Source organism: Yersinia sp. 2553 StPb PI (assembly GCF_052217105.1).
Taxonomy (GTDB): Bacteria; Pseudomonadota; Gammaproteobacteria; order Enterobacterales; family Enterobacteriaceae; genus Yersinia; species Yersinia enterocolitica_E.
This window is the reverse complement of the sequence record NZ_JAZGPX010000002.1, coordinates 3,050,143-3,165,485: the sequence shown is the minus strand read 5'-3', so window position 1 is coordinate 3,165,485 and position 115,343 is coordinate 3,050,143. Positions and strand designations below refer to the sequence as shown.

The window sequence follows — 115,343 nt, the reverse complement described above, 5'->3', positions numbered from 1 at the left end:
CAGCTTTTGTGCCTGTTTTTCGGCAATTTCGGCGCGTGTTTCTGCATTTTTTGCCCGCTGTTCCGCTTGTTGTAATCGTTGCTCCAACGCATTGAGGCGGGCTTCAATATCCATGTTTGAGGAAGACGAGGGTGAGGCTGCAGAGGTGGTTGTCGCTGCACAAGAAAGGATAAGTCCTATTGATACAGCAAGATAGCTTGGTTTTATCATCATTTTATATCACTCGGTATGTGATTGATTGTATTTATGCTAAACAGCTAAACCGGTTTTTCATGGCTAACATAAGGGGGATCCTTTGGGATTAGCAAAACATTTTGCTAACCCGATTCAGCTATTGTGATCCAGACTGCAAAGTGCATGACTTTTTGAGACGAATAAGGCGATGAGCAGGAAGAGGGCGCGCGCGATAATGCATGTAGCAGGCGCTAACATGCTGGGTGTTTAGCAAAAAGAGTGACAGGTAGGAGGAGGGACGGATACCTGCCTGCCTGTCAAAGGCGACATCCTAAATGGTTTATGCGGAAGAGGATTTATGCAGTTAGTGGTCGGGTTGGAGAAAATGCCGCAACTGTTGAGCATTAGGTAACGCAGTCATTGCTCCTTTAGCGCTGGTGGCTAAAGCACCACAGGCTTGCGCCTGATCGATGGCGGCGGTGAGATCTGCACCTAAATGCCAATTTGGTAGCCGTGCCAATGCTGTCAGCAACCCAGCGACAAAGGCATCACCCGCGCCAGTCGTGTCTATTGGGGTGATTTTCCTACTCGGGTATTTTTGCAGACGATGGCGGTTATGCACCCAAACGCCATTGGCACCCAGTGTTACCAGTAGCAATTTGCAGCAATAGTCGGCCATCAACTGTTCCATTGCGCCAGCAATATCCTGATCTGGGCAGATAAAGTTCAGTTCTTCCAACGACAGTTTCACTACATCGGCCAATAACAGCGCCTGTTGCAGACAGGGGAGCAACGCTTGTGGTTCGCGCCAGATATCGGCACGGATATTGGGATCAAAGCTGACCCAACCACCGTCGGCTTTCATACGGCGCATCGCCTCAAAGGCGGCACTACGGCTCGGCTCTTGGCTTAAGGCAATAGAGCACAAATGCAGCCACTGATTGTTTTTAAATTCAGGTAAATCATCTGGTTGTAAGAATAGATCGGCACTCGGTGTCACCATAAATGTAAAAGTGCGTTCGCCATGCTCATCTAAATCCACCACAACTGTAGAGGTATGGTGCAGCGGATCCTGTGTCATCGCGTGGGTATCGACGTTTTCCTGTTGTAATATCTGCTGCATAAAACGACCAAAACTGTCTTGCCCAACCCGGCCAATAAAGGCACTTTTACCGCCCAATCGGGCGATGCCGACCGCCACATTGGCAGGTGCACCACCTGGACACTTAAGGTAATTATTTGAATTTTCAGGAACTAAATCAATTACAGCATCACCTAAAACCCAAATGGTATTTTCCATGATAAACCCCTGTTTTCTTCAATCCTATTTGCTGCTAAAAGTAGAAGAATCGGTTTAGCAAAGCAACAAAATAATCCGTTATAGTAAAAAACAGTGATAAGCTCCAGACCCTGATTCGCAATACTCTTCCTGCATGGTTTTTCTTTCTATAAATGATAATCATTATTGTACATGTATTGTGATATACGAATATGGGCCAGATTACCCTGAGACATTGAGCAACATTGCCTGGATGATGGATGGGTATTTGAACTGGGGGTAATAGCGCAATTTACAGTTTTAAACGCTAATTATGTTCAACTGTGCGGAAGGATGATTCGCTTAAATAGATGTTATCTGCCAGCAGATGAGCTAGTGATTTATTTTTTTTAGATGCAATGACAAGGTTTAATAACATAATGAAAGTGAAATATAATATCGCAGTATTAAACTCAACCATTATCGATGAAAATAATAATTGAGTTTGTACCGCGTCATTTAATCAAGGTGACGATTCAACGTTTGATAATTTCTCTCCGGCAAAGGCAACTTTATTCCGGCCATCTTTTTTGGCCCGGTAAAGTGCTTCATCCGCGGCTTTAAGCGAGGAGGCCAGATCATAGGCTTGCAGAGGAGAAATACCTGCGCTCAATGTCACGGTTGTAGAAACTTTATGGTTAAAAACATGTGGAATATCAAGTCCTAAAACCCGTTGGCGCACGCGCTCAGCAAGCTGGCTTGCATACTCTTCACTCACATGAGTCAGTAACACTAAAAACTCTTCGCCGCCGTAGCGCACCACGATATCCCGTGAACGAACAGCATCACGGATAGCCGCCGCAACACGTACCAGTGCTTGATCCCCCATCGTGTGACCATAGTTATCGTTATAAGCTTTAAAATGGTCGATATCGAGCAACAATACGTAATGATTGCCGGGAGACTGAGCCAGTAGTGTTTCAAGTTTATTCTCCAGACCCCGGCGATTATACAAACTGGTTAAGGGGTCTATCATGCTTAAATCACTGAATTTTTCCCTTTCATTATAAAGGCGTGCGACAAGTTTTCGGGTAAAGTCATCGCTACGACGTAGCATCAAATGATGTAAGGAGAAACCAATCAGTGGCAGCATGATGGTGAATACAATACGGAAAATATTTTGAAAATCGTCGAGTAAAATAACGGTTAATGCTGCTGGTGCACTGTGTAGACAAAAAGCAAGGAAATTATCAGACAGGGCTATGGTGCTGATAAAGAAAATCGTAAACAGGCTGAGTAGTAAGTAGTTATTTTCATTATTACCCAAATATTCGTATTTAAGAATGATTTGCCAGGCCCAAAGCACGCCCATGATTATTGAAAATAAATTCAGTTTATTGGCATAATTCTTCGAAATAAAAATCAGATAAGTTGCTGCGCTCAGGCTGATAACCGTGATCAGTACTATCGGTAATGTCACTGCTGGCGTTTCAGGTGACGGTAATATCATACTAAAAATAGAAGACGACGCATTAAGAAATAAAAAAAGCAGTAAAGAGAGCCGATGCTTACTTTTCAGAAGCTGATCGTAGGAATGGCTATTCATATTCAATTCACTCTGCATAATGTCGTGCTGTCAGTAGACAAATAAACAATATCCTCATGAAGCCCTATTATTTAGGCATCACGATAAATAGTTTTTCTTAGTAATTATTTTTGTTTGAAGCGTTTTAGTATCGTTTTAGGAATTTTCTTAACCAAAATTACCATTTTTGTTTCAGCCTGTCATCATGATGTTTCTTAACTTGATGTTGTCGCTGTCTGTCCGCTGCTAACAACTTCATAGTGCAGACTACGATAGAGTGATATATGATATTGGTTATCATTATCAATTGGGGCCGTTGTTATGATTACAGCCAGATTAGCCGCTTATCGCTGGTGTGGGATCAGTGGGTTATTGAGCCGTGGTATGTCTAGTGGTTGGGGAATATTGCTGCCTTTTGCTTTACTACCGGTTTTGGGATGGGCTGATATCACCGTCGGTCAGTTACGTATCCTGATTGTGCTCGCCATGCTAGCCACGGTTAGCATGTTGTATCACGCGCGGTTACGGCATTTCTTATTGCTGCCATCATGTCTGGCGCTGTTGGGTGGACTGATGGCGGTGTTAATGCACAGTGGGATGCATTGAACCCAATAGCATTGGCTGAATTTTCTGTATTACAGGTATTTACGTGTATTTTAGGAAGGGGTCTTGCCAGAAGAGAGGTATTACTGTGCTTTTGAAATCATTGTGGTGCGAAGGGAGGGACTTGAACCCTCACGTCCGTAAGAACACTAACACCTGAAGCTAGCGCGTCTACCAATTCCGCCACCATCGCCCAAATGATTTCTTACTGCTATATCCGTCATACTTCAAACTACATGTGCGTTGGCTGCCTTTGTTCACCCCAGTCACTTACTGGTGTAAGCTCTTGGGAGTTCACTCGTTTGCCGCCTTTCTGCAATTCGAATTATTTTGGGTATATCTTAAAAAAGTAAAGCTTAGGATTTATATCACCAGCTTGGTGCGAAGGGAGGGACTTGAACCCTCACGTCCGTAAGAACACTAACACCTGAAGCTAGCGCGTCTACCAATTCCGCCACCATCGCATGTGCTGTGCAATATAAATCTCCCCTCGTACTTGAAGCCACAGGCTATTAAACCTCAATCACTTACCGGAGTAAGCCTATCTGGGTTTGTTTGCTGCCTGCAATACCAATTACTTTGGGGATATACTACGAATCGCCAAGAAAAGTATGTTTGGTGCGAAGGGAGGGACTTGAACCCTCACGTCCGTAAGAACACTAACACCTGAAGCTAGCGCGTCTACCAATTCCGCCACCATCGCGTACCGGAACATCACTTTTATAAAGCAACTACGGAGGCGAATTCTAGAGATTTTCGCGTTCAGGTCAATACTTATTTCCCCTAAGCGGGACGTTTGCTGTAAAAAGCATCATATGTTGAGCAATTGATTTGATTACAGAAGTATTTTTAGTTTTTAACGCCCGCTTGGTTGTGTTGGTGATAACTGTGGATAATCGGAAAACAGTTCAATCAGCCAGTCAATCAGCACTCTTACTCTAGGGGCAAGAAAACGCCCCGCAGGGAACATAATAAACAGCGACATGGCCGGTGGTGGACAGTGGGGCAACACCTCAATCAGTTCGCCTTGGGTTAATTGGCTCTGAATACCTGGCGTGGGAGCTTGAATCAATCCTAGGCCTGCGACACCGGCTGCGATATAAGCATCGGCACCATTGACACTCAAGATACCAGGTAATGTGCGGCTTTCAACTTTCCCCTGATAAACAAATTCTAATGGGTAATCACGGCCATTCATCTGTGAGAAATACCCCACCGCTTGATGGCCGGCCAGGTCGTCGAGGGACTGTGGAACACCATATCTGGCGAGATAAGCTGGTGACGCACAGGTTATCTGTGGTTGCTGACCAATATTACGTGCTGCTAATTGTTCATCATGGGGCAGCCATGCACGCAAAACACAATCGACACCTTCACGCATCAGGTCAATGGTACTGTCATTCGCGCCGAGAATCAGCGTGATATGGGGATAACGCTGATAAAAGTCATTTAGTGCGGGGATAACCACATTGCGGGCTAGCGAATGTGGCATATCAATGCGTACTTTCCCTTCCGGTTGCAGCCGCTGATGGCTGAACAGCGAGTCAGCCTCTTCAAACGCCGACAGTAATTGCAAACAACGCTGGTAATACAGTGTGCCTTCCGCGGTGATATTCACTTGCCGGGTGGTGCGCACCAATAAACGCACGCCTAAGCGCTGCTCTAACCGTTTTAAGGTATGGCTGACCGTTGCACGGGGCAATTGTAGTTTCTCCGCCGCGCGACTGAAGCTACCTAATTCAACAATACGGACAAATATCCGCATAGCTTGTATTTGGTCCATGATTGCACTCGTCCATTGTTGGTGTTTTTTGAACAGTAATGAGCAATCTGCATTATTTATCTTTCCTCGCTAAACAACCACACTTTCTTCCGACATCATTAACGGGGAATATCACAATGCAACAACGTCAATTAGGTTCGAATGGCCCGCTAGTCTCAGCGCTGGGGCTTGGCTGCATGGGGATGAGTGACTTTTACTCCACCAATCAGGACGTGAATGAATCCATTGCGACGTTACATCGCGCGCTGGAGTTGGGGGTGACTTTACTCGATACCGCTGACATGTATGGCCCGTTTACCAATGAGGAGTTGGTTGGACGCGCCATTAAAGGCAAACGTGATCAGGTCTTTCTGGCCACTAAATTTGGTATTGTACGTGATCCGACTGACCCGACAGTGCGGGGCGTCAGTAGCCAGCCTGATTATATTCGTAAGTCTGTTGACGGTAGCCTGAAGCGGTTGGGTGTTGATGTTATTGACCTTTATTACCAGCATCGTGGCGACCCGAGTGTACCGGTTGAAGATGTGATTGGCACTCTGGCTGATTTGGTCACTGCCGGTAAAATACGTTATATCGGTTTGAGTGAAGTCTCAGCGGCAACATTAGAGAAGGCCCATCAGGTGCATCCAATTACCGCAGTACAGAGTGAATACTCACTTTGGACACGAGATGTGGAATCCTCTGTATTGGCGACCTGCGAACGGTTAGGTGTGGGTTTTGTGGCTTATAGCCCTCTGGGGCGCGGTTTTTTGACCGGAGCGTTACGCCGCCCGGAAGATCTGGCTGCTGATGATTTTCGCCGTCATAACCCGCGTTTTCAGGGGGATAATTTTGCCATGAATCTGGTATTAGCCGATGCGGTGGTGGAAATGGCGCGCGCGAAAGGGGTTAAACCCTCTCAACTGGCGCTGGCCTGGGTATTGGCGCAGGGGAAATATATTGTCCCAATCCCTGGGACCAAACGGCGTGCTTATCTGGAAGAGAATCTGGCGGCACTCGATCTGGCACTCAGCCCGCAAGAGCTGGCAGCACTGGATGCAGTATTCCCGTTCCATGCCGCAGCGGGTGAACGCTACGGCGCGGAAGGGATGGCCCATCTTAACGCCTAGTTTTAACGTTTTTTCTTGGAGTCTCGTGGCGCACGCCCGACAGTTGCCTGATACACCTTAAAACGGCCATTCTGGGCCAGCACTTCATGGCTGCCAAATGCCGCATCCAGCAGTGCAGGGTAAGGCAGGAAGGAGTTCGCCACTATCCGCAATTTACCACCGACATGCAGGTGAGCTGTTGCGCCGCGGATCAACAATTCCGCCGCAGTCAGGCTGGTTTGAATACCATCATGGAACGGTGGATTCGAAATAATCATCTCGAAGCGGCCTTTAATGTCGGAATAGACATTGCTGGCAATCACCTGCGCGTCGATGTTATTCACCGCTAATGTTGCTCGGCTGGCTTCAATAGCGGCCGCAGAGACATCACTCAGGGTCCATTTGATTTTAGGTGATTGCTGCGCCAATACAGAGGCCAGCACACCTGCACCACAGCCGACATCCAGCACATTTCCTTTAAATGGCTCACTGAACGTAGACAGTAACAGATGGCTGCCGGAGTCCAGCGAGTCACGGCTGAATACGCCAGGCAATGTTTTAACTGTCACATCGCCCACTTGGTAACTTTCCCACCAGGCATCGGCATCAAATTCCGGCTGTTTATCCAACCGGCCATGGTACAGACCGCAACGGCGGGCGCTGTCGATTTTAGTCAACTGCGCAAATTCAGATAACATTTCTTCTGCACTGCGCACGCCACTACGGTTCTCACCCACCACAAAAATATCGGTGCCGACAGGCAATAACGAAAGGAGATTAGCCAATTGGAACTGGGCTTCCTGTTTACTTTTCGGCCAGTAATAAACCAGCGTATCGCAGTTAGCCACTATGTCGGCAGTGGCCAAAAGACCGAATTGCACATTCTCTTCCAGCGTATTGCTCAGTAATTGCCAGTGGTGATATTGATTGGTATGAACCCGTACCCCGGCTGCATCAAACTGCGCTGGCAGCGCATCTTGTAAATCACCGGCAAACAACACATGGCGGGCTATAAATTCATCACTATGGCGCAGTATCACTTCACTGGCTGGGGTTAATGCTGACATCAGTCTTTGGCTCCTTAATAATATGATCGGGGATTATAGAGGTTTGTTGGCGCATGTTCGATGGGTTTGCTAGCATAGCGTCGAAATACGGGTCGCTCTGACAGGAAATGGCATGGCATCAAGACGAGACTTGCTGTTACAACAGCTAGGCATTACGCAGTGGACATTGCGCCGCCCGGCCGTCTTGCAGGGTGAAATCGCAGTTCGTTTACCCGAAGATACCCGACTGCTGATTGTGGCACACCTGCTTCCTGAATATGATGATCCCCTGTTGTGTGATGTGTTGCACAGCTTGGGTCTCACGCCGCGTCAGGCTTATGCACTGACGCCGGACAGGGTTGCAATGTTGCCGGAAGATACGCAGTGCAACAGTTGGCGATTGGGCATCAGTGAACCGCTTGCGGTCGCTGGCGCGCAGTTACACAGCCCGGCATTGGCCGGACTTTATCAAGACGCGAGCGCTAAGCGCGCACTTTGGCAGCAGATTTGTCACCATGAAGCAGATTTCTATCCTGACGCCAGCCGATCTGGCCACAGCGTACAAAATTGAGCAAGCCAGCCACGCTTTCCCGTGGACGGAAAAAACCCTGGTCAGTAACCAAGGGGAGCGCTATCTCAATTTTAAGTTGAGTGTCAGTCAACAAATGGTCGGTTTCGCCATTACCCAAATGGTGTTGGATGAAGCGACGCTGTTTAATATCGCCATCGATCCGCACTATCAGCGACAGGGGTATGGCCGTTTACTGCTTGAACATCTGATTGAGCAGTTGGCAACACGTGATATCGTCACTCTCTGGCTTGAGGTGCGGGCTTCAAACGCACGGGCTATCGCCCTCTATGAGAGCTTAGGCTTTAACGAGGTTTCTGTGCGGCGCAACTATTACCCAAGTGCCGATGGGCGTGAAGATGCCATTATGATGGCGCTGCCGATGGGATAGCCCCGTTTTGCCGATTGTCGGTCGTGAATAATGACTGTTTGTCTTGAATAACGACTGTTTGTCTTGAATAAATTGTCTATCTCGCATAAATCAGAGAAAATACCGCGCTATAGCCACTTATACCCGACGTGATAGGAGTTGCCGCTAAGCCTGCTGCAATTTCCAATAAGCAGGGTATAGCGCCACAATCAATGCCTCGCTTTGCCTGACCCGCATATCAATAGGATATGAGGCCCAGAGCAGGGCGGCTTAAAAGTAGAAATCTCAAATTATGTCTCCAAGTGAATACGCACTGGAAGTCGCGAAAAGACGTACTTTCGCGATCATTTCCCACCCCGATGCCGGTAAAACCACCATTACCGAAAAAGTGTTGTTGTTCGGACACGCAATTCAGACCGCCGGTACGGTAAAAGGCCGTGGCTCAAGCCATCATGCCAAATCAGACTGGATGGAAATGGAAAAGCAACGCGGGATCTCCATCACCACCTCGGTGATGCAATTTCCGTATGGCGGTTGTCTGGTTAACTTACTCGATACCCCGGGGCATGAAGACTTCTCCGAGGACACTTACCGTACTCTGACCGCCGTGGACTGCTGTCTGATGGTGATTGACGCGGCAAAAGGGGTTGAAGATCGAACCCGTAAGCTGATGGAAGTAACCCGTCTGCGTGATACACCAATCCTCACTTTTATGAACAAATTGGACCGCGATATTCGTGATCCGATGGAAGTGCTGGATGAAGTGGAACGTGAGCTGAAAATTGCTTGTTCACCAATCACCTGGCCGATTGGTTGCGGTAAGTTGTTTAAAGGGGTTTACCACCTTTATAAAGATGAAACGTATCTCTATCAGACGGGTAAAGGCCACACCATTCAGGAAGTGCGCATCGTCAAAGGGCTGAATAACCCAGACTTGGATGCAGCGGTAGGTGAGGACTTGGCTAAACAGTTCCGTCAGGAACTGGAGCTGGTACAGGGGGCTTCTCATGAATTCGAGCATGATGCTTTCTTGTCTGGTGACTTAACGCCGGTGTTCTTCGGTACCGCTTTGGGTAACTTCGGCGTCGATCATATGTTGGATGGCTTGGTTGAATGGGCTCCGGCCCCGATGCCACGTAAAACCGATACCCGTGAAGTGGTTGCTGCTGAACCCAAATTTACCGGTTTTGTTTTCAAAATTCAGGCAAATATGGATCCGAAACACCGTGACCGTGTTGCCTTTATGCGGGTGGTTTCTGGCCGTTTTGAGAAAGGGATGAAACTGCGTCAGGTGCGAACCAAGAAAGACGTAGTAATTTCAGACGCACTGACCTTTATGGCTGGTGACCGTTCTCATGTAGAAGAAGCTTTTGCTGGCGATATCATTGGCTTGCATAACCACGGTACCATTCAAATTGGCGATACCTTCACCCAGGGTGAAGATATGAAGTTCACCGGCATACCGAACTTTGCCCCTGAATTGTTCCGCCGCATTCGCCTGCGTGATCCATTGAAACAGAAGCAGTTGCTAAAAGGTCTGGTTCAGTTGTCAGAAGAGGGTGCGGTGCAAGTGTTCCGCCCGTTGACCAACAACGATTTGATTGTTGGCGCAGTCGGTGTTCTACAGTTTGAAGTGGTCTCTTCACGACTGAAAAGTGAATACAACGTGGAAGCGGTGTATGAATCAGTTAACGTCTCTACTGCCCGTTGGGTTGAATGTGATGACGTGAAGAAGTTCGAAGAGTTTAAACGTAAGAATGAGGTTAATCTGGCATTAGATGGTGGTGATAACTTGAGCTATATCGCCCCAACGATGGTAAATCTTAATATTACGCAAGAACGTTACCCGGAAGTGAATTTCCGTAAAACTCGCGAACATTAATCACCCGCCAAGCCGCACTCTATCGGGGTACAGGGTACCCCGATTCATTAATTGTCTTCACTATTTCCTCCTTAGGATAACTCCTACTTAATCATAAAAATCCGGCTTTAGGGCGATTCCGACTGTATTTATTCTGAGATGCTCTATCTTTATAGGTACACGCAGGATTGACGTGCATCAATTTTAGGTCAAATAACCTGTAGTAATCGTAAAGTATTCATCAACTGGTCACCTCTCTGGGTGGCGTAAAATCCGTAAGTTTGGGTGTTATAACAAGTTAAGTTTCATAACCCTTTACGGTTTATAACGACAAAGGAAGAAATCGATGACAAATACAAAATTTGCCCGTTCAATGATGGCTATTGTCTTAGGTACTGCACTTATGAGTGGTAGCGTGTTCGCTGAAGACACCATGCTCAATAAGACAAACAACGTAGTAGACAGCACCGGCGCGAAACTCGATAGCTCCATGAAGAAAGTCGATAACTACATGGGTGACAGCGCTGCAACAGCTAAAGTGAAAAGCGCTCTGTTGGAAGAGAAATCTCTTAAAAGCACTGATATCTCTGTTGAAACCAACCATGGTGTGGTCACTCTGACTGGTTTTGTGACTTCTCAGGCTGAAGCTGAAACTGCCGTTGAAATTGCCGGAAACGTTGAAGGCGTTAAATCTGTCAGCGATAAGCTGCATGTGAAAGACCAGAAATCACAATCAGTCAGTGAATATGCTGGCGATGCTGCAACAACCAGTTCAATCAAAGCCAAATTGCTGGCTGATGACATCGTACCCTCACGTAAAGTGAAAGTAGAAACCACCGAAGGTGTGGTGCAGTTATCAGGTAGTGTTGAGAATAAAGCTCAGTCCGAACGTGCTGAAAGTATTGCTAAAGCCGTTGATGGCGTGAAAAGCGTTAAAAATGATCTGAGCATCAAACCTTAATTATTATCGGCTGATGGGTATTTCGTGGGGAAATAAAATAACCCACGGGATACCCGTTAATAAGTTTGTCAGCCAAATAACTCATCCACAAATCCAAATAATACGACTTCTGTCAAATACGCTACTGTTAAAGAGTGATTTTTGAACGCGAGTTTACATACCCTAAATAATTCGAGTTGCAGGAAGGCGGCAAGCGAGTGAGTACCGATGAGCTTACTCAAGTAAGTGATTCGGGTGATTGAGTGCAGCTAACACTCCTGCGGCTTGAAGTATGACGGGTAGAAAGCCATTTTTTAAAACGGGAAGGAGAGGCTTATGTTTCGCTGGGGCATTATATTTTTGATTATTGCTTTAATCGCTGCGGCATTAGGTTTTGGTGGGCTAGCTGGTACGGCAGCCTGGGCCGCAAAAGTCGTCTTCGTAGTGGGTATTGTGCTATTCCTCATCAGTCTGTTTACAGGCCGTAAGCGCCTTTAGTCAGGCGAGAGGGTTACAGCAAAGGGTAAGACGGGGTATCCTCGGCACCTGTTGTAACGAATTAAGGATAGATGGTGGGATACAGAATACCTATCACGCTCGGTAATATTGAGCCACTCGCCTATAAACCATACCAACCCGGAAAAATGGCGTTGGTTTGTGAGGGAGGCGGGCAGCGGGGAATTTTTACAGCCGGTGTGCTGGATGAATTTCAACGCGCCCGCTTTAACCCTTTTGATCTGATGATTGGCACCTCTGCCGGTGCACAAAATCTATCTGCCTTTATCTGCGGTCAACCCGGTTACGCTCGCCGCGTCATAACCCGCTACACCACCACCGCTAATTTCTTTAACCCATTACGTTTTGTGCGTGGTGGCCACTTAATTGATCTCGACTGGTTGGTGGATATCACATCCCAGCAGTTGCCTCTGGCCATGGATCATGCTGAAGAGCATTTACGCAATGGCCGTGAATTCTTAATGTGTGCCTGCCGTAGTGATGATTTTGAACCCACCTATATTTCCCCCACTCGAGAAAGCTGGCTGCCGACCATTAAAGCGTCCAGTGCTATCCCTGGTTTATACCGTCAGGGGGTAGATTTGGGGGGGATCAGTTATCAGGATGGTGGCATCAGTGATGCCATCCCGGTGGAGGAAGCCTACCGCCGTGGCGCTGATACTATTGTGGTGATTCGGACTGTACCGTCGCAGGCCTATTACACGCCGCAATGGATGAAGCGGATGGAACATTGGCTGAGTGAAAGCAGTTTGCAACAACTGGTGCGGATTATGCAGCAACATGAGCAGAGCTATCACCGTATTCAGCAATTTATTGAAAAGCCGCCCGGTGACCTGCGTATTTTCGAAATTTTTCCGCCTAAGCCACTTGCCAGTAATGCACTGGGGAGCCGGGTCGCGGCACTAAATCGTGATTATCATTTAGGCCGCCGTTGTGGTCGCTATTTTTTGGCTACCGTCGGGCACTGGCTATTACCGCAAGATCAACGGGATCAGGCTGGAATCAATGGGGAGAAAACCTCGATTTCACTTTCACGTCGTATCATTCAGCCACAAGATATTAATCAACCAGATGATATGGCAGAGCTAATTGATACTGATGACTCTTCATTTGATATTACTCAAACGCCGGATATCATTACACCAGCGGATTCAGTGACCGCCACTCACTATGGCCTACCGGCTCAGATGAGTGTGAGTGACAATGGGTTGATTATTCCGACGAATACCAATAGAAAGCCCTTGCCAGTAGAGATAATTTTGCCTGCCAGTGTGGCAAAAAACAAAGGTGATACCGTCTAATGGTAGAAGTGAGTGAGCAGATAGTGAATCTTAGCGATAAAGCTTATTTTATCGATACCCACTGTCACTTTGATTTCCCTCCATTCAGTGGTGCTGAAGCGGCCAGTTTAGTCACTGCGGCTCAGGCGAATGTCAGGCAATTGATTGTTCCTGCGGTGGGTGCTGCTTATTTTCCCCGTATTTTAGCCTTGGCTGCGAACTATCCACCCCTTTTTGCCGCACTCGGCATGCATCCACTTTATATCGCTCAACATCAAGAGGCCGATTTGGCGACACTGGTATCCTATCTGGCGAACAAAACTCACAAGCTGGTGGCCGTGGGGGAAATTGGCCTGGATCTTTATATGGATGAGCCGCAGTTACCACGCCAGTTGGCGCTATTGCAGGCCCAACTTAAGCTGGCTAAACAGCATGATCTCCCCGTTATTCTGCATTCTCGCCGTTCCCATGACCAATTAGCCTCGGTGCTGCGTAAAACGGCGTTGCCGCGCACCGGTGTTGTACATGGTTTCGCCGGTAGCCTGGCGCAGGCGCAGGCATTTATTCGCTTGGGTTATTATATTGGTGTGGGTGGGACCATTACTTATGTGCGGGCACAGAAAACCCGGAGTGTCATGGCCGCATTGCCTCTTTCCGCATTACTGCTGGAAACCGACGCGCCAGATATGCCGTTAGCCGGTTTTCAGGGGCAGCCAAACCGGCCCGAGCGGGCTGCTGATGTGTTCAGCGTGTTGTGTCAGCTACGCTCTGAAGCGCCACAACAGATTGCCAGCCAGTTGTTAGCGAATAGTCAACGTTTGTTCCGATTACCGCCCGCCGATAGCTGCCCACTTTAAATCACCTCCGGGAATATACAAACCATACTAATAATTTGTGTGATCTCTTTATTTTCGCTTTTTAATGTGACCATCGTCACACTTACGTTGATTCGGTTGCTTTTAGTTGTGTTTATTTGTGACAGAGATTATTTGATAGCGCCTTCATGTCGGTATAATCCCCCGAAAATTATTTCAATTTAATTAATGATTTCACTATTAGGGATAGCGACATGCTAATGAGTCTGGTTGGAATGGCAGTACTGATATTAATAGCCGTACTTCTTTCAAGTAATTATAGGGCGATTAATATCCGCACTGTTGTTGGTGCATTTATTATCCAGATCGCTATTGGTGCGCTGGTATTATATGTGCCCATCGGGCGCCGCATTCTGGGCGGTATGTCAGAAGGAGTCGCTAACGTTATCGCCTACGGTAATGAGGGGATTTCATTTATTTTTGGCGGTTTGGTTTCTGACAAAATGTTTGAAGTTTTTGGTGGTGGCGGCTTTGTATTCGCCCTGCGAGTATTACCAGTAATTGTATTCTTCTCATCATTGATTGCCGTTCTGTATTACCTTGGCATCATGCAAATCGTTATTAAGGTATTGGGCGGCGGTTTACAAAAGTTGCTGGGCACTTCACGTACTGAATCCCTTTCCGCCACAGCTAATATCTTTGTTGGCCAAACTGAAGCGCCGTTAGTGGTGCGCCCTTATATTGCCACCATGACCCAATCTGAACTGTTTGCGGTAATGTGCGGCGGTTTAGCTTCCGTTGCCGGTTCAGTATTGGCCGGTTATGCGCAAATGGGGGTACCATTGGAATATCTGATTGCTGCTTCCTTTATGGCAGCGCCGGGTGGGTTACTGTTTGCTAAACTGATGGTGCCGGAAACTGAAAAAACGCACGATAACGTTGATGCTACAACCTTGATTGCTGAAGATGAACGACCGGCTAACGTTATTGATGCAGCGGCATCTGGCGCGGCTTCCGGCATGCAACTGGCATTGAATGTAGGGGCAATGCTGCTGGCCTTTATCGCCTTGATTGCTCTGCTCAATGGTATTCTGGGTGGGATTGGTGGCTGGTTTGATTATCCACAACTTTCGCTAGAGTTGATTCTGGGTTGGGTATTCTCGCCGATTGCTTACTTGATAGGCATCCCATGGAGTGAAGCGATGGTGGCTGGTTCATTTATCGGCCAGAAGATTATCGTTAACGAATTCGTAGCATTTATGAATTTCGGTCAGTATCTCCAGGCAGAAGAGTTAGTCAAAACCGCGGGTTTACAGGTTCTTTCCGAGCACACTAAGGCTATTGTTTCCTTCGCGCTGTGTGGTTTTGCCAACTTGTCATCTGTTGCCATCTTATTGGGTGGCTTGGGTAGCATGGCCCCAAACCGCCGTCACGATATCGCGCGTTTCGGCCTGAAAGCGGTAGCAGCAGGCACATTGTCGAATCTGATGAGTGCGACGATCGCCGGTTTCTTCCTGGCATTATAATTAGGCTAGCTTGACTTGCCATTTTGGGATTGGGCAGTGCTCGGGACCTGTCACCTACTTCGTGTACGCTCCAGTCCCTGCGCGCTGTCCGCACCCAAACTGTCTGCGCCGCTGACGCTTAATTTTTTATGGTTCAGGCCTACAATACTGCGTATTCCTGCCCATAGGCTATTCTTGAAGCGAGTGAGCGTATCGTGGTCAGAAAGCTATAAATTAGGTTATTTTGTGACTTTAATCACATATAATTCCGTCTCGTTACAAGTTACTATTGATTAGTGTGAAATTGAACACACCTAAGCTGCCGATAACGTGTTCAAATAGTGTTATTGGCTTTCGGAATGAAAGCCTAAAGTGTGTATGGAGTCTCATTGCATCAGTGATGTAAGCAATGACCAAGTAGTTAGTGCGGTGAGATGGATCTCAATTGCCACCCATAGGGGCTATCTTCAAGGAACCAAGTCCGCTCGCCAACGTATTGAGCTTAGAACCTTCTCATTAGGGCTATGTTATTTGCCTGACTGCAACAATTACGCCTACTGAGAGGGACTTTTAATCACCAAAGATGCCGGTACGGTCTCTTTGTCCGCTCATAAATAGATGCTCAGTTCTGGCAAGGTGCTGGGGCTGAAATAGTGTTGGAGAGTTTTATGACCGATTTAACCGCCTGCGCGAATCTTAACGATTATGCCAAACGCGCACTGAGTTTGATGGATTTAACTACCCTGAATGACGACGATACCGATGATAAGGTTATCGCGCTGTGTCATCAGGCAAAAAGCCCTGCCGGTAACACGGCGGCAATCTGTATTTATCCCCGCTTTATTCCTATTGCGCGTAAAACGTTGCGCGAGCAGGGTACCCCTGAAATCCGTATTGCGACAGTGACCAACTTCCCACATGGCAATGATGATATTGCTATTGCACTGGCCGAAACCCGTGCCGCCATTGCCTATGGTGCTGATGAAGTGGATGTGGTTTTCCCTTACCGCGCCTTAATGGCGGGTAATGATAAGGTCGGCTTCGAATTAGTAAAAGAGTGCAAAGAAGCCTGCGCTGCCGCGAATGTATTACTGAAAGTAATCATAGAGACCGGTGAGTTAAAGCAAGAGCACTTGATCCGTCAAGCCTCTGAAATTGCTATTAAAGCTGGCGCGGATTTCATCAAAACCTCCACCGGTAAAGTGCCGGTCAATGCCACATTGGAAAGTGCGGGTATTATGATGAGCACTATCCGTGATTTAGGTGTGGGTAAAACCGTCGGCTTTAAGCCAGCGGGCGGAGTACGTACTGCCGAAGATGCCGCGCAATTCCTGCAACTGGCCGATCAATTGATGGGTGAGGGTTGGGCCGACGCCCGCCACTTCCGCTTTGGCGCATCCAGTCTGTTAGCCAGCTTATTAACCACGCTGGGCCATCAGAGTGATAGCAAAAGTAGCGGTTACTAATCATTATCGCAATCATTGAGTTTAGCCGATGCGCTGCGGGCGACTAGCCTGCCGTGCGGCTTTTATCCTTATTTAGGTCAGGGGGATGCTGTGTTTCTGGCACAAGAAATTATCCGTAAAAAACGCGACGGTCAGCCACTGAGCGAAGAAGAGATTCGTTTCTTTATCAATGGGATCCGCGACAATGTGGTTTCCGAAGGGCAGATTGCTGCTTTGGCGATGACCATCTATTTCCATGACATGAGCATGCCGGAGCGCGTGGCACTTACTATGGCAATGCGTGATTCTGGCACGGTGCTCAACTGGCAGAGCCTTAATCTAAACGGCCCCATCGTGGATAAACACTCTACCGGTGGCGTGGGTGATGTGACATCACTGATGCTCGGCCCGATGGTCGCAGCCTGTGGTGGCTATGTGCCGATGATTTCTGGCCGTGGCTTGGGCCATACCGGCGGAACCTTGGACAAACTGGAAGCTATACCCGGTTTTGATATTTTCCCCGATGATAATGCGTTCCGTAAAATCATTCAGGACGTCGGTGTCGCCATCATTGGTCAAACCAGCTCATTAGCACCGGCAGATAAACGTTTCTACGCTACCCGTGATATCACCGCCACTGTAGATTCCATTCCACTGATTACCGCTTCTATTTTGGCGAAGAAACTGGCTGAGGGGCTGGATGCGTTGGTGATGGATGTGAAGGTGGGTTCTGGTGCTTTTATGCCGACATATCAACTATCTGCCGATTTAGCACAGGCCATTGTCAGTGTGGCTAACGGCGCGGGTTGTAAAACGACGGCACTATTGACTGATATGAATCAGGTGTTGGCTTCCAGCGCCGGTAATGCGGTTGAAGTGCGCGAAGCGGTGCGCTTCCTGACGGGTGAATATCGTAATCCACGCTTGTTAGAAGTGACGATGGCGCTGTGCGTTGAGATGCTGTTATCCGGTGGTTTGGCGCAAGATGATGCTGACGCCAGATCCAAGTTACAGGCGGTGCTGGATAACGGTAAAGCAGCAGAACTCTTTGGTCGCATGGTGGCGGCGCAAAAAGGCCCAAGTGATTTCGTTGAGCGTTATGACAGCTACCTACCGGTTGCCACGCTGAGCAAACCGGTCTTTGCTGAACGAGCCGGCATTGTTACCGCGATGGATACCCGTGCACTGGGTATGGCGGTGGTTTCCCTCGGCGGTGGTCGTCGGCGGGCAACTGATCCTATTGATTACAGTGTTGGTATCACTGAAATGGCACGTCTGGGGACTGGTGTTGATGGCCAGCAGCCATTAGCGGTGATTCATGCCAATAACGAAGACGACTGGCAGCAGGCAGCAGACGCACTACGTGCGGCGATCACCTTGGGTGACAAAGCGCCGGAAGAAACACCGGTTATCTATCGCCGTATTACTGAATAAACGCCATACTTTTGTTATTGACGCTATTTGCTTTCGACGGCAAATGTTAGCAAAAACAGATTAATTACATGGGGGAGCAAATGAACGTAGCTGCCCCAGAGCGTGAACCCACGCAGGAGAAAATAATGAAACGTACATTTATTATGGTATTGGACTCATTTGGTATTGGTGCCAGCGCCGATGCTAACAAATTTGGTGACCAAGGGGCCGATACACTGGGCCACATTGCTGAGGTCTGCGCCCGTGGTGAAGCTAACGTTGGTCGTAGTGGCCCATTGACGCTGCCAAACTTGAGTCGTTTAGGGTTGGGGAAAGCTGCCGAAGAGTCCACCGGTAAATTCCCAGTTGGGCTGGATAAGAATGCAGACATCATTGGTGCCTATGGTTATGCCAGTGAGTTATCCTCCGGTAAAGATACACCGTCAGGCCACTGGGAGATTGCGGGGGTGCCGGTGCTGTTTGACTGGGGTTACTTCAGTGATGTCGAAAACAGTTTCCCACAGGAACTGTTGGATAAACTGGTAAAACGGGCCAACCTGCCGGGTTATCTGGGTAACTGTCACTCAAGTGGGACCGTTATCCTTGACCAATTGGGTGAAGAGCATATGAAAACCGGCAAACCGATTTTCTATACCTCGGCGGACTCGGTGTTCCAGATTGCCTGCCACGAAGAAACTTTTGGCCTGGATCGCTTGTATGAGCTGTGTGAAATTGCCCGCGAAGAACTGACCGAAGGTGGCTACAATATTGGCCGTGTGATTGCGCGTCCGTTTATTGGTGACAAGCCGGGTAACTTCCAACGCACCGGTAACCGCCATGATCTGGCCGTTGAACCGCCAGCACCAACCATGTTGAAAAAACTGGTGGATGAGAAAGGGGGAGAAGTGGTTTCTATCGGTAAAATTGCCGATATCTATGCGCATGTGGGTATCACTCAGAAAGTGAAAGCCACCGGTCTGGATGCGCTATTTGATGCCACGATAGAAGAAATGAAGAAAGCCGGTGATAACACTATCGTGTTCACTAACTTTGTGGATTTTGACTCTTCTTACGGTCACCGTCGCGACGTTGCTGGTTATGCTGCTGCATTGGAACTGTTCGACCGCCGCCTGCCTGAGTTGATGGCGCTGGTAAAAGAGGATGACATCATGATCCTGACGGCTGACCACGGTTGTGACCCAACCTGGCCGGGCACTGACCATACCCGTGAGCACATTCCGGTCTTGGTTTACGGCCCGAAAGTCAAACCAGGATCGCTTGGGCATCGTGAGACCTTTGCTGATATTGGGCAGACGGTAGCGACATATTTCAATCTATCTCCAATGGATTACGGTAAGAATATGCTTTAAGTCATTCAGCTAAGCTGAGCGTGCCATTTTGAACCCGGGCAGTGCTCGCCCTCCTCACGTACTGCGTGTACGCTCCGGGGGCTGTGCGCTGACCGTGCCCAAACTGTCGGTGCTCATCTACGCTGGCGATGGCTGATTTTCTCTGAACTGTGCAAAGTAGTTCAAACTTAAAAACAGCTCAGTAATATAAATTTTAATTCTCTGATTTTTAAGGAAAGTGATTATGGCAACGCCACATATTAATGCTGAAATGGGTGATTTCGCTGACGTTGTATTAATGCCAGGGGATCCACTGCGTGCGAAATTTATCGCCGAAACCTTCCTGCAAGACGTGCGCGAAGTGAACAATGTGCGTGGCATGTTGGGCTTCACCGGTACTTATAAAGGCCGCAAAATCTCTGTAATGGGTCACGGTATGGGTATCCCGTCCTGCTCCATTTACGCCAAAGAACTGATCACTGATTTTGGCGTGAAAAAAATCATTCGTGTCGGTTCATGTGGTGCGGTTCGCGCCGATGTGAAACTGCGTGATGTGGTGATCGGCATGGGGGCTTGTACCGACTCCAAAGTAAACCGTATGCGCTTTAAAGATCACGACTATGCAGCGATTGCTGACTTTGAAATGACCCGCAATGCAGTGGATGCGGCAAAAGCGAAAGGTATCGACGTCCGTGTAGGTAACATCTTCTCTGCTGACCTGTTCTACACGCCAGACCCGCAAATGTTTGATGTGATGGAAAAATACGGCATTCTGGGCGTGGAAATGGAAGCGGCCGGTATCTACGGCGTTGCCGCGGAGTTCGGTGCTAAAGCCCTGACCATCTGTACTGTTTCTGACCATATCCGTACCGGTGAGCAAACCACCGCTGCGGAGCGCCAAAGTACTTTTAATGACATGATTGAAATTGCATTGGAATCGGTGTTGCTGGGCGATCAGAAGTAATCCCTTCTCTGCTTCCCTCTATTCAGCGGCAGCGATTTCTGCCGCTGAATCTATTCATAAAATCTGCCAGAAAAAATAGGTTTCTTTACACATCAGATAATTAGCGCTATAAATCTATTCATCATTCTATTCATGAATCTATTCACATGCTCTCTCTGGAAACGTTATTACGCCAAAACCCGGCGACGGCGAGTTATCTGGCGCAAGCTATGGCAATCAGTCAACCCACTGTTTCCCGGCAATTAAGCAGGTTAAAAGAGAGGGTGCTGAAAATAGGTAAAGGTAAAGCAACCCAATATGCCTTGCGGCGGTACATTGCTGGAGATAGTGCCCGACAGATGCAGGGAGAACTGCTTTCTCTCACCACGCTAATTGAGCGCATGGCATAATATCTATCCGCAGTATTATTTATCGCCCGTCTTTTTATCTGCATCTGCCTGACTGGCAGGTGTCTCAGGTGTTTCATCCTCATCTTCTTTGACCGGCGTATTGGCGGTGAGCAGATAAGGTGATTGCTGCCAACGGCTGCGGCGACCTTGCAGCAGAGTGCGAGCCAGAATGATCCCCACCGCCAGTGCGACGAGAATCATCAAGCGCAGCAAATTGGTGGTATTATCCACTTGCTTGGATTCCGTCGCCAGCACATGGGTGTCCAGCGTCATACGCAGAAAGCCGCTTGGCCCGCTTTTCCCGGGGATCAGCTCGACAATCTGGTGGTTGAAATAGCTGCCGGGGCGTTTACCATCCAAAGCCAGTCGATCACGTACTTTTACGTTCTCTCCAGCGCTGGCGACCAGCGTTCCGTCAATTTGATATACACTGGCATCCAATACGCGGCTTGATTGCGTCAGTTGCTGGAGAATTTCGTCAACTTTTTGGCTGTCGATATCATCATCCCCACTGTCCATGATGGGGGCGAGGCTGAAAGTGACTTGTTTTGCCAGTGTTTTCGCCAGCTCTTCAACTTGTTCCGAACGAGCGAGTTGATGACTGAGGCTGAAATAGGATGCACCTTGCATCAGCAAGACTAATAATGCCAAGCAAATCAGCACAATAGCCGTACGGTGCAGTCGGAATTTTAGTTTGGCCTTAGCCATGCAGGTTCCTTGCAAGAATCGGTGACTTTATACCCGTCATACTTCAAGCCGCATGTGCGTTGGCTACTCTCAATAACCCGAATCACTTACTGATGTAAGTTTATCGGGATTATTTCGTTTGCCGCCTTCCCGCAACTCGAATTATTTAGGGTATATGTTGCCAGAAGCAAGGGCGATAGGATAGCTTGATGCGTCCTTTTGTCTGGTCTTTACCCCGTTTTCTACAGGAGTCATTCATGTCTAATAGTCTGACCTATTGCGATCTCCCCGCGGAGATCTATCAATGGCCAGGTCTGCCACTTTCGCTCAGTGGTGATGAGGTCATGCCGCTGGATTATCGTGCCGGTCATACAGGTTGGCTACTGTACGGTAGAAAGCTGGATAAACAGCGTATTACGGGTTTTCAGGGCCAATTGGGTGCCGCCATGGTGATTGTCTCCGCCTGGTGTGTGGAGGATTATCAGGTCATCCGTTTGGCCGGCAGTTTAACCCCACGGATTAAAACGTTAGCGGATGAAAACGGTCTTGATGTCGCCCCTCTGGGAGCTATCCCGCATTTGCGTACCCCGGGCCTGCTGGTGATGGATATGGATTCAACTGCCATCCAAATCGAATGTATTGATGAGATTGCCAAACTCGCCGGTGTCGGCGAAGAAGTGGCTGCCGTCACCGAACGCGCCATGCAAGGTGAACTGGACTTCGCCGCCAGCCTGCGCCAGCGGGTTGCCACCCTGAAAGGGGCGGATGCCAATATCTTAAAACAGGTACGTGACCAACTGCCATTGATGCCGGGGCTGACCAGCCTGGTCCGTAAGCTTCAGGCATTAGATTGGCATGTGGCGATCGCCTCCGGTGGTTTTACTTATTACGCTGAATATCTGCGCGACAAACTGCGTCTGGTCGATGTGGCAGCCAATGAACTTGAAATCAAAGACGGCAAGCTGACCGGCAAAGTGTTAGGGCCGATTGTCGATGCACAATATAAAGCCGATACCCTGCTCAAGTTGGCGGAAAAACTCAATATCCCTATTGCTCAAACAGTGGCTATCGGCGATGGCGCCAATGACCTGAAAATGATGCAAGCCGCCGGTTTAGGGCTGGCTTTCCATGCAAAGCCGAAGGTGTATGCCAAAGCGAAAGTGGCGATCCGCCACGGTGATTTGCTGAGTGTTCTTTGCATTTTGACCGGCAGTCTGAAGCACGAAGAACGATGAAATAGGCTATTTTATTTGCCATTTTGAACGCACTTAAGGGCGGCCCGTAGGGGGAGCGTAGCGAATAAAATCCTCACGTCGCCATGATTTACAACGTCATGGTGTACGCTCCGATTTCTGCGCGCTGTCTGCACTCAAACTGCCTGCAACAATTACGCTTATTAGGTAATTTGGGGCTCAGGCAGGTGTGAGCTAATTAAATTGAGGTGAACTGTGGCTAAAGCGCCAAAACGAGCATTTGTCTGTAATGAGTGTGGTGCCGATTATCCTCGTTGGCAGGGGCAGTGCAGTGCCTGTAATGCCTGGAATACCATTACCGAAATCAGGCTGGCGGCGGCAACCTCGTCGTCGTCGCGCAATGAGCGTTTTGGTGGCTATGCCGGTGATGCAGGCGTCAGCCGGGTACAGAAGCTGTCAGATATCAGTCTGGACGAACTACCGCGCTTTTCAACGGGCTTTCTTGAGTTTGATCGGGTGCTAGGTGGTGGTGTAGTGCCGGGCAGTGCCATTCTGATTGGTGGTAACCCCGGCGCGGGGAAAAGTACCTTACTGTTGCAAACGCTCTGCAAGCTGTCTGAAAACATGAAAACCCTGTATGTCACTGGCGAAGAGTCGTTGCAGCAGGTGGCGATGCGTGCGCATCGTTTGGGGTTGCCTACAGCGGGCCTCAATATGCTGTCGGAAACCAGTATCGAGCAAATTTGCTTGATTGCTGAGCAAGAGCAGCCGCGCTTGATGGTGATCGACTCCATTCAGGTGATGCATATGGCGGATATTCAGTCGTCGCCGGGCAGCGTGGCCCAAGTGCGCGAAACGGCCGCCTACCTAACCCGTTTTGCCAAAACCCGGGGTGTTGCCATTATCATGGTGGGCCATGTGACGAAAGATGGTTCACTGGCCGGGCCGAAAGTGCTGGAGCACTGTATTGACTGCTCTGTGATGCTTGATGGTGACGGTGATACTCGTTTCCGTACGCTGCGTAGCCACAAAAACCGCTTTGGTGCGGTTAATGAGTTAGGTGTATTTGCTATGACCGAACAGGGCTTGCGTGAAGTTAGCAACCCGTCGGCGATTTTCCTCAGCCGTGGGGATGAAGTCACTGCTGGTAGCTCGGTGATGGTGGTATGGGAAGGGACTCGCCCGCTGCTGGTAGAGATTCAGGCGCTGGTCGATCACTCAATGATGTCCAACCCACGTCGGGTGGCGGTCGGTCTGGAACAGAACCGGCTGGCAATCTTGTTGGCGGTATTGCATCGCCATGGCGGGTTACAGATGTCGGACCAAGATGTGTTCGTCAATGTGGTGGGTGGGGTGAAAGTGACAGAAACCAGTGCTGATCTGGCATTGCTGATGTCGCTAGTATCCAGCTTGCGTGACCGCCCGCTGCCACAGGATTTAGTGGTATTTGGTGAGGTAGGGCTAGCCGGTGAAATTCGCCCAGTACCCAGTGGTCAAGAGCGTATCTCTGAGGCGGCCAAACACGGTTTTAAACGCGCTATCGTGCCGTATGCCAATATGCCGAAGAAGCCCCTGCCCAATATGCAGGTGTTCGGGGTGAAGAAATTGGCTGATGCGTTGGCGGTGTTAGAGGATTTATAACCGCTAATTTAGTCGTGTTCATCTTGCAGCATACTGTGTTATTTTTGTTTAGCGCACTAAACAAGGAGGCGGTATGCTGCAATTCGACTATCTCAAAACAGCAATTAAGCAAAAGGGTTGCACCTTACAGCAAGTGGCCGAATGCAACGGCATGACCAAAGGTTATTTAAGCCAGCTACTCAACGACAAAATCAAAAGCCCCAGTGCGCAAAAGCTTGAAGCTCTGCACCGTTTCCTCGGGCTGGAGTTTCCCCGCCGTGAGAAAAAAGTCGGCGTGGTATTTGGTAAATTTTACCCGCTGCATACCGGCCATATCTATTTAATCCAGCGCGCCTGTAGCCAGGTTGACGAGTTGCACATCATTCTTTGTTTCGATGAGCCACGCGATCGTGAGCTGTTTGAGAACAGTTCGATGTCACAGCAACCGACGGTCAGTGACCGTTTGCGCTGGTTGTTACAAACCTTTAAATATCAGAAAAATATCCATATTCATTCGTTTGATGAGCACGGTATCGAGCCGTACCCCCATGGCTGGGATGTGTGGAGCCATGGCGTAAAGAGCTTTATGAATGAAAAAGGCATTGTTCCGAATTTTATTTATTCCAGCGAAAGCCAGGATGCGCCGCATTACAACGAGCAATTTGGCATCGAAACCATCCTGATTGATCCACAGCGTTCATTTATGAATATCAGTGGTCGCCAGATCCGCCGTGACCCTTTCCGTTACTGGGACTATATCCCGACTGAAGTGAAGCCATTTTTTGTCCGTACCGTGGCGATACTGGGCGGTGAGTCCAGTGGGAAATCCACTTTGGTCAATAAGTTAGCCAATATCTTCAATACTACCAGTGCGTGGGAATATGGCCGGGATTATGTCTTCTCCCATCTTGGTGGCGATGAGATGGCGTTGCAATATTCTGATTACGACAAAATCGCGCTGGGGCAGGCACAGTATGTGGATTTTGCGGTGAAATACGCCAATAAAGTGGCATTTATCGATACTGACTTCGTTACCACGCAGGCCTTCTGCAAAAAGTATGAGGGCAAAGAGCACCCCTTCGTGCAGGCGCTGATTGACGAATACCGTTTTGATCTGGTTATTTTGTTGGAAAACAATACGCCGTGGGTTGCCGATGGTTTGCGCAGCCTGGGTAGCGATCGTGACCGTAAATCCTTCCAGAACTTACTGGAGCAGATGTTGCGCAGTAACAATATCGAATATGTTCACGTCGAATCGGCAGACTATGATGAACGCTTTCTGCGCTGTGTCGAACTGGTGCAACAACTTCTGGCCGCTGACCTGCAACGCCTTGCCCGCCCTTCATTATTGAGTGATGTACCACAATAGGGTTGATGAAAATTTGATATCTGAGGGCGTGATTGTTGCAGTCAGTTTGCATGCGGACAGCGCACAGAAACCGGAGCGTACACCATGACGTTGTAAATCATGGCTACGTGAGGATTTCGAGCACTGCCCAAATGTAAAATGGCAAATAAAATAGCCCTTTTAATAATATATTTAGTAAGCAATAACGACTTTACCCTGCATATGTCCGCCTGCAACTTGCGCGTGGGCGGCATGCAGGTTTTCCACTGTCAGGCCGTGCAGGGTTTCGCTTAAGGTGCCTGGCAGTTTGCCCTCATCCACCAACTGGCTTACCTGTTTTAAAATTTGCCCTTGTTGGGCTATATCCGGGGTAGAGAACATACTGCGGGTGAACATAAATTCCCAATGCAGGGCGGCACTTTTTAGTTTTAACTGATTCTGATCCAACGGTTCTTCATTCTCAACGATGGTACAGATTTGCCCCAATGGTGCGATGAGCTCACTGATGGCGGGCCAGTGGCCGTCGGTGTCATTCAGGCAAAGAATATAATCAACTTTATCAATACCTTCTTTTGCCAGCTCAGCTTTCAGATGGTGATAATCGACGGTCAAGTCCGCTCCACGTTCACGACACCAGGCGGCTGATGCTGGCCGTGATGCTGTTGCTATCACTTTTAGCGGGCTACGTAATGCCGCCAGGGGAATAGCTAATGAGCCAACCCCGCCCGCTCCCCCGATGATCAATAAACTTTGTCCGGCACTGGCTTGCTGAATTTTTAGATGTTCAAACAGCGCTTCCCACGCAGTTATTGCGGTTAATGGCAATGCAGCGGCCTGCGCCCAGTTGAATGAACGGGGTTTGTGGGCCACGATGCGAGCATCAACCAACTGTTGGTTAGCATTGCTACCGGGGCGGGTGATATCGCCGGCATACCACACTTCATCACCTGCACGGAACTCGGTGACGTTCGCACCGACGCTGATGACCACTCCAGCGGCATCCCAACCCAGAATTCGCGGCTGTTGCAGGCCATTCTTCTTCAGGCCAGCATGTACTTTGGTATCAACCGGATTGATGGACGCGGCTTTAACCTCAACCAGCAAATCAAACGGACCGGGAGTGAGTGGGTCCAGAGCGACTTCAATAAAATCGGTGGGTTGTTGCGGGTTCACCGCAATGGCTTTAACTGACATGGTAATACTCCTGTTTAGCGTATGGATTGAGTCTAGACCTTCTTGGTGGTGGTGATAAGATGGACAATCACTAACGCAGTGTTCGTCTAAGATAAACAATCATGTTTAAACAACTTCAGGATATGGCGCTGTTTGCACGAGTCGCGGAGTGTGGCAGCTTTACCCGCGCCGCTGAAATGGCGGGTTTACCGAAATCCAGTGTCAGCCAGCGCATCAGTCAGTTAGAACAAAACTTAGGTATCCGTTTACTCAATCGAACCACCCGTCAGCTGAACCTGACCTTTGCCGGTGAGCGCTATCTAGTGCATTGTCAGGAGATGCTACAAGCCGCAGAGCGCGCTGATCTGGCGCTGCAACGCCTGAAAGATAACCCCAGTGGCCGCTTGCGCATCTCAACTCCAGCAGGGCTGGGGGCGACTTTACTGGCGCGGTTGGCAACAGATTTCCAGCGGCAATACCCGGATGTGCTGTTGGAAGTGTTAGTCTCGGACACCATGGTAGATTTGGTTGAAGAGGGCTTTGATGTGGCATTGCGCACCGGTAAGCCGCAGGACTCGTCACTGATTGGCCGCCGATTGGGCTATGCGCCACGCTATCTGTTGGCGTCACCCGCCTATCTGGCACAGCATCCGCCACTCACTCATCCAAGGCAACTGGATACTCACCGCTGCATTGCCCACCGTGCCTGGCAGGCGCTGATTTTACGCCGTGAAGATGAGTTTTACCGCTGGCAGGTACCTGCGCTGCATGTCACTGATAATCTGCTGTATGCCCGTGAATGTGGCCTGGCGGGTGGTGGTATCACCCTATTACCGGCATTTTTAAGCCGTGAAGTGGTGGCAAACCGTCAATTAGTGGAAGTGTTACCACAATGGCAGGCTGAAGGTAATGAGCTGTATCTGGTGTATCCGAGTCGTAAGTTGAACTCACCGGCATTGAGCTGTTTTATTGATGTGGTGATAGGCCATCCGGTATTTGAAGATTATGTGCAGGGGCTGGCAACGTCCTGAAAGATGTGGAGCCAGGCTCCACATCGGGTGAGCTATGCCAAATAGAACACTTCTCGTAGTGCCTGGCTTACCGGGCTGTTATCGGGGTTGGCTGGCATCACATCGGCCATATGTTGCCACCAGCGCTGGCAAATGGCGGTTTGGGCCACGGCATTCCAGCGCTCTTCTGATTCAATTTCGACAAAACCAAATAGCAAATTGCGCGTGTCATCAAGAAAAATTGAATAGTGGTGAGCGCCATGGGCTTTCAGTACCGCTTCCAGTTCAGGCCAGATGGGTGAGTGCCGCCGCTGATATTCTGCATGGGCATCAGGGTTAACCTGCATTACAAAGGCTTTGCGTATCATGATATTACTCCGATCAAAGTGCCTGTAAGTACAGTACGCGGACTTGATCTCTGTCCGCAGTACTTGGGTTACAAGGAGCACAAGGATCCGCCAGCGCTTTATCTAACCAGCCTTCGATATCACTTTCCTGAATACCTAATGCTGAGAAGCCAACAGGAATGCCAACACGTTGCGACAACTGCCGAATGGCGCTTATCGCTTGATGGCTGGCTTGCTCATCAGTCAACTGTTGAGTATTTATCCCCATGGCTTGTGCTATGCGGGCAAAACGGCTGACTGCCTGTGGGCGGTTATACTCTTCAATAATTGGCAGTAAAATAGCATTGCACACCCCGTGTGGAAGGTTATGGGTCGTACCCGGTTGATGGGCCAGTGCATGCACTAAACCTAGCCCGGCGCTGTTAAATGCCATCCCCGCCAGATACTGGCCGCACGCCATCATTTCACGTGCGTGCAGATTCTTACCGTCATCGACTGCCAGAGGCAGCCATTGGCTGATCAGGCGAATAGATTCAAGTGCTGAATGGTCGGTTAGGGTGTGTGCGCCCAGCGATACATAGGCTTCGATAGCGTGGGTGAGGGCATCCATTCCGGTTGCAGCAGTCACACTGGCAGGAATATTCAACATGACAGAGGGGTCATCGATGGCGATATCAGGAATGATATTGGTATCGATAATGACTTCTTTTACTTGCCGCTGGCTATCAATAATCACTGCATTACTGGTCAGTTCTGCGGCTGTTCCGGCGGTGGTATTGATGGCGACCAGCGGGACACCACTCTGTTTTACTTTACCGACACCAGAGTATGCCGTGGATGGCCCCGGATTGGCGGTCAAAATCTTAACGGCTTTGGCTGTATCGATTGGGCTACCGCCACCAAAAGCTATCAGATAGTCACACTGATGCTGCCTGAAAGCGGCTAATCCTGCCTGTACTAACGCTTCGGTAGGGTTAGGAAATACCTCGCCAAACAAGGCATAAGGTAACTGATGCTGTTGCATCGCAGCGAACAGACCGTCGAGTAGGCCTAGCTCGACCAACTGCCCATCAGTGACAATCAGGGCTTTGCCCCACTGTTTGTCACCGAGTAATTTAACCATATCCTCGATTGCACCTGTGCCGTGCAAGCTGATTTTTGGTAGTGCCAACATAAAGCTCATGCTGTGCTCCTCAAAGAAAGCAGACCAGATAATGACCAGCCCCGGCCTGAACCGGAGCGTTGGTCGAAGGGGTTAAACGTCCAGTGCAGCGGCTAATGGGGTCACGTCAAAACGAGCCGCGAGTGCTATCAGTTGTTCACGAGAAATGGTTTGCTGCTTGCCACCCATTGACAGGACTTTCACCATGATTTCGGCGGATTTCTCGGCGGTATCAATCAGACCAAAGGCATCATTCAGTGTTGGCCCACTGCCGAAAATACCGTGGAATGGCCACAGCACTAGGCTGTGTTCACGCATCTGCTCGGCGGTTTGGCTACCAATACCGTCGGTTCCCGGCACCATCCACGGCACGATGCCGATACCGTCGGGGAACACCACCAGGCACTCGGTGCTGCCCTCCCATAACAATCGAGTGAAGCTGGCATTTTCCAGTTTTTGTACATAACTCAGAGCAATCAGATTGGTGGCATGGCAATGCATGATCACTCGGTTGCTGCCACCACTGACTTGCATGCGAACAATATGAGATTGGAAGTGCGCGGCAAGCTCTGAGGTTGGTAGCCCCCCTTGCGGCAGGCCCCAGTGAATGTGATAAGCCATGCCATCATTGCTGACTTGCAGTAGTACCAGATTGTCTTCTGGGTTTAATTCAACATTGCGGAAAAATTTGCCAGAGCCGGTGACTAAGAACCAACTGTTCGCCAGTTCAGGGGCGGGTTGAGTGAGTTCCACGTTACGTGGTTGCGCAGCGAAATCACCACGATACGGTTCAACCTCTTCAGCCAATAAGCGCAGGCTGATATTGCCACCGTTACGTTCATCCCACCCTTTGCGCCACATATCGCTGGTGGCTTTAATCATTCCCTGAATAAACCAGGAAGATTGAATAGCTTGCATAATCATGAGTCCTTAACGTTGGCTGAGAGTCTGTTGTTCGTAATCACGTACGGCATTGAGCCAGCGGGCATCGACCGGCACATCGTTGCGCTGACAATACCCTTCCCAGATGGCTTGCCATGGCAGGGATTTCTGTTCTTCCAGCAGCGCCAGGCGTGCGGTGTAGTCACCGCGCAGTTCCAATTGACGTAGCATCTCGGTCGGTTCCAATAAGGCGCGCAGCAAGGCTTTCTTCATGTTGCGAGTGCCAATGACCCAGGCGGCGATACGGTTGATGGAGGCATCAAAGAAGTCGAGACCGATATGCACCCTGTCGAACAGGTCGTGGCGGATAATTTCGTTGGCGATAGCCTGTGTTTCATCATCGAGCAAGACCACATGGTCGCTGTCCCAACGCACCGGACGACTGACATGCAGTAGCAGGCGCGGAACATACAACATGGCGCTAGAGATCTTGTCGGAAATCACCTCAGTCGGGTGGAAGTGACCGGCGTCCAGACACAGTGCGGTCTGGCGGCTGGCGGCATATCCCATGTAAAACTCGTTAGAGCCGACGGTGTAGCTTTCAGCCCCAATACCAAACAATTTGCTTTCGACGGCATCAATGTGATGGTTTGGGTTTAACTTTTCACTGATAACCTCATCCAGTGCTGATAGCAGCCGTTGGCGGGGTGCCAAACGGTCGATGGGGGTATCCTTCATGCCATCGGGGATCCAGATATTCATCACCGATGGTGTCCCTAGTTGCTCACCAAAATAGGCAGAGACCCGGCGGCTGGCCTGACAATGTTCAATCCAGAATTGGCGAATTTCAGGGTTGGCATGAGACAGGGTAAAACCATCGGCACTCAGTGGATGAGAGAAGCAGGATGGGTTGAAGTCCAATCCCAGATGATGTTTTTTAGCCCACTCAACCCAGCGGCTAAAGTGGCGTGGCTCAATTTTATTACGCGCCACGGGGGTATCCGATTCGAGATAAATAGCATGTAAATTGAGTCGTTTAGGGCCGGGAATCAATGTTAGGGCCAGTTCGAGGTCAGAACGTAACTCAGTAGCATTACGCGCTTTACCGGGGTAGTTACCGGTGGCCTGAATCCCGCCGGTCAGTACACCATCCGGGTTTTCAAAACCGGTGACGTCATCACCTTGCCAGCAGTGCATGGAGACCGGCAGGGTATCAAGGCGGGCAAGTGCGGCATCAACATCCACGCCGACGGCGGCAAAGCGCTGTTTAGCCAGATCCCAGGCCTGTTCAATAGAGTTCGTCATATGCAAAGTTCCTTAGGTAATTGACTCAGTGACTGGAATTGCGGCCAATGGGCTGCAAAGTCAGTGTTGTCGTGAGGGGATAAAGGGTGGAGTGGGAAGTTATTCGCCACGATACGGCGGTAGTGAGCAACATCACTCACCTCTCCCAGTGCAATTAATTGGCTGCCAATATTGCCCAGTGTCGAGGCTTCAACCGGCCCCATAGTGACATTCAGGCCACAGGCATCAGCACAGAGCTGATTAAGGAATTGGTTTTGGCAGCCGCCACCGACGATATGCAAATGGCTGATTGGACGCCCGCGTAACTCTGCCAGTTCTTGGGCAACTTGCCGGTACAACATGGCGAGGCTATCAAAGATACAACGAGCCAGTTGGGCTGCGGTGGTGGGGATTGGCATACCATATTCGCGGCAGGCGTTCTGAATCTCGCCGCACATATTGGCTGGATTAATAAAGCGGCTGTCATTGGGGTTAATCAGCGAGCGGCAAGCTGGTTGGCGTGCCGCCTGTTCGATCAACTGCGGCAGGTCTTTAATCTGCAACTCATCAGTGGCCCGTTGCAGTAACCACAAACCCATAATATTTTTCAGTACCCGGTAGCGGCTTTCAGCGCCACCTTCATTGGTGATATTGCTGGCCAGCGCCTGCCCATGGGTTATGGGGGTGAGGCTTTCAAACCCCATCAATGACCAAGTACCAGAGCTAAGATAGGCAGCATCCGCATCAATCAAGGGTGCGGCAAGTACCGCGCTGGCAGTATCGTGGCTGGCAACGGCAATGACCGGCACCTGCTGGCCGCTGGCGCCTGGCCAATAGCCGATGGTATTGCCAGGTTTAGTGGGTTTGGCAAACCAATGGGCCGGTACCCCGGCATAGGCTAATAGATCGCTATCCCAATCATTGGTTTCAATATTAAGTAACTGGGTGGTAGTGGCATTGGTGTATTCCCAGTTAAGCTGGCCAGTAAGGCGATAGTGCAAATAGTCCGGGATCAGTAACAGATGGGCGACATCGGCCAACAAATGCGGTTGCTGTTCACTTAATGCCCGTAATTGATACAAGGTATTGAACGGTAAAAATTGAATACCGGTACGGCGATAAATGGCACTGCTTCCCAGCGTTTGTTGCGCTTGCTCCATCACACCCTGCGTACGACTGTCGCGGTAGGAGACTGGCTGTCCGACCCGTTTCCCTTGCTTATCAAGCAAAACAAAATCAACACCCCAGCTATCAATTCCAATGCTGTCGAGCTGAATCCCTTCGCTATCGAGCTGATTCAGGCCCTGACAGATTGATTGTTCAATAGCATCGATATCCCAGACATCGGTACCATCAATAGATTTAATCTGATTAGCAAAGCGGCAAACTTCTCGCAGCTCAAGTTGCGGTTGGCTGGGATGATAACTCGCCAGCATCACGCGCCCGCTGGATGCGCCAAGGTCAATGGCGACTATGTGCCGGGGGCTGATAGATGGTGTTACTGCTGATTGTGTGGGCATGATTAGCGGCCTGTCATTTCTCAATGCCCACAGTGTAGAAACTTGCCTTACCTACCACCTTCTCATCACTGCCAGCCGCTATGGCTTGCTGGCAAAATGACGAAAGTGAAAGTGAAACAGCTCACAGTTTCGTATTTAAACAGGGCATCGCTCGCCTGTGACCCTGCGCATACTTTTCAACATTGCTGCACTTATCTAAAAAAAATCACCGCCAAAGTCGCTTTTAACGTCAAAAATTGAAGGTTTCATTACCGCTGCTGCTTTTACTATCGAGAGCTGAAGCAGGGCGATTTCGCCATGCCTGTTGAAAGAGGGCAAAAGATGACTGTCTTGCACAGTATTGATTTTTTCTCTTCAAGTTCTGCATCGGTCGCAATTGAAGCCCGGGAGCCACAACCCGCATTTCCTGAACATCATCATGATTTTTATGAAATTATTATTGTTGAGCAGGGGGCCGGGGTCCATGTGTTTAATGGCAACCCCTACACCTTAAGCGGAGGGTGTGTTTGTTTTGTCCGTGACCATGATCGTCACCTGTTTGAGTCAACCGACGGTTTGTTCCTCACCAACGTCTTATTCCGTGCGCCCGATGCTTTTCGTTTCTTGTCTGGCGTAGAACATTTTCTGCCACGTGAAACTGAAGGGGTTTACCCCTCTCATTGGCGGATTAATGGACAGGTTTTACAGCAAGTAAAACACTTGATTCGCTGCCTTGAGCACTCGCCTCACAGCGAGCAAGCTGAAGATATCGCACTACATGAAAGTGTGTTTATGCAGTTGTTGGTGCAACTGTGGCAAGGGTGTCGGGCGCAGGTGGGTGAGGATCAGGAAGGGCGGTTATGCCAATTATTAGACTGGCTACAGAACCACTACAGTGAGGTAATTGAGTGGCCGGAACTGGCTGATCGCTTTGCTTTACCATTACGCACTCTCCATCGGCAGTTAAAAAACCAGACCGGCATGACCCCACAACGTTATCTGACGCGTTTGCGTTTGCTACAGGCGCGTCATCAATTGTATTACAGCGATAATAGCGTTACCGAGATTGCCTACCAATGTGGTTTTGGTGACAGCAATCATTTTTCAACGCTGTTTAAGCGGGAGTTTTCTCAGTCTCCCCGTGATTTGCGCAGTCAACTGTAGTGCAACCCGTGGAGGCGTGAATAGCATCACGGTAAAAATCGGTAGTTTCATGATAATGAGCTGCTTATTAATTGACCTGTAAATATAGGGCGATAAACATGCGGATACCACTGCGGTTAGAAAGCCGGGATTATTTGCCATCGGAGCAGATGCCGGTGGCGGTAACCAACCGATACCCGCAGGAAGTCTTCGCAGAGCATACCCATCAATTCTGCGAGATTGTGATTGTCTGGCGGGGTAACGGGTTACATGTCCTAAATGATCATCCTTACCGCATTACCTGTGGCGACGTTTTTTATATTCAAGCCACAGATCATCATAGCTACGAATCCGTGCATGACTTGGTATTAGATAACATTATTTATTGCCCGGAACGGTTACACCTAAATGCACAGTGGCATAAGTTATTACCTCTATTTGGGCATGAGCAGAATCAAGGATACTGGCGGTTAACCACGCAGGGCATGGCACAGGCTCGGCCGATTATTCATCAGTTGGCACAGGAGTCACGTAAGACAGATTCCTGGTCGATACAACTGACGGAAGCGCTATTATTGCAACTCGCCATCGTACTAAAACGCCATCGCTACCGAGCTGAACAGGCACATCTATTGCCCGATGGTGAACAGCTAGATCTCGTGATGTCTGCCGTACAACAAAGCCTGGCAACGCATTTTGATATGGCGGAGTTCTGCCATAAAAATCAGTTAGTTGAACGTTCACTTAAACAACTGTTTCGCCAACAGACCGGAATGAGTATCAGCCATTATTTACGCCAAATTCGCCTTTGTCATGCCAAATGTTTGCTGCGGGGAAGTGAGCATCGCATCAGTGATATTGCTGCACGTTGCGGGTTTGAGGACAGTAATTATTTCTCTGCCGTTTTTACGCGTGAAGCTGGCATGACACCACGCGACTATCGCCAGCGTTTTGTTCGAGCACCGTTATTCGCGGGTAAGAATAGGCGGGAAGCAGAACAGCCTCAGGGTACAGCCATCATTTAGCGATGCCAATTGGCGAGGACGTTGCTTAACGTCACCCGCCAATACCATTTTATCTTTAGTTTTGCGATTATGCTGCCATACCCAAACCGACTATATTTGCTGCCAGAATGATCACCAGACAACCAATACACAGCACCGTCACTGGTTTCTTGCTTGAGCATTTCCACTCTTTGAGTAACAGACCCACAATACCACCACACAACACATAGAAACTCATGTGCAGCATCCAGCTCATATAGTCATACTGTGGTGGGATTTTGGCGTGACCCCAAGCATAGAAGAAGAATTGCAGATACCACATCAATCCCCCCAAGGCTGAGAACAAAATATTAGTGATCAACAGCGGCTTGGCGATAGAAAAATCGGCTTTGGCCGACAAATTCTTGAGGCTGGCTAAACGAATAAAACAGTAACTCAGGTTGATGATGGCCCCACCGCCCATGATGATGACGTAACTTGGTAACGCTACATACAGAGGGTTAATCCCTAATGCGCTGGCGGCTTCATGCATCGGTTTCGCGGCATCCATGGCAAATGACATACCGGCTGAGAAAATACCGCACATCACCGCCAGAATAAGCCCTTTCTTCAGGTTGAACTCTTCCGCCTGAATGCCCATGGCGCGTTCTTTCAGTAATCCAGCGTAACTGACAATAGCTACCCCGAACAGTGCCACGACGACACCCAACAGGGTCATTCGGCCGCCAGCAGTGCCGAGTAGTACATCAAAGCGCCCTTGCAGTATGGGGGTCATTAATGTGCCGATAATCAGGGTGATACCGATGGCAATTCCAATCCCCATCGACATGCCGAGGTAACGCATGGTCAGGCCGTAGTTGATATTACCAATCCCCCACATGGCACCGAACAGAAATACTGGCAGTAGGGTTGCTATACTGAAGGAGCCGTAATATTGCCAAAAATCAGGCAATAACAAATAGCTGACCGTCCACGGTAGGATAAGCCATGACACCAGGCCACCAATCGACCACATGGTCTCCCATGACCACTTTTTAACTTGCTTAAACGGCGCGTAGAAACACGCCGCACTGGCAGCGCCCACCAGATGCCAAATTATCCCCAATATAATCGCATTGTTCATCTTATTATCCTTCGTTGTGATGGTGCGGGTAGGCGCAGAACCAGAAGGGCGCATAAACCGCTGATGACGAAGGAGTCTAAATAGTGTGCAGTCTTGTCACCTTCGGCTGACTGCCTTAGGACAAGGAATACTGGCAAAATTCAGTGGGTAAGAATGATAACGATCACAGAATGGAATTCTGGTGGTTGGCGGCTTGTTGGGGGGAGAGAATAGCGGCTTTAATCGGCTCACGTGATGAGCCGATGTCATATTACTTGGTCATCTTCTTATACTTGATACGGTGTGGTTCCAGTGCTTCGGCACCCAGAGTGCGTTTCTTCCACTCTTCGTATTCAGTAAAGTTACCTTCGAAGAACGCCACTTTCCCCTCATCCTGATAGTCGATGATATGGGTAGCAATTCGGTCAAGGAACCAACGGTCATGGGAAATAACCATCGCGCAACCCGGGAATTCCAGTAAGGCGTTTTCCAGCGCGCGCAGCGTTTCGATATCCAGGTCGTTAGTCGGTTCATCGAGTAGCAACATGTTACCGCCAACCTGTAGCAGTTTGGCCAAATGGATACGGCCGCGCTCACCACCAGACAGCTCACCCACACGCTTGCCCTGATCAATCCCTTTAAAGTTAAAGCGGCCTACGTAAGCACGGCTTGGAATTTCAAAGTTACCGATCTTCATGATGTCCTGACCGCCGGAGACTTCTTCCCATACGGTTTTGCTGTTGTCCATGTTGTCACGGAACTGATCAACCGATGCCAATTGCACGGTATCACCCAGTGAAATCGTGCCGGAATCAGGTTGTTCCTGCCCAGATAACATGCGGAACAGGGTTGATTTACCGGCACCATTCGGCCCGATGATCCCCACTATCGCCCCTTTCGGCAGCGCAAAGGTCAGATCATCAATCAGCAGGCGGTCACCGTAAGACTTGCTCAGGTGCTCAACTTCCAGCACTTTGTCGCCCAACCGTGGACCCGGTGGAATGAACAACTCACTGGTTTCGTTACGTTTTTGATACTCAACGCTGTTAAGTTCTTCAAAGCGGGCCAGACGTGCTTTACCTTTCGCCTGACGGCCTTTGGGATTCTGACGAACCCACTCCAGCTCTTTCTCAATAGACTTGCGACGTGCGGCTTCAGAAGAGGCTTCCAGTGCCAGACGAGCATCTTTCTGCTCCAGCCATGAAGAGTAATTGCCTTCCCACGGAATGCCTTCGCCACGGTCCAGTTCCAGAATCCAACCCGCCACATTATCAAGGAAGTAACGGTCATGGGTAATGGCGACAACAGTGCCCTCGTAGTCGTGCAAGAAGCGCTCCAGCCAAGCCACGGATTCGGCATCCAAGTGGTTAGTGGGTTCATCCAGCAGCAACATATCGGGTTTTTCCAGCAGCAGGCGGCAAATTGCCACGCGACGACGTTCACCACCGGACAGATTGGCAATTTTGGCCTCCCACGGTGGCAGGCGCAGAGCATCGGCAGCACGCTCTAACTGGTTATCCAGGTTATGGCCATCATGAGACTGGATAATCGCTTCCAGCTCGCCTTGTTCCTTCGCCAACTTATCAAAATCAGCATCAGGATCGGCGTACAGTGCATAAACCTCATCCAGACGGGTCAGCGCGCGTTTAACGTCACCCACCGCCTCTTCAACCGACTCACGCACGGTTTGCTCAAGATTTAGCTTAGGTTCCTGCGGTAGGTAACCAATTTTGATACCAGGCTGCGGGCGGGCTTCGCCTTCAATATCAGTGTCAATGCCAGCCATGATACGCAGTAGGGTAGATTTACCCGAGCCGTTAAGGCCCAGCACACCAATTTTGGCCCCAGGGAAGAAACTCAAGGAGATGTTTTTCAGAATATGACGTTTCGGCGGAACGACTTTGCCGACACGATGCATAGAATAGACGTATTGAGCCACGTTGCGTCTGCCTCTCTAGATCAGTTTTTATTAGGATATCTGGTGCGGAGTGTAGCCCGTTTTACTATACCCGTCATCTTTCAAGTCGCAGGCGTGTTCGCTGCTGTCGCTAGCCCGAATCACTTAAGTGATTCGGTGAGAGTCGTTTTATATCTCCCTGTCGCACTAGTCGGGAACGCAACAAGGTTAGGGTGCGGTGACTATCATGGCTACTCGGCGGTTTTCTGCTCGTCCTTTAGGGGTACGGTTATCGGCGACCGGCTCTAACTTACCGCGACCTCGTACCTCAATATTGGCTCGTGGAATACCTATGGTTGCCAGTGCATCCGCTACTGCAGAGGCACGTTGCAGCGATAACTGTTGGTTATACTCATCTTTACCGATGGAATCAGTATGCCCATCAACCCGCAGATGAGTAATGCCCACACTCAATAGCGCACGGCCAATGTTTTGTACTGTCTGCCCGCCAGACGGATTCAATTTTTTCACGTCACTATCGAATAACACTTTGTTTGCCAGACCAAATTCCCAGCCATTTTCAGTTAATTTAAATCCTTGTTCCTGTAAGGCTGCAATCTGCTCGGGTGTTAATCCTGGTGGTTTGGTTGCCTGACACCCCGCCAATATCAATAAACTCATGGCGAAAAAACTCATCCAGATATGGCTTATCAGACTGTTGTTTTTCAATACCTGCATGTCACCTATCCTAAGCTTTCAGTAAGAGTAATATCCGATTGGTAGGCAATGACGCTGCCACCGAACTGGAAACGTTTCTTTGCTTGATACATGGCTTCGTCGGCCCGTTGTAATAGCTCTTCGGGGGTCAGCGCATGATCTGGGTAAATCGCAATACCGATGCTGATAGAGGCGGTTATCTCACTACCATCTACCAAATCAATAGGTTGATTCATACTGTCGATAATATTATTAGCGATGGTTACAACATCATCGGTGTCGTGGATCGGTGCCAGTAATATGGCGAATTCATCGCCGCCCAAACGTGCCACCAAATCGGTTTCACGTAACAGTGCGCGGATACGATCGGCAATCGAGGTCAGCACCAGATCTCCCGCTGCATGACCATAGTTATCATTGATTTCTTTGAAGTGATCACCATCAATAAATAACACGGCCAGTTGTTCATCATCGGCGCAATCACTCAACGTGCGGCTTAGCCGGCCCTCAAAGAAAGCACGGTTAGCCAATCCAGTCAGGCTATCATGGGCAGCACGGTGTGCAAGGAAGTCATTTTCTTGCGTTAAATGGTCTTGCCAAACCTCCAGTTCTTCCAGCAAGCCATTGAAGTCATTGCTTAACTCGTTAAGTTCGGCAATTTTCGCTGACGGCACTCGCTGACCAAAACTGCGGTGGCGGCTAACACTATGAGCAACTTCGGTGATTTTGTTCAATGACTCGATAATGCCAAACAGCATCCGGCGCGACAGGAATAGTGCCACTAACGTGCTGAGAATTAGGCAGACGAATAAGCCCATCAACCCTTGCAACAGAAAACGTAGCAGACTACCACCATGACCAATAATCACGATGCTGCCGACTTCATTACCGGCATGCATCATGGGGAGTACCACCGGCTCAGGCAAAGCCCAACGGGCGACTTTTTGTTCCATATCATACATTGGACTATCGTTTGGTAGCGTCCAGTTAGCTATTTCTCGGCCATTCACATCGAGAATTTTAGCTTGGGCAACTTCTTCATTTGCCGCAATCAAGGACAGCGCCTCGTTAGCGGCCACGCTATCACCAAACACCACGGCAGCTTCAGTGGTGTAACTGATTGAACGGGCAATTAAATGTAGGTTATGGTCGGCATACACCTGCAAGGCAAACAGTGCCGCCAGTGTGAGAAAAATACCTGCCGTTGCGACCGAGACCAATGCCACCGTCAGATGTATGCGACCGAGTACCCGTCCCAGTGTGGGGAGCTTCGCGATGTTTGGCCGATTTTTTGTCTGTTTGACTGACTTATTCTGTGTTGAATTCATAATGCGTCTGTCTTTTTACGCGCAAGTTGCAACACACTGGGATGAACCTTTACCCCACCGCGTGCCAATGCATCCATATTGACTTTGAAAGAAGCCTGCTTACCTTCCAGTAACAAACAAAATGCACTGCCAAATGTACATTCGTCATAATCTTCACTGATGGTAAGAATCGGATATCCCGACAGTCGGGCTGTCAACTCCTGACGCTGTTGTAGCTCGGTACGCCCCAGATAAACGACATCGCAATTGGTTGCAATCGAGCTATCCGAGAGGGAATAGCGCTGAGTTTTAATGGGATGTGTGGTTTCCATAAACGCGGGATTAAACAGCTCTTCTGCATAAATTGTCGGGGCCACCACACACAAGCGAGTTACGACGGGGGCCACGGGCCAGCGTGCATAGCTGATAATACCCAACACCATTTTGGTGGCGGCATTACTGCGTTCATGGATAAGGGCTTCATTGATGTTATCCGCAGCCATTGATGGTAAGGGGGCAAGTAAGCCAGAGAGAAGTAATAAAATAGAAGCACAGGCCCGCCAGACACGCCATAGCGTCATTAGTTTTAGCGGATAGTAGCGTTCATAATTGCTGACGCCGTTAATTGCGCAAGTTGCGGTGTTCATTTTTGCGCTTCCTGTAGGGCGGCATGGTTCACATGTTCATTGCAGCGATCGCATAATAAATCGCCGCCATTCTATTATAAGATTTAATTGATGCAATAATAGTCATGCTATCGGCAATATGCGATTTATCTTAAATCATATTTATGGGCGATAAAAAAACCCGGCTAATTAGCCGGGTTTTATGTATCGCAACGTATTGATATCAGACCGGATTCGATCCGCGCTTAAAGCGACCGATAACCCACTTTTCGATCTCTACTACCAAGAAGATGGCGATAGAAACCAACAGTGTTAAGCCCCAGTAATAGGCCGGCAATGGTTCGGTACCGAAAGCAGTATTCATGAATGGCAGGTAGATGATGGCTAACTGCAATACGATCAATACACCTGACACTAACCACAGCCCTTTGTTAACAAAGACTTCTTTGTTCAGTGGGAAGCGGTCCATCACTCGGCAGTTAAACATATAAATCCACTGCGCGGTAACCAGTGTTTGCATCAATACTGTACGGATAAATTCAGTGCTGTAACCGCGTGGCTCCATGTAGGCTTCCAAGGCAAAAGCACTTAAGGCAATCAAGGTACCAACAAACGCGATACGCCAGATGGCATGGCCATCTAACACATGTTTTGATGGGTCACGTGGGTTGCGGCGCATAATGCCTCTTTCTGCCGGTTCAAATGCTAAACCGAAAGAGAGCGTGGTAGAAGTTGCCATGTTTATCCAGAGGATTTGCAATGGCGTTAATGGAATAACAGCCCCCGCGAGGATGGCAAAGATAATGAGCAACCCTTGCGCCAGGTTGGTGGGCAATACAAACAGAATGGTTTTCTTCAGGTTATCGTAGACACGACGGCCTTCTTCAACCGCACTGGCAATGGTCGCGAAGTTATCGTCTGACAGCACCATATCGGCGGCTTCTTTTGTCACCTCGGTGCCTTTGATACCCATGGCGATACCCACATCGGCCTGTTTCAGCGCTGGCGCATCATTCACACCATCACCGGTCATGCCGACAATTTCGCCTTTCTCTTGTAAAGCTTTAACCAAACGCAGTTTATGTTCCGGGCTGGTACGGGCGAAAATATCATAATGAACGGCAGCTTGTGCCAGTTCTTTATCGTCCATATGCTCCAGTTGGCCACCGGTAATGGAGTCTTTACCATTGCCAATTCCCAGCATGGCACCAATCGCCATCGCGGTTTCCTGATGGTCGCCGGTGATCATTTTCACGCGAATACCAGCCTGCTGGCAGGTCGCTATGGCGTCGATGGCTTCAGGACGTGGTGGGTCCATCATGCCAGCGATACCAACAAACACCATGCCCTGCTGGATATCACTGTGGTCCAACTCACTGACAGGTTGTTCTGTTGGGCGGAAGGCTGCTGCTACCATGCGTAGACCTTGCTTGGCATAACGCGCCATCTCGGCTTCCCAGTAATCGCGGCGGAACGGTGCAACACCCTGGTCGGTCAGTTCTTGTTGGCAGAACGTAAACAACACATCAGGTGCGCCGGTCAGGAAGATACTATTTTCTGGTTGAACCTGATGGCTGGTAGCCATGTATTTATAGGCAGAATCAAAAGGAATTTTACCGTGCTGAGTCACTTGACCCAGCTCAATACCGGATTTGGCGGCTAATACTTTCAGTGCGCCTTCTGTCGGGCCGCCAGTAATGGCCCAATGACCTTGGTCGTTCTTCTGAATCTGGCTGTCATTACACAAATTCACCGCAGTGATAAATGTCTTTAACGTGCCGTTGGTATCGAGCGAGGCTTGCTGGTCACTCCCTTCCGGGTAAATGTTGCCAACCGGTTCGTAGCTTTCACCTTCTACGCGATAGCAGTGGTCTGCCAGAATCACTGCTTTAACGGTCATTTCGTTCATCGTCAGTGTGCCGGTTTTATCGGAACAGACGACAGTCATAGCACCTAAGGTTTCTACCGTTGGCAGCTTGCGGATAATCGCGCGGTTGCGCGCCATCGCTTGTACACCAAGGGAGAGGATGATCGAAATAATCGCCGGTAAGCCCTCGGGAACCGAGGCCACTGCCAGACTTATCAACGCCAGTAACAGCTCATCGACCGGTAGGTCGCGCAGGATAAAGGCGAAGACGAACAGGAATGCCATCATGACCAGGATCAGGATGAAAATGGCTTTGCCTAAACGATCCATCTGTTGCAGTAGCGGGGTACGGGTTGATTCAACCGTCGACATCATTTGGTTGATATGGCCCAGTTCGGTATCACCGCCGCTGGCAATCACCAAACCTTTCGCGGTACCGGCACTAATGGTCGTCCCTGAGAATAGTAGGTTTTTGCGATCGCCAATCACCGACTCGTTCTCAATCACGCCGATTTGCTTCTCGACTACCGTTGACTCACCGGTCAGGATAGCTTCTTCAATCTGAAGATTGTGGGCTTCCAGCAACCGCAGGTCTGCGGGGATTTTATCTCCTGGTTTCAAGGTGACGATATCACCAGGGACCAGGTCCTGTGCATCAATAATCTGGGCGCTACCATTACGAATGACCACCGCTTTACTGGAAAGCATATTCTGTATGCTTTTCAGAGATTTCTCGGCTTTATTTTCCTGAACATAACCAATTAAGGCGTTAATAACCGCAACACAAAGGATAATAATAGTGTCAACCGAGTGACCCATCAGTCCCTTGACCAATGCCGCCGCTAATAAAATGTAAATCAGAACATCATTAAAGTGGGCTAAAAACTGTAGCAGGGGATGTTTGCTTTTTTTGGCCGGTAACGCATTGGGACCGTACTGTTTAAGGCGTTCCTCCGCCTCTTGTGGCGTTAACCCTTCTTCGCGGCTATTTAAATGCTGCAAAGACTCTTCCGCAGTAAGTTGATACCAGGCCTTACCCTCTGGGGGCGGGGAGGCGGATTTATGGTCTGATGAGTTTTGCATTGAAAGAACCTTCTTAAAAATTAATAAATCTAAAATCTATCTATTCGTTTCATGGTGGGACGGGGCAGAGAAAGTTTTTATCATTTCTTCCGTGAACAGTGCCAATTCCTTAATGGTTTGATTTTGATTAAAAAGCAAAAAAATATTTTGAAGGATATATTTACAACAACATAGTTATATTAAGCAAGGATAGTCGATTTTTATCAAAGCAGTGCCTTGATCTTAGATAATAAACAAGAAACATTTAGCAACATATGGTTGGTAACCTTGTGAATAGTAAGTAGTTACAGGCTGAACTATTCTGCTGTTGATCTTCTTGCTGGTGTTGAATGTTTCGCGGGTATTAAGTGATAACACAAAGTGATTAATCTTCAGCTCCTATTGCTTTATGTTATTACTGGCTATCAGGTGAAACTCTTCGTTAGTATGTTCTGCTGCCGGAACTAATCGGGCATATGCTAATCAGAGGTTGCGGTAAGCGATATAATGATGTGGCGATAAGTAAAGTGCAGTAGCCAACAACCAGTGAGGAAATAGTAAGTATGGACAAGTGGCGATATCTGGCGATTGGCGTGTGTCTGGTGACGACTTCAGGAGTGGCATTCGCTGACTCCATTGATGCCCAACGGCAACGCTATCAGCAAGTTAAACTGGCCTGGGACAGCAATCAGATGGACACCGTGACACAACTGATGCCCACGTTGCGTGATTATCCCCTGTACCCATATCTGGAGTACCGCCAGTTAACGCAAGACCTGAGCCAGGTGAGCGCGGTGCAAGTGAACGATTTCCTTAGCCGTAATCCAACCTTGCCGCCAGCACGTTCACTGTCATCCCGTTTTGTTAATGAACTGGCTCGCCGGGAAGATTGGCGGGGATTATTGGCATTCAGCCCGACAGCACCGAAGCCGGTTGCAGCCCGTTGTAACTATTACTATGCCAAATGGGCCACTGGCGAACAGCAGGTGGCCTGGGATGGTGCGAGTGAAATTTGGCTGAACGGCCAGACACTCCCGGGCAGTTGCACTAAATTATTCAGTGTCTGGCAACAAGCCGGGCATCAAACCCCACTGGCAACACTGGCGCGGATGAAGTTAGCCTTGAAAGAGGGCAATGCCAGTTTAGTGAGTTATTTACTTAAACAACTGCCAGCGGATTATCAGACCATGGGTACTGCACTGGCGAAACTGCAAAGTGACCCGGCCAGTGTTGAAAGCTTCGCCCGTACGGTCGGACCGACAGATTTTACCCGTTCTGCCACTATCATTGCTTTTACCCGTTTGGCTCGTCAAGACGTGGAGAACGCGCGAGCGATGATCCCGACCTTGGCCCGGCTACAAAAAATGAGTGATAGCGAAAAGCTGGAGCTGGAAGAGGCGGTGGCCTGGCGTTTGATGGGGACCGATGCGACTTACGATCAGGCTAAATGGCGAGATCAAGTCACCTTGCGTAGCCATTCAACGTCATTGCTGGAGCGGCGTATTCGCATGTCTCTGGGCAGTGGCGATCGTCAGGGGTTAGCGACCTGGCTGGCACGCTTACCGGCCGATGCGCAAGATAAAGATGAATGGCGCTACTGGCGTGCATCGCTGTTATTGGAACAAGGTAAAAAAACCGAGGGTGAAGCTATCCTGCGCAGCCTGATGCAGGAACGTGGCTTTTACCCGATGGTTGCAGCTCAAAAGTTGGGCGTTCCTTACCCTATTAATGTTGAGGTAGCGACCAAACCGGATGCATCGTTAGCACAGCGGCCGGAAATTATCCGGGTGCGTGAATTGATGTACTGGAATATGGACAATCTGGCCCGTAACGAGTGGAGCTATCTGGTCGCCAGCCGCAGTAAGCCGGAGCAGGAAGCACTGGCGCGCTACGCTTTTAACCAGAAGTGGGCGGACTTAAGCGTACAGGCTACCATCGTTGCCAAATTGTGGGACCATCTGGAAGAGCGCTTCCCGCTGGCATGGCCAAAGGAGTTCCGTCAGGCGACAGAAGGCAAAGGGATAACCCCAAGTTATGCCATGGCTATTGCCCGTCAGGAAAGTGCCTGGAACCCGAAAGCACAGTCACCAGTAGGGGCGACGGGGTTAATGCAGGTGATGCCGCGTACCGCTGAACATACGGTAAAACTCAATAATATCAGTGGTTATGTCAATAGCAGCCAATTACTGGATCCGCTTACAAACATTGAGATCGGTACCAGCTATCTGGAAGAGGTTTACCAGCAGTTCGGGCGCAACCGTATCTTATCCAGTGCCGCCTATAACGCCGGCCCATCGCGGGTGAATACCTGGTTGGGTAACAGTGGCGGGCAAGTGGATGCAGTGGCATTCATCGAGAGTATTCCTTTCTCAGAAACCCGTGGCTATGTGAAAAATGTGTTGGCATACGATGCCTTTTATCGGCACTTTATGAATCGCCCAGCGAAGGTGTTGAGTGATGCCGAGTGGCAGCGGCGTTACTGATCCCCCTTTGTACTTGAAGCCGCAGGGGTGTTAGCTACGCGCACTTACCCGAATCACTTACTGGTGTAAGCTCATCGGGATGCGTTTGCTTGCTGCCTACCTGCGACTCCAATTACTTTGGGGTTACTCTTCGTCCTTGACGCTGCGGCGGTGTTAGCGGCGCTCGCGCACCCGAATCACTTACTTGTGTAAGCTCATCGGGATTTGCTCGCTTGCTGCCTTGCCGCAACGCCAATGACGTTGAGGATATTCCTTTGTTCTGGGCGCTGCGGCGGTGTTAGCGGCGCTTACGACCTTGGCGTTGCAGGCTGTTTACTGGCAGCCCTACAACGCCAAGTTCTTTGGCTATATCTCACGTTATGGTATGCTCTCGTACTAGTTAAATAGTACCTTGGGTATCTATCATGACAAAACTACGATTGACCGATGATTTGTCGGCTGACGAAATAAACATGCCTAATATCCAGAGCCCGGTTAATACTGCTTTCGCGCCAGATCCGGCGTTATCCCCTGCAGATAATCAGCACTGGCTGAGCTTTGTTGCGCTGTTGGAAAACGCGATTGCGCAAGACCTGCATTTGCCCTTGCTGCAATTGATGCTGACACCGGATGAGCGTACGGCTCTGGGCACCCGGGTACGTATCATTGAGGAGTTAATGCGCGGGGAATTAAGTCAGCGTGAATTGAAAACCCAGTTAGGTGCAGGTATCGCGACCATTACCCGTGGCTCTAACAGCTTGAAAACGGCCCCGCCACAGCTCAAAAGCTGGCTTGAGACCCAATTACTGACAAATGATGTAAAGCCTTCCTGAGTTTAGTATCACGGTGCCGGGCGTTGATATATTTCGTTGTGAAATGGTACCAGCGCTAACAGCAGTGCCTGGTGATAAACACTGGTGCGGGTCAATTTACCGTCGGTAAAGATACCGATGGCACCACCCTGATGTTTTACATTCGATATGCCGGTTAAAACTGCCATTTCGTCGCCCAGCTCACGGCCTTGGCGAATCCCATGCAATATAATGTCGGGCAGCATTAAGCTGGCAGAACGGGATTCTCCCCGTAACTGTAAGTGTTCAATTACCATCCAGGCAAAGGTCATATTATCTTCAATACCGGCTTCAACCCCAACCCAAAAATCAGCCTCAGGGCGAATCTTACGTGCGTTACTCACACGCTGTCTGGCGCCACTGTGTGTCTCAAGACTGCCGATGGGTTGCAGGGGAACACCGCTATCGACATTGACACCTTCAATACGATACTGGCCGGGGCCATAAACATCATCGAAGGCGAGGGTGATAGCCTTAATCTTTGCAGGGTTGGTAGTTGCGGCAACAACATGGTACATAATGAGTCTAGTATCCTATTCCCTTGGGACTTGAAGCAGCAGGGCTGTTAGCTGTCTATCTGCCACGCCAACGTCTTTGGGTTTATCTAAAGTAATGGTTTTTGTGCCTATTTTACGCAGTATAACGGAAAAACGACATGTTACAGGTATATCTCGTGCGTCATGGTGAAACCCTCTGGAACGCCTCACGCCGCATTCAGGGCCAATCAGACAGTCCTCTGACCGACATCGGTATCCGTCAGGCCAACTTGGTTGCGCAACGGGTTAGTAGCCAGGGCATCACCCATATTATTACCAGCGACCTTGGCCGCACACAGCAGACAGCTAAAATTATTGCTGATGCTTGCGGCCTAACCATGGTGACAGACTCACGCCTGCGTGAGCTGAATATGGGCGTGTTGGAGGCGCGCCCCATTGAAAGCTTATCGGTGGAAGAAGAGCAGTGGCGTAAGCAGATGGTTAATGGTACCGAGGGCGGGCGTATTCCTGAAGGTGAGTCGATGACTGAACTGGGTAGCCGTATGCATGCAGCGCTGGATAGCTGTCTGAAGTTACCTGCTGGCAGCAAGCCGCTGTTAGTTAGCCATGGTATGGCGCTGGGATGTTTGTTGAGTACATTACTGGGTCTGCCCGCGCATGCCGAACGGCGTCTACGTTTGCGCAACTGTTCGTTATCTCGGGTTGATTATCAAGAAAGCCCTTGGCTGGCCTCTGGCTGGGTCATTGAAAGTGCTGGCGATACCGCTCATTTGGATATGCCAGCACTTGATGAGCTACAGCGTTAACGACGGATAGGAATGAGATATTCACATTTCAACGAGGTTGGAGGCTGATCTTTCGGCCTCCCCTGCGGGAAGAAGCGCTCTATATCGTACCCTCGCCGGCGGGTTAGCCCTAATTGCGGCAGACTGGTGCCATAGAGTGTCAGAATGAAGTTTTGCAATCCCTCCAGCGGCCCCTCATAGCTGAACTGCACGTACTCGCCACCTTGCAAGATAACCGGTTGCCCTTCCGGCACATTGCCCGGAACATGTTGTGGCTCAATGGCGGTGGTATAGAAAATCTCCTGCTCATCATCTTTCTCCTGATTAGGGCGGGAGTGATGTAAACCATAGAGCACTGGCGGCAAGTGATCGGCATCACCGAGATATTGTTGCCAAAAATGCGAGCGTAGTTCAGTACGATAAGTTGATATCTGTTCAAGCGTACAAGAGTAGCTTTGTGTCAGACCAATCAGGTGCTGTTCAGGCAAGGTGATGAATTCAGGTTGAGGTAGCGTATATTCCCCCAGCCGAATCGGTGGGCAAATCCCAGCCGAGTGCCAATCTTCTGCCCGTCGGTACAGCGCCGGTGTTTGTGCAAACTGCTTTTTAAATGCCCGGGTAAAGGTTTGCTGCGAATCAAAGCGATATTGTAGGGCAATGTCCAGAATAGGACGGCTGGTTAATCGTAACGCTACAGCGGCTTTAGATAACCTTCTGGCACGGATATAGGCACCGATAGCATTCCCGGTGACATCCTTGAACATTCGCTGCAAATGCCATTTAGAATAGCCGGCTTTGGCAGCAACATTGTCCAGTGCTAAAGGCTGGTCTAAATGACTTTCTAGCCAGCTAAGCAAATCACGAATGATACTGGCTTGATCCATAGATCTTCCTCGTAAAGCGGCCTAAATTTAGGGTGTTAGTCATATGAAAAGAATAGCTCTGGCGAATAGTAGCAACTTTTTATGTTCCCGACTGCTTAAGAATTTTGTGGCATAGTGTGTTAAAAAAGAACCTAAGATTTATAAAATATCTTTTTAACGAATATTTTATTTTTAGTACAAATAGTTAACGCTGAGTAACGTTATTCAGCGGAATGGAGTAAGTGTATGAAAAAGAATTGGATATTCCTTGGTTGTCTGCTTTCATTTGGGGCCATAACTGCTCATGCAGAGGAAATTGGCTCCGTCGATACAGTCTTTAAACTGCTCGGGCCAGATCATAAAATAGTGGTTGAGGCCTTCGACGACCCCGATGTTAAAAATGTAACTTGTTATATCAGCCGCGCTAAAACCGGGGGCATCAAAGGTGGATTGGGGTTGGCAGAGGATACGTCTGATGCAGCAATTTCCTGTCAGCAAGTGGGGCCGATTGAGCTGAGTGACAAAATTAAGAATAAAAAATCTGAAGGTACAGTGGTTTTCCAGAAACGGACTTCTTTGGTGTTTAAAAAGTTACAGGTAGTGCGTTTCTATGATCAAAAGCGTAATGCCTTAATCTATCTGACCTATTCCGATCGCGTTGTCGACGGCTCGCCGAAAAATGCGATCAGCGCCGTTCCGATTATGCCGTGGTAAAAATTGGATAGATATAAAAAAGCCAGCATAGAATGCTGGCTTTTTACTGTGGATAGCAGCCAGAGGTTTACTCTTCCAGGTCACCACAGAAACGGTAACCTTCACCATGGATAGTGGCGATGATTTCTGGTGTGTCCGGCGTGGATTCAAAATGTTTACGAATGCGGCGGATAGTCACGTCAACAGTACGGTCATGAGGCTTCAGCTCACGGCCGGTCATTTTCTTCAACAATTCGCCACGAGATTGAATCTTGCCTGGGTTTTCACAGAAGTGCAGCATGGCGCGGAACTCACTACGTGGCAGCTTATAATGCTCGCCAGCAGGGCTTATCAGTGAGCGGCTATTGATATCCAGCTCCCAGCCATTAAATTTGTAACTTTCAACCAAGCGGCGCTCTTCACCCACGCTACCCAAATTCATGGTACGTGACAGTAAGTTACGTGCCCGAATGGTTAATTCGCGCGGATTGAAAGGTTTGGTGATGTAATCATCAGCGCCAATTTCCAAGCCAAGGATCTTATCTACTTCGTTATCACGACCTGTCAGGAACATTAGGGCAACACTTGCTTGTTCACGAAGTTCTCGTGCTAGCAACAGGCCATTCTTGCCCGGCAGATTGATGTCCATGATAACTAAGTTGATATCATTCTCAGACAGAATGTGGTGCATTTCTGCGCCATCATTGGCCTCATGAACTACATAGCCTTCCGCCTCGAAAATGCTCTTCAGGGTGTTACGAGTAACTATCTCGTCTTCTACGATCAGAATGTGCGGGGTCTGCATGTTTGCTACCTAAAATTGCCAACAAAATAGAAATAGGAAGTACAGAAGTCTTTGTTATATTAGGATTTTTATTGACTTGTTACTCGTCATCCCGTTCATCACATGACTAAAGTACGTAAACGCGTTCTTGATGCACTTTCCATCAAGGTCAACAACATCACTAGCTTGGTCGGGGTGTTACTCCCTACAGCCCCAAAGGTGACAAAAGCGGCGCATATCCTAACCCTATTAACAGCAATATAACAGTGTGAGCCGAATCTACCACCCAACAAAACTACGCTTTGTTGACATATATCAAATTCAATTGTAGCACGTTAACACTTTTGTGAAAAAGACTTACAAGAATACCAGCTTATGCGCGAGTTGGTTAAATTATGTGATCGATTCAGTGTTATTAATATTAAAAATTGAATGTCAAACGTAACAAAAAAATGATTTTTCTAATCTATTGATTTTTATTGTTTAAAATCAATATTCTTTCAGCATTACAGCCATCAAGGGATTTTTCTTGTCAGCGTCCTATTTCGCCTAAAAGCATAAGAAGAATTATCGTCAATGTTAGTTAAATGTAAAGTAATAGAGGAAACTTTTCATATTTGTTGTTTTTTAAGTCACTCATGCAAATCAATGATGATTAATTTGCCATTTTATGGCTTCAATTGGATTTTGCTATCGCGATCCTATCAATTGTCCGTTGGCGTGTTTTCTGTCATTTAGTCGAAAAAAATCTTACAGTGGATAGTAGTGATTAAAATTAATATTACAGATTTATTATCTGGTTTATCGCGGGATTTTTTATTTGTATCTGCTGATTACCCCTATTGAATTAGTTGATTCCCCATTGTGGGTGGGGGCGTTTCTTCAGGAAATTGGATGAAAAAATTTGACTTGAGGGGGCTATTGCTTTAACCAATAGAGGGACAGCTTCATTTATGAGACAGACAGACGACATGCGATATATCAGCCTGAACACAACAATTATTACCACCACCGAAACCATTGGTTACGGGGCGGGCTGACGCGTACAGGAAACAACAGAAAAAAGCCCGCACCTAGACAGTGCGGGCTTTTTTTTTCAATCAAATCTTTGCAAAAAAAGTTTGCGATAAAAAAAGCGCGAAAGCGGGAGAGAATCAGAAATGCGAGTGTTGAAATTTGGCGGGACATCAGTAGCAAATGCAGAACGCTTTATGCGTGTTGCCGATATCATCGAAAGTAATGCACGTCAGGGACAAGTGGCTACCGTGTTATCCGCTCCCGCTAAAATTACCAATCATCTGGTTGCGATGATCGACAAAATGGTCGCAGGGCAAGATATCTCGCCGAATATCAGCGATGCGGAGCGGATTTTTTCCGAGCTGTTGCGTGGGTTGGCCGACACTCAACCCGGGTTTGACTATGAACGCTTGAAAGCGCTGGTGGCGCATGAGTTTGCGCAACTCAAACATGTCCTGCATGGTATCTCATTGCTTTGCCAGTGCCCGGATAGCATCAATGCGTCAATCATTTGCCGTGGCGAAAAACTCTCCATTGCCATCATGGAGGCGCTATTTCAGGCCAAAGGTTATCCAGTTACTGTGATTAATCCGGTCGAGAAGTTGCTGGCTCAAGGCCATTACCTCGAATCCACTGTTGATATCACGGAATCTACCCGCCGTATCGGGTCCAGCAGCATTCCGGCCAACCACATCATCTTGATGGCAGGTTTCACGGCCGGTAACGACAAAGGTGAGTTAGTGGTGCTGGGGCGTAATGGCTCCGACTATTCAGCCGCGGTGCTGGCTGCTTGTTTACGCGCTGATTGTTGTGAGATCTGGACGGATGTTGATGGGGTTTATACCTGTGACCCGCGTACTGTACCCGATGCCCGTTTACTGAAATCGATGTCATACCAAGAGGCGATGGAGCTGTCCTATTTTGGCGCTTCAGTTCTTCACCCCCGCACTATCGCCCCCATTGCCCAGTTCCAGATCCCTTGCCTGATTAAAAACACCTCTAATCCACAGGCACCTGGCACCCTAATTGGCGGGGAAAGCAGTGATGATGGCTTCCCAGTTAAAGGTATCACCAACCTGAATAACATGGCGATGATTAACGTCTCAGGTCCGGGGATGAAAGGCATGGTCGGTATGGCTGCCCGTGTCTTTGCGGTGATGTCACGCAGTGGCATTTCAGTGGTACTTATCACCCAGTCTTCTTCTGAATACAGCATTAGCTTCTGTGTGCCGCAGGGGGAGCTAGAGCGTGCCCGTAGAGCATTGGAAGACGAGTTCTATCTGGAATTGAAAGATGGCCTCTTGGAACCTCTGGATGTGATGGAGCATCTGGCGATTATCTCCGTGGTGGGTGATGGTATGCGCACATTGCGTGGCATCTCCGCTCGCTTCTTCTCGGCGTTGGCGCGTGCCAATATTAATATCATTGCGATTGCGCAAGGCTCGTCTGAGCGCTCTATTTCGGTGGTGGTGAGTAATGATGCGGTTACCACCGGTGTGCGTGTCTGCCATCAAATGCTGTTTAACACTGACCAGGTGATTGAAGTGTTTGTAATAGGTGTTGGCGGTGTCGGTGGGGCATTAATCGAACAAATCTATCGCCAGCAGCCGTGGTTGAAACAGCGCCATATCGATCTGCGGGTGTGTGGTATTGCTAATTCCAAAGCCATGCTGACCAATGTCCATGGCATTGCGTTGGATAACTGGCGTCAGGAACTGGCTGAGGTGAAGGAGCCATTTAACTTAAGCCGCTTGATTCGGTTGGTAAAAGAGTATCACTTGCTCAACCCGGTGATTGTCGATTGTACTTCCAGTCAGGCTGTTGCCGATCAATATGCTGATTTCCTGGCCGATGGTTTCCATGTTGTGACGCCAAACAAGAAAGCCAACACCTCGTCGATGAATTACTACCGTCAGATGCGTGCGGCGGCGGCGAAATCTTGTCGCAAATTCCTGTATGACACTAACGTGGGTGCGGGTTTACCGGTAATCGAAAACTTACAGAATCTGCTCAATGCTGGTGACGAACTGATGCGTTTTTCTGGCATTCTGTCAGGGTCGCTGTCGTTTATCTTCGGCAAGCTGGATGAAGGCATGACATTGTCACAGGCAACCTTGCAAGCCAGGGAGATGGGATACACTGAACCTGACCCACGCGATGACCTCTCTGGCATGGATGTTGCGCGTAAATTGTTGATCTTGGCCCGTGAAGCAGGTTACAAACTTGAGTTGACGGATATTGAAGTTGAATCTGTTCTGCCAGCCAGTTTTGATGCTTCTGGTGATGTAGATAGCTTCCTGGCGCGTTTACCGTCACTGGATGCCGAGTTTACCCGTTTGGTGGCAGATGCGGCGGAGCAGGGCAAAGTGCTGCGTTATGTTGGGGTTATCGAAGAAGGGCGTTGTATCGTCAGAATGGATGCTGTTGACGGTAACGACCCGCTGTATAAAGTTAAAAATGGTGAGAATGCGTTGGCTTTCTATACCCACTATTATCAGCCTATTCCGTTGGTGCTGCGCGGATACGGTGCGGGTAATGACGTGACTGCTGCCGGGGTATTCGCCGATCTTTTACGCACATTATCCTGGAAGTTGGGAGTTTAAATATGGTTAAGATCTATGCTCCGGCATCGATTGGCAATGTCAGCGTTGGATTTGATGTGTTGGGTGCGGCGGTTTCGCCGCTAGATGGCACCTTACTCGGCGATTGTGTCAGCGTGACGGCGGCAGACCGTTTCAGTCTGCGCAATGAAGGCCGCTTTGTCAGCAAACTGCCTGATGACCCGAAAGAGAATATTGTTTATCAATGCTGGGAGCGTTTTTGTCAGGAAATGGGCAAACAGATCCCGGTGGCTATGGTGCTGGAAAAGAATATGCCGATTGGTTCTGGGCTAGGCTCCAGTGCTTGTTCGGTGGTTGCCGGGTTAATGGCGATGAACGAGTTCTGTGGCAATCCATTGGATAAAGTCACGTTACTCGGCCTGATGGGGGAGTTGGAAGGGCGTGTTTCCGGTAGTGTGCATTATGATAATGTTGCACCTTGCTATCTGGGTGGGATGCAGTTGATCCTCGAACAGGAAGGTTACATCAGCCAGAATGTTCCCGGCTTTGATGATTGGCTGTGGGTCATGGCGTATCCGGGTATTAAGGTCTCGACCGCTGAAGCGCGCGCCATTTTACCGGCGCAATATCGCCGTCAGGATTGTATCGCTCATGGTCGTAATTTGGCTGGATTCATTCACGCTTGTCACACTCAGCAACCTGATTTGGCCGCTAAGATGATGAAAGATGTTATCGCCGAACCTTACCGCACCCAACTGTTGCCGGGCTTTGCTGCCGCCCGCCAAGCCGCCCATGATATTGGTGCATTGGCTTGTGGTATTTCCGGCTCTGGCCCGACGCTATTTGCTGTCTGCAATGATCATGAAACCGCACAACGCATGGCGGGATGGCTACAAAATCATTACCTGCAAAACGACGAAGGTTTTGTTCATATTTGCCGTCTGGATACCGCAGGCGCACGACTACTGGGATAACGCATGAAACTGTATAACCTTAAAGATCACAACGAGCAGGTCAGCTTCGCGCAAGCGATCAAACAAGGCCTGGGTAAGCATCAGGGGTTGTTCTTCCCACTGGAATTGCCAGAATTTGAACTGACAGAAATTGATAAACTGCTGGATCTGGATTTTGTTACCCGCAGTAGCCGTATTCTGTCTGCTTTTATTGGCAGTGAGATTGCCCCTGAAACCTTAACCAAACGCGTTCAGGCCGCATTTGAATTCCCAGCACCCGTGGCTCAGGTTGAGAATGATATCGCCGCACTGGAGCTGTTCCACGGCCCGACACTCGCGTTTAAAGATTTCGGCGCGCGTTTTATGGCGCAAATGTTGGCTGAAGTGGCGGGTGACCAGCCGGTGACAATCTTAACGGCGACTTCCGGTGACACTGGGGCGGCGGTAGCACATGCATTCTATGGCCTGAAAAACGTGCGGGTGGTTATTCTCTACCCACGTGGCAAAATCAGCCCATTGCAGGAAAAACTGTTCTGCACATTAGGTGGCAATATCCACACCGTGGCAATTGAGGGCGATTTTGATGCCTGCCAGGCCTTGGTGAAACAGGCCTTTGATGATGAAGAGCTGAAGCAGGAACTGAGCCTTAACTCCGCCAACTCGATCAACATCAGCCGCTTATTGGCACAAATCTGCTATTACTTTGAAGCGGTAGCCCAGTTGCCACAAGAAGCACGTAATCAACTGGTTATCTCGGTACCCAGTGGTAACTTTGGTGATTTGACCGCCGGGCTGTTAGCGAAGTCATTAGGTTTGCCAGTTAAGCGCTTTATTGCTGCCACCAACGCCAACGACACAGTGCCGCGCTTCTTGGTTAACGGCCAGTGGCAGCCAAAACCTACTGTTGCGACACTCTCGAATGCAATGGATGTCAGCCAGCCGAACAACTGGCCACGTGTTGAAGAGTTATATCGCCGTAAAATCTGGCAGTTGAAGGATTTAGGCCACGGTGCGGTGAGTGATGAAGTGACCAAAGAGACCATGCGTGAGCTGGCGGAGCTGGGTTATATCTCTGAACCTCATGCGGCGATTGCGTATCGTGTTTTGCGTGATCAGTTGCAGGACGGCGAGTTTGGGTTGTTCATCGGTACCGCTCATCCGGCGAAATTCAAAGAGAGCGTGGAAGAGATCCTCGGCCAGGAACTTCCGTTGCCGAAACCACTGGCTGTTCGGGCGCAACTGCCTTTGTTATCCCATGATTTACCAGCCGATTTTGCGCAATTGCGGGCTTTCTTGATGGCTTTGCCAAAATAATTACCCGTCTTACTTGGTGTTGCAGCGTTGTTAGCCGCTCTCACTCACCCGAATCACTTACTTGAGTAAGTGATTCGGGATGTGCCCGTTTGCTGCCTAGCTGCAACACCAATTACTTAGGGTAATGCTTTTTCTACTTGACGTTGTTAAAACTGCTCAGCGCGCTTAAACACCAGTTCATTTTTTGCCGACAGCCCGATATCAAACTCATAGCCTTCCAGATTGAAATCAACCAGTTGTTCTGGTTTGGTTAACTTATTCTGGATGATAAAGCGGCTCATCAGGCCACGGGCTTTCTTGGCATAGAAACTGATGATTTTGTATTTACCGTTTTTCTCATCTAAAAATACCGGTTTAATCAGTGAACCTGCCAGGCTGGCCGGTTTAACAGCTTTAAAATATTCATCAGAAGCCAGATTAATCAGCACATTATCACCTTGCTGCGTCAATGCCTGATTCAGTTTTTCAGTTATCTGGTCACCCCAGAACGAATAGAGATCTTTGCCGTGGGGATTAGCCAACTTAATCCCCATCTCCAGGCGGTAAGGTTGCATTAAATCCAGCGGGCGTAACAGGCCGTACAAGCCAGAAAGCATACGCAAATGCTTTTGCGCAAAATCAAAATCGGCGGCGCTGAAATTCTGTGCTTGCATGCCGGTATAGACATCACCTTTAAAAGCCAAAATCGCCTGACGTGCATTGTCTGGGGTAAAATCAGGCTGCCAGTCGCTAAAGCGGGCAGCATTTAAACCGGCCAGCTTGTCGCTAATCCCCATCAGACTGCTGATTTGGGCTGGCGTCAGCTCACGACAAATCTCAATAAGCGCTTGTGACTTATCCAACATTTCAGGCTGAGTAAACTTCTTGGTCGCTAATGGACTTTGATAATCAAGGGTTTTAGCCGGAGAGATAATAATAAGCATAACGATATCCTGTTAATCCAGATGAGACACTGTAGCAAAAAGCGCACGTCAGCAAAAAAAAAGATTGGGCGATTGCTAAGATAGGTATCCCCATCGGACATGACGTTGTAGGGTTGTCAGCGATGATAGAGCTTGGCTAAATCGTCTCAGCACGATAAGAATGGACGAAATTGCTATTAACCAACCGGTTTCTGGCTGTTTTGCACGGCGAAAACGGTTGCTAAGCAAAAAGCGTGTCTTTGCGCTTTTTTTAATCAGTTTAACTGCCTTGCACCAAGGCTTACGCATGTTATTATCAAGACAAGGCAGTGCGTCCAGATAGCCACTATTGCGAAATGGCTAACATTTCGAAAGAGCAGAAAGCAGCTTGAGAAAACAGATTCTTGAGAACATGCGTTCTTTAGGAAATGAACAGTTTTGACATGCCAAAAGTTCATGCACAAACGACGAGAAACGACAACATGACCGATAAACTTACTTCCCTACGTCAAATTACCACAGTAGTAGCAGATACCGGGGATATCGCGGCAATGAAGCTGTACCAGCCGCAAGATGCAACCACTAACCCATCACTTATCCTGAATGCGGCTCAAATTCCTGAATATCGCAAACTGATCGATGAAGCCATTGCTTGGGCACGCGAGCAAAGCAGTGACCATGCTCAGCAGATTGTTGATGCCACTGACAAATTGGCTGTGAATATCGGTTTGGAAATTCTGAAACTGATCCCAGGGCGCATTTCTACCGAAGTTGATGCTCGTCTTTCCTATGACACCGTTGCCAGCGTGGCAAAAGCCAAGCGCCTGATTAAACTGTATAACGAAGCTGGCATCAGCAATGATCGTATTCTGATCAAACTGGCCTCGACCTGGCAGGGTATCCGTGCTGCGGAACAACTGGAAAAAGAAGGCATTAACTGTAACCTGACTCTGCTGTTCTCCTTCGCTCAGGCGCGTGCTTGTGCTGAAGCGGGTGTGTTCCTGATTTCACCGTTTGTTGGCCGTATTCTTGACTGGTACAAAGCCAATGGCGACAAAAAAGAGTTCGCGCCACACGAAGATCCAGGTGTCGTTTCAGTAACCGAGATTTATCAGTATTACAAAAAACACGGTTATAGCACTGTGGTGATGGGCGCAAGCTTCCGTAATCTGGGCGAAATCATTGAGCTGGCGGGTTGTGATCGCCTGACTATCGCACCTTCTCTGCTGAAAGAACTGGCAGAAAGCGAAGGCCCGATCGAGCGTAAACTCGCTTATACCGGTGACGTTCAGGCGAAGCCTGCACCACTGACTGAAGCTGAGTTCTACTGGCAGCATAATCAGGATCCAATGGCTATCGATAAACTGGCTGACGGTATCCGTAAGTTTGCTATCGACCAAGGCAAGCTTGAGAAAATGATCTCTGACCTGCTGTAATTCGAGTTGTGTGTCAGATAAAAGGTGGCGTAAGCCGCCTTTTTTATTGCCCGTTAACCAGGCAGGTTTGCGCGCCTACCCCCACGCTAATTACGTTGGATATGCTATTATTCGCCCTGGATAACAGGCATTTCGTCGAGGTAGTCGCATGAATACATTACGTATAGGTTTAGTCTCCGTCTCTGATCGGGCGTCGAGTGGGGTATATCAAGATAAAGGCATTCCGGCGCTGGAAGAGTGGCTGGCAAGTGCGTTAACCACCCCTTTTGAAATAGAAACTCGCCTTATCCCCGATGAGCAAACTCTGATTGAGCAGACATTGTGTGAGTTAGTCGATGAAATGGGCTGCCACTTGGTGCTGACCACTGGCGGTACCGGCCCGGCAAGACGTGATGTTACCCCTGATGCCACGCTGGCAATCGCGGATCGGCAGATGCCTGGTTTTGGCGAACAAATGCGCCAAATTAGCTTACATTTCGTTCCCACTGCTATTTTATCCCGTCAGGTAGGGGTTATCCGTAAGCAAGCATTGATTATCAACTTACCGGGGCAACCTAAATCTATCAAAGAAACCCTTGAAGGGGTTAAAGATGCTGAATCGAAAGTGGTCGTCCCCGGTATCTTTGCCAGTGTGCCTTATTGCATTCAACTACTGGACGGGCCTTATATAGAGACCAATGCTGAAGTGGTAGCGGCTTTTCGCCCGAAGAATGCCATTATCGATATAAAAAACTAAATTAAAATTTTTTACAACATAAGGCACCATTCTAACCGTGTGGGGAATTTTGTACGGTATAGTCCTATTAACTTTACAAAAAGCTGAAAATATTTTTCTTCCCCAACTCTGGTTTATTACGGTGTCATATGTCTCAAGAACACAATTCATCTCAAGTCGACTTATCGCAACCTCATGTTGCTCAAGAGCATAATCCTAACCGTCGATTGAATAAGCAAGATTATAAAACGCTCACTCTGGCTGCATTAGGGGGCGCTTTGGAATTTTATGACTTCATTATTTTCGTCTTCTTTGCTGCGGTTATCGGCGATCTTTTCTTCCCGGTAGATATGCCTGAGTGGCTGCGCCAGGTGCAGACATTCGGTATTTTTGCGGCCGGTTATCTGGCCCGCCCACTGGGCGGTATCATCATGGCGCATTTTGGCGACCTGGTTGGCCGTAAGAAAATGTTTACTCTCAGTATTCTGTTAATGGCTTTACCTACACTGGCGATCGGTATGTTGCCGACTTATGCTTCGATTGGTATCGCGGCCCCATTACTGCTGCTCTTGATGCGTGTGTTACAAGGTGCGGCAATTGGCGGTGAAGTCCCCGGAGCATGGGTTTTCGTGGCTGAACATGTACCGCGTCGGCGCATTGGGATTGCCTGCGGTACGTTAACGGCGGGCCTGACTGCGGGGATCTTGCTGGGGTCGCTGGTGGCTACTGCTATGAATACCGCCTTAAGTCATCAAGCCATCTTAGACGGTGGCTGGCGCGTGCCATTCTTCCTGGGGGGGATTTTTGGTCTGTTCGCGATGTATCTGCGCCGTTGGTTGCAAGAAACACCTATTTTTAAAGAGATGCAGGCACGTAAAACTTTAGCTGATGAGTTGCCACTGAAATCTGTCGTGGTTAACCATAAGAAAGAAGTGTTTGTTTCCATGCTGTTGACCTGGTTGCTCTCTGCCGGGATCGTGGTGGTTATCCTGATGACCCCGACGTATTTACAAAAGCAGTTCGGTGTACTGCCCGCGCTGGCATTGCAGGCCAATAGTTTGGCGATTGTCGCACTGGTGTGTGGCTGCGTGATTGCCGGGCTGGTCATTGACCGCTTTGGTGCCAGTAAAACCTTTATCGTTGGCAGCCTGATGTTGGCGGCATCGACATGGTCGTTCTACCACACTAATTTAACTGATCCAACTCAACTCATTACGCATTATATGATGGCTGGATTTTGTGTCGGCATTGTCGGTGCGGTACCTTATGTGATGGTCCGTGCATTCCCAGCAGAGGTCCGTTTTACCGGGATATCCTTCTCTTACAATGTGGCCTATGCCATTTTTGGTGGTCTGACACCGATTGTGGTGACCCTATTAATGAAAATGACACCGATGGCCCCGGCCTATTACATGCTGTTGTTATCGCTGGTAGGATTGTTGCTGGGGATTTATCTGCGTAATGATATTAATAGCGATGTGAAAGTGCATCTGCCAAAGAAGGTTTTGGTTGAGTAAGAGAGCGGGTAAATAGATCTCATCTTCAAAAATAGCCCATACAATTTATGGGCTATTTTTTGACCCATATAGTTTAAAATTCATTCTTAAAATTAAAGCCGACCTTCTGTTTGACGCGAGCAGAAGGTTGAGAAATGACTTCAGAGTACAATGTACGAGCACCCTGTTGTTGTAAATATCGGCTCAGTTCTCTGACTGCCGCTGTACCAGCACCTCTTACGGTTCCTTCTCGGCCGGGAAATAAGACATAGTCTGGCAGGGTTGCAGATGCGACCAGTTCAACTTCATCCAGGTTATTAAAACGGTCAGCAAGTACTATCGCGATAACTCTTCCCTGCAGTTTAACAATTACATATATTTCACTGGGGCGATGAAGAGTGAGCCTTCGATTGATAATACCCGTCACAATATTTCCTGCACGAAGCAGTTTTATGCGGGCATCATTCATTTCATCTGTAGCTGCATCTGCACTAGCAGCGAGGTCGGGGTAACTTCGGTCATACTGCTGCTCCCAGTGAGTAATGGTTTCTTTCAGCTTTTTCCGCATCGCTTGGGCATTACTCACTGCTACACCTGAAAGTTTTTCCTCCTCCTCGGGGGTTGGTGTTGGGAGCACTTCTATTTCGAATTCCAATTCAGTTTGCTCGACGGGTTCACCTTGTGAAATGATTATTGGAGTCGTCGGTCTAAAGACGAAAGTCTCTAATAACAACTCATAAATGCCTAATGGTAAGAGCTCCACCTGTGATGGTGATTCATTAGATGAAGAAACAGAACTGTAAGATATATAACTAAGCTGAGCATAATCAAAAGCGGTTTTAATATCGGCAAAGGCATTATTAGTGGTTCTATCGGTTATTTTTTCTGTTATAGCATGGATGAACCTATTTTCTACTGCTGCATGTTCGACGGTGACGCCGGTACTTCCTGTTCTTATTATTGAATCTACTATTTGGCCAAAAAATGCAGTATTCCAGGTTGCTAAGCTATTACCAAACAACAAGGTAAAGTCAGTCATAATTTCCAATGTCCAATCAATACAATGGGGCCTTATTTGACGTATTGGACGAGAGTTAAGTAACGAGTGGAACGAAACCATGCAGGCTTTGGCTACCGCTGGGAGACTGAGAGATTGTCTACGTTGGCTGTTATCCATATAAGTTAATGTCATGTAGTTATCGACATCATCAGGCATCTGTAACTCTTCTTCTTTGGCGGACTTTGGTTTTAGTGGGGGGCTGTTTCCGGCAATATGTAATGTTTTTCCTTTTGTATTATGGTTAAAAAAATCATCTGCACTGAATACAATGCTATTCAATTGTTGGCATTTACCTCGAACAATATAATTATAAATATTTAAAAAAGGAGTAAAAGCACAGAGTATTTTACTTGTTTGTACTAAATCTCTTTTTTCCCAATCTTTATCTCCTGTATCTGCGGTAAGTATGGTTTTTGCGATAACTAAAGGTTTATCTTTATTGTAGTTGGTTATTACTATCTCTGGAGTTGCACTAATGCCATTATCCCAATCAAATAAAATTATTGGGGATATATTTACTAAATTATTTCGCAATGTTTGAATATATTGTACTTGTACAATATCTTTTTTCATTTGTATAATGAAAGATAGGTTGTCGCTGCGTTTATAATATTCAAAATAAAACTTAGTGTTCATTTTTTTGTTGTAGAATTCAATTCTACTATTATTAATGTTAATGTTAGCGCCGTTAAATAGCGATAGAACATAATTATCACCTTCGCCTAAATTCATAGTATTAAAAACCAATAAAATTTGCTTATTCTTCAAGCGTTCATCATTCCAGTATTTTTTAAATACACTAGCGATTTTTATGGTATAACTATTTATAATGACACATTGTTGATCACAATTAAGGCCTTTTATTTCTGCTACCTTGATGCTAGTAATTGCATTACTCATTTCCAGTGCTTTTAAACTATTATCAGTAATGCTTTCTGTTAACTTAAAAAAAGGAGCATTGAAATTATCATTCTTGTAGATTGTTGCTATCATTCCTTGGGGTATGGTTATGGATTGAATACTATCATTATGAATAGGTAGTACTTCTCTGTCCGACTCAAGGATGTTTTCTGTATCGTGATAAAAATCTATTTGTTGATTGGATGCTAAACAAGTAGTGTCACCCTGAAACTGATCTTCTGTATAAAAACAGATTGCCGGTGCTATTTGATATGATTTTATTCTTTTATAAAACCCTGATGATTTTAGTTGCCGTAGATTAATATCATTCTTTAATGTTATTTTTTTACCAGAAAGATCAATATCATCATAAAGGGTTACAATCATGCCCAGCGGGACCGAAATTGATTCTATTTTATTATTGAATGCATCATTATAAGCAGACATTGATTCATTCTCTGCTGAGCAAAATGATTCCCCACTAAAATCTGCTAGCTCATAAAAACAGACTTTCCCCTCACTTGAATAGACTGATTCTGATATTATTAATATAGCGTTTATCAATAGTTTTGTGACTATTCTCATAGGCTAGCCCTTAAGTCTATTAACTTGAATGTTTCATGTTACTTACCTCATCTTGATGTTATATGATTTGTTTTTTCTTTACTCTATCTATTTTAATTCTTCTATTTAATTATTTTGTAATGCTAATTTTAATCAAGTAATCCATTTTTTTAGACGTAATAAGTAAACATAAAAAAGCCCCTGAAACATGAATGCTCCAGGGGGCTTTAAATCTAAATTTCCTAATTAAACTACATGTTGCGCTTGTAAAGTTGGGCTTGGTTCACCAATAGGCAATACGGTACGGCCATATTGTTCGTTCAATACTTCTGCCATTGCCAGGTAAATTGCACTTGCACCACAAATGATGCCTTCGAAACCGGCGAACACCAGCAGTGAATGGTTGCCGGTGAAGTTACCGACGGCCAGCAGCGCAAACAGCAGCGTCAGGCTACCGAAAACAAACTGCAAAGCACGGTTAGCGGGCAAAGTCCCGAAGAACATAAACAGTGTGAAGATGCCCCATAAACCTAAATAAACGCCGAGGAATTGTGCATCAGTTGCGTCAGCCATACCCATCTTAGGTAACATCAGCAAACCGACCAGGCTCAGCCAAAATGCGCCATAGGAGGTAAATGCAGTGGCCGCGAAAGTATTACCCTTCTTATATTCCAGCATACCCGCCAGAATTTGTGCCAGACCGCCGTAAAAAATCCCCATACTCAAAATAACAGAGGTCAGGGGGAAGAAACCTGCATTGTGTAGGTTGAGCAAGACGGTTGTCATCCCAAAACCCATCAGGCCTAACGGGCCAGGATTTGCCAACTTGGTGGTGTTCATAAGTCCTCTGCAATTAACAGAATGCTAAAAAATGGATAGTTATCCGAATAAGTATCAAACGCCTGAATGACCAAAAAGTCGTCGATTCCCTCAGTGCGCGCCGCATCATAATGATCCACGCGGTTGGAAACAATGATCTCGAGGGTGATAAAAAGTAATTTTTTTTCATCTCCCCCCTTGATGCTGCGTTTCGTGGCCCCATCTTATTCCCAACCGCAGGGACTAATCGTGGATCAGCGGACACATGCATCAGTAAAATATTGGGCATGAAAACATTGATTAACAAAATACGGGCAGTTGAAAACAAACAATCCGCCCACATATAGATTAGTAACTTGACCGAATATGACTTTTTAGTGGAGGCGTTTTAGATGGGTAAAATTATTGGTATCGACTTGGGTACTACCAACTCTTGTGTAGCAATTATGGATGGCACTAAAGCTCGTGTGCTGGAAAACAGCGAAGGCGACCGTACTACGCCTTCTATCATCGCTTATACCCAAGATGGTGAGATTCTGGTTGGTCAACCGGCTAAACGTCAGGCTATTACTAACCCACAAAACACACTGTTTGCCATCAAACGTTTGATTGGCCGTCGTTTCCAGGATGAAGAAGCGCAGCGTGATAAAGATATCATGCCGTACAAAATCGTGGCAGCCGACAATGGTGATGCTTGGGTTGAAGTAAAAGGCCAGAAAGTTGCACCACCACAGATTTCTGCTGAAGTTCTGAAGAAAATGAAGAAAACAGCGGAAGATTTTCTGGGTGAACCAGTAACTGAAGCGGTTATCACTGTACCGGCTTACTTCAACGATGCTCAGCGTCAGGCAACGAAAGATGCTGGCCGTATCGCCGGTCTGGAAGTAAAACGTATCATCAACGAACCAACCGCAGCGGCACTGGCCTACGGTTTGGACAAAGAAGTCGGCAACCGTACTATCGCGGTTTATGACCTCGGTGGTGGTACTTTCGATATCTCTATCATCGAAATCGACGAAGTTGACGGTGAAAAAACCTTCGAAGTTCTGGCAACCAATGGTGATACTCACTTGGGTGGTGAAGACTTTGATAGCCGTCTGATCAACTATCTGGTTGACGAATTCAAGAAAGACCAGGGTATGGATCTGCGTACCGATCCACTGGCAATGCAGCGCCTGAAAGAAGCCGCTGAAAAAGCAAAAATCGAGCTGTCTTCAGCTCAACAGACCGACGTTAACCTGCCGTATATCACGGCTGATGGCAGCGGTCCAAAACACATGAACATCAAAGTGACCCGCGCTAAATTGGAGTCACTGGTAGAAGATTTGGTTAATCGTTCTATTGAACCACTGAAAGTGGCTTTACAAGATGCTGGCCTGTCTGTTTCCGATATCCAGGACGTTATCTTGGTTGGTGGTCAGACTCGTATGCCAATGGTTCAGAAGAAAGTTGCTGATTTCTTCGGTAAAGAACCACGCAAAGACGTTAACCCAGATGAAGCTGTAGCCATTGGTGCGGCAGTGCAGGGTGGTGTTCTGTCTGGTGAAGTGAAAGACGTTCTGTTATTGGACGTTACCCCACTGTCACTGGGTATTGAAACCATGGGTGGTGTGATGACCCCACTTATCACTAAAAACACCACTATCCCAACTAAGCACAGCCAGGTGTTCTCTACTGCAGAAGACAACCAGTCTGCGGTAACCATCCATGTGCTTCAGGGGGAGCGTAAACGTGCTCAGGATAACAAGTCTCTGGGTCAGTTCAATTTGGACGGTATCCAGTCTGCTCCTCGCGGTATGGCGCAAATCGAAGTGACTTTCGATATCGACGCCGATGGTATTCTGCATGTGTCTGCTAAAGACAAGAATACCGGTCGTGAGCAGAAGATAACCATCAAGGCATCTTCTGGTTTGAACGAGGAAGAGATCCAGAAAATGGTACGTGATGCAGAAGCTAACGCAGAAGCAGACCGTAAGTTTGAAGAACTGGTTCAGACTCGCAACCAGGCTGACCATCTGATTCACGGCACCCGTAAACAGTTGGAAGAAGCCGGCGACAAACTGCCAGCAGAAGACAAAACTGCGATCGAAGATGCTTTGAAAGCGCTGGAAGCTGCTCTGAAAGGCGAAGACAAAGCTGAAATTGAAGCGAAAACTCAGGCTCTGGTGCAGGTTTCTGGCAAATTGCTAGAAATGGCTCAGCAGCAGCAAGCAGCCGCAGGCGGCGATGCTGGTGACACCAGTGCCAAGAAAGAAGACGACGTGGTAGACGCCGAATTCGAAGAAGTAAAAGACAAAAAATAATCGCCCTTAAGCGGGCACAGCAGTGGTAGGCCTTACTGTTGCTGGAAACCAGCACGGGCGTCGAGGAAACTCTACGCCCGTGCACGCATGTTAAGGGTAGGAAAAAAAGAGAATGGCGAAGAGAGATTATTACGAGGTTTTAGGCGTCAGTAAGGGCGCCGATGAACGTGAAATCAAAAAGGCCTATAAACGCCTGGCAGTAAAGTATCACCCGGACCGTAATCAGGACGAGAACGATACCGGTGAAAATTTTAAAGAAGTTAAAGAAGCTTACGAAATTCTGACTGACCCACAAAAACGTGCAGCATATGATCAATATGGTCATGCAGCCTTTGAACAAGGTGGCATGGGCGGCGGCGGTTTTGGTGGTGGCGGTGGTGCTGATTTTAGCGACATTTTTGGTGATGTTTTCGGTGATATCTTTGGTGGTGGCCGCCGTCAGCGTGCTTCCCGTGGTTCCGATCTGCGCTACAACATGGATCTGACACTGGAAGAAGCCGTACGCGGCGTGACTAAAGAAATTCGCATCCCAACGCTGAATGAGTGTGATGTTTGCCACGGTAGTGGCGCTAAGCCGGGGAGTTCACCTGTCACTTGTTCGACTTGCCGTGGTGCAGGTCAGGTACATATGCGCCAAGGGTTCTTTACCGTCCAGCAGGCATGTCCTACTTGTCAGGGTAATGGTCAAATCATTAAAGATCCTTGCAACAAGTGCCATGGGCATGGCCGTGTTGAAAAATCCAAAACACTGTCGGTTAAGATCCCCGCCGGTGTTGATACCGGTGACCGCATTCGCTTAAGTGGCGAAGGTGAAGCGGGTGAACATGGCGCGCCAGCAGGTGATTTATATGTTCAGGTGCAAGTTAAAGCGCACCCAATCTTCGAACGTGAAGGCAATAACCTGTATTGTGAAGTGCCAATTAACTTTGCTATGGCAGCCTTAGGCGGCGAGATTGAAGTCCCAACGCTGGATGGCCGGGTTAAGCTGAAAGTCCCAGCAGAGACCCAAACCGGCAAGCTGTTCCGCATGCGTGGCAAGGGTGTTAAATCTGTGCGTGGCGGAAGTCAGGGTGACCTGTTATGTCGTGTTGTGGTTGAGACACCAGTCCATCTGAGCGAAAAACAGAAACAGCTACTGCGCGAACTGGAAGAGAGTTTCGTCGGTGCTGCGGGTGAGAAAAATAGTCCCCGATCTAAAAGCTTCTTAGATGGCGTTAAGAAATTCTTTGACGATTTGACTCGCTGACCAATGAGTTGTTAATCGGCTAAGAACGTGCAAGAAAACGAAAAATCCTCGATTAACGTCGGGGATTTTTTTCATCGCCAACTAAATATATATGTGAAGTAAATCATTAATAGCTCGGTTTTTTCGATCATTTGATGCCATAAAAACGACTTTTTTCGAGTTGAAGACTATCTTAAAATTGATGCATTGATTCGCCGAGCACAGGCTCACTGTCCGATGTAAGGAGTTATTCATTGTGACAAACATGATCCGTCAATTTTTACGCCAAGAGGCCGCAGGTGGGCTGATTCTAATTTTAGCTGCCACCGTCGCCTTATTTATGGCTAACAGCCCCCTATTTAGCATTTACCAATCATTTCTTGATGTACCGGTATCGGTAAAGATAGCCTCGCTGGATATCAGCAAGCCACTATTACTGTGGATTAATGACGGTTTAATGGCGATATTCTTCCTGATGATTGGGTTGGAGGTTAAGCGCGAACTGATGGAAGGTTCGTTAGCTGGCCGCGATAAAGCGGTTTTTCCGGCCATAGCAGCATTAGGTGGTATGCTGGCACCGGCTTTGATTTATCTATTATTTAACGGTGCTGATGAGGTTACCCGCCAGGGCTGGGCAATTCCTGCGGCTACTGATATCGCCTTTGCGTTAGGGGTGATGGCTCTGTTGGGAAATCGGGTTCCAACCAGTCTTAAAGTCTTTTTACTGGCACTGGCCATTATTGATGACTTGGGTGTCATCATCATTATTGCGTTGTTCTATACCCACGAGGTTTCACTGCAAGCCTTAGGCATAGCTGCTGCGGCTATTGCGCTACTGGCTTACATGAATTGGCGTGGGGTAGGGAAAACCTCTGCCTATCTACTGGTGGGATTGGTATTGTGGGTCTGCATCCTCAAATCAGGTGTGCATGCGACCTTAGCCGGGGTCATTGTCGGCTTTATGATACCGCTGCACACTAAAGATAAGCGTTCACCGTCAGAATCGCTCGAACATGGTTTGCACCCATGGGTTGCTTATTTGATCTTGCCACTGTTTGCGTTTGCCAATGCGGGGGTTTCACTGCAAGGCGTTTCACTCGCTGGATTGACATCGCTATTGCCTCTGGGGATTGCGAGCGGTCTGTTTATTGGTAAGCCACTGGGGATTTTCCTCTTTAGTTGGCTCGCGGTTAAGTTAGGGGTGGCTAAACTACCTGATGCGATAAACTTTAAGCAGATTTTTGCGGTGTCGGTGCTATGCGGTATCGGTTTTACTATGTCGATATTTATCGCGTCGCTGGCATTTGATGGCGCCGATCTCGCTTTGCTTACCTATTCTAAGTTGGGCATATTATTAGGCTCTACCACCGCAGCCATTGTGGGTTATAGCTTGTTGCGTATGGCCTTGCCAGCAACAAGAAAAATAACTCGCTGATTAATATTTGAATGACCAGTGCCGCTCATAAAGGTACTGGTGTTCTACCTGATGGATTTCTAGGCTTACCGTCAGAACAGGGAACGTTTAGTCGTGCATGAGGTTATATACACCCTAAATAATTCGAGTTGCAGGAAGCCGGCAAGTGAAAGGCAGATTGGTTGTAAACCATTTTGAACGCTGCCAATGCACATGCAACTTGAAGTAGGACGGGTATATCTGGCTCGCCGATATGTTAAGGGGATAACAACATGCGAATGTCACATATCAATTTCAATCATCTTTATTACTTTTGGCAGGTCTGTAAAGAAGGTTCAGTCGTCGGTGCAGCAGAAGCATTATTCCTGACGCCACAAACAATTACCGGGCAAATTAAAGCGTTGGAAGAGCGTCTGGGGGGGAAGTTATTTAAGCGACAAGGGCGAGGCTTGGTGCCATCAGAGTTGGGGCAGTTGGTCTTTCGTTATGCGGATAAAATGTTCATGCTTAGCCATGAAATGCTGGATATCGTTAATTATCGCAAAGAATCTAATCTACTTTTCGATGTTGGTGTTGCCGATGCATTATCCAAGCGTTTGGTGAGCCAGGTTCTGGAAACGGCTGTCGTTGAGAACGAAAAGATTCATCTGCGCTGTTTTGAATCGACCCACGAAATGCTGCTGGAGCAGTTGAGTCAGCACAAACTGGATATGATTCTGTCCGATTGTCCGGTTGACTCCAGCCAACAAGAAGGGTTGTTCTCTGTCAAACTGGGCGAATGCAGTGTGAGTTTTTATTGTCGTCAGCCCATCCCTGATTTACCTTTCCCTGCTTGTTTGCAGCAAAAGCGTTTGTTGATACCGGGCCGTCGTTCCATGCTTGGGCGCAAATTGCTGAACTGGATTAACAGTAAAGGGCTACAGGTAGAGATTTTGGGTGAGTTTGATGACGCGGCCCTGATGAATGCTTTCGCTATTTATAACAATGCTATTTTTGTTGCACCGACAATGTACGCTGCTGATACCTACGCTAAAGATGACCAGATAGTCGAAATTGGCCGCTTAGACAGTGTGCAGGAAGAATATTATGTGATTTTTGCCGAGCGTATGATCCAACATCCGGCAGTGCAGCGGGTATGTAACAAAGATTTTTCCGCGCTCTTTAGTGGCTAAATAGCCACGTTACCTTGCAAACTACAGCTGTGTTGATTGCACTCGTTGATAAATATGTCAGCTTATCGGGATTAATGAGTGCCACCCTAGGGGCTGACATAAATGCTGTTACATCGGGCTTATACCAATTTGTCATTTGATGGCTGACTTTCTGCGTTTTGAAGTCTATAGGCTATAAATGGGTCTTGCCGTGAATAGGCTAAATTATAAGCAATTCAAAAAATAGATATAAAAAAACCGGCCTGGGCCGGTCTTTTTACTAAGCAGTCGACGTAATGCAATTACTGCATTGCGTTGATTTGCGCGACTAAGTTAGACTTATGACGTGCTGCTTTGTTTTTGTGGATCAGACCTTTACAGGACTGACGATCCACGATTGGTTGCATTTCATTAAATGCTTTTTGCGCTGTGTCTTTATCGCCAGCTGCGATTGCCGCATACACCTTCTTAATGAAGGTACGCACCATTGAGCGACGGCTAGCGTTATGCTTGCGGCGTTTCTCAGACTGTACGGCGCGTTTCTTAGCTGATTTGATATTAGCCAAGGTCCAACTCCCAAATATATTCTATTGAGGACAATTCAAAGGCCAAGGAATATGCCCTTTCAGCCTTCGTTTGTCAATGGATTTGTGCAAATAAGCGCCGTTTGTACGGGCGGCACTTGCTACGTTGTGATGGAGCGGGATTTTACCAGCTTCGCGCTGCGGAATACAGTCTTTCGAAAGAAAAATCCACAGTTCACTGCCTTGAAGGGATTCGACGGTGGTTCTTGTAAAAATCTCAGCCTGCTTCTGTATTCAAACTCCGTGCGCATTCTACAGGATAAAGTCAGTAAAAGGGATTTTACCTGCACAATATTGGCAAAATGGTATGACTTTCGGTTAAAGGTGCCAATCGCGGGTTAACCTTAACGGCTGTACAAGGTATAATCCGGCGATTTCCACTGTTTTGAGCCAGCTATGGAGCTAATTCGCGGTATACATAATATCCGGGCACGCCACCATGGTTGCGTGCTAACTATCGGTAACTTTGATGGTGTCCATCGTGGACATCAGGCCTTATTGGAGCAGCTAAAGTGTGAAGGTCAGCGCTTGGGTTTGCCCGTAATGGTTATGATATTTGAACCGCAACCACTGGAATTGTTTGCAGCGGACAAAGCACCAGCAAGGCTAACGCGCCTGCGGGATAAAGCCAGATATCTGGCTGAGGCCGGCGTTGATTATCTGTTGTGCGTAAAATTTGATCCGCGTTTTGCGGCTAATACTGCGCAAGCTTTTGTTGCTCAGTTGCTGGTAGAGAAGTTGGGTGTTAAGTTTTTAACTGTTGGTGATGACTTCCGCTTTGGCGCAGAGCGTCAGGGGGATTTTCAACTGTTACAGCAAGCCGGTGCTGAATTTGGTTTCGATGTTATCAGCACAGATAGCTTTTGTGATGGTGGGTTACGCATTAGCAGCACCGCAATTCGTCAGGCACTTTATAATGACGATTTGGTGTTGGCTGAGGCGTTGCTTGGCCACCCCTATAGCATTTCCGGCCGAGTGGTTCATGGTGATGAACTGGGGCGTACGATTGGTTTCCCCACGGCGAATTTGCCATTAAAACGTTTAGTCGCTCCGGTGAAAGGAGTGTATGCGGTTGATGTGTATGGCTTGGGTCCAAAGCCATTACCCGGAGTTGCCAATATTGGTACCCGGCCTACCGTTGCTGGTGTTCGCCAGCAACTAGAGGTTCATCTGCTGGATGTAACTATGGATCTTTATGGGTGCCATATTGACGTGGTGCTCCGCGCGAAACTGCGCAACGAACAGCGTTTTGCTTCGCTCGATGCCCTGAAGCAGCAAATCGCCCATGATGTGGTGACGGCCCGAACATTTTTCGGGCTAAAGACACCGGTTTAATATTTCTAGCCGAAACGGAACCGAGAATCTAATGAGTGACTACAAGAATACCCTGAACTTGCCTGAAACAGGGTTCCCGATGCGCGGCGATCTGGCTAAGCGTGAACCTGACATGCTGAAACGTTGGTATGAGCAGGATCTGTACGGGATTATTCGTACGGCCAAGAAAGGTAAAAAAACCTTTATTTTGCACGACGGCCCTCCTTATGCGAACGGCAACATTCACATTGGTCACTCTGTTAACAAAATTCTCAAAGACATTATTGTTAAATCGAAAGGAATGGCGGGTTACGACTCCCCTTATATTCCAGGGTGGGACTGCCATGGTTTGCCGATCGAGTTAAAAGTTGAACAGTTAATTGGTAAGCCGGGCGAGAAAGTCAGTGCCGCAGAGTTCCGTGCTGCCTGCCGTAAATATGCTGCTGAACAGGTTGAAGGCCAGAAGAAAGACTTCATCCGCCTGGGAGTATTGGGCGATTGGGACCATCCTTATCTGACGATGGATTTCAAAACTGAAGCCAATATCATTCGTGCATTAAGCAAAATCATTGATAACGGCCACCTGCACAAAGGCGCGAAGCCAGTGCATTGGTGTACCGATTGCGGTTCGTCACTGGCTGAAGCAGAAGTTGAATATTACGATAAAACCTCACCTTCTATCGATGTGCGCTTTAATGCCGTCGATGTAGCGGCTGTTGCCGCCAAATTTAATGTTTCGGCGATTAACGGCCCGATTTCACTGGTTATCTGGACGACAACTCCGTGGACCTTGCCCGCTAACCGTGCGATTTCACTGAATGCTGAATACATTTACCAACTTGTCCAGGTCAATGGCGAATGCCTGATTCTGGCAGAAGAGCTGGTTGAAAGCGTCATGAAGCGCGCAGGGATTGCTGAATGGGCGGTATTGGGGAGCTGCAAAGGCTCTGATTTGGAACTGCTGCGTTTCAATCATCCGTTTATGGGCTTTGATGTGCCGGCAATTTTAGGTGATCACGTTACACTGGATGCCGGTACTGGTGCAGTTCACACAGCACCTGGTCACGGCCCGGATGACTTTGTTATCGGTCAGAAATACGGTTTAGAAGTTGCCAACCCGGTTGGTCCGAATGGCTGTTATTTGGCGGGGACGTATCCTACTCTGGACGGCATGTTCGTCTTTAAAGCCAACGATGTGATTGTTGAGCTGCTACGTGAAAAAGGCGCACTGCTGAAAGTTGAAAAACTGGTTCACAGCTACCCGTGCTGCTGGCGTCATAAAACACCTATTATCTTCCGTGCTACACCACAATGGTTTATCAGCATGGATCAGAAAGGCCTGCGTAAGCAGTCGCTGGAAGAGATTAAAGGCGTGCAATGGATCCCCGATTGGGGTCAGGCGCGTATCGAAACCATGGTGGCAAACCGCCCTGATTGGTGTATCTCGCGTCAGCGTACTTGGGGCGTGCCGATGTCCCTGTTTGTGCACAAAGAGACTGAAGCACTACATCCACGTAGCACTGAGCTGATGGAAGAAGTCGCCAAACGCGTTGAGCAAGACGGTATTCAGGCATGGTGGGATCTGGATCCTGCGGAAATCCTCGGTGCTGATGCCGCCGATTACACCAAAGTGCCAGACACCTTGGACGTATGGTTTGACTCCGGTTCAACTCATTCGTCGGTGGTTGACGTGCGTCCTGAATTTGGTGGTCATAGCCCGGATATGTACCTGGAGGGTTCTGATCAACACCGTGGCTGGTTTATGTCTTCACTGATGATAGCAACCGCGATGAAAGGCAAAGCGCCTTATCGCCAAGTGCTGACCCATGGTTTTACCGTTGATGGGCAAGGGCGCAAAATGTCCAAATCCATCGGTAACACGATCAGCCCGCAAGATGTGATGAACAAACTGGGTGGTGACATTCTGCGTCTGTGGGTGGCATCAACCGATTACACCGGTGAGATCGCGGTTTCTGACGAAATCCTGAAACGCTCTGCTGACTCTTATCGCCGTATCCGTAACACTGCGCGCTTCTTGCTGGCGAATCTAAATGGGTTTGATCCTGCGCTGCATCAGGTGAAACCGGAAGATATGGTAGTAGTGGACCGCTGGGCAGTCGGCCGTGCCCAGGCAGCTCAAGCTGAGATCATGGCAGCGTACGAAAGTTACGATTTCCACTTGGTGGTGCAGCGCTTGATGCAGTTCTGCTCGGTTGAAATGGGATCCTTCTATTTGGATATCATTAAAGACCGCCAGTACACCGCGAAAGGCGACAGTGTTGCCCGCCGCAGTTGCCAGACTGCGTTGTTCCATATCGCAGAAGCATTGGTGCGCTGGATGGCACCTATTATGTCCTTTACCGCAGATGAGATCTGGAACCAACTGCCAGGCAGTCGTCCACAGTATGTCTTCACCGAAGAGTGGTATGACGGTCTGTTCGGGTTGGCGGGTGATGAAAGTATGAACGATACTTTCTGGGCCGAGCTGTTAAAAGTCCGTGGCGAAGTCAACAAGGTGTTAGAGCAGGCCCGTAGTGATAAGCGTATCGGTGGTTCATTGGAGGCGGCAGTTACCTTGTTCGCCGAACCTGAACTGGCTGCGCGATTGAACAGTTTGCAAGATGAATTGCGTTTTGTGCTGTTGACCTCAGCTGCGAAAGTTGCCCCTTATGCTGATGCGGGTGATGATGCGCTGCAAAGTGAGTTGATTGCCGGGCTGAAAATCACCTTTAATAAGGCTGATGGTGAGAAGTGCCCGCGTTGCTGGCATTACACTCAAGATGTCGGTTTGGTAGCGGAACATGCTGAATTGTGCGGCCGCTGTGTCACTAACGTTGCCGGAGACGGCGAAGAGCGTAAGTTCGCCTAATGAGTAAACCTATTTGTTCGACCGGATTGCGCTGGTTATGGCTGGCGGTATTGGTGGTTATTTTGGATCTCAGCAGCAAACAGTGGGTCATGACCCACTTTGCCCTGTATGAGTCAGTGCCGGTGATCCCGTTTTTTAACCTGACCTACGCACAGAATTTTGGCGCAGCCTTTAGCTTCCTTGCCGATAAAAGTGGCTGGCAGCGTTGGTTCTTTGCGGGCATAGCTATCGGTATTTCAGTGGTATTAATGGTGCTGATGTATCGCTCTACTGCCAAACAACGCCTGCTCAATTGTGCTTATGCTCTGATTATTGGTGGGGCATTAGGTAACTTATTTGATCGCATGGTGCATGGTGCGGTGATCGATTTTATCGATTTCCACGTCAATAACTGGCATTTCCCAACCTTTAACATCGCCGATACCGCTATCTGTATCGGTGCTGCGTTGGTTATCTTTGAGGGTTTTTTAAGCCCTGCTGAAAAAACGGCCATGAATAAAGGTGAATGAGATGTCCGAGCGTGTACCAGCTAATCAAGTACAAGACCATTTTGTACAAGACCATGTTATACAAGATAAAAGCGCCGTATTGGTGCACTTCATTCTGAAACTGGAAGATGGTTCAACGGCGGAATCAACACATATTCACGGTAAACCTGCGCTGTTTCGTTTAGGTGATGACAGCCTTTCTGATGCACTTGAGCAGCAGTTAATTGGTTTGAAAGTAGGTGATAAGCATGCTTTCACTTTACAACCTGAAGATGCGTTTGGTTTGGAAAGCCCTGATTTGATTCAGTACTTCACCCAGCGTGACTTTGCTCAAACTGGCGTGCCAGATGCCGGTACTATTATGCTATTTACCTCCCGTGATGGCAGTGAAATGCCAGGTGTGGTGCGGGAAGTGGCGGAAGAGTCTATTACTGTTGATTTTAATCACCCGTTGGCAGGGCATTCCATTAGCTTTGAAATTGAAGTGTTGGAGATTGACCCGCAACAGGAGGCAATGCATGCAGATATTGCTGGCTAATCCACGCGGCTTTTGTGCCGGAGTTGATCGGGCTATCAGTATTGTTGAACGCGCGATCGAAATGTATGGCGCGCCAATTTATGTGCGCCATGAAGTGGTACACAACCGTTATGTGGTTGATAGCTTGCGTGAACGTGGTGCTATCTTTATCGAGGAGATTTCAGAAGTGCCAGATGGCTCTATTCTGATTTTCTCGGCCCATGGCGTGTCGCAGGCTGTGCGAGCAGAAGCTCGTGAGCGCAAGCTTACTATGCTGTTTGACGCAACCTGCCCATTGGTGACCAAAGTTCATATGGAAGTCGCACGTGCTAGCCGCAAGGGTAAAGAAGCCATCTTGATAGGCCACGCCGGTCACCCGGAAGTGGAGGGTACCATGGGGCAATACAGCAACCCGAAAGGGGGGATGTATCTGGTTGAATCACCTGATGATGTATGGGCTTTGCAGGTTAAAGATGAGAACAATCTGTGTTTTATGACACAGACGACCTTGTCGGTTGATGATACCTCTGCAATTATCGATGCCTTACTCCAGCGTTTCCCGAAGATTGTCGGTCCACGCAAAGATGATATCTGCTATGCCACGACCAACCGGCAAGAGGCGGTGCGCAATCTGGCTAATGATGCCGATGTGGTCTTAGTGGTTGGCTCGAAAAACTCCTCTAACTCTAATCGGTTGGCTGAGTTGGCACAGCGGATGGGTAAGCCTGCTTATCTCATTGATTCAGCGGCCGATATACAAGAGTTATGGTTACAGGGGGCTGCGTGTATCGGTGTTACCGCTGGCGCATCTGCTCCCGATATTCTGGTACAGCAAGTTATTGCGCGCTTGCAAGCTCTCGGTGCTGGTGGGTCTATCGAACTTAGTGGCCGTGAAGAGAGTATCGTCTTCGAAGTACCTAAAGAATTACGTGTCGATGTAAAACAGATCGACTGATTGATATCGTGCTTCAGCGTTAAAAAGCAGCCCTCAGTGGCTGCTTTTTTATGGGTGTATTTCACCATAACTGCATGAATATGCGAAATAACCGCATTATGCCAGATGAAGTGTTTCCGAGTATTTTACCCTAAATAATTCGAGTTGCAGGAAGGCGGCTTGTGGCGGCCTTAACGAGGCGAGGCCCAAGGGTGGGCCGAGTAACGAACGCAGTCAACGCACATGCAGCTTGAAGTATGACGGGTATGTAAGGAATTAAGTGGTTTCACTGATAAAAGCATGCGTATATCATTTTTTTCTAATACAGATTAAATAGGCTGGCAGAGTCCATAGCGGGCGGCTAATCTGAACCTTAGTCAGGGTAGATGACACAATATGAGAGGAAGTATGACTGATTCAACAATTCGTATCGCTGTTGTCGGCGCGGGTGGCCGTATGGGCCGACAACTTATCCAGGCAATTACTCACACTGAAGGTGTGGTGCTGGGGGCTGCTGTTGAACGTGTCGGATCCACATTAGTGGGGAGCGATGCCGGCGAACTGGCTGGAGCGGGGTTGTTAAACATCACAGTAAGTGATGATTTATCTGACGTAGTTGATCATTTTGATGTGTTGATCGATTTTACCCGGCCTGAAGGCACGCTGGAGCATTTAGCCATTTGTCGTCAATATGGTAAGGCGATGATAATTGGCACTACTGGCTTTGATGATGCAGGTAAAGAAGCCATCAGGGCTGCGGCAACGGACATTGCTATTGTGTTCGCTGCCAATTTCAGTGTTGGGGTTAATGTGGTGCTAAAGCTGCTAGAAAAGGCAGCGAAAGTGATGGGCGACTATACCGATATCGAAATAATCGAGGCACATCATCGGCATAAAGTTGATGCACCTTCAGGTACCGCGCTGGCGATGGGGGAGGCAATTGCTGACTCACTAGGGCGTTCACTGAAAGATTGCGCGGTTTATAGCCGTGAAGGTCATACCGGCGAACGCAAACCCGGCACTATCGGTTTCGCAACCGTGCGTGCTGGCGATATTGTTGGAGAGCATACGGCTATGTTTGCTGATATTGGCGAGCGCGTTGAGATCACACACAAAGCGACCAGCCGTATGACTTTTGCCAATGGTGCGGTTAAATCGGCTATTTGGGTGTCAATGCGGGATAATGGCTTGTTTGATATGCGTGATGTATTGAATTTGAATGAACTTTAAAGGTGTAAAGCACAGCCAGTGATGTGGTTGTTTTTATCATAATCGTTTGATAACAGGGCAATATTTTATTGTCCTTTTTTATTTTTTTTAATAAATAATTATTTCATCAATAATTATTGATATAACCTTTATTTATCTATGTTTTTGTCTATTTTTTTGTCTTTTAATCCCTTCCTTGGTCATTGGTTCTGATTTTTACTGCTCTGGAACGATATTTCTCAGTCACTACACCTCGCAACCGTTTACTATGTTAAGTTAGCATGTGTTTTTACCGCTATAATCCACTCATTTTAATGAGAACGGTAAAAAACAGAGAAAAAATGGCACTTTGGCTAGACAAAAGCGTCACTCATCATTAAAATGCGCCCAATTTGCCAAAAATTAGCTTTGAGGGCGGTTTTTGCATTGATTTAGATCGCTAGATATGAATTAATATGCAAATAATGTGACTGTTTATTCCTTGGAGGATGTTTTGATTAAGTCAGCGCTATTGGTTCTCGAAGACGGAACCCAATTTCACGGTCGGGCCATCGGGGCAGAGGGTACGGCAGTGGGGGAAGTGGTCTTCAATACGTCGATGACCGGTTATCAAGAAATCCTCACTGATCCTTCCTACTCCCGCCAGATCGTTACTCTTACTTATCCTCATATCGGCAATGTCGGCACTAATGCTTCCGACGAAGAATCCTCCGCAGTACACGCCCAAGGTCTTGTTATTCGCGACCTGCCTTTGATTGCCAGCAACTACCGTAATGAAGAAGGCTTAGCTGAGTATCTCAAGCGCCACAACATTGTTGCGATTGCTGATATCGATACGCGTAAGCTGACACGTTTGCTGCGTGAGAAAGGGGCACAAAACGGCTGCATTATTGTGGGTGACTTGTCTGATGCCACTTTAGCACTAGAAAAGGCGAAAGCATTCCCGGGCCTGAAGGGGATGGATCTGGCAAAAGAAGTGAGCACGAAAGAGCGTTATGACTGGTTGCAAGGTAGCTGGACTCTGGAAGGTGACTTACCTGCGGCAACGCCACCAGAAGATTTGCCATTCCATGTGGTGGCATACGACTACGGCGTGAAGCGCAATATTCTGCGCATGCTGGTGGATAGAGGCTGTCGCCTGACGGTAGTTCCGGCACAGACACCGGCAGAAGAGGTGCTGAAGCTGAACCCAGATGGCATTTTCTTATCCAACGGCCCAGGTGACCCAGAGCCATGTGATTATGCTATCGCGGCCATTAAGCGTTTTCTGGAAACCGACATTCCGGTGTTCGGCATCTGTTTAGGCCACCAATTACTGGCGCTGGCCAGTGGTGCAAAAACGGTAAAAATGAAGTTTGGTCACCACGGTGGCAACCATCCGGTGAAAGATTTAGATGCCGATTGCGTGATGATCACCGCACAGAACCACGGTTTTGCGGTAGATGAAACCACATTGCCATCCAACCTGCGAACGACACATGTTTCTTTATTCGATGGTTCTCTGCAAGGGATTCACCGCACTGATAAAGCCGCATTTAGCTTCCAGGGGCACCCAGAGGCCAGCCCAGGTCCGCATGATGCAGCGCCATTGTTTGATCACTTTATCGAACTGATTGAAGCTTACCGCGCAACAACTGCAAGCCGTAACAGTAGCCATACCAATAAATAATCAGGAGCCTCAAACCATGCCAAAACGTACAGATATAAAAAGCATCCTGATTCTGGGCGCTGGCCCAATCGTTATCGGCCAGGCCTGTGAGTTTGACTACTCAGGGGCTCAGGCTTGTAAGGCACTGCGTGAAGAAGGTTACCGTGTCATTCTGGTGAACTCCAATCCGGCAACCATCATGACTGACCCGGAAATGGCCGACGCCACTTATATCGAGCCAATCCACTGGGAAGTGGTACGCAAAATTATTGAAAAAGAGCGTCCAGATGCCGTTTTGCCCACTATGGGTGGCCAAACCGCACTGAACTGTGCGCTGGAGCTGGAACGCAAGGGCGTTCTGGCTGAGTTTGGTGTCACCATGATTGGTGCCACTGCCGATGCTATCGATAAAGCAGAAGACCGCCGTCGCTTTGATATCGCGATGAAGAAAATTGGTTTGGACACTGCACGTTCTGGTATCGCGCACAATATGGAAGAAGCACTGGCCGTAGCGGCTGATGTGGGCTTCCCTTGTATTATCCGCCCTTCCTTTACTATGGGCGGCACCGGCGGCGGTATCGCGTATAACCGTGAAGAGTTTGAAGAGATTTGTGAACGTGGGCTGGATTTATCGCCAACCAAAGAGCTGTTGATCGATGAGTCGCTGATTGGTTGGAAAGAGTATGAGATGGAAGTTGTGCGTGACAAAAACGACAACTGCATCATCGTCTGCTCCATCGAAAACTTCGATGCGATGGGTATCCACACCGGTGACTCGATCACCGTTGCTCCAGCTCAGACGCTGACTGATAAAGAATACCAAATCATGCGTAATGCCTCGATGGCAGTGCTGCGTGAAATCGGCGTAGAAACCGGTGGCTCCAACGTGCAGTTCTCGGTTAACCCGAAAAATGGCCGTTTGATTGTTATCGAAATGAACCCACGGGTATCCCGTTCTTCCGCTCTGGCCTCTAAAGCAACCGGCTTCCCGATTGCTAAAATTGCCGCCAAGCTGGCAGTAGGTTACACGCTGGATGAGTTGATGAATGATATCACTGGTGGTCGCACGCCGGCCTCCTTTGAGCCATCTATCGACTATGTTGTGACCAAAATCCCACGTTTTAACTTCGAAAAATTTGCCGGTGCGAATGACCGTCTGACCACACAGATGAAATCGGTTGGCGAAGTGATGGCAATTGGCCGCACCTTGCAGGAATCGCTGCAAAAAGCCTTGCGCGGTCTGGAAGTGGGCGCGACCGGTTTTGACCCGAAAGTGAGTTTGGATGACCCAGAAGCACTGACAAAAATTCGCCGCGAATTGAAAGAGGCCGGCTCTGATCGTATCTGGTATATCGCCGATGCTTTCCGTGCAGGCATGTCGGTTGATGGCGTTTTCAATCTGACTAACGTTGACCGCTGGTTCCTGGTGCAGATTGAAGAGTTGGTTCGTCTGGAAGAGAGCGTGGCAGAGTGCGGTATCAATGGCCTGAATGCTGATTTTATGCGCCAGTTGAAGCGCAAAGGCTTTGCCGATGCCCGTTTGGCAAAATTGGTCGGCGCGGCGGAAAGTGAAGTGCGTAAGCTGCGTTACAAGCAGGGTTTGCATCCGGTTTACAAGCGTGTAGATACCTGTGCGGCTGAATTCTCTACCGATACCGCCTACATGTACTCAACCTACGAGGAAGAGTGTGAATCCAACCCAACCAGTGATCGTCCGAAAGTGATGGTACTGGGCGGCGGCCCGAACCGTATCGGCCAGGGTATTGAATTCGACTACTGTTGTGTACATGCGTCACTGGCGCTGCGTGAAGACGGTTACGAGACCATCATGGTGAACTGTAACCCTGAAACGGTTTCGACCGACTACGATACCTCTGATCGCCTCTATTTCGAATCTGTCACCCTGGAAGATGTGTTGGAAATCGTGCGTATTGAGAAGCCGCAAGGCGTTATCGTACAGTACGGTGGTCAGACTCCATTGAAATTAGCACGTGAACTGGAAGCTGCCGGTGTTCCTGTTATCGGTACCAGCCCGGATGCTATCGACCGTGCAGAAGACCGTGAGCGTTTCCAACAGGCGGTAAATCGTCTGGGCTTGAAACAGCCCGCGAACGCGACGGTTGCTACTATCGAACAAGCCGTAGAGAAAGCCACGGGTCTGGGTTATCCGCTAGTGGTCCGCCCATCGTATGTCTTGGGTGGTCGCGCGATGGAAATCGTTTATGACGAAGTTGACTTGCGCCGCTACTTCCAAAATGCAGTGAGTGTCTCCAACGATGCACCCGTGCTGTTGGATCGTTTCCTCGATGACGCTGTTGAAGTGGATGTTGATGCCATTTGCGACGGTGAGCGCGTGTTGATCGGTGGCATTATGGAGCACATTGAGCAAGCAGGGGTGCACTCCGGTGACTCAGCCTGTTCATTGCCCGCTTACACCCTGAGTAAAGAAATTCAGGATGTGATGCGCCAACAAGTTGAAAAACTGGCGTTTGAACTCTGCGTGCGCGGTTTAATGAATGTGCAGTTTGCCGTAAAGAATAACGAAGTTTATCTGATTGAAGTTAACCCTCGAGCAGCCCGTACCGTACCATTTGTGTCTAAAGCCACCGGTATGCCACTGGCAAAAATCGCCGCACGCGTGATGGTGGGGCAGTCATTGGCAGAGCAGGGTATTCTGGAAGAAATTATCCCGCCTTATTACTCGGTAAAAGAAGTGGTATTGCCGTTTAACAAGTTCCCAGGTGTGGATCCGATTTTAGGACCAGAAATGCGTTCTACCGGTGAAGTGATGGGGGTCGGCCGGACCTTCGCTGAAGCTTTCTCTAAAGCCATGCTGGGCAGTCAATCTGGTATGAAAAAGAGTGGCCGCGCATTGTTATCGGTTCGTGAGGGAGATAAACACCGGGTGGTTGACTTGGCTGCCAAGTTGCTCAAACAGGGCTTTGAATTGGATGCAACCCACGGTACTGCGGTGGTTCTAGGCGAGGCAGGGATAAATCCACGCTTAGTCAACAAGGTACATGAAGGCCGTCCACACATTCAGGACCGTATCAAGAATGGCGAATATACTTATATTGTGAATACAACGGCAGGGCGTCAGGCGATTGAAGATTCTAAACTGATCCGCCGTAGTGCTTTGCAATATAAAGTGCATTACGACACCACCTTGAATGGTGGCTTCGCAACCGCAATGGCTTTGAATGCGGACCCTACCGAGCAAGTGATTTCAGTACAAGAAATGCATGCCAAGATTAAGAATATGAAAGCTTAATTTGGGCGCTAAGAAAGGGGGCGATGGAAACATCGCCCTTTTTTATGCTTACTATTTATAAAATCGCGCTTTTTACCCGCATAAACAGTATTTTTTATGCGCAGAAGTATTATTCATAAACGATAGTATTGTTCATAAACAATATTGGTGAAGATCAATGTTCGTGCGGGTTGTGGATAGTAGCTTATAGCCAGGCGTTAACAATCGGCGCAGCTAGCTTAATGCAACTTTGATACCCAGGCCGATCAACAGGCCGCCCAGTAATTTATCGACAACTTTTTGCACTTTCGCCAAACCGCGGCGTACGGGCGCACTTTGAATCAGAATTACCAGTAGGGGCCACCAGATAACGGCCAGTAGCCAGATGATTGAGGCGTACCACAGTTTCTCACCCACGCCGGAGTCTATCTGTAATATTTGTGTGAAAACGGCGAGAAAGAAAAGAGTCGCTTTGGGATTCAATAAATTGCAAAGATATCCCTGCAAGAATGCGGCTTTCAGCGTGACGGGATATTGTGCAGTGTTATCGATACTAAGCTTACTATCTCCTCGTGATAGCAGTGCCTGGATACCAATCCAGATCAAATAACAGGCTCCGGCATATTTCAGCAGGTTGAATAGCCATGGTGTGGTAGTGATAACAACTGCCAGGCCAGCCACGCAATAAGACATATGTGTCGCAACACCCAAAATTACACCAAGGGCTGTCATCATGGCTGCGGGGCGGCGATAGCGGGCAGCATTTTTGATTACCAGAAAGAAATCTGGCCCAGGGGAGAGCATGCCCAAGGTAGCAAGGGTGGCAACAAATATAGAGGTTTCAAGCATAAGGATTACCGAGTGATAGTGGTGCTGTCTGGCGATCATAACGCCACTTGGCTCCCTCTGCATTATTCTTATTTGTTATCTGTGGTGGTTTGGTTATCAGTAGTGATGGGATTGCAACAGATGTCTTTTACTTTTTGACGGATAGCGATGCACGAATATGAGCCTGGAAAATGTAATAAACAGTGATGTTTCGCATCAACAGCAGCGAGAGATTACGCGATTGTGCATCAAATGCGCCCTAATGCTGTTGCAGCATGGGGCAGAAAGTATGCTAGTTGAGCAGCTATCTGCACGGCTTGGTATGGCTCTGGGGATGGACAGCGTTGAGAGTTCTATCTCGGCTAACGCAATCGTGTTGACCACTATCAGCGAAGGTAACTGCCTGACATCTACCCGTAAAAATACCGATCGTGGCATCAATATGCAGGTAGTCACTGAAGTGCAGCATATTGTGATTATGGCGGAGCATCGCTTATTGGATGCAAAAGATGTGGAAAAACGCTTCGAGCATATCAAACCTCTGCGTTATCCGCGCTGGCTGGTCGTTGTGATGGTGGCGCTCTCTTGTGGTTGTTTCAGTAAATTAAACGGTGGTGGTTGGGATGCGTTTTCCATTAGCTTTTTAGCCAGTGGGTTGGCGATGTTTGTTCGCCAGAGTCTGACGATTAATCATATGAATCCGCTGATTAATTTCTGCATCACTGCTTTTGTTGCCACATCCGCATCCGGTTTGTTGATGCGTTTACCGTTTTTCCAGGAAGCATCCAGCGTGGCGATGGCGGCCAGCGTACTGCTACTCGTGCCTGGGTTCCCGTTGATTAATGCGGTAGCCGATATGTTTAAGGGCCACGTTAATACCGGTTTGGCCCGTTGGGCGATGGCAAGTTTATTAACGTTATCAACCTGTATTGGGGTGATATTCGCGATGGCGTTATGGGGATTGCGGGGGTGGTAATGAATTTACTCTGGGCATTATTACAAGACATGGTGTTGGCGGCTATCCCGGCACTGGGTTTTGCTATGGTATTTAATGTGCCGGTGCGGGCATTGCGTTACTGCGCATTGCTGGGAGCGGTCGGGCACGGTTCGCGTATGTTAATGATCCATTTTGGTATGAATATCGAGCTGGCTTCATTATTGGCTTCAATTATGATTGGCGTCATCGGGATTAACTGGTCACGCTGGTTGCTGGCACATCCAAAAGTTTTCACTGTCGCGGCTGTTATTCCTATGTTTCCGGGTATTTCCGCCTATACCGCAATGATATCGGTCGTTGAGATTTCTCACTTGGGTTATAGCGAAGCGTTAATGTCCACGATGGTGACCAATTTCTTGAAAGCGTCATTTATTGTTGGAGCGTTGTCGATTGGTTTATCTTTGCCAGGATTATGGTTATATCGCAAACGTCCTGGTGTATAAGACTTTTTTTCTGCTCTGTTCTTGTATCAGGCTAAGAGCAATCTTATATGTGTGATTAGCCTGCTTATCGCTATCGACGCTTGATTAGGCTTTACGTATAGTGTGAGCAATTTTTCGGTACTGGCTCTTGTAGCCTACAGGGTTTAAAAATGATTATCAGCCTGATCGCTGCGTTGGCGGCGGATCGCGTTATTGGTATGGAAAACGCCATGCCATGGCACCTACCGGCTGATTTAGCGTGGTTCAAACGTAACACGTTAAATAAACCGGTAATTATGGGTCGTAAGACCTTCGAATCAATCGGTCGTCCTTTGCCGGGGCGGTTGAATATTGTTATCAGTAGCCAGCCGGGTACTGATGAGCGCGTGACCTGGGCTACGTCAATTGAAGAAGCTCTCTCTTTCGCAGGCGACGTAGAAGAAGTTATGGTTATGGGGGGCGGACGGGTCTATAAGCAATTCTTAGCTCGCGCGAATCGTATGTATCTTACCCATATCGATGCGGAAGTAGGGGGGGATACTCATTTCCCTGACTATGAGCCGGATGAGTGGGAAAGCACATTCAGTGAGTTTCATGACGCAGATGAAGCGAACTCGCACAGCTATTGTTTTGAGATCCTTGAGCGCCGCTGATTATTGCTACCATCCCAAATAAGACCTGTCTGCCTCAAACAAGAACGTCACCAAAAATAAAGGCGCATATTATGCGCCTTTATTTTTTAACATCTAATTATCAGTATATTACAGATAACTAAAGGGATCTTTTGCCGCTGCTATTTCATCAGTGTTACTTACTTCTGCTTCCACTTTGAATGCATGCTGTGTGAAATAGCGTTTATCTTCCCAGCGTAGCAGCGTTAAATCGCCGCCCCAGCAACAGCCGGTATCCAAGCCATAAATACCTTCAGGAACACCTTTCCCTTCCAGCGATGCCCAGTGACCAAAAATAATTGAATAGTCAGGGGAGACCAATCTTGGCAACTCGAACCAAGGCTTGAGTGGAGCGGGGGCATTTTCTGGCGTATCTTTACAGATCATATCCAACTGCCCGTTCGGGAAACAAAAACGCATGCGGGTCAGTGCATTAGTACTAAAACGCAAGCGTGCTAGCCCGGATAGCTCTGGTGACCAGTTATTCGGCATATCGCCGTACATGGCATCGAGGAAGAGTGGATAGCTATCACTACTTAATACCGCCTCCACTTCACGTGCACACATTTGGGCGGTTTCAATATCCCATTGAGGTGTTATCCCGGCATGAGCCATGATCAATTTTAATTCATCATCAACTTGTAAGACCGGTTGGCGACGCAGCCAATTAATCAACTCATCAGCATCCGGCGCCTCAAGCAGTGGAGTAATACGATCTTTGGGTTTATTACGGCTGATACCGGCATAAACGGCCAGTAAATGCAGGTCATGGTTACCCAGAGCCATACGAACAGCAGGCCCTAATGAGCGGACATAACGTAAAACATCCAGTGATGCTGGGCCACGGGCAACTAAATCACCGGTTAACCACAAAGTATCCTGCTGCGGATCAAAGCTCACCTGTGCTAATAGCGCAAGCAGCTCATCGAGGCAGCCATGAACATCGCCAATAAGATAAGTAGACATAGTTGAAAGGTCAGAGTTAATGGATCAGTGCTGGGATCGCTAAGCGGAACACCGGAATTGCAGTACGGAAGGGCTGACCAAGGTGATCAACCATCTCATAATGCCCTTCCATGGTACCCAGCGGGGTTTCCAGTACAGCACCGCTGGTGTATTGAAACTCATTACCTGGCTGGATCAACGGCTGTTCGCCGATGACCCCTTCACCCTGAACTTCAGTCTGCCGGCCATTACTATTAGTGATTAACCAATAACGGCCAATCAGTTGCACATTTGAACGACCCAAATTGCGTATCGTCACGGTATAGGCGAAGACGAAACGTTCTTCATCAGGTATCGACTGGGTTTCCACATAGATACTCTGCACCTGTACACAAACGCGGGGCTGTTCAATCATAATGTGCTCCTGCTTATTCTTGCGGTGTCGATTGAGCTGAAAGCCAGTTAGCCAGCTTACAGTATTGCGCTACCGAAATATTCTCTGCCCGTAATATCGGGTCAATACCTAATTCGATTAACTGCTCTGGAGTGAATAGATCACCTAAGCTGTTACGCACGGTTTTTCTGCGCTGATTAAATGCTTGCGTGGTAATGCGGCTAAGCATACGAACGTCACCAACCGGATTCGGCATGTTGACATGCGGAATCAAGCGCACCACGGCCGAATCAACTTTTGGCGCGGGGGTAAACGCCGTTGGCGGTACTTCTAGCACCGGGATAACATTGCAATAGTATTGCGCCATCACCGTCAGTCGGCCATACGCTTTACTATTAGGTCCTGCGACCAGACGATTAACCACTTCTTTTTGCAACATGAAATGCATGTCACGAATAGCATCAGTATAGCTGAAAAGATGGAACATCAGCGGGGTGGAAATGTTGTATGGCAAGTTACCAAACACACGTAATGGCTGCCCTGCAAGCTCTGCTAACTCAGAAAAATTAACTTTCATCGCATCTTGTTGATGGATGGTTAGCTTGTCTTTCAGTTGCGGATGGCTGGCTAAACGAGCCGCCAGATCGCGATCAAGCTCGATCACCGTCATATGATCCATACGCGCAGCAACAGGTTCAGTCAATGCCCCTAAACCGGGACCTATTTCAACTACGGCTTCGCCAGGAACGGGGTGAATTGCAGAAACAATACTGTCGATGACAAACTGATCGTTTAAAAAGTTTTGTCCAAAGCGTTTGCGGGCAAAATGCCCTTGGTGGACTCTATTATTCATTGCTGTTATTTATCATTTTAATGGCTAAGTTTAATGCCGTAATGAAACTGCCAACATCGGCAGAACCGGTTGCGGCGAGTTCTAAAGCGGTACCGTGATCCACAGAAGTGCGGATAAAAGGCAAACCGAGAGTGATATTTACTGCTCGGCCAAACCCTTGATACTTCAGCACTGGCAATCCTTGATCATGATACATCGCCAGAACCGCATCTGCATGTTGTAGATATTTAGGCTGAAATAGGGTGTCTGCTGGTAGAGGGCCGATAAGATTTATACCTTGCTGACGCAGTGCATCTAGTGCAGGAATAATGGTATCGATCTCTTCATGGCCCATATGGCCACCTTCACCTGCGTGAGGATTCAGTCCGCACACGTAAATCTGTGGTTGGCTAATGCCAAATTTGGTTTTCAGGTCACTATCAAGAATGGTGATCACTTCATGCAGGCTAGCTTGAGTGATTGCGCCAGGTACGGCCAGCAGAGGTAAGTGGGTTGTCGCCAATGCCACACGTAACTCTTCAGTTGCCAGCATCATCACTACCCGTGGGCAGAGGCTGCGATCTGCAAAAAACTCGGTGTGTCCGATAAAAGGGATGCCAGCATCATTGATAATACTTTTTTGTACCGGGCCGGTGACCAATGCAGAAAATTCCCCGCTTATCGCGCCATCACAAGCCTTGGCCAATGTTTCCACAACATAGTGGCTGTTTTGGATGTCGAGTTTGCCGGGGATCACTTCTGTGGCCGTTTTTACTGGTAAGATAGTCAGTGACCCCGCTTGTTGCGCTAACGCAGGCTTGCTGGCTTGATATTCACGCAACTGCAAAGGCAGGTTAAGCTGACGGGCCCGAGCAAGTAGCAAGGCCGGATCGGCACACACCACTAACTCAACAGGCCAATCCTGTTGAGCCAGGGCGACGACTAAATCGGGCCCGACCCCGGCTGGCTCACCGGGGGTAATAACAATACGATTATTATGGTTGTGCATTACTACCATCAAGAATTTTTACATAAGCAGCAGCACGCTGCTCTTGCATCCAAGTTTGAGCTTCTTCAGCAAATTTACGGCTAAAGAGCATACGGTATGCCTTGTCTTTTTGTGCTGCATCAGTCTTGTCTACCTGACGTGTATCGACAACCTGAATTAAGTGCCAGCCGAAAGAAGAGTGAACCGGTGCACTGATCTCACCTTTTTGCAGTTTCATCAGCGCATCACGGAACGCCGGGTCATAAATATCTGGTGATGCCCAACCTAAATCACCGCCTTGCATTGCAGAACCAGGATCCTGAGAGATCTCTTTGGCAATAGTGGCGAAGCTGGATTTACCACTCTTAATATCTGCCGCCGCTGCCGCTAACTTGGCACGAGCCTGATCGTCGGTCATTACCGGTGAAGGTTTCAGCAAGATGTGGCGGGCGTGAACTTCAGTCACGGAAACGGTCTTATCCGCACCACGGATATCATTTACTTTCAGGATGTGGAAACCGACACCAGAACGGATTGGCCCGACAACATCACCTTTGTTCGCAGTTTGTAATCTTTCAGCAAACAAAGAAGGCAGTTCCTGTAATTTGCCCCAACCCATCTGGCCGCCTTTCAGCGCCTGAGAGTCCGCCGAGTTGGCGATAGCCAATTTACCAAAATCAGCGCCGCCTTTAATGTCGGAGACTAATTTGTTAGCCAGCTCTTCAGCCTGATCAACTTGCTGCTGAGAGGGATTTTCTGGCAATGGGATAAGAATGTGGCTGAGGTTCAGTTCAGCATCACCGCTGGTCTGGTTCCCAACTTGTTTGGCCAGTGACTCAACTTCCTGTGGCAGGATAGTTATTCGGCGGCGTACTTCGTTGTTACGCACTTCAGAAGTCAGCATCTCTTTACGGATCTGCTCGCGGTAAGTGTCATAATTCAGGCCATCAGCAGCCAGACGACTACGCATCTGAGCCGGAGTCATGCGGTTTTGCGCAGCGATATCAGCAATGGCTTTATCCAATGCTTCATCACTGATAGTAATGCCCATCTTCTTCGCCATCTGTAACTGGATATTATCCATGATCAGACGCTCAAGAATCTGATGACGTAACGTCGCATCATCAGGAACTTGTTGCCCAGACTGCTGTGCATTCAGTTTCACGGATTGTAACAGACCGTCAACGTCACTTTGCAAAACGACGCCGTTATCAACCACTGCGGCAACTTTATCAACTTCTTGTGGTGCTGCGAACGCGGTATTGGCACAGACAACCAATCCGAGAATAAGCGTTCTCCAGTTCTTCATACCTTTTCCATTTATGTAATCCGCTTTAGCGGGTTAAAATTCACTGTATTCAGTGTGTTACACAGTATCAGAATGCACTTTGATAAGGCAGAATGCCTGAGCGCAGCATTTGTGCAGTACCCAGGTTGTGGTCGCTGCTCAGACCACGTAATTCAATGTTAAAACCAATCTTGTTATCATACTTACTGGCTTCTGTTTGTGAATTCCAGCCAGTAATTTTACGTTCATAGCCCACGTTTATAGCCCAGCAACACGTGTTGTATTGTAAACCAACTAACTGGCTAGCGGGCTGATTGGCTTTGGTATCGTAGTAATAAGCACCGACTAGTGCCCAACGATCCGCAATCGGCCAACTGGCGGTAGCACCAATCTGAGAAATGCCTTGCTGATAACCAGGACTTTTTACATTCGGTACTGCTGCCTGAATATATTCTGGGCTGGCATAGCGGTAATTCAATTGAATCATACGCTCTGAGTCTTTTCTATACTCCATTACCGCGTTACCCAGGGTCAAACTCCCCAGACGGGTATCATACTGCACGCCACCTTTTAGACCCACTTGATCACTGATACGCCAGAATGTATCACCAGCCCAAACAAGGCTACCAGTATCATCACTGTTATCAATTGTTTCGCTATTACCGGTACGCGAACGGCTGAAGTAATAGATTTGACCCACAGAAGCATTAAAACGTTCAACCAGCGCATCATCATATATGCGTGAAGTTAAACCGGTAGATACCTGATTCGCAGACGCTATACGGTCCAAGCCACTATAGGTACGGTCACGGAACAGTCCCGAGTAGTCTGACTGCATCAGCGTGGTGTCGTAAATATAGATATCATCCTGATTGCGGTATGGAACATAGAGATACTGCATCCGTGGTTCGAGTGTCTGGGTGAAGCCTTCACTCCAATCCATTGGCCGATCAAATACCACTTTGCCATCAATTTTAAATTGCGGCATCACCCGGTTAATCGAGTCTTTCAGGTCAGGAACCGTCGCATCCTGCCCATTCTGGTTTTTGTAATTATTGGCAAATCCTGTCGGGATATCCTGCTGATAATGGGTTGCCAGTAATTTGGCTTCGGTATTCAGGCTACCCCAACCGTTGGACAGTGGTAGGTTAATCGCCGGTTCAATGTGGAAGCGGCTGGCTTCTGGGTTTTCTGGATTGACGCTGGTGAATTTGGCGGCTTGACCGTAAACATGCAGATCAAACGGGCCAATATCATTTTTATAGTAGTTCATATCCAACTGAGGTTGGGCCCGGTAAGCATTATTATTACCGGCGTCAGTAAAGACTTGGAACTGTTTAGAGGCCAAGGTGGCATCCCAGTTTTGATCAGCATAGCCAACGCTGAATATTTGGGTTGCATAGCCGTCAGTGGTCGATCCGTATTGCGACGTTAAATCAGTAAAGTAATCTGGGTCACTAACACGGGTATAGTTGACGTTGAAACGCCAGACTTTATCCATCACACCGGAATGGCCCCAGTAGTACAACCAGCGGGTGGCATCTTTATCGGTACCATCGGTGCCGTGGTATAAGCGATCACTCGGTAGCCAGTCTAATGCCATGGTGCCGCTGCCCGGAGCCAGCAAGTAGCGGAACTCGTTTTGCCACTGTAACCCACGCCGTTCCATGTAGTGAGGCGTAATTGTAGCATCGAAGTTGGGCGCAATATTCCAGTAGTATGGCAGCATAAATTCGATGCCGTTATTACTGGTATATTTAGCATTAGGGATCAGGAAGCCTGAGCGGCGTTTATCACCAACCGGTAATTGCATATAAGGACTGTAGAACACCGGTACTTTGCCAATCTTAAAGCGGGCATTCCAGATTTCTGCTACTTCTTCTTCGCGGTCATGAATAACCTCAGAGCCCACGACACTCCAGCTATTATCACCTGGTAGACAGGAGGTAAACGTCCCATTTTCTAAAATGGTGTAACGGTTCTGACCTCGTAACTTCATTAAATCCGCATCACCACGCCCTTGATGGCCGACCATCTGATATTTGCCTTTATCCATATCAGTGTCTTTGGTATTCAAGTTTGACCAGCCTTTCGGGCCTTTCAGCTTGATTTGCGGATCGTCATAATTAACGTCGCCAGTGGCCGTGACAGTACGAACTGGGATAGCTTCACCGGGTTTTTGTACCTGCGTCAGTTCAACCTGATTCGCGGTCAGGGTGCTATTGCCTTGCTGGACAATGACATTGCCGGTGAACAAGGCATTATCGGGATAATTGGCTTCGGTTTTATCCGCATTAATACGGACCGGTAGCTGATTCGGATCACCGCTGACCAATGGCTGATCATAGGTGGGTACACCAAGCATACATTGCTCAGCGAGGCCGGCCAGCGATTGCTGGCTATATAGTGCCGTCCATATCAATGTGGCCAGCAGTGTTGGGAATCTTTTTTTCATACGCGGTTTTGGTGTTCCGTCATCGGGGGGCATCATGCCGGCAAACGGTCTGAGACTATATTACTCATCACAGTTGCGCTAGCGTTAAATCCGGCCGTTTGCACGTCTCGTTGTTAGGCGCTGAGCTGAATGCCGAGTATGATAATGCAAATTTTGACTGACGGCATGATGAATTGAGGAGTATATGCGGTATTGGGGAAAACTGCTCGGTCTGGTATTGGGCTTAATGTCTGGTGCTGGTTTCTGGGGTGTGGTACTGGGGTTGCTTGTCGGCCATATGGTAGACAGGGTGCGAAGCACGAAGCGCCGCGGCTATTTTGCCGATCAACAAACACGACAATTAATTTTTTTCCGCGCCACTTTTCAGGTCATGGGGCATTTAACCAAGGCCAAAGGGCGGGTTACGGAAGTTGATATTCAACTCGCCAGCCAGTTGATGGATCGAATGCAATTGCACGGTGAAGCTCGAACTGCCGCACAGCAAGCGTTTCGCGAAGGGAAAGAAAGTGATTTCCCGTTGCGTGAAAGATTGCAGGAATTACGTGGTGTCTGCTTTGGGCGTTTTGATTTAATTCGGATGTTTCTGGAAATTCAATTACAGGCCGCATTTGCTGATGGATCTTTGCATCCTAACGAGCGGCAAGTGTTGTATGTCATTGCTGAAGAGTTAGGGATTTCGCGCGGCCAGTTTGATCAGTTCTTGAGCATGATTGAAGGCGGCCGTCAATTTGGTGGTCACGGCGGTTGGCAGGGCCAGCAAGGTGGATATTCTCAGGGGGGCTATCAGCAAGCCTCGAATGGCCCGACTTTAGAGGATGCCTGCAAAGTGCTGGGTATTAGCAATACTGACGACAGTGTGACCATCAAGCGTGCTTACCGTAAGTTAATGGGGGAACATCATCCAGATAAGTTGGTGGCAAAAGGTCTGCCACCTGAAATGATGGAGATGGCGAAGCAAAAAGCCCAAGAGATTCAAGCTGCGTATGATTTGATTAAGCGCGAAAAGGGATTTAAATAGGTTTTGTTTCAACAGTGCCCACCTCAGATCGGCGTTAATGCGCCGTTCTGAGGTAATTTCGGGCCAATACTCTTACGACAAAAATTAAAATTCCGCCTCACATTTAAAATGCATCGCCGTTCCAAACTCAGGGTGAGTAATACACAGCTCCTGCGCATGTAACTGCAAGCGGGATGCCATCGCTTTGGCCTCTGGATGGGCGTAGAAGCCATCACCAAGGATTGGGTGACCCATCGCCAGCATATGGACCCGTAATTGGTGTGAGCGCCCTGTGATGGGCGATAACTTCACTCGCGTGCTGCCATCAGTATCGCGTGACAGCACCAGATACTCAGTTTGTGCAGATTTACCGGTTTCATAACAGACTTTCTGCTTTGGCCGGTTTGGCCAGTCACAGATTAACGGCAGATCTATCAGCCCTTCATCTTCGGCCAGATGCCCCCAGACGCGGGCAATATAAGACTTTTTCGGTTCACGTTCGCGAAATTGGCGCTTCAGCTCGCGCTCAGCCGCTTTGGTCAGTGCCACGATAATTACGCCACTGGTGGCCATATCCAGCCGATGAACGGACTCTGCCGCCGGAAATTCAGCCTGAATACGAGTCATCACACTGTCTTTATTCTCCGGTGCGCGACCGGGCACAGAAAGTAGCCCACTAGGTTTGTTGACCACCATGATGTGCTCATCCTGAAACAGGATGTGCAGCCAAGGGTCGCGTGGGGGATTATAGGGTTCCATTGGTGCTCCATTTATGCCCTGCATTGTTCAAGTCGCAGGTGTGTTGGCTGCTCTCGTTAACCCGAATCATTTGACTGCATAAGCTCATCGGGATTAATGAGCCTCATCCTTGAGGCTAGCATAAATGCTATTCAAATCGGTTCCCAACCGATTTGTCTCTCCTTTGCCGCCTGCCTGCATCTTGAGATCTATGGGGTATATTGCAGAAACTGATTATTACTCAGGATTACTGATGTGTGACCACCACCAGGCGGATAGCATCTAAACGCCAGCCCGCTTGATTGAGGTTTTCCAGCACCATTTTACGGTTATGCTCCAGTGCTTCTATTTCGTCATCACGAATATTTGGGTTAACCGCTTTCAGGGCTTCCAAACGTGCCAGTTCGGTACTCAGCTTATCATCAGCTTCGTGCTTGGCCGATTCAATCAACAGTTTTGCCTGCTCTTCAACCAGTGCCTCTGCTTGTTGCAACATGGCGTGGACTTCTTGTTGCACTGCATTGACCAGCTTGCTGGAGGTATGACGGTTTACCGCATTCAACTGACGGTTAAAGGTTTCAAATTCAACCTGTGCCGCCAGATTGGTGCCATTTCTGTCCATCAGCATCCGCACTGGGGTGGGTGGCAAGAAGCGGGTTAATTGCAGGTGTTTTGGCGCTTGAGCTTCTACCACATAAACCAATTCAGCCAGCAGTGTTCCTACTGGTAATGCTTTGTTTTTCAATAAAGAAACCGCACAGCTTCCGGTATCGCCGGACAAGATCAAATCCAAACCATTACGGATGATCGGGTGCTCCCAACTCACAAACTGGGCATCTTCCCGCGATAACGCCTGTTCACGATCGAATGTCACGGTACAGCCGTCTTGCGGCAGCCCAGGGAAGTCCGGTACCAGCATATGATCAGAGGGGGTCAGTACGATCAGGTTATCACTGCGATCTTCTTGGTTAATCCCGACAATATCGAACAGGTTAAGTGCGAAACTAACCAAATTAACGTCATTATCTTGATCTGCAATGATCTGCGCCAGTTGTTGACCATGCTCGCCACCGTTGGAATGCATCTCCAGTAGCCGATCACGACCTTGTTCCAGTTGCAGTTTCAGCTCTTCGTGCTGTAGACGGCAGGCGTGAATAAATTCATCTAACCCTTCTTGTTCACTTGGCGTTGCCAGATAGCCGATCAGTTCTTGATAGCCGCTGTCATAAATGGTGCGCCCGGTCGGACAGGTGTGCTCAAAAGCATCCAAACCTTCATGATACCAACGCACCAATATCGCCTGTGCGGTATGTTCCAGATAAGGCACCATGATCTGGATTTCGCGGTTTTGACCGATACGGTCCAGACGGCCAATACGCTGTTCCAGCAGGTCCGGGTTAAACGGCAGGTCGAACATCACCAACTGGCAGGCAAACTGGAAATTACGGCCTTCTGAACCTATCTCAGAACACAGTAATACCTGAGCGCCATCTTCTTCAGAGGCAAAATAGGCCGCAGCACGGTCACGCTCTATCAGTGATAAACCTTCATAGAACACGGCGGCGCGAATAGCTTCACGTTCACGTAGCACTTGTTCAAGCTGTAAGGCAGTGGCTGCCTGGGCACAGATAACCAACACTTTCTCATTGCGGTTAGCAATCAGATAGTTAAGTAACCACTCTACCCGTGGGTCAAAGTTCCACCAGGTGGCATTTTCGCCTTCAAACTCCTGATAGATTTGTTCCGGGTAAAGCATATCTTTGGCGCGCGCTTCCAACGTTTTTTTGGCACCCATGATGCCTGATACTTTAATCGCCGTCTGATATTGGGTTGGCAATGGCAGTTTGATTTGATGCAGGACGCGGTGCGGGAAGCCTTTCACCCCATTGCGGGTATTACGGAACAAGATCCGGCTGGTACCATGTCTGTCCATCAGCATTGTTACCAACTCTTGGCGAGCGGCTTCGCTATCTTCACTTTGGCTATTTGCCGCTTTCAGCAAGGGCTCAATATCCTGCTCATCAATGAGTTCGCCCAACAGATTCAGTTTATCGTCAGTTAAGCGCTCACCACCCAGCAGCAGCGTCACAGCATCTGCAATCGGACGATACTTCTGCTGTTCATTGACGAATTCTTCGTAATCGTGGAAGCGATCGGGATCCAGCAAACGCAGACGAGCAAAATGGCTCTGCTGGCCCAATTGCTCTGGTGTTGCGGTCAACAGCAGCACACCTGGGATATTCTCAGCCAATTGTTCAATGACTTGATATTCACGACTTGGGGCTTCTTCGCTCCAGGCCAGATGGTGCGCCTCATCCACCACCAACAGATCCCAAGACGCATCTGCCAGTTGTTCCAGCCGTTGTTTATTGCGGCGCACAAAATCCAGTGAACAGATAACCATCTGCTCGGTTTCAAACGGATTGGTGCTGTCAAGCAGGGCTTCGGAGTAGCGGCTGTCATCAAACAGTGAGAAGCGCAAATTGAAGCGGCGCAACATTTCCACCAACCACTGATGTTGCAGGCTTTCCGGCACTACAATCAGGATACGTTCAGCACGGCCTGATAACAGTTGTTGGTGAATGATCATCCCGGCTTCGATGGTTTTACCTAAACCCACTTCATCGGCCAGTAATACCCTTGGTGCATGGCGCTGACCCACTTCATAGGCGATATGTAATTGGTGTGGGATCAGGCTGGCACGGATACCGCGTAACCCACTCCATGGCAGACGGAACTGCTCACTTTGATATTTACGAGCGCGAAAACGCAGGGCAAAGCGATCCATACGATCGATCTGACCGGCAAATAGCCGATCCTGCGGTTTGCTAAACGTCAGTTTGCTATCGAGCAACACTTCACGCATTGAGACGCCGGTTTCCTCAGTGTCCAAACGGGTGCCGATATAAGTAATCAGCCCATTTTCATGAGTCACTTCTTCCACTTTTAGCTGCCAGCCTTCGTGGTTGGTGATGGTATCGCCCGGATTGAACATGACGCGGGTGATTGGCGAATCATTTCTAGCGTAAAGGCGGTTTTCACCGGTTGCGGGAAACAGTAAGGTAATCATGCGTACGTCGATGGCAACGACAGTACCCAATCCAAGTTCGCTTTCTGTGTCGCTGATCCAGCGTTGACCAAGTGTAAAAGGCATAAATTATCGGCTCGATTTTTTGTTGGACAGTTAAGGAAATGCTTTTTAAATTATCTGGTTATAAATAATTAGTGGCAGCCAAATATCATAAAACCACTGGCAATAGTCTACCCGCCGCACAGGCGATGCGGCCTGAGAGTCTGTCTGAAAATGTGGCATCTACAGGCAGCACCCAATAAGAAGGAGTATTACGGCTAGCGGTTATGTAAATGTGATTAATGCGAATTTTGGCAAGGGCGCTATGGTAATGGAAGCGGAGCGTTTCGTCACCTGTAAAATACCCGTCATACTTCAAGCTGCATGTGCGTTGGCGGCCGCAGTTTACCCCAGTCACTTACTGCTCTTGATCTTAAAATTAATAAGCTCTTGGGGACTCGCTCACTTGCTGCCTTCCTGCAACTCGAATTATCTAGGGTATAAGGTATCAGAATAGCCCCATCTGACCTGTTATTAACGTTGTGAAGTCATCGTGCATAAAAGGAAGTATAGCGTCTGCTACCGGTTGCAACTGTCGTGTCAGGTAGTGATCGTAGTCGATAGGGGATTGCCGAATCTCAAGGGGTTCGGGGCCAGCGGTGGTCATGACATAGCTTATCCAGCCCCCATTTTGATATTGCAGCGGGCGACCGAGTTTGCGGTTAAACTCATCCGCCAAGCGTGCCGCTCTGGCGTGTGGTGGCACATTGCGCTGATAGTCATCTAGCCGTCGGCGCAGGCGTTTGCGGTAAACAAGCTGCTCGTCTAATTCGCCACTAAGGGTGCGTGCTACGTAGTCCCGCAGATAATCCTGATAGGGTTGCCGCTGAAAAATGCGCAGATACAATTCTCGCTGAAATTGCTGGGCCAGTGGTGTCCAATCAGTGCGCACGGTTTCCAGCCCTTTGTACACCATCTGATCACCCTCAGAGGTAGAAATCAACCCGGCATAGCGTTTTTTACTGCCTTGCTCGGCACCCCGGATGGTAGGCATCAGAAAACGCCGATAGTGAGTTTCAAATTCCAGTTCCAGGGCGCAGGGTAGATTAAAGGTTTGTTGTATATGATCTTTCCACCATAGATTGACCTGACGTACTAACTCTTTACCTATCTGTGATGCCTGCTCTTCACTGTGAGCATTTTTCAGCCAGACGAAGGTTGAATCGGTATCACCATAAATCACCTGATAACCCTGTACTTCAATGAGCTCGCGGGTCTGGCGCATGATGTCATGGCCGCGCAAGGTGATCGATGAGGCCAGTCTGGGATCGAAAAAGCGGCAGCCGCTGGAACCCAATACGCCATAAAAGGCGTTCATAATGATCTTCAGTGCTTGTGATAACGGTTTGTTTTTCTGACGTTTAGCCGCTTCCCGGCCCTGCCAGATTTGGTTAACGATGGCGGGCAAACAGTGTTTCTCGCGCGAGAACCAGGCACCGCGAAACCCCGGCACCGAGTGCTGTTCATCAGGCAGAGCCATACCTGCCACTAAACCGACCGGATCGATTAAAAAGGTGCGAATAATCGACGGATACAGGCTTTTATAGTCAAGTACCAATACCGAGTCATATAAGCCGGGTTGGGAGTCCATCACAAAACCACCGGGGCTGTGCTCTTCTGGTAACTCACCTAAATTGGGGGCGACGTAACCGATGCGGTGCATACGCGGCAGGTAAAGATGGGTAAACGCCGCCACGGAGCCACCGCTACGATCCGCTGCTAACCCCGTCACTGTGGCGCGTTCCAGCAGGAAGCTGAGCAGCTCGGTCTTGGCAAAAATCCGCGTCACCAGCTCGCAATCTTTCAGGTTATAGCGCGCCAGTGCCGGTTTGTCATGGGCGAAACGTTGATTGATTTCATCCATTCGTTGATAGGGGCTGTCGCTGGCTTTGCCTTCGCCCAGCAGGGTTTGCGAAACAGATTCCAGACTAAATGACGGGAAATTCCAGGTGGCGGATTTTAGCGCCTCGATGCCGTCGATAATCAGCCGACCGGCTGCCGAGGCAAAAAAGTGCCCTTGTTTAAAGCCGTGTTCACGCCATTCCAGCAGGTTACCACCACGGCCAAAGCGCAGTGGGATCTGATAACGGTCAGCGTGTTTTTGCAGAACACGTAAGTCGAACTGCACCAGATTCCAGCCGATAATGGCATCGGGATCATGCACTGCCAGCCACTGGTTTAGTTTTTCCAACAACTGCGGGCGGCTGGCGACGTATTCCAGATTGAAATCCAGCGCCGCACTTTCAACCGTATCACCGTTAGGTGGCCCCAACATGTAAACCTGGCGCTGGCCGCAACCCTCCAGCCCAATACAGTACAGCTCGCCATGTTCGCTGGTTTCGATATCCAGCGACAGCAGTTTTAGTGTTGGACGATAATCCTCGGCCGGTTTCATTTGGGTGTTAAGCAGCGGGCCATGGTTATTGTCATCACCGCTGAACCACACCGGCGCGGTAATAAATCGTTCCATCAGAAACCGTTCTGGTGGGCGAATATCGCCTTCATAGACATTCACACCACTTTCGCGCAGCAGTTTTTCCAAACGAATTAATTGACGATGTTGACTGCAATACAGGCCCAGCACTGGGCGTTGGTGGAAGTCAGTCAGTTCAAGTGGGCGCAACTGCCAGCGGCGTTCATCACGCAGCACGGTTTCAGCCCGTTGCCGTTGTTCGGCCGGGATAAATGCCACTGAGGGTTGCGGCGGCAGCCTGACCTGCTGTGGCCCTTCATCGGTGGCTAACCAGAATTCAACTTCGGTGCCTGCCTGCGTGTCGCGCCAGTGGCGAGTGAGCAGGAAGCCCTGACGGTGTTGCGCCACGGTGCTAACCTTTATAGGTAATGTACAGGCTATTTTATTTGTCATTTTGAACTTGGGCAGTGCTCGATATCCTCACGTACTACGTGTACGCTCCGGTTTCTCCGCGCTGTCCGCATCCAAACTGACTGCAACAATAACGCCTGAGAATTTATGCTATCTTAGTATGGTTATTTATACAGTATTTGTCTATTTTAATGATGATTTCCATTCGCTCCATGTATACCCAAAGTCATTGGAGTTGCAGGTAGGCAGCAAGTGGTCTAATCCCGATGAGTCTATTCATTTTAAGGTCAACGGCCAGTAAGTGATTTGGGTGAGTAAGCGCAGCTAACAACCCTGCGGCTTCAAGGACGAAGGGGAAATTTGTTGATTGACTCATTTCACGACACACCGGACAATCCTCCGCCCTGAACCTTGGGTGTTACCAACGGACAACTTTATGGAAGCCTATTTATTACATTTATTGACGCAATCTCTGGCTTTCACGCTATTTATCGTCATGTTCGTCACTTTTCTCGAATCATTAGCGCTGGTGGGGATGTTACTTCCCGGCACGGTGATGATGACCAGTGTGGGGGCGTTGATTGGCAGCGGCGAAGTCGGTTTTTACTCGGCCTGGGCCGCTGCAACTGTCGGCTGCCTATTGGGGGATTGGATCTCGTATTTTATCGGTCGGCGCTTCAAAGAACCACTGCACCGTTGGTCCTTCCTGAAAAAGCATAAGTCGATGCTGGATAAAACCGAACACGCATTGCATAACCACAGTATGGCAACCGTCCTACTTGGGCGCTTTATCGGCCCGGCACGGCCGATTGTCCCGATGGTGGCTGGTATGTTAAACCTGCCACCGGCAAAATTTGCCTTGCCCAACGTGATTGGTTGCCTGACCTGGCCACCGCTCTACTTCTTCCCAGGCATACTGGCAGGTGTTGCTATTGATATCCCACCGAGCGCCAATAGCTATATGTTTAAGTGGTTGCTATTTGTGGTGGTGATGCTGATTTGGCTGGCACTGTGGCTATCATGGCGCTGGTGGCGGTTTGGCAAGCGTAGCCCGGACCGCCTGAGCCAATGGTTGCCACTGGCTCGCCTGCGCTGGGTGACCGTGCTGGCTATGGTGGCGGCGATTGCCAGCTTTGCCTGGCTGCATATGCAGCCCATTATGCCGATTTATCGTCATTTGTTGTGGAAGGTCCTCGCTGGGTAATCCCCCTTGGGTATACAAGTTATTATGGTCGGGTAGTAATGCCCAACACACTGGCTTCGGGGGCGGTGCCGTTAACCAGCGCTTGTGTCGGGCCGTCGTAGTAAATACGGCCATCGACAATGAGCAATGTCCGATCGGCGATGCGGGCAGCATCATCTAAATTGTGTGACACCATCAGTAATGTCAGTTGCCGGTGGGTACAGACATGATCGACCAATTGCAGCATCTCATTGCGCAACGCAGGATCGAGCGCGGAAAATGGCTCATCCAGTAGCAGGATTGGCTGACTGCGCACTAAACAGCGTGCCAATGCTACCCGCTGACGTTGGCCGCCGGAAAGTTGTGCGGGTAGTCTCTCAAGGCAATCTTCCAGTCCAACCTGCTGGGTAATCTGGCGTAACAGTAACTTTTGCTCATGGCTGAGTTTCAACCCCGGATGTAAACCCAACCCGATATTCTGTGTGACGGTCAAATGTGAGAACAGGTTGTTCTCCTGAAACAGCATCGATACTGGCCGCTCGGCGGGGGCTGTTGCCGTGTGATCCTGATTATTCAGTAGCATACGGCCACTGGCGGGGGCGAGAAAACCAGCAATCAGGCTTAACAGGGTACTTTTGCCAGCACCACTTGGGCCAAGAATCGCCACCCGCTCACCGGGCTGAATATGCAAATCGAAACGCATCGGTAAGTGGTCGTATAAATAGGTGATTTTCTCAAGCTTTAACATGGCGGCTCGGCAGTCGTTCAATAAGAGTAAACAGCAAGAAACAGAGTAACAACAGCAGTAGGGCGGTAACTGCGCCGTCGTTGCTGCGATAAGAACCTATCTGCTGGTAAAGGTAAAACGGCAGCGTGCGGAAGTGCTCATTGCCAAACAGTGCCACCACACCAAAATCACCAATCGATAGCACACAGGCAAAGGCAAGTGCTTGAGCCAGCGGGCGTTTTAGTGCCCTTAACTCAATCAGGCGCACACGGTGCCAGCCACGAATATCCAGTGATAAACACAGCGGCGTGTAGCGTTCAGCCAGATCCCGCATTGGGTTATCCAACACTTTTAGTGCGTAGGGCACAGCCATCAGTGCGTTGGTGAGGATCACCAGCCCGTAAGGGGATTGTGGCAAGCCAAAGGTATCGTTGAGCAATAAAAAGAAGCCGGTCGCCAGGACAATGCCCGGCATCGCCAGAATCACCATACCACTGACTTCCAGTGCCTGCCCACAGGCCATCCGTTGGCGCAGTTTCAGTTCACGGCTGCTCCACAACAACATCATCGTGAGTGTCACGCACAGCAACCCCGCCCCGATAGCGATAGTCAATGAGGTAAAGAAGGCTTGCCATAGCGCAGTTTGTTGTAGCACCGCCAGCATAGTTTGATTACTGCCATCAATCACTACCGCTAGCAATGGCGGCACCATCAATAGCAAAGCAGTACCAATTAACAGGGTGTCGCTGATGCGAGACCAATAGCTATCCTGCTGACTACGCCAGATTTGACTGTGAGTATTACCTACCGCCAATACTGTGTTTAACCGCAGGCTTAGCACCACTAAACCCAGACAGCAACCCAGTTGGATTAGCGCTAATAAGGCCGCACGCCCCAGATCGTAGTCATAACTGAGTGCCTGATAGATGGCCAACTCGATAGTGGTGGCTTGCGGCCCGCCACCCAGTGACAGCACGGTGGCAAAACTGGCAAAACAGAGCATAAAAATCAGCGCCGCGGTTGGCAGAATTTGGCGGCGCAGATAGGGCCATTCAACCCAGCGCAAGTGCTGCCAGCCATTCATCCCCAGTTGTGCGGCTAACTGGCGTTGTTCAACGGCGATGCTTTCCAGTGACTGCAATAGCAAGCGAGTCGCCAGTGGCATATTGAAGAAGATATGCGCCAGCAAAATGCCCTGTAAACCATAAGGTGAGAAGCGGTAATCAACCCCCAGCCAGCTAAACAGGGTCGCCAGCCAACCCTGACGGCCATAAACCGTCAGAATACCAAACAGCGCCACTAACACCGGTAGCACCAGTGTCATAGCGCATAAACGCAACATCAGTTGTCGGCCGGGAAAGCGGCGGCGATACAGGGCTCGCGCTAAGAAAATGGCAGGGATGACTGACAGCAGGGCGGATAAGAATGCCTGCCAAAAGGTAAAGCGGATCACATGCCACAAATAGCGGTCATGCCAGATACTGTGCCAGTCTGCCGCAGGCGCGTGACGCCAGATAGCGGTGAACGCCAGTAAGGCGACACCGACTATCAGTAAGGCAGCCAGTAGCCCTGGCCACAACCATGGAGGGATCAGTGGCTGACGGCGGATTGCCATGCCTGAATCCATTTGCCGCGATTATCTGCCACATCTTTAGCATCAAATTGCAACGCTTTTTGCTGCACGGTAAGGGTTTCAAACCCAGCCGGTAAATCCATTTTAATCACCGGATACATCCAATTACCGGTGGGAATATGGTTCTGGAATGCTGGCGTCACAATAAATTGCATAAAGCGCTGTGCCAGTTGCGGCTGTTTGCTCGAGGCAACCAAGCCTGCGACTTCGACTTGCAGATAGTGGCCTTCGCTAAAATTAGCCGCTGCATAGTTGCTTTTCTTCTCTTCAATCAGATGATAAGCCGGGGAAGTGGTATAGCTCAGCACCAAATCCCCTTCACCTTTCAGGAACAAGCCATAAGCTTCGCTCCAACCCTTGGTAACGGTGACGGTTTTTTTCGCCAGTTGCTGCCACGCCTGCGGCGCTTTATCACCATACACTTTCTGCATCCACAGCATCAGACCAAGACCCGGGGTACTGGTGCGCGGGTCTTGATAAATCACTTTCCACGGCTCTTTGCTATCAACTAATTCTTGCAAGCTCTTCGGCGGATTTTTCAGTTTATCTTTGTTATACACAAAGGCGAAATAGCCATAATCGTACGGGACGAAAGTCTTATTCTGCCACTTCTCCGGGAGAGTAAGGTTCGCGGTATCCACCTGACTTGGTGCGAATAATCCAGTTTGTTCTGCCGCCTGCACCAGATTATTATCCAATCCTAAAATCACGTCAGCCTGACTGTTTTTACCTTCCATCCGCAGGCGATTAAGTAATGAAACACCGTCTTCCAGCGCCACAAATTTAAGCTGGCAATCACACTCGGCTTCAAAGGCTTTTTTAATCGCAGGCCCTGGACCCCAGTCGGCGGCAAAGGAGTCATAGGTGTAAACCGTCAGTGTCGGTTTATCGGCGGCCACCGCAGCGGCAGATAGCAAAAACAAGCAGGGAATAATGCGTTTAAACACTTTGCACTCCTTAACAATAAAGGTGGCAAAGGTATCTGAGGCGGTAAATAACAGCGATATCATGATAATGCAGCGTTATTTTTCTCAAATCCCTCCGCCGGGGTTAGCCGGATCAGGTTCGACGGGTTTGCTCTCAGCGAAAAACTTGCTGCGGTTAGGTTGATCCGGTGTTGGGCAGTACTCGAAATCCTCACGTACTACTTGTACGCTCCGGTTTCTGCGTGCTGTCCGCCTCCGACTGAACCTACCTCGCGACGTTTTTGTTTCATTGTTAATGGAACGAACCAGCATGAATTCTGGACACGACCACAACAGTTTTTCCGCACCCCGTTGAGACGGTGCCATTGTAGAGACTAATCTGGGCGGATGAAAGCAGGTTAGCCCTCTGGTGGGGTAAACCAGGCCGATTTGAAATCAAACCAGCCGAGCGTGTTCATGCGCACCCCGCGCATACTGTGCTGCCCATATAATTCTAACCAATGATGGAACAGCGGGTGGAATTGATTCTGGCTAACCAACCGTTGGCTCCAATCCGCCATCGGCAGGGTATTATTTCGCCATAATTCAACATCCTGATGCAGTTTTTCATCCAAACAATGTTGTAGTAGCGGCAGTTCGTACAGGGTGGCAAACAGGGAGAACTCCAGTGGCAGATAGAAATTCGCGCTGCCAAGCCAGATATCACTCTGTGCATCGCCCTGATACCAACTGACATAATCCAGCACTTGTATCACCAGTGTGACGCCGTGTGCGGCCAACAATGTGGTTAATGTTTGGCTGATGGCGTCAAATTCGGAATGCTCGCTGTAAAATGTCAGCGTCAATTCGGTCAGCCCTGCGGGCTTTGGCTCAAGGGTGGTTAGCCGGTTGTGATGCCAGCGGGGCAGCATGCCGTAGGCCGGTGACCAGTAGCGTTGATAGAAAGGATCTGGATGGCTGAGCAGGGCGACCGGTGTTATCAACTCACACAACCAGCGGCGGATCTCTGGGTTACTGGTCTGAGGCGATCGCTGATCAAACAGTAAAAAATAGCAGCCTTCCTCCAGCCGACTTTCCAGCTCGTTTTTACTGGTATCGTCAGCCTGCAATTGCACACCGGAATAAACCAGCTCCTCAGACAACTCAGGTAGCACCCAGATATTGACCTCATCAATCAGTGCGCGGAAACCAAAATAGTTATCAAAAGCCTGTATCTTCAACTGATTATGGTGATTTCTAATCACCGAGTAGGGGCCGGTACCAATAGGATGGCGGCGGAAGTCGGGTTGATTCTCCCATTCTTGCGGCAAAATCATGGCGTGAACACTACCCAACAACCATGGCAACCAGTGATCCGGGCAACTTAGATGGATATCAATCACATAGGGCGTTGGTGAGCGCACGGCGGTGATATGAGAGAACAGGGGCTGCGGAATCAGCCGGGTCAGGCTGCTGATGACATCATCCATTTCCAGTTCACGCCCATGGTGAAAATGGATGGCAGGGCGCAAATAAAAACGCCAATGCAACGGGCTAATAGCTTGCCAGTGATGGGATAAATCCGGTTCCAGTTCCCCATTTTCCTCATTTATGCGTGTCAGGCCATTAAAAATCTGCCGCACCATATGCGTTTCGGAGCGGCGCAACGCGGTACCGGGCAGCAGGTTTTGTAGCGGGCGATAATAGAGCACCCGCAGGATGTGTTTTCCTTGGCGGAAACTGCGTCCCAACTGGGATAGCAGCATTTGGCGCACTGCTTTTTTATCCCCTACCAACTGCACTAACTGATCGATATGGTCCTGTTCCAGCAGCTCTTCGGCCCGCTGTTGTTGCAGTGCCAACCCGGAGTAGAGGAAGGCCAGTTGTGAGCGTTTACCGCGACCCGCTTCAGCCTGCCAGCTTAGCCAACCCTCTTGTTGCATGCTACCCAGCAAGGATCGTACATGGCGGCGTGAACAACTGAGCACGTCTGCCAGCTCCTGCAAGGTGGTTTCCGTCGGCTGGCCATTAAAACGTTGCCAGAGGCGAATAAACTGCTGTTGTAGACGTGAGGCAGACATAAAAGAGGAACTCCACGGCAAATTTCATCAATTTTTCTTTCCCTATATTACGCAGATACTGATTGCCAATGAAAGCGGGTTATCGTGGCAATGCCGCCAACGGGAGGAATAAATGATTTTTAATTTACAGCGTTATTCCACCCATGACGGCCCCGGTATTCGCAGTGTGGTATTCATGAAAGGCTGTTCGCTGAGTTGCCGTTGGTGCCAAAACCCGGAAAGTCGATCACGTAAAGCGGAGGTGCTATTTGACTCGCGCCTGTGCTTATCAGGTTGTGAGTTATGCCAACAGACCTGCCCGCAGGCAATAGAGCGCATTGACGATTGCATTGTTATCACGCGCCAACGGCTGGAAGAGGATGACCTTCAGGCACTCACCGTGCGTTGCCCGAGTGGTGCACTGACGGTGTGTGGTAGCCCGATTGATATTGATACCACTATGGCAACACTGTTGCGCGATATGCCGTTTTATCGGCGCAGTGGCGGTGGTGTGACGCTATCCGGTGGTGAGCCATTTATGCAACCCGATGTAGCGGCTGAGTTATTGCAACGCTGTCATCTGCTTGGTATCCACACGGCGGTTGAGTCTTGTCTGCATACGCCGTGGCATTACATCGCGCCCTCTTTGCCGTGGCTGGATCTGATGCTGGCGGATTTAAAGCACACGGATGAAAACCGTTTTCGCCAGTGGACTGGAGGTTCGGCTAAACGGGTGATGGACAACTTTCGTCAGTTAGCGGCAGCGGGCACCAACATCACAGTACGGGTGCCGTTGATCCCAGATTTCAATGCAGATCGCCACTCTATACAAGGGATCGTCGATTTTGCGGCTGATGAGATAGGCGTTAAAGAGATTCACTTTTTGCCTTACCACACGTTGGGTATCAACAAATATTCGCTGCTGGGTGAAGAGTATCGGGCAGCAAGCACACCGTTGGACGCTCCTGAACTGCTTCACTTCGCGGAAAGCTATGCCCGTGATAAAGGCTTGACCGCAATTTTACGAGGATAATGCTATGACCACCCTTGATTTGGTAACGCTAAGCGAACGGACGAAACAGCATAAAAACGCACTGATCCACATTGTGAAGCCGCCGGTTTGTACCGAACGAGCTCAGCATTATACCGAGGCTTATCAGCAGCATCAGGACAAACCTCTCCCCGTCAGGCGCGCGCTGGCGCTGGCGCATCACTTACAGCTTCGCACCGTCTGGATCAAAAATGATGAGCTGATTATCGGTAATCAGGCCAGCCAACTGCGCGCCGCGCCAATTTTCCCTGAATACACCGTGAGTTGGATTGAAAACGAAATTGATGAGCTGGCCGATCGCCCCGGTGCGGGTTTCTCGGTCAGTGCAGCAGATAAAGCGGTATTGCACCGTATCTGCCCGTGGTGGCGCGGCCAAACAGTGCAGGACCGCTGCTACGGCATGTTTACCGATGAGCAAAAAGCGTTATTGGCTACCGGCATTATAAAAGCCGAAGGTAATATGACCTCCGGCGATGCGCATTTGGCGGTTAACTTCCCGTTATTGCTGGAAAAAGGACTGGATGGTCTGCGCAGCAAAGTGGCAAGTCGCCGCGAACGGTTACAACTGACGGACTGGAGTGACCTGCATAAAGAGCAATTCCTTAAAGCCATTGATATTTCATTGGCGGCGCTGAGCGAACATATCGAACGTTATGCGGCGGTTGCGCGGCAAATGGCAGAAGAAGAGAGCCGTGATTGGCGGCGCATTGAGTTACAAACTATCGCCACAAACTGCGAACTGATTGCTCACCAACCGCCACAGACCTTCTGGCAAGCCTTGCAGTTGTGCTATTTCATCCAATTGATGCTGCAAATTGAATCTAACGGCCACTCGGTTTCCTTTGGCCGCCTCGACCAATACCTCTATCCGTGGTATCGCCGTGACGTGGAGCTGGAAAATACCCTCAGCCGCGAAAAAGCCATTGAGATGTTGCATAGCTGCTGGCTCAAGTTGCTGGAAGTGAACAAGATCCGTTCCGGTTCGCACTCCAAAGCCTCGGCGGGCAGCCCGTTGTATCAGAATGTCACTATTGGTGGGCAGAAGCTGGTGCAGGGTAAAGCGATTGATGCGGTTAACCCGCTCTCTTATGCGGTGTTGGAGTCTTGCGGCCGTTTACGTTCAACTCAGCCGAATCTCAGCGTGCGCTACCATGCCGGTATCAGTGATGATTTCCTCGATGCCTGTGTGCAAGTCATTCGCTGCGGCTTTGGTATGCCTGCGTTTAATAATGACGAAATTGTTATTCCTGAATTTATCAAATTGGGTGTAGAGCCACAGGATGCTTACGATTACGCTGCCATCGGTTGCATTGAAACTGCGGTGGGGGGGAAATGGGGCTATCGCTGTACTGGCATGAGTTTTATTAATTTTGCTCGCGTGATGCTAGCGGCGCTGGAGCAAGGTAAAGATGCGACCTCTGGGCAAGTATTCTTGCCGCAAGAGCAGGGGTTATCGAAGGGTAACTTCACTGATTTCTCACAAGTGATGGCGCAATGGGATCAGCAGATTCGTTACTACACGCGAAAATCCATCGAAATTGAGTGTGTGGTAGATACGGTGTTGGAAGAGAATGCCCACGATATTGTCTGTTCTGCACTGGTGGATGACTGTATTGAGCGCGGTAAAAGTATTAAGCAGGGCGGCGCGCGTTATGACTGGGTTTCCGGCTTGCAGGTGGGCATTGCCAATTTGGGTAATAGTCTGGCAGCGGTACGAAAACTGGTGTTTGAACAACAGCTTATCGGACAGCAGCAACTGGCAACGGCGTTAACAAATGACTTTGCTGGCCTGAACGGTGAGCAATTACGCCAACATCTGATTAATTCAGCACCGAAATACGGTAATGATGTTGATGATGTAGACCAACTGCTGGTGCGCGCTTATCAGACGTATATTGATGAGTTGAAGCAATATCACAATACCCGCTTTGGTCGCGGCCCGATAGGCGGTACCTATTACGCCGGGACGTCCTCTATCTCTGCTAACGTGCCGTTTGGTGCGGCAACGATGGCAACACCGGATGGCCGTAAAGCGCACAGCCCGCTGGCGGAGGGAGCAAGCCCTGCTTCTGGTACTGATCATCTGGGGCCAACTGCGGTGTTTAACTCCCTGTCAAAACTGCCGACAGCCTCTATTCTGGGCGGGGTGCTACTGAATCAAAAACTGAATCCGTCAACTTTGGATAACCCGCGTGATCGCGAAAAGCTGATGATGATGTTGCGTACCTTCTTCGAGGAGTATCTGGGCTGGCATGTGCAATACAACATTGTATCGCGTGAGATATTGCTCGATGCCAAGCAGCACCCAGACCGCTACCGTGATCTGGTGGTGCGGGTTGCCGGTTACTCGGCATTCTTTACCGCGCTATCGCCAGATGCACAAGACGATATCATCGCCCGAACAGAGCACACTTTGTGAGCTGTGGTAGATGATAATTGATGTTGATGTCTGTTAAATGAACCAAGTCTTGCCTTGCTGTGTACCAAAAATTTCTGAGTAATGGTGACTTTCACCAGCCAGTAGGCTTAACAACCTGCTGGCTTTTTTTATCCTGCCTCCTTGAGGCTACAGCGTTGTTAGCTGCGTTCACGCACCCGAATCACTTACTTGAGTAAGCTCATCGGGATTTGTTCGCTTGCTGCCTAGCTATAGCCCCAATGACTTTGGATAATATCCTGTCTCCTTGAGGCTACAGCGTTGTTAGCTGCGTTCACGCACCCGAATCACTTACTTGAGTAAGCTCATCGGGATTTGTTCGCTTGCTGCCTAGCTATAGCCCCAATGACTTTGGATAATATCCTGTCTCCTTGAGGCTACAGTGTTGTTAGCTGCGTTCACGCACCCGAATCACTTACTTGAGTAAGCTCATCGGGATTTGTTCGCTTGCTGCCTAGCTATAGCCCCAATGACTTTGGATAATATCCTGTCTCCTTGAGGCTACAGCGTTGTTAGCTGCGTTCACGCACCCGAATCACTTACTTGAGTAAGCTCATCGGAATTTGTTCGCTTGCTGCCTAGCTATAGCCCCAATGACTTTGGATAATATCCTGTCTCCTTGAGGCTGAAACACGGTCAGCCGTATCCATTATTCGGATGTGAAATTTATGCGGCTGATATACTTTTCTCTATATAAATCTACCCGCTTCTGTAGCATAGCGTTTAATTGTTATTTCTGGCGCTGGAGCCTGGAATGAAATCTGCTTTGATCTTTTCCCGCCGTATTAACCCGGTGTTTCTCGCTTTCTTCGTGGTGGCTTTTCTTTCCGGTATCGCCGGCGCGTTACAGGCACCGACATTAAGCTTGTTCTTAAGCACTGAAGTGAAAGTACGCCCACTGTGGGTGGGATTGTTTTATACCGTCAATGCCATTGCCGGGATTACCGTCAGCTTTGTACTGGCCAAACGATCAGATTTACGTGGTGACCGCCGCAAGCTAATTATGGTCTGCTACTTGATGGCGGTGGGGAACTGCCTGCTATTTGCTTTTAATCGTGACTATCTGACGCTAATCACTGCCGGTGTGCTGCTGGCAGCAGTAGCAAATACCGCCATGCCGCAGATTTTCGCCTTAGCGCGAGAATATGCCGATAGCTCGGCGCGGGAAGTGGTGATGTTTAGTTCGATTATGCGTGCGCAGCTTTCATTGGCTTGGGTTATCGGCCCGCCGCTGTCGTTTATGTTAGCGCTGAATTATGGCTTTACGCTGATGTTCAGTATCGCCGCCGGTATTTTTGTCCTCAGTGCGCTGGTGGTGTGGTTTATTTTGCCCTCGGTGCAGCGAGCAGAGCCAGTAGTAGATGCGCCAGCGGTGGTGCAGGGCAGTTTGTTTGCCGATAAAGACGTTTTGTTGCTGTTTATTGCTTCAATGTTGATGTGGACCTGCAACACCATGTACATCATTGATATGCCTCTGTATATCACAGCAAGCTTGGGATTGCCTGAGCGGTTGGCTGGTCTGTTGATGGGGACTGCTGCCGGGTTGGAAATCCCTATTATGCTGCTGGCGGGTTACTCGGTCAGGCGTTTTGGTAAGCGCAAAATTATGCTGTTTGCGGTGCTGGCGGGTGTGCTGTTTTATACCGGATTGGTGTTATTCAAATTCAAAACTGCACTGATGCTATTGCAGATTTTTAATGCCATTTTTATTGGTATTGTCGCCGGGATTGGCATGCTCTATTTTCAGGATTTAATGCCAGGCAGAGCCGGGGCAGCAACCACGCTGTTTACCAATAGCATTTCCACTGGGGTGATTCTGGCGGGGATTCTGCAAGGGGTATTGACCGAAACCTGGGGCCATAATTCGGTATATGTGGTGGCGATGGGATTAGCTATTCTGGCGTTAATCATCTGTGCACGGGTGAGAGAGGCATAGCGCCCGGAAGGGCGCTAAGGGTAATGACTAACCTATTTGGCAGCAATATTCCCCCAGCCTGAAGTGAGCAGGGGGAGAGTGGCAGTCGCGCTTTATTCGACCGGTTTTAATCGCGCAACAAAGTGGCGCAGAACCGGGGGTTCGTAGGTAAAGGTTAAGCCTTTGATATCATGAGCGCGTGACTTGAGCGAGATCAGGGCATCAGCGATGTAATCCATATGGTCGTTGGTGTAGACCCGGCGCGGGATAGTCAGACGCAGCAGTTCCAGCGGTGACGGTTTTTGTTTACCCGTTTCTGGATCTCGTCCCAACAGTAGCGAGCCAATTTCCACACTGCGGATACCCGCCTCCAGATACAGTGCGTTATTTAAGGCTTGGGCTGGGAATTGCTCCGCCGGAATATGTGGCAGCAGAATCTTGGCATCGACAAATACCGCGTGGCCGCCGGTAGGATACTGAATTGGAATCCCGCCCGCCCGCAGGCGTTCACCCAAATATTCGACTTGTCCGATGCGGTACTTCAGGAAGTCCTCGTTCATCCCTTCTTCCAGCCCGATAGCCAGCGCTTCCATATCACGACCGGCTAAACCGCCATAGGTGACAAACCCTTCCATTGGTACACAACGGATGCGAACATCGTCAAACAGGTGTTCATCGGTACGGAAACAACACAGCCCGCCAATATTCACCATGGGATCTTTTTTGGCAGACATGGTTAACATATCACCATATTGGTACATCTCCAGAATGATCTCTTTGACCGACTTATCTGCGTAACCCGGCTCTCTTTGTTTGATAAACCAGGCATTCTCACAGAAGCGAGCCGAGTCGATCACTACTGGAATATTGTGCTGCTGAGCGATGCGATACACTTCACGCATATTGCTCATGGAAATAGGTTGGCCGCCGGAGCTATTACAGGTCACGGTGGTAATAATAGAAATTACGTTTTCTTCACCATGTTCAGCGATGGTTGCCTTTAACTGATCTAAATCGAAATCCCCTTTCCAGTCATAATACGTAACGGTATCAAAGGCTTTCGGTGTGACTACGTTAATTGCCTTCGCGCCGTTCATCTCAACATGGGCGGCAGTGGTATCAAAGTGGAAGTTGGAAATAAAGACCGGTTTCTTGCCACCACCGGTTTTTTGTTTTTTCGCAATCAGGCAAGGGAATAATATTTGCTCCGCGCCACGCCCCTGATGGGTTGGGATAGTAAATGGATAGCCAATCAGTTTCTTCACTTGGTCACACAAGTGATAGTAGTTACGCGAACCGGCATAGGCCTCATCGCCCATCATTAATCCGGCCCATTGGCGGTCACTCATCGCACCGGTGCCAGAGTCGGTGAGCAAATCAATATAGACATCTTCACTCGGCAGTAAGAATGGGTTATAGCCTGCCTCGATTAATGCTTTCTCACGATCTTCCCGGTTGGTCATCCGAATATTTTCAACCATTTTAATACGGAAGGGCTCTGGGATACGTTTCATGGCTTATGACTCCAAATACCCTTGGAACTTGAAGTCGCAGCTAACGTCTCTGCAACGCCAATCATTTTGGGTATTTTTATTATTAATATTTAAAATGCAGTCATATTTTGGCGAGTGAAAATAGCCATTCGCATTACCAATGACGGCAACAAAATAAAGAGATGAGTTTTTTCAGCCTAAGCTGAATAAGCAATGGGGGAGTTAACGCGGGAAATCGTTGGCGAGGCGGTAATCTATATTAAACCAGGCTCGGCTATCGCCGGAGATGCGTGCTTCGTAACGCAGTATAATGCGTATCATAAGGCGCCCTCTAGGTGTGGATGGTGAATAATAGCATACCTTGGTTGAAAAAATAAAAAGTGACCGCCAGCACAAAATATAATCAAATAAATCAATATCAGAATAATTAATATCTAGTTAAAATAATGACTTGAGAATATATCATGTAACATATTGATTGATATGGGATTTGTTTTGTGAATAATGAAAAAAGGAAGGGTGCGTTTTAAAATGGGATTTTTATCTATTTTGAATTGTTGGGTCAGGGCTTACCTGACACCAACAATATACTCACAAAATGAACTTAAAATAAATTAACGTAAAAATGCTGGTTGCTGTTTTTCATATGCAGAAATATTACTTTCATGCTGCAACGTCAGGCCAATACTGTCCAAACCATTAATCATACAATGGCGGCGGAAGCTGTCTATTTCAAAAGAATAACTATTGCCACCGGCATTCACTGTTTGCTGTTCCAAATCAACAATAAACTCGATGCCTTCATTATCGTTAACCAATTGGAATAAGGTATCGATATCTGCTTCGCTTAAGGTCACTGGTAATAATTGGTTATTAAACGAGTTACCGTAAAATATATCAGCGAAACTAGGGGCAATAACCACTTTGAAACCGAAGTCGGTCAATGCCCACGGCGCGTGTTCCCGTGAGG

95 protein-coding genes, 3 tRNA genes and 1 other annotated feature (2 of these 99 only partly in view) are annotated in these 115,343 nt (G+C 48.7%); of the genes, 53 read left to right on the top strand and 45 right to left on the bottom strand.

Annotated features, from left to right (window positions below; translation table 11 throughout):
• From V2A84_RS15965 to V2A84_RS15955, 3 genes are all read right to left on the bottom strand, one after another.
• Nucleotides 1-213 carry the 5' end (the start) of a carbohydrate porin gene (locus V2A84_RS15965; RefSeq protein ID WP_083160713.1) on the bottom strand. It extends 1,323 nt beyond the left edge of the window, so only the first 213 of its 1,536 coding nucleotides appear in the window; it begins with the start codon at nucleotides 211-213; the stop codon falls past the left edge of the window.
• Nucleotides 214-538: 325 nt separating this feature from the next.
• Nucleotides 539-1,474: an aminoimidazole riboside kinase gene (locus V2A84_RS15960; protein WP_083160711.1), complete on the bottom strand. Its 936-nt coding sequence runs from the start codon at nucleotides 1,472-1,474 to the stop codon at nucleotides 539-541.
• 481 nt (nucleotides 1,475-1,955) lie between these two features.
• Nucleotides 1,956-3,056: a GGDEF domain-containing protein gene (locus tag V2A84_RS15955; RefSeq protein ID WP_083160708.1), complete on the bottom strand. Its 1,101-nt coding sequence runs from the start codon at nucleotides 3,054-3,056 to the stop codon at nucleotides 1,956-1,958.
• Nucleotides 3,057-3,338: 282 nt separating this feature from the next.
• Here V2A84_RS15955 and V2A84_RS15950 point away from each other — a divergent pair, with 282 nt between their 5' ends.
• Complete coding sequence (locus V2A84_RS15950; protein WP_193784732.1) at nucleotides 3,339-3,623, top strand: DUF1435 domain-containing protein; 285 nt, start codon at nucleotides 3,339-3,341, stop codon at nucleotides 3,621-3,623.
• 103 nt (nucleotides 3,624-3,726) lie between these two features.
• On the opposite strand, the gene V2A84_RS15945 is transcribed toward V2A84_RS15950, so the two are convergent.
• The 4 genes from V2A84_RS15945 to V2A84_RS15930 all read right to left on the bottom strand — a co-directional run bounded on the left by V2A84_RS15945 (nucleotide 3,727) and on the right by V2A84_RS15930 (nucleotide 5,403).
• Nucleotides 3,727-3,813: transfer RNA gene (locus tag V2A84_RS15945), tRNA-Leu, on the bottom strand.
• 184 nt (nucleotides 3,814-3,997) lie between these two features.
• Nucleotides 3,998-4,084, bottom strand: a tRNA-Leu gene (locus V2A84_RS15940).
• 152 nt (nucleotides 4,085-4,236) lie between these two features.
• Nucleotides 4,237-4,323, bottom strand: a tRNA-Leu gene (locus V2A84_RS15935).
• Between the two features lie 153 nt (nucleotides 4,324-4,476).
• The gene (locus tag V2A84_RS15930; protein ID WP_083160706.1) at nucleotides 4,477-5,403 is read right to left on the bottom strand and encodes a LysR family transcriptional regulator; all 927 of its coding nucleotides are present in this window, start codon (nucleotides 5,401-5,403) and stop codon (nucleotides 4,477-4,479) included.
• Nucleotides 5,404-5,519: 116 nt separating this feature from the next.
• Here V2A84_RS15930 and V2A84_RS15925 point away from each other — a divergent pair, with 116 nt between their 5' ends.
• On the top strand, nucleotides 5,520-6,512 hold the full coding sequence (locus V2A84_RS15925) for an aldo/keto reductase (RefSeq protein ID WP_083160704.1): 993 nt from the start codon (nucleotides 5,520-5,522) through the stop codon (nucleotides 6,510-6,512).
• Between the two features lie 2 nt (nucleotides 6,513-6,514).
• Here V2A84_RS15925 and rsmC read toward each other — a convergent pair whose 3' ends face one another.
• Nucleotides 6,515-7,558, bottom strand: a complete 1,044-nt coding sequence (rsmC, locus tag V2A84_RS15920; RefSeq protein ID WP_442848957.1) for a 16S rRNA (guanine(1207)-N(2))-methyltransferase RsmC — start codon at nucleotides 7,556-7,558, stop codon at nucleotides 6,515-6,517.
• Nucleotides 7,559-7,670: 112 nt separating this feature from the next.
• On the opposite strand from rsmC, the gene V2A84_RS15915 reads away from it, so the two are divergent.
• The 13 genes from V2A84_RS15915 (at nucleotide 7,671) to V2A84_RS15855 (ending at nucleotide 20,952) form a co-directional block, all read left to right on the top strand.
• Complete coding sequence (locus V2A84_RS15915) at nucleotides 7,671-8,108, top strand: DNA polymerase III subunit psi (protein WP_083160700.1); 438 nt, start codon at nucleotides 7,671-7,673, stop codon at nucleotides 8,106-8,108.
• Nucleotides 8,053-8,496: a ribosomal protein S18-alanine N-acetyltransferase gene (gene rimI / locus V2A84_RS15910; protein ID WP_083160698.1), complete on the top strand. Its 444-nt coding sequence runs from the start codon at nucleotides 8,053-8,055 to the stop codon at nucleotides 8,494-8,496. Before V2A84_RS15915 ends, rimI begins: the two co-directional genes overlap by 56 nt.
• Before the next feature lie 271 nt (nucleotides 8,497-8,767).
• Entirely contained in the window at nucleotides 8,768-10,357 is a 1,590-nt protein-coding gene (gene prfC, locus V2A84_RS15905; RefSeq protein ID WP_005191790.1) for a peptide chain release factor 3, read from the top strand.
• A gap of 325 nt (nucleotides 10,358-10,682) precedes the next feature.
• Nucleotides 10,683-11,297 (top strand): molecular chaperone OsmY, encoded by a 615-nt coding sequence (gene osmY, locus V2A84_RS15900; protein ID WP_083160696.1) that lies wholly within the window; start codon nucleotides 10,683-10,685, stop codon nucleotides 11,295-11,297.
• A 315-nt stretch (nucleotides 11,298-11,612) separates the two neighbouring features.
• Nucleotides 11,613-11,774 (top strand): DUF1328 domain-containing protein, encoded by a 162-nt coding sequence (locus V2A84_RS15895; RefSeq protein WP_004876076.1) that lies wholly within the window; start codon nucleotides 11,613-11,615, stop codon nucleotides 11,772-11,774.
• Nucleotides 11,775-11,845: 71 nt separating this feature from the next.
• On the top strand, nucleotides 11,846-13,093 hold the full coding sequence (locus tag V2A84_RS15890) for a patatin-like phospholipase family protein (protein WP_083160694.1): 1,248 nt from the start codon (nucleotides 11,846-11,848) through the stop codon (nucleotides 13,091-13,093).
• Nucleotides 13,093-13,929, top strand: a complete 837-nt coding sequence (locus V2A84_RS15885) for a TatD family hydrolase (RefSeq protein ID WP_372568643.1) — start codon at nucleotides 13,093-13,095, stop codon at nucleotides 13,927-13,929. Before V2A84_RS15890 ends, V2A84_RS15885 begins: the two co-directional genes overlap by 1 nt.
• Before the next feature lie 212 nt (nucleotides 13,930-14,141).
• The gene (locus V2A84_RS15880; RefSeq protein ID WP_442848956.1) at nucleotides 14,142-15,413 is read left to right on the top strand and encodes a NupC/NupG family nucleoside CNT transporter; all 1,272 of its coding nucleotides are present in this window, start codon (nucleotides 14,142-14,144) and stop codon (nucleotides 15,411-15,413) included.
• 647 nt (nucleotides 15,414-16,060) lie between these two features.
• Nucleotides 16,061-16,858 carry a deoxyribose-phosphate aldolase gene (gene deoC, locus V2A84_RS15875; protein ID WP_050072495.1) on the top strand — a complete coding sequence of 266 codons (798 nt, stop codon included), beginning with the start codon at nucleotides 16,061-16,063 and terminating at the stop codon, nucleotides 16,856-16,858.
• Nucleotides 16,859-16,948: 90 nt separating this feature from the next.
• Entirely contained in the window at nucleotides 16,949-18,271 is a 1,323-nt protein-coding gene (gene deoA, locus V2A84_RS15870; protein WP_083160688.1) for a thymidine phosphorylase, read from the top strand.
• Between the two features lie 125 nt (nucleotides 18,272-18,396).
• Nucleotides 18,397-19,620, top strand: a complete 1,224-nt coding sequence (deoB, locus tag V2A84_RS15865; protein WP_042568600.1) for a phosphopentomutase — start codon at nucleotides 18,397-18,399, stop codon at nucleotides 19,618-19,620.
• A gap of 223 nt (nucleotides 19,621-19,843) precedes the next feature.
• On the top strand, nucleotides 19,844-20,563 hold the full coding sequence (deoD, locus tag V2A84_RS15860) for a purine-nucleoside phosphorylase (RefSeq protein WP_032907790.1): 720 nt from the start codon (nucleotides 19,844-19,846) through the stop codon (nucleotides 20,561-20,563).
• A gap of 116 nt (nucleotides 20,564-20,679) precedes the next feature.
• Entirely contained in the window at nucleotides 20,680-20,952 is a 273-nt protein-coding gene (locus tag V2A84_RS15855; protein ID WP_442848357.1) for an ArsR family transcriptional regulator, read from the top strand.
• 15 nt (nucleotides 20,953-20,967) lie between these two features.
• Here V2A84_RS15855 and V2A84_RS15850 read toward each other — a convergent pair whose 3' ends face one another.
• Nucleotides 20,968-21,660 carry a YtjB family periplasmic protein gene (locus V2A84_RS15850; RefSeq protein ID WP_420072914.1) on the bottom strand — a complete coding sequence of 231 codons (693 nt, stop codon included), beginning with the start codon at nucleotides 21,658-21,660 and terminating at the stop codon, nucleotides 20,968-20,970.
• Between the two features lie 236 nt (nucleotides 21,661-21,896).
• Between V2A84_RS15850 and serB the strand changes: the two genes are divergently transcribed.
• The 3 genes from serB (at nucleotide 21,897) to nadR (ending at nucleotide 25,821) form a co-directional block, all read left to right on the top strand.
• A complete protein-coding gene (gene serB, locus V2A84_RS15845) occupies nucleotides 21,897-22,874 on the top strand; it encodes a phosphoserine phosphatase (protein ID WP_083160679.1) in 978 nt (325 codons plus the stop codon).
• Between the two features lie 213 nt (nucleotides 22,875-23,087).
• Nucleotides 23,088-24,473 (top strand): DNA repair protein RadA, encoded by a 1,386-nt coding sequence (gene radA / locus V2A84_RS15840; protein ID WP_004701929.1) that lies wholly within the window; start codon nucleotides 23,088-23,090, stop codon nucleotides 24,471-24,473.
• A gap of 73 nt (nucleotides 24,474-24,546) precedes the next feature.
• Nucleotides 24,547-25,821: a multifunctional transcriptional regulator/nicotinamide-nucleotide adenylyltransferase/ribosylnicotinamide kinase NadR gene (gene nadR / locus V2A84_RS15835; RefSeq protein WP_420072913.1), complete on the top strand. Its 1,275-nt coding sequence runs from the start codon at nucleotides 24,547-24,549 to the stop codon at nucleotides 25,819-25,821.
• A 171-nt stretch (nucleotides 25,822-25,992) separates the two neighbouring features.
• On the opposite strand, the gene V2A84_RS15830 is transcribed toward nadR, so the two are convergent.
• Nucleotides 25,993-26,994 (bottom strand): zinc-binding alcohol dehydrogenase family protein, encoded by a 1,002-nt coding sequence (locus V2A84_RS15830; RefSeq protein ID WP_372568644.1) that lies wholly within the window; start codon nucleotides 26,992-26,994, stop codon nucleotides 25,993-25,995.
• A 101-nt stretch (nucleotides 26,995-27,095) separates the two neighbouring features.
• On the opposite strand from V2A84_RS15830, the gene V2A84_RS15825 reads away from it, so the two are divergent.
• Nucleotides 27,096-28,004: a LysR family transcriptional regulator gene (locus V2A84_RS15825; protein ID WP_372568645.1), complete on the top strand. Its 909-nt coding sequence runs from the start codon at nucleotides 27,096-27,098 to the stop codon at nucleotides 28,002-28,004.
• Nucleotides 28,005-28,036: 32 nt separating this feature from the next.
• Here V2A84_RS15825 and rhaM read toward each other — a convergent pair whose 3' ends face one another.
• The 5 genes from rhaM to rhaB form a co-directional block, all read right to left on the bottom strand.
• On the bottom strand, nucleotides 28,037-28,351 hold the full coding sequence (rhaM, locus tag V2A84_RS15820; RefSeq protein ID WP_083160673.1) for an L-rhamnose mutarotase: 315 nt from the start codon (nucleotides 28,349-28,351) through the stop codon (nucleotides 28,037-28,039).
• Nucleotides 28,352-28,364: 13 nt separating this feature from the next.
• Nucleotides 28,365-29,513, bottom strand: a complete 1,149-nt coding sequence (gene fucO / locus V2A84_RS15815) for a lactaldehyde reductase (protein WP_442848955.1) — start codon at nucleotides 29,511-29,513, stop codon at nucleotides 28,365-28,367.
• 72 nt (nucleotides 29,514-29,585) lie between these two features.
• Entirely contained in the window at nucleotides 29,586-30,410 is an 825-nt protein-coding gene (rhaD, locus tag V2A84_RS15810) for a rhamnulose-1-phosphate aldolase (RefSeq protein WP_442848954.1), read from the bottom strand.
• Nucleotides 30,411-30,422: 12 nt separating this feature from the next.
• Nucleotides 30,423-31,679 (bottom strand): L-rhamnose isomerase, encoded by a 1,257-nt coding sequence (locus V2A84_RS15805; protein ID WP_442821274.1) that lies wholly within the window; start codon nucleotides 31,677-31,679, stop codon nucleotides 30,423-30,425.
• A complete protein-coding gene (gene rhaB / locus V2A84_RS15800; protein WP_442849137.1) occupies nucleotides 31,676-33,133 on the bottom strand; it encodes a rhamnulokinase in 1,458 nt (485 codons plus the stop codon). Before rhaB ends, V2A84_RS15805 begins: the two co-directional genes overlap by 4 nt.
• On the opposite strand from rhaB, the gene V2A84_RS15795 reads away from it, so the two are divergent.
• From V2A84_RS15795 to rhaR, 3 genes are all read left to right on the top strand, one after another.
• Nucleotides 33,123-33,278: a phosphoribosylaminoimidazole synthetase gene (locus V2A84_RS15795; RefSeq protein ID WP_102970476.1), complete on the top strand. Its 156-nt coding sequence runs from the start codon at nucleotides 33,123-33,125 to the stop codon at nucleotides 33,276-33,278. The genes rhaB and V2A84_RS15795 overlap by 11 nt on opposite strands.
• Nucleotides 33,279-33,499: 221 nt before the next feature.
• Nucleotides 33,500-34,321 (top strand): HTH-type transcriptional activator RhaS, encoded by an 822-nt coding sequence (gene rhaS / locus V2A84_RS15790; RefSeq protein ID WP_083160665.1) that lies wholly within the window; start codon nucleotides 33,500-33,502, stop codon nucleotides 34,319-34,321.
• A gap of 98 nt (nucleotides 34,322-34,419) precedes the next feature.
• Complete coding sequence (rhaR, locus tag V2A84_RS15785) at nucleotides 34,420-35,325, top strand: HTH-type transcriptional activator RhaR (RefSeq protein WP_442848953.1); 906 nt, start codon at nucleotides 34,420-34,422, stop codon at nucleotides 35,323-35,325.
• Between the two features lie 67 nt (nucleotides 35,326-35,392).
• On the opposite strand, the gene rhaT is transcribed toward rhaR, so the two are convergent.
• The 6 genes from rhaT to V2A84_RS15755 all read right to left on the bottom strand — a co-directional run bounded on the left by rhaT (nucleotide 35,393) and on the right by V2A84_RS15755 (nucleotide 43,903).
• On the bottom strand, nucleotides 35,393-36,427 hold the full coding sequence (rhaT, locus tag V2A84_RS15780; RefSeq protein ID WP_442848952.1) for an L-rhamnose/proton symporter RhaT: 1,035 nt from the start codon (nucleotides 36,425-36,427) through the stop codon (nucleotides 35,393-35,395).
• A gap of 250 nt (nucleotides 36,428-36,677) precedes the next feature.
• Complete coding sequence (gene ettA, locus V2A84_RS15775) at nucleotides 36,678-38,345, bottom strand: energy-dependent translational throttle protein EttA (RefSeq protein WP_372568649.1); 1,668 nt, start codon at nucleotides 38,343-38,345, stop codon at nucleotides 36,678-36,680.
• Between the two features lie 186 nt (nucleotides 38,346-38,531).
• Nucleotides 38,532-39,041 (bottom strand): OmpA family protein, encoded by a 510-nt coding sequence (locus V2A84_RS15770; protein WP_083160657.1) that lies wholly within the window; start codon nucleotides 39,039-39,041, stop codon nucleotides 38,532-38,534.
• Between the two features lie 5 nt (nucleotides 39,042-39,046).
• Nucleotides 39,047-40,348, bottom strand: coding sequence for a diguanylate cyclase domain-containing protein (locus V2A84_RS15765; protein WP_442848951.1), 1,302 nt, complete (start codon nucleotides 40,346-40,348; stop codon nucleotides 39,047-39,049).
• Nucleotides 40,345-40,974 carry a YfiR family protein gene (locus V2A84_RS15760; RefSeq protein WP_442848142.1) on the bottom strand — a complete coding sequence of 210 codons (630 nt, stop codon included), beginning with the start codon at nucleotides 40,972-40,974 and terminating at the stop codon, nucleotides 40,345-40,347. Before V2A84_RS15760 ends, V2A84_RS15765 begins: the two co-directional genes overlap by 4 nt.
• Before the next feature lie 202 nt (nucleotides 40,975-41,176).
• Complete coding sequence (locus tag V2A84_RS15755) at nucleotides 41,177-43,903, bottom strand: cation-transporting P-type ATPase (RefSeq protein ID WP_442848950.1); 2,727 nt, start codon at nucleotides 43,901-43,903, stop codon at nucleotides 41,177-41,179.
• A gap of 542 nt (nucleotides 43,904-44,445) precedes the next feature.
• On the opposite strand from V2A84_RS15755, the gene sltY reads away from it, so the two are divergent.
• Nucleotides 44,446-46,365, top strand: a complete 1,920-nt coding sequence (gene sltY / locus V2A84_RS15750) for a murein transglycosylase (protein ID WP_083160651.1) — start codon at nucleotides 44,446-44,448, stop codon at nucleotides 46,363-46,365.
• Nucleotides 46,366-46,769: 404 nt separating this feature from the next.
• Nucleotides 46,770-47,177, top strand: coding sequence for a trp operon repressor (trpR, locus tag V2A84_RS15745; protein ID WP_442848949.1), 408 nt, complete (start codon nucleotides 46,770-46,772; stop codon nucleotides 47,175-47,177).
• 8 nt (nucleotides 47,178-47,185) lie between these two features.
• On the opposite strand, the gene yjjX is transcribed toward trpR, so the two are convergent.
• On the bottom strand, nucleotides 47,186-47,713 hold the full coding sequence (yjjX, locus tag V2A84_RS15740; RefSeq protein ID WP_083160649.1) for an inosine/xanthosine triphosphatase: 528 nt from the start codon (nucleotides 47,711-47,713) through the stop codon (nucleotides 47,186-47,188).
• A gap of 137 nt (nucleotides 47,714-47,850) precedes the next feature.
• Between yjjX and gpmB the strand changes: the two genes are divergently transcribed.
• Nucleotides 47,851-48,498 carry a 2,3-diphosphoglycerate-dependent phosphoglycerate mutase GpmB gene (gene gpmB, locus V2A84_RS15735; protein WP_372557963.1) on the top strand — a complete coding sequence of 216 codons (648 nt, stop codon included), beginning with the start codon at nucleotides 47,851-47,853 and terminating at the stop codon, nucleotides 48,496-48,498.
• Here gpmB and robA read toward each other — a convergent pair.
• Nucleotides 48,495-49,361: an MDR efflux pump AcrAB transcriptional activator RobA gene (gene robA / locus V2A84_RS15730; RefSeq protein WP_083160645.1), complete on the bottom strand. Its 867-nt coding sequence runs from the start codon at nucleotides 49,359-49,361 to the stop codon at nucleotides 48,495-48,497. The genes gpmB and robA overlap by 4 nt on opposite strands.
• Nucleotides 49,362-49,586: 225 nt before the next feature.
• Between robA and creA the strand changes: the two genes are divergently transcribed.
• A complete protein-coding gene (gene creA / locus V2A84_RS15725) occupies nucleotides 49,587-50,054 on the top strand; it encodes a protein CreA (protein ID WP_083160643.1) in 468 nt (155 codons plus the stop codon).
• A 67-nt stretch (nucleotides 50,055-50,121) separates the two neighbouring features.
• Here creA and arcA read toward each other — a convergent pair whose 3' ends face one another.
• On the bottom strand, nucleotides 50,122-50,838 hold the full coding sequence (gene arcA / locus V2A84_RS15720; RefSeq protein WP_004706052.1) for a two-component system response regulator ArcA: 717 nt from the start codon (nucleotides 50,836-50,838) through the stop codon (nucleotides 50,122-50,124).
• 932 nt (nucleotides 50,839-51,770) lie between these two features.
• On the opposite strand from arcA, the gene thrL reads away from it, so the two are divergent.
• From thrL to thrC, 4 genes are all read left to right on the top strand, one after another.
• Nucleotides 51,771-51,857 carry a thr operon leader peptide gene (thrL, locus tag V2A84_RS15715; RefSeq protein WP_083160641.1) on the top strand — a complete coding sequence of 29 codons (87 nt, stop codon included), beginning with the start codon at nucleotides 51,771-51,773 and terminating at the stop codon, nucleotides 51,855-51,857.
• Nucleotides 51,796-51,914, top strand: a sequence feature (Thr leader region). (Overlaps the previous gene by 62 nt.)
• A gap of 63 nt (nucleotides 51,915-51,977) precedes the next feature.
• Nucleotides 51,978-54,437 (top strand): bifunctional aspartate kinase/homoserine dehydrogenase I, encoded by a 2,460-nt coding sequence (gene thrA, locus V2A84_RS15710; RefSeq protein WP_442848948.1) that lies wholly within the window; start codon nucleotides 51,978-51,980, stop codon nucleotides 54,435-54,437.
• A gap of 2 nt (nucleotides 54,438-54,439) precedes the next feature.
• Nucleotides 54,440-55,369, top strand: a complete 930-nt coding sequence (gene thrB / locus V2A84_RS15705) for a homoserine kinase (RefSeq protein WP_083160637.1) — start codon at nucleotides 54,440-54,442, stop codon at nucleotides 55,367-55,369.
• A 3-nt stretch (nucleotides 55,370-55,372) separates the two neighbouring features.
• Nucleotides 55,373-56,662: a threonine synthase gene (gene thrC / locus V2A84_RS15700; RefSeq protein ID WP_083160635.1), complete on the top strand. Its 1,290-nt coding sequence runs from the start codon at nucleotides 55,373-55,375 to the stop codon at nucleotides 56,660-56,662.
• A 146-nt stretch (nucleotides 56,663-56,808) separates the two neighbouring features.
• On the opposite strand, the gene yaaA is transcribed toward thrC, so the two are convergent.
• Nucleotides 56,809-57,585 (bottom strand): peroxide stress protein YaaA, encoded by a 777-nt coding sequence (yaaA, locus tag V2A84_RS15695; protein ID WP_083160633.1) that lies wholly within the window; start codon nucleotides 57,583-57,585, stop codon nucleotides 56,809-56,811.
• A gap of 461 nt (nucleotides 57,586-58,046) precedes the next feature.
• Between yaaA and tal the strand changes: the two genes are divergently transcribed.
• From tal to V2A84_RS15680, 3 genes are all read left to right on the top strand, one after another.
• Nucleotides 58,047-59,000 (top strand): transaldolase, encoded by a 954-nt coding sequence (gene tal / locus V2A84_RS15690; RefSeq protein ID WP_083160631.1) that lies wholly within the window; start codon nucleotides 58,047-58,049, stop codon nucleotides 58,998-59,000.
• 148 nt (nucleotides 59,001-59,148) lie between these two features.
• Nucleotides 59,149-59,736: a molybdopterin adenylyltransferase gene (gene mog, locus V2A84_RS15685; RefSeq protein ID WP_083160629.1), complete on the top strand. Its 588-nt coding sequence runs from the start codon at nucleotides 59,149-59,151 to the stop codon at nucleotides 59,734-59,736.
• 128 nt (nucleotides 59,737-59,864) lie between these two features.
• Nucleotides 59,865-61,232 (top strand): MFS transporter, encoded by a 1,368-nt coding sequence (locus V2A84_RS15680; RefSeq protein WP_083160627.1) that lies wholly within the window; start codon nucleotides 59,865-59,867, stop codon nucleotides 61,230-61,232.
• A 73-nt stretch (nucleotides 61,233-61,305) separates the two neighbouring features.
• Here V2A84_RS15680 and V2A84_RS15675 read toward each other — a convergent pair whose 3' ends face one another.
• Both V2A84_RS15675 and satP read right to left on the bottom strand, forming a co-directional pair.
• Nucleotides 61,306-63,756 (bottom strand): peptidase inhibitor family I36 protein, encoded by a 2,451-nt coding sequence (locus tag V2A84_RS15675; protein WP_083160625.1) that lies wholly within the window; start codon nucleotides 63,754-63,756, stop codon nucleotides 61,306-61,308.
• Between the two features lie 225 nt (nucleotides 63,757-63,981).
• On the bottom strand, nucleotides 63,982-64,575 hold the full coding sequence (satP, locus tag V2A84_RS15670; RefSeq protein WP_083160623.1) for an acetate uptake transporter: 594 nt from the start codon (nucleotides 64,573-64,575) through the stop codon (nucleotides 63,982-63,984).
• Nucleotides 64,576-64,946: 371 nt separating this feature from the next.
• Here satP and dnaK point away from each other — a divergent pair, with 371 nt between their 5' ends.
• The 4 genes from dnaK (at nucleotide 64,947) to nhaR (ending at nucleotide 70,668) form a co-directional block, all read left to right on the top strand.
• The gene (dnaK, locus tag V2A84_RS15665) at nucleotides 64,947-66,857 is read left to right on the top strand and encodes a molecular chaperone DnaK (protein WP_083160621.1); all 1,911 of its coding nucleotides are present in this window, start codon (nucleotides 64,947-64,949) and stop codon (nucleotides 66,855-66,857) included.
• Between the two features lie 112 nt (nucleotides 66,858-66,969).
• Nucleotides 66,970-68,103: a molecular chaperone DnaJ gene (gene dnaJ / locus V2A84_RS15660; protein WP_083160619.1), complete on the top strand. Its 1,134-nt coding sequence runs from the start codon at nucleotides 66,970-66,972 to the stop codon at nucleotides 68,101-68,103.
• A gap of 235 nt (nucleotides 68,104-68,338) precedes the next feature.
• A complete protein-coding gene (gene nhaA / locus V2A84_RS15655; RefSeq protein WP_083160617.1) occupies nucleotides 68,339-69,517 on the top strand; it encodes a Na+/H+ antiporter NhaA in 1,179 nt (392 codons plus the stop codon).
• Nucleotides 69,518-69,768: 251 nt separating this feature from the next.
• Nucleotides 69,769-70,668: a transcriptional activator NhaR gene (gene nhaR, locus V2A84_RS15650; RefSeq protein WP_083160614.1), complete on the top strand. Its 900-nt coding sequence runs from the start codon at nucleotides 69,769-69,771 to the stop codon at nucleotides 70,666-70,668.
• Nucleotides 70,669-70,949: 281 nt separating this feature from the next.
• On the opposite strand, the gene rpsT is transcribed toward nhaR, so the two are convergent.
• Nucleotides 70,950-71,213: a 30S ribosomal protein S20 gene (rpsT, locus tag V2A84_RS15645; protein ID WP_050086134.1), complete on the bottom strand. Its 264-nt coding sequence runs from the start codon at nucleotides 71,211-71,213 to the stop codon at nucleotides 70,950-70,952.
• Between the two features lie 414 nt (nucleotides 71,214-71,627).
• Here rpsT and ribF point away from each other — a divergent pair, with 414 nt between their 5' ends.
• The 8 genes from ribF to carB all read left to right on the top strand — a co-directional run bounded on the left by ribF (nucleotide 71,628) and on the right by carB (nucleotide 83,481).
• Nucleotides 71,628-72,566 carry a bifunctional riboflavin kinase/FAD synthetase gene (gene ribF, locus V2A84_RS15640; RefSeq protein ID WP_083160612.1) on the top strand — a complete coding sequence of 313 codons (939 nt, stop codon included), beginning with the start codon at nucleotides 71,628-71,630 and terminating at the stop codon, nucleotides 72,564-72,566.
• A gap of 31 nt (nucleotides 72,567-72,597) precedes the next feature.
• Nucleotides 72,598-75,414: an isoleucine--tRNA ligase gene (ileS, locus tag V2A84_RS15635; RefSeq protein WP_083160610.1), complete on the top strand. Its 2,817-nt coding sequence runs from the start codon at nucleotides 72,598-72,600 to the stop codon at nucleotides 75,412-75,414.
• On the top strand, nucleotides 75,414-75,923 hold the full coding sequence (gene lspA / locus V2A84_RS15630; protein ID WP_083160608.1) for a signal peptidase II: 510 nt from the start codon (nucleotides 75,414-75,416) through the stop codon (nucleotides 75,921-75,923). The genes ileS and lspA overlap by 1 nt, the downstream gene beginning before the upstream one ends.
• 1 nt (nucleotide 75,924) lies before the next feature.
• A complete protein-coding gene (gene fkpB, locus V2A84_RS15625) occupies nucleotides 75,925-76,440 on the top strand; it encodes an FKBP-type peptidyl-prolyl cis-trans isomerase (protein ID WP_193784729.1) in 516 nt (171 codons plus the stop codon).
• Nucleotides 76,421-77,374 carry a 4-hydroxy-3-methylbut-2-enyl diphosphate reductase gene (gene ispH / locus V2A84_RS15620; RefSeq protein WP_083160606.1) on the top strand — a complete coding sequence of 318 codons (954 nt, stop codon included), beginning with the start codon at nucleotides 76,421-76,423 and terminating at the stop codon, nucleotides 77,372-77,374. Before fkpB ends, ispH begins: the two co-directional genes overlap by 20 nt.
• A gap of 387 nt (nucleotides 77,375-77,761) precedes the next feature.
• Entirely contained in the window at nucleotides 77,762-78,583 is an 822-nt protein-coding gene (gene dapB / locus V2A84_RS15615; protein WP_083160604.1) for a 4-hydroxy-tetrahydrodipicolinate reductase, read from the top strand.
• A 472-nt stretch (nucleotides 78,584-79,055) separates the two neighbouring features.
• Nucleotides 79,056-80,231 (top strand): glutamine-hydrolyzing carbamoyl-phosphate synthase small subunit, encoded by a 1,176-nt coding sequence (gene carA / locus V2A84_RS15610; RefSeq protein ID WP_083160602.1) that lies wholly within the window; start codon nucleotides 79,056-79,058, stop codon nucleotides 80,229-80,231.
• A gap of 16 nt (nucleotides 80,232-80,247) precedes the next feature.
• Nucleotides 80,248-83,481, top strand: coding sequence for a carbamoyl-phosphate synthase large subunit (gene carB / locus V2A84_RS15605; RefSeq protein ID WP_005192981.1), 3,234 nt, complete (start codon nucleotides 80,248-80,250; stop codon nucleotides 83,479-83,481).
• Between the two features lie 213 nt (nucleotides 83,482-83,694).
• On the opposite strand, the gene V2A84_RS15600 is transcribed toward carB, so the two are convergent.
• Nucleotides 83,695-84,309 carry a LysE family transporter gene (locus V2A84_RS15600; protein ID WP_083160600.1) on the bottom strand — a complete coding sequence of 205 codons (615 nt, stop codon included), beginning with the start codon at nucleotides 84,307-84,309 and terminating at the stop codon, nucleotides 83,695-83,697.
• 157 nt (nucleotides 84,310-84,466) lie between these two features.
• On the opposite strand from V2A84_RS15600, the gene V2A84_RS15595 reads away from it, so the two are divergent.
• The 3 genes from V2A84_RS15595 to folA all read left to right on the top strand — a co-directional run bounded on the left by V2A84_RS15595 (nucleotide 84,467) and on the right by folA (nucleotide 86,360).
• A complete protein-coding gene (locus V2A84_RS15595) occupies nucleotides 84,467-85,264 on the top strand; it encodes a threonine/serine ThrE exporter family protein (protein WP_083160598.1) in 798 nt (265 codons plus the stop codon).
• Complete coding sequence (locus V2A84_RS15590; protein WP_193784728.1) at nucleotides 85,264-85,728, top strand: threonine/serine exporter; 465 nt, start codon at nucleotides 85,264-85,266, stop codon at nucleotides 85,726-85,728. Before V2A84_RS15595 ends, V2A84_RS15590 begins: the two co-directional genes overlap by 1 nt.
• Before the next feature lie 149 nt (nucleotides 85,729-85,877).
• On the top strand, nucleotides 85,878-86,360 hold the full coding sequence (folA, locus tag V2A84_RS15585; RefSeq protein ID WP_083160596.1) for a type 3 dihydrofolate reductase: 483 nt from the start codon (nucleotides 85,878-85,880) through the stop codon (nucleotides 86,358-86,360).
• 108 nt (nucleotides 86,361-86,468) lie between these two features.
• Here folA and apaH read toward each other — a convergent pair whose 3' ends face one another.
• From apaH to lptD, 6 genes are all read right to left on the bottom strand, one after another.
• Nucleotides 86,469-87,344 (bottom strand): bis(5'-nucleosyl)-tetraphosphatase (symmetrical) ApaH, encoded by an 876-nt coding sequence (gene apaH / locus V2A84_RS15580; RefSeq protein ID WP_442848947.1) that lies wholly within the window; start codon nucleotides 87,342-87,344, stop codon nucleotides 86,469-86,471.
• A 16-nt stretch (nucleotides 87,345-87,360) separates the two neighbouring features.
• On the bottom strand, nucleotides 87,361-87,738 hold the full coding sequence (gene apaG / locus V2A84_RS15575; RefSeq protein ID WP_083160592.1) for a Co2+/Mg2+ efflux protein ApaG: 378 nt from the start codon (nucleotides 87,736-87,738) through the stop codon (nucleotides 87,361-87,363).
• 13 nt (nucleotides 87,739-87,751) lie between these two features.
• On the bottom strand, nucleotides 87,752-88,570 hold the full coding sequence (gene rsmA / locus V2A84_RS15570) for a 16S rRNA (adenine(1518)-N(6)/adenine(1519)-N(6))-dimethyltransferase RsmA (protein WP_083160590.1): 819 nt from the start codon (nucleotides 88,568-88,570) through the stop codon (nucleotides 87,752-87,754).
• Nucleotides 88,563-89,558: a 4-hydroxythreonine-4-phosphate dehydrogenase PdxA gene (gene pdxA / locus V2A84_RS15565; RefSeq protein ID WP_083160588.1), complete on the bottom strand. Its 996-nt coding sequence runs from the start codon at nucleotides 89,556-89,558 to the stop codon at nucleotides 88,563-88,565. Before pdxA ends, rsmA begins: the two co-directional genes overlap by 8 nt.
• Entirely contained in the window at nucleotides 89,545-90,846 is a 1,302-nt protein-coding gene (gene surA, locus V2A84_RS15560; RefSeq protein ID WP_083160586.1) for a peptidylprolyl isomerase SurA, read from the bottom strand. Before surA ends, pdxA begins: the two co-directional genes overlap by 14 nt.
• Before the next feature lie 67 nt (nucleotides 90,847-90,913).
• Nucleotides 90,914-93,280, bottom strand: coding sequence for an LPS assembly protein LptD (gene lptD / locus V2A84_RS15555; RefSeq protein WP_442848946.1), 2,367 nt, complete (start codon nucleotides 93,278-93,280; stop codon nucleotides 90,914-90,916).
• A 184-nt stretch (nucleotides 93,281-93,464) separates the two neighbouring features.
• Between lptD and djlA the strand changes: the two genes are divergently transcribed.
• Complete coding sequence (gene djlA, locus V2A84_RS15550; RefSeq protein WP_083160582.1) at nucleotides 93,465-94,298, top strand: co-chaperone DjlA; 834 nt, start codon at nucleotides 93,465-93,467, stop codon at nucleotides 94,296-94,298.
• A gap of 84 nt (nucleotides 94,299-94,382) precedes the next feature.
• Here djlA and rluA read toward each other — a convergent pair whose 3' ends face one another.
• From rluA to V2A84_RS15535, 3 genes are all read right to left on the bottom strand, one after another.
• Nucleotides 94,383-95,036, bottom strand: coding sequence for a bifunctional tRNA pseudouridine(32) synthase/23S rRNA pseudouridine(746) synthase RluA (rluA, locus tag V2A84_RS15545; RefSeq protein ID WP_420073042.1), 654 nt, complete (start codon nucleotides 95,034-95,036; stop codon nucleotides 94,383-94,385).
• A 226-nt stretch (nucleotides 95,037-95,262) separates the two neighbouring features.
• Nucleotides 95,263-98,169, bottom strand: coding sequence for an RNA polymerase-associated protein RapA (gene rapA, locus V2A84_RS15540; RefSeq protein ID WP_083160578.1), 2,907 nt, complete (start codon nucleotides 98,167-98,169; stop codon nucleotides 95,263-95,265).
• 424 nt (nucleotides 98,170-98,593) lie between these two features.
• Entirely contained in the window at nucleotides 98,594-100,966 is a 2,373-nt protein-coding gene (locus tag V2A84_RS15535) for a DNA polymerase II (protein WP_083160576.1), read from the bottom strand.
• 439 nt (nucleotides 100,967-101,405) lie between these two features.
• On the opposite strand from V2A84_RS15535, the gene V2A84_RS15530 reads away from it, so the two are divergent.
• The gene (locus V2A84_RS15530; protein ID WP_083160572.1) at nucleotides 101,406-102,173 is read left to right on the top strand and encodes a DedA family protein; all 768 of its coding nucleotides are present in this window, start codon (nucleotides 101,406-101,408) and stop codon (nucleotides 102,171-102,173) included.
• A gap of 22 nt (nucleotides 102,174-102,195) precedes the next feature.
• On the opposite strand, the gene thiQ is transcribed toward V2A84_RS15530, so the two are convergent.
• The 4 genes from thiQ to sgrR form a co-directional block, all read right to left on the bottom strand.
• On the bottom strand, nucleotides 102,196-102,900 hold the full coding sequence (thiQ, locus tag V2A84_RS15525; protein WP_083160570.1) for a thiamine ABC transporter ATP-binding protein ThiQ: 705 nt from the start codon (nucleotides 102,898-102,900) through the stop codon (nucleotides 102,196-102,198).
• The gene (gene thiP / locus V2A84_RS15520) at nucleotides 102,887-104,494 is read right to left on the bottom strand and encodes a thiamine/thiamine pyrophosphate ABC transporter permease ThiP (RefSeq protein ID WP_420073045.1); all 1,608 of its coding nucleotides are present in this window, start codon (nucleotides 104,492-104,494) and stop codon (nucleotides 102,887-102,889) included. The genes thiQ and thiP overlap by 14 nt, the downstream gene beginning before the upstream one ends.
• Nucleotides 104,470-105,459: a thiamine ABC transporter substrate binding subunit gene (thiB, locus tag V2A84_RS15515; RefSeq protein ID WP_442848945.1), complete on the bottom strand. Its 990-nt coding sequence runs from the start codon at nucleotides 105,457-105,459 to the stop codon at nucleotides 104,470-104,472. Before thiB ends, thiP begins: the two co-directional genes overlap by 25 nt.
• Nucleotides 105,460-105,836: 377 nt before the next feature.
• On the bottom strand, nucleotides 105,837-107,498 hold the full coding sequence (gene sgrR / locus V2A84_RS15510; RefSeq protein WP_442848944.1) for an HTH-type transcriptional regulator SgrR: 1,662 nt from the start codon (nucleotides 107,496-107,498) through the stop codon (nucleotides 105,837-105,839).
• Between the two features lie 112 nt (nucleotides 107,499-107,610).
• Here sgrR and V2A84_RS15505 point away from each other — a divergent pair, with 112 nt between their 5' ends.
• The 3 genes from V2A84_RS15505 to V2A84_RS15495 all read left to right on the top strand — a co-directional run bounded on the left by V2A84_RS15505 (nucleotide 107,611) and on the right by V2A84_RS15495 (nucleotide 112,901).
• Nucleotides 107,611-108,510, top strand: a complete 900-nt coding sequence (locus V2A84_RS15505) for a glycyl-radical enzyme activating protein (RefSeq protein WP_083160564.1) — start codon at nucleotides 107,611-107,613, stop codon at nucleotides 108,508-108,510.
• A 4-nt stretch (nucleotides 108,511-108,514) separates the two neighbouring features.
• A complete protein-coding gene (locus V2A84_RS15500; protein ID WP_372568666.1) occupies nucleotides 108,515-110,947 on the top strand; it encodes a formate C-acetyltransferase/glycerol dehydratase family glycyl radical enzyme in 2,433 nt (810 codons plus the stop codon).
• Between the two features lie 772 nt (nucleotides 110,948-111,719).
• Nucleotides 111,720-112,901 (top strand): sugar efflux transporter, encoded by a 1,182-nt coding sequence (locus tag V2A84_RS15495; protein WP_083160560.1) that lies wholly within the window; start codon nucleotides 111,720-111,722, stop codon nucleotides 112,899-112,901.
• Between the two features lie 92 nt (nucleotides 112,902-112,993).
• Here the strand turns inward: V2A84_RS15495 and tnaA are convergent, their stop codons facing one another.
• The 3 genes from tnaA to leuD form a co-directional block, all read right to left on the bottom strand.
• On the bottom strand, nucleotides 112,994-114,394 hold the full coding sequence (gene tnaA, locus V2A84_RS15490; protein WP_083160558.1) for a tryptophanase: 1,401 nt from the start codon (nucleotides 114,392-114,394) through the stop codon (nucleotides 112,994-112,996).
• Nucleotides 114,395-114,595: 201 nt separating this feature from the next.
• Nucleotides 114,596-114,694 carry a tryptophanase leader peptide gene (tnaC, locus tag V2A84_RS15485; protein WP_083160556.1) on the bottom strand — a complete coding sequence of 33 codons (99 nt, stop codon included), beginning with the start codon at nucleotides 114,692-114,694 and terminating at the stop codon, nucleotides 114,596-114,598.
• Nucleotides 114,695-114,987: 293 nt separating this feature from the next.
• Nucleotides 114,988-115,343, bottom strand: partial view of a 3-isopropylmalate dehydratase small subunit gene (gene leuD / locus V2A84_RS15480; protein WP_083160554.1) — the 3' portion only. It continues 247 nt past the right edge of the window; 356 of the gene's 603 nt are visible here — the last part of the coding sequence; its start codon lies off the right edge, out of view; the stop codon is at nucleotides 114,988-114,990.

Coding starts and splice junctions, on each gene's coding strand:
- V2A84_RS15960 (WP_083160711.1), bottom strand. CDS start 1,474: ATGGAAAATACCATTTGGGTTTTAGGTGATGCTGTAATTGATTTAGTT.
- V2A84_RS15955 (WP_083160708.1), bottom strand. CDS start 3,056: ATGCAGAGTGAATTGAATATGAATAGCCATTCCTACGATCAGCTTCTG.
- V2A84_RS15950 (WP_193784732.1), top strand. CDS start 3,339: ATGATTACAGCCAGATTAGCCGCTTATCGCTGGTGTGGGATCAGTGGG.
- V2A84_RS15930 (WP_083160706.1), bottom strand. CDS start 5,403: ATGGACCAAATACAAGCTATGCGGATATTTGTCCGTATTGTTGAATTA.
- V2A84_RS15925 (WP_083160704.1), top strand. CDS start 5,520: ATGCAACAACGTCAATTAGGTTCGAATGGCCCGCTAGTCTCAGCGCTG.
- rsmC (WP_442848957.1), bottom strand. CDS start 7,558: ATGTCAGCATTAACCCCAGCCAGTGAAGTGATACTGCGCCATAGTGAT.
- V2A84_RS15915 (WP_083160700.1), top strand. CDS start 7,671: ATGGCATCAAGACGAGACTTGCTGTTACAACAGCTAGGCATTACGCAG.
- rimI (WP_083160698.1), top strand. CDS start 8,053: ATGAAGCAGATTTCTATCCTGACGCCAGCCGATCTGGCCACAGCGTAC.
- prfC (WP_005191790.1), top strand. CDS start 8,768: ATGTCTCCAAGTGAATACGCACTGGAAGTCGCGAAAAGACGTACTTTC.
- osmY (WP_083160696.1), top strand. CDS start 10,683: ATGACAAATACAAAATTTGCCCGTTCAATGATGGCTATTGTCTTAGGT.
- V2A84_RS15895 (WP_004876076.1), top strand. CDS start 11,613: ATGTTTCGCTGGGGCATTATATTTTTGATTATTGCTTTAATCGCTGCG.
- V2A84_RS15890 (WP_083160694.1), top strand. CDS start 11,846: ATGGTGGGATACAGAATACCTATCACGCTCGGTAATATTGAGCCACTC.
- V2A84_RS15885 (WP_372568643.1), top strand. CDS start 13,093: ATGGTAGAAGTGAGTGAGCAGATAGTGAATCTTAGCGATAAAGCTTAT.
- V2A84_RS15880 (WP_442848956.1), top strand. CDS start 14,142: ATGCTAATGAGTCTGGTTGGAATGGCAGTACTGATATTAATAGCCGTA.
- deoC (WP_050072495.1), top strand. CDS start 16,061: ATGACCGATTTAACCGCCTGCGCGAATCTTAACGATTATGCCAAACGC.
- deoB (WP_042568600.1), top strand. CDS start 18,397: ATGAAACGTACATTTATTATGGTATTGGACTCATTTGGTATTGGTGCC.
- deoD (WP_032907790.1), top strand. CDS start 19,844: ATGGCAACGCCACATATTAATGCTGAAATGGGTGATTTCGCTGACGTT.
- V2A84_RS15850 (WP_420072914.1), bottom strand. CDS start 21,660: ATGGCTAAGGCCAAACTAAAATTCCGACTGCACCGTACGGCTATTGTG.
- serB (WP_083160679.1), top strand. CDS start 21,897: ATGTCTAATAGTCTGACCTATTGCGATCTCCCCGCGGAGATCTATCAA.
- nadR (WP_420072913.1), top strand. CDS start 24,547: ATGCTGCAATTCGACTATCTCAAAACAGCAATTAAGCAAAAGGGTTGC.
- V2A84_RS15830 (WP_372568644.1), bottom strand. CDS start 26,994: ATGTCAGTTAAAGCCATTGCGGTGAACCCGCAACAACCCACCGATTTT.
- V2A84_RS15825 (WP_372568645.1), top strand. CDS start 27,096: ATGTTTAAACAACTTCAGGATATGGCGCTGTTTGCACGAGTCGCGGAG.
- rhaM (WP_083160673.1), bottom strand. CDS start 28,351: ATGATACGCAAAGCCTTTGTAATGCAGGTTAACCCTGATGCCCATGCA.
- fucO (WP_442848955.1), bottom strand. CDS start 29,513: ATGAGCTTTATGTTGGCACTACCAAAAATCAGCTTGCACGGCACAGGT.
- rhaD (WP_442848954.1), bottom strand. CDS start 30,410: ATGCAAGCTATTCAATCTTCCTGGTTTATTCAGGGAATGATTAAAGCC.
- V2A84_RS15805 (WP_442821274.1), bottom strand. CDS start 31,679: ATGACGAACTCTATTGAACAGGCCTGGGATCTGGCTAAACAGCGCTTT.
- V2A84_RS15795 (WP_102970476.1), top strand. CDS start 33,123: ATGGCGACTATGTGCCGGGGGCTGATAGATGGTGTTACTGCTGATTGT.
- rhaS (WP_083160665.1), top strand. CDS start 33,500: ATGACTGTCTTGCACAGTATTGATTTTTTCTCTTCAAGTTCTGCATCG.
- rhaR (WP_442848953.1), top strand. CDS start 34,420: ATGCGGATACCACTGCGGTTAGAAAGCCGGGATTATTTGCCATCGGAG.
- rhaT (WP_442848952.1), bottom strand. CDS start 36,427: ATGAACAATGCGATTATATTGGGGATAATTTGGCATCTGGTGGGCGCT.
- V2A84_RS15770 (WP_083160657.1), bottom strand. CDS start 39,041: ATGCAGGTATTGAAAAACAACAGTCTGATAAGCCATATCTGGATGAGT.
- V2A84_RS15765 (WP_442848951.1), bottom strand. CDS start 40,348: ATGAATTCAACACAGAATAAGTCAGTCAAACAGACAAAAAATCGGCCA.
- V2A84_RS15760 (WP_442848142.1), bottom strand. CDS start 40,974: ATGAACACCGCAACTTGCGCAATTAACGGCGTCAGCAATTATGAACGC.
- V2A84_RS15755 (WP_442848950.1), bottom strand. CDS start 43,903: ATGCAAAACTCATCAGACCATAAATCCGCCTCCCCGCCCCCAGAGGGT.
- sltY (WP_083160651.1), top strand. CDS start 44,446: ATGGACAAGTGGCGATATCTGGCGATTGGCGTGTGTCTGGTGACGACT.
- trpR (WP_442848949.1), top strand. CDS start 46,770: ATGACAAAACTACGATTGACCGATGATTTGTCGGCTGACGAAATAAAC.
- yjjX (WP_083160649.1), bottom strand. CDS start 47,713: ATGTACCATGTTGTTGCCGCAACTACCAACCCTGCAAAGATTAAGGCT.
- gpmB (WP_372557963.1), top strand. CDS start 47,851: ATGTTACAGGTATATCTCGTGCGTCATGGTGAAACCCTCTGGAACGCC.
- robA (WP_083160645.1), bottom strand. CDS start 49,361: ATGGATCAAGCCAGTATCATTCGTGATTTGCTTAGCTGGCTAGAAAGT.
- creA (WP_083160643.1), top strand. CDS start 49,587: ATGAAAAAGAATTGGATATTCCTTGGTTGTCTGCTTTCATTTGGGGCC.
- arcA (WP_004706052.1), bottom strand. CDS start 50,838: ATGCAGACCCCGCACATTCTGATCGTAGAAGACGAGATAGTTACTCGT.
- thrL (WP_083160641.1), top strand. CDS start 51,771: ATGAGACAGACAGACGACATGCGATATATCAGCCTGAACACAACAATT.
- thrA (WP_442848948.1), top strand. CDS start 51,978: ATGCGAGTGTTGAAATTTGGCGGGACATCAGTAGCAAATGCAGAACGC.
- thrB (WP_083160637.1), top strand. CDS start 54,440: ATGGTTAAGATCTATGCTCCGGCATCGATTGGCAATGTCAGCGTTGGA.
- thrC (WP_083160635.1), top strand. CDS start 55,373: ATGAAACTGTATAACCTTAAAGATCACAACGAGCAGGTCAGCTTCGCG.
- yaaA (WP_083160633.1), bottom strand. CDS start 57,585: ATGCTTATTATTATCTCTCCGGCTAAAACCCTTGATTATCAAAGTCCA.
- tal (WP_083160631.1), top strand. CDS start 58,047: ATGACCGATAAACTTACTTCCCTACGTCAAATTACCACAGTAGTAGCA.
- mog (WP_083160629.1), top strand. CDS start 59,149: ATGAATACATTACGTATAGGTTTAGTCTCCGTCTCTGATCGGGCGTCG.
- V2A84_RS15680 (WP_083160627.1), top strand. CDS start 59,865: ATGTCTCAAGAACACAATTCATCTCAAGTCGACTTATCGCAACCTCAT.
- V2A84_RS15675 (WP_083160625.1), bottom strand. CDS start 63,756: ATGAGAATAGTCACAAAACTATTGATAAACGCTATATTAATAATATCA.
- satP (WP_083160623.1), bottom strand. CDS start 64,575: ATGAACACCACCAAGTTGGCAAATCCTGGCCCGTTAGGCCTGATGGGT.
- dnaK (WP_083160621.1), top strand. CDS start 64,947: ATGGGTAAAATTATTGGTATCGACTTGGGTACTACCAACTCTTGTGTA.
- dnaJ (WP_083160619.1), top strand. CDS start 66,970: ATGGCGAAGAGAGATTATTACGAGGTTTTAGGCGTCAGTAAGGGCGCC.
- nhaR (WP_083160614.1), top strand. CDS start 69,769: ATGCGAATGTCACATATCAATTTCAATCATCTTTATTACTTTTGGCAG.
- ribF (WP_083160612.1), top strand. CDS start 71,628: ATGGAGCTAATTCGCGGTATACATAATATCCGGGCACGCCACCATGGT.
- ileS (WP_083160610.1), top strand. CDS start 72,598: ATGAGTGACTACAAGAATACCCTGAACTTGCCTGAAACAGGGTTCCCG.
- lspA (WP_083160608.1), top strand. CDS start 75,414: ATGAGTAAACCTATTTGTTCGACCGGATTGCGCTGGTTATGGCTGGCG.
- fkpB (WP_193784729.1), top strand. CDS start 75,925: ATGTCCGAGCGTGTACCAGCTAATCAAGTACAAGACCATTTTGTACAA.
- ispH (WP_083160606.1), top strand. CDS start 76,421: ATGCAGATATTGCTGGCTAATCCACGCGGCTTTTGTGCCGGAGTTGAT.
- dapB (WP_083160604.1), top strand. CDS start 77,762: ATGACTGATTCAACAATTCGTATCGCTGTTGTCGGCGCGGGTGGCCGT.
- carB (WP_005192981.1), top strand. CDS start 80,248: ATGCCAAAACGTACAGATATAAAAAGCATCCTGATTCTGGGCGCTGGC.
- V2A84_RS15600 (WP_083160600.1), bottom strand. CDS start 84,309: ATGCTTGAAACCTCTATATTTGTTGCCACCCTTGCTACCTTGGGCATG.
- V2A84_RS15595 (WP_083160598.1), top strand. CDS start 84,467: ATGAGCCTGGAAAATGTAATAAACAGTGATGTTTCGCATCAACAGCAG.
- V2A84_RS15590 (WP_193784728.1), top strand. CDS start 85,264: ATGAATTTACTCTGGGCATTATTACAAGACATGGTGTTGGCGGCTATC.
- folA (WP_083160596.1), top strand. CDS start 85,878: ATGATTATCAGCCTGATCGCTGCGTTGGCGGCGGATCGCGTTATTGGT.
- apaH (WP_442848947.1), bottom strand. CDS start 87,344: ATGTCTACTTATCTTATTGGCGATGTTCATGGCTGCCTCGATGAGCTG.
- apaG (WP_083160592.1), bottom strand. CDS start 87,738: ATGATTGAACAGCCCCGCGTTTGTGTACAGGTGCAGAGTATCTATGTG.
- rsmA (WP_083160590.1), bottom strand. CDS start 88,570: ATGAATAATAGAGTCCACCAAGGGCATTTTGCCCGCAAACGCTTTGGA.
- pdxA (WP_083160588.1), bottom strand. CDS start 89,558: ATGCACAACCATAATAATCGTATTGTTATTACCCCCGGTGAGCCAGCC.
- surA (WP_083160586.1), bottom strand. CDS start 90,846: ATGAAGAACTGGAGAACGCTTATTCTCGGATTGGTTGTCTGTGCCAAT.
- lptD (WP_442848946.1), bottom strand. CDS start 93,280: ATGAAAAAAAGATTCCCAACACTGCTGGCCACATTGATATGGACGGCA.
- djlA (WP_083160582.1), top strand. CDS start 93,465: ATGCGGTATTGGGGAAAACTGCTCGGTCTGGTATTGGGCTTAATGTCT.
- rluA (WP_420073042.1), bottom strand. CDS start 95,036: ATGGAACCCTATAATCCCCCACGCGACCCTTGGCTGCACATCCTGTTT.
- rapA (WP_083160578.1), bottom strand. CDS start 98,169: ATGCCTTTTACACTTGGTCAACGCTGGATCAGCGACACAGAAAGCGAA.
- V2A84_RS15530 (WP_083160572.1), top strand. CDS start 101,406: ATGGAAGCCTATTTATTACATTTATTGACGCAATCTCTGGCTTTCACG.
- thiQ (WP_083160570.1), bottom strand. CDS start 102,900: ATGTTAAAGCTTGAGAAAATCACCTATTTATACGACCACTTACCGATG.
- thiP (WP_420073045.1), bottom strand. CDS start 104,494: ATGGCAATCCGCCGTCAGCCACTGATCCCTCCATGGTTGTGGCCAGGG.
- sgrR (WP_442848944.1), bottom strand. CDS start 107,498: ATGTCTGCCTCACGTCTACAACAGCAGTTTATTCGCCTCTGGCAACGT.
- V2A84_RS15505 (WP_083160564.1), top strand. CDS start 107,611: ATGATTTTTAATTTACAGCGTTATTCCACCCATGACGGCCCCGGTATT.
- V2A84_RS15500 (WP_372568666.1), top strand. CDS start 108,515: ATGACCACCCTTGATTTGGTAACGCTAAGCGAACGGACGAAACAGCAT.
- V2A84_RS15495 (WP_083160560.1), top strand. CDS start 111,720: ATGAAATCTGCTTTGATCTTTTCCCGCCGTATTAACCCGGTGTTTCTC.
- tnaA (WP_083160558.1), bottom strand. CDS start 114,394: ATGAAACGTATCCCAGAGCCCTTCCGTATTAAAATGGTTGAAAATATT.
- tnaC (WP_083160556.1), bottom strand. CDS start 114,694: ATGATACGCATTATACTGCGTTACGAAGCACGCATCTCCGGCGATAGC.